This is a genomic window from Pseudomonas sp. rhizo66, assembly GCF_031931925.1.
Classification (GTDB): domain Bacteria; phylum Pseudomonadota; class Gammaproteobacteria; order Pseudomonadales; family Pseudomonadaceae; genus Aquipseudomonas.
In genome coordinates, this window is the sequence record NZ_JAUJWZ010000006.1 from 1 (window position 1) to 115,343 (window position 115,343).

The window sequence follows — 115,343 nt, forward strand, 5'->3', positions numbered from 1 at the left end:
GTTCGTACAGCATTCACGGACGCCGTCCGGCTGTCATACCCTGCCGACAATGCTAAGGTTCTGCCTGGCTTTTGTACTTCTCCAAGGAAACCCTTATGCCGGACGCCCAGTCCCTCAACGCTGCATTCATGGTGGTCCAGAGCAATAGCCTGGACGAACTGCGCAGCCTTGTGATCAGCATAATGCGGCGCTACCCACTGGCACCGCTGGAGAACGAAATCGCTCTGGTGCAGAGCAACGGCATTGCTCAATGGCTCAAATTGGCTCTGGCTGAAGATCCAGAGGACGACGACCTCGGAGGTTGCGGCATCGCGGCAGCAATTGATGTGCAACTGCCAGGCAGTTTCATGTGGCAGCTATACCGCATGGTGCTGGGCCGAGATGAAATTCCTCCCAAATCCCTGCTCGATAAGGCCCCGCTGACCTGGCGCCTTATGCGCCTGCTCCCTCAGGTCATTGATCGTCCGCATTTCGAGCCGTTGCAACGTTTCCTCACCCACGACGCCGACCTGCGCAAGCGCTACCAATTGTCCGAACGCTTGGCGGATCTGTTCGACCAATATCAGGTGTACCGGGCCGACTGGCTTGAAGACTGGGCAGAAGGCCGGCATCAATTACGCAATGTGAGGGGGGAAGTAAAACCATTGCCGGCGACCAGTTGCTGGCAGGCAGAATTGTGGCGAGCGCTGCTGGATGACGTGGGCGAACAAGGTATGGCGCAGAGTCGTGCCGGCGTTCATCAACGGTTTATCGAGCGCATTAACAACCTCACCGAAGCGCCTGCGGGATTGCCATCGCGAGTGATCGTTTTCGGGATTTCTTCGCTGCCAGCCCAAGTGCTTGAGGCGCTGGCCGGGCTTGCGCGTTTCAGTCAGGTCCTGCTGTGTGTACACAACCCGTGCCGCCACCACTGGGCCGACATTGTCGCCGACAAGGATCTGCTGCGGCATCAATACAAACGGCAATCGCGCAAGACTGGAATGCCCGCAGTACTGGACCCTGAAACACTGCATCAACATGCCCATCCACTGTTGGCTGCATGGGGCAAACAAGGCCGGGACTACATCAACCTGCTCGACAGTTACGACGATCCCAATAGCTATCGGGCGGCTTTTCGCGATGGCCGCATAGATCTGTTCAGCGAAACTCAACCACGCAATCTGCTCAATCAACTACAGGACGATATCCTGGAGTTGCGTCCACTCAATGAAACACGTGAACACTGGCCCGCCGTCGATCTGGCACAGGATGAGTCGATCCGTTTTCATATTGCCCACAGCGCTCAACGTGAAGTCGAAATACTGCACGACCAGCTCCTGGCACGCTTCAGTGCCAATCCGGATCTGCGTCCCCGCGATGTGATCGTGATGGTGCCTGACGTCGATAGCTACGCGCCGCATATCCGCGCGGTTTTTGGTCAGCTTGATCGCCATGATTCGCGGTTTATCCCCTTCACATTGGCAGACCAGGGACAACGTGGCCGTGATCCACTGCTGATCGCGGTCGAACACCTGCTCAAGCTTCCTGACAGTCGTTTCCCGGTCAGTGAAATTCTCGACCTGCTCGATGTTCCTGCACTCCGCGCTCGCTTTGGTGTAGAGGAGCGCGACCTGCCAACACTGCACCGCTGGATCGAAGGCGCGGGCGTGCGCTGGGGCATGAATGCCGAGCAACGTGCGGGCCTGGGGTTACCCGACGAACTAGAGCAAAACAGCTGGCATTTCGGTCTGCGCCGCATGCTTCTCGGTTACGCCGTTGGCAGCGCCAATGCGTGTGAAGGGATTGAACCCTACGATGAAATCGGCGGACTCGACGCCGCACTGATCGGGCCGTTGGTGGCTCTGCTCGATGCCCTGGAGCTCGCCCACCAGCAGCTCACCCAACCGGCCCAACCCAAGGAATGGGGATACCGGTTGCAGGCGCTTATGCAACTGTTCTTCAAGGCCAGTAACGAGCATGACGACTACCTCTTGACCCAGCTCGAAGAGCTGCGCGAAACCTGGCTGGAAACCTGTGACGCTGTAGGTCTGGCGGATGAGCTACCGCTGACAGTGGTTCGTGAAGCCTGGCTCGCCGGTCTGGACCAGGGGCGTTTGTCTCAGCGTTTTCTGGCCGGTGCCGTGAATTTCTGTACGCTGATGCCCATGCGCGCCATTCCATTCAAACTGGTCTGCCTGCTGGGGATGAACGACGGGGATTATCCCCGCGCGCAGCCGCCGCTGGACTTCGACCTCATGGGCAGCGATTACCGTCCGGGAGATCGCTCGCGGCGTGAAGACGACCGGTATCTTTTACTCGAGGCACTTTTGTCGGCACGCAATCAGCTGTACATCAGCTGGGTGGGGCGCAGCATCCGCGACAACAGTGAGCGACCGGCTTCAGTGTTGATTGGCCAACTGCGCGATCATTTAGCTAGCGGTTGGCGATTACTCGATGAAAACCGCGATCTGCTGAGTGCCATGACCCAAGAGCACCCGCTGCAACCGTTCAGCGCGCGTTATTTTCATGACGGCGATCAACTCTTCAGCTATGCCAGCGAATGGCAGGTTCTGCATCAACAGCATGAGCCTCAAAACGAAGCGCAGTTACTCACCCCTTATGTGCAAGAAGAGCCGTTGAGTCTGGCGTTGTTGCAGGACTTTTTGCGCAATCCGGTTCGGCACTTTTTCACCCAGCGTCTCAAGGTGTATTTCGAGGCCGCCGAAGCACCGCTGGCTGATGAAGAACCCTTCGTGCTTGACGCATTGCAGCGTTACACGCTCAGCGACAGCCTGCTTGAAGCCGCTCTCAGGCAACCCGAAAATGTCGAACAGGCGCTGACTGCCCAGGCCCGACGTCTGCAGAACAGCGGCCTGTTGCCAATGGCCGGGTTTGGCGAGTGCCTGCAACGAGAGTTGATCGAACCCCTGCCGGATCTGCTGCAGCGTTATCAACAACTGCTGACACTGTGGCCGACCCCGTTGAGCGGTGCGACGCCGATCAACCTTGAGTTGCAGGGCTTGCGCCTTGAAGGCTGGCTCGCCGGTTTGCATCAGCGCGCCGACGGTGGTCTGTTGTCGATCACGACCATTCCCAACAGCATTGGCTCGATCAAAAGCCGTAAATGGCATCGCCTGACCAAACCTTGGGTCAATCATCTGGTGGCCTGCGCCAGCGGACTTTCCCTGAGCACCGCGTTGGTGGCCAGCGATGACACGCTGCTGCTTGAACCGATGGAGCAAGATCGAGCGATACGTTTCCTCAGTGATTTGCTCCTCGCCTGGCAGGCGGGTATGCGCCAGCCACTGCCGATCGCAGTCAAAACCGCCTTTGCGTGGCTCTCTCAGAGCGACCCGCTGAAGGCCGAAGCGGCGGCGCGTAAAGCCTATGAAGGTGACGGGCAGACCAGCGAAGGTGAGCGCCGCGAGAGTCCCGCATTGTCACGGCAATTTGCCGACTTCGAGGCATTGCTCGCCGACGAGACGTTCTCCGGTTGGTGCGACGCTTTGTATCGCCCGTTGTATGAAGCATCTTGGCGTTCGCTGTCCACCGAAGGGGCTAGGGCATGAGTACACAGACACCCCTCGCACTGGCATTCCCGCTACAGGGCAGCCAGTTGATCGAAGCCAGTGCCGGTACCGGTAAAACGTTCACCATCTCGGCTTTGTATCTGCGGCTTATCCTTGGGCACGGTGACGAGGAGAGTGGATTCGGCCGTGAATTGCTGCCACCACAGATTCTCGTGGTGACCTTCACCGATGCCGCGACCAAGGAACTGCGTGAGCGCATACGCACGCGTCTGGCTGAGGCCGCTCGATTTTTTCGTGACGAAACGCCTGCGCCCGATGCACTGATCGCCGAATTACGTGGTCAATTCGACCCCCAACAATGGCCCGGTTGCGCCAACCGCCTCGATGTCGCTGCGCAATGGATGGACGAGGCCGCCGTTTCGACCATCCACAGTTGGTGTCAGCGCATGCTGCGCGAGCACGCGTTCGACAGTGGCAGCTTGTTCACCCAATCCCTGGAAACTGACCACAGCGATTTGCTCGGCGAAGTGCTGCGCGATTACTGGCGACTGTTCTGTTACCCGATGCAGGGCGATGCCTTGAATTGGGTTCGCAGCAATTGGGGGGGGCCGGCGGCGTTGTTGCCTCGCGTGCGCGGCCTGTTCGCCAGTGAGCGTGACAGCGACGAGGGCAAAGCGCCCGCGGAGCTGATCGATGAGTGCCTGCAAGAACGCCGCGCGGCGTTGATCGAACTGAAAATGCCTTGGCGCCAGTGGGCAGACGAGTTGCTCGCCATCTGCCAACAAGGCGTTGCGAGCAAAACCGTCGACGGGCGAAAAATGCAGGCGCGTTACTTCGAACCGTGGTTCGAAAAGCTCAAGGCATGGGCCGAAGACGAGACCCTGGAGCAACTGGATATCGGCACCGGTTTCACCCGACTGACCCCCGACGGTATGGCCGAAGCGTGGAAAGGCCAGGCGCCAGGTCACCCCGGCCTGGACGCGATGCCGAAGCTCAAGTCGAGCCTCGATGCCTTGCCGACCCCCGATGCCGCTGTGCTGCAACATGCCGCCAAATGGGTAGGCGCTCGCTTTGAAGAAGAGAAGCGGCGTCGCGCCGAGATGGGCTTCGACGACATGTTGTTGCGCCTGGATGCCGCACTGCAATCCGACGGAGGCGAACGTCTTGCGACGTTGATTCGCGAGCAGTTCCCGGTCGCGCTGATCGATGAGTTTCAGGACACCGACCCGGTGCAGTATCGAATTTTCGAAAGCATCTATCGCATTGAGGAAAACAGTCCCGAGACCGGCCTGTTTCTGATCGGTGATCCGAAGCAGGCGATCTACGCTTTCCGCGGTGCAGACATCTACACCTATCTGCGCGCGCGTCAGGCTACCACTGGCCGACTGCATACGCTGGGCACCAACTTCCGTTCCAGCCACGGCATGGTCAACGGGGTCAATCATGTATTCGCACGCGCCGAGTCCCGAGAGCAGGGCCGCGGCGCGTTTTTGTTCCGCGAGAAAAACGGCGAAAACCCGGTGCCGTTCCTCCCCGTCGAATCCCAGGGGCGCAAGGAACAGCTGCAGGTTTGCGGGCAAGCAGTCGCGGCGTTGAATGTCTGGCACTTGTCCACCGACCAGCCGATATCGGGCGCGGTCTATCGCCAACAGTTGGCAGCCGCGTGCGCCAGCGAAATCACCGCGTTGCTCAATGGCGGGCAAAACGCTAGCGCAGGTTTCACTCAGGACGGCAAAGACTTCAAAGGCCTGAGGCCGTCCGACATCGCGATTCTCGTGCGCGACGGCAAAGAGGCCCAGGCCGTACGCGGTGAACTCGCCGCCCGTGGCGTGCGCAGCGTTTACCTGTCGGACAAGGATTCGGTATTCGCGGCGCAAGAGGCTCACGACCTGTTGTCCTGGCTCAAGGCCTGTGCCGAGCCGGATGTCGAGCGCTCCCTGAAAGCCGCATTGGCCTGTATCACTCTGAACCTGCCATTGGCCGAACTGGAGCGTCTGAACCAGGACGAACTGGTCTGGGAAACCCGGGTCATGCAGTTCCGTGGCTATCGCGAGCTATGGCGCAAGCAAGGCGTGCTGCCGATGTTGCGCCGTCTGCTGCACGACTTCCATCTGCCGCAAACCTTGATGACACGCACCGATGGCGAGCGTGTCCTGACCAACCTTTTGCACCTGTCGGAATTGATGCAGCAAGCAGCAGCGGAGCTGGACGGTGAACAAGCGCTGATTCGCCATCTGGCTGAACTGCTGGCAGTGTCTGGCCAGGCTGGCGAAGAGCAGATTCTGCGTCTGGAAAGTGATGAGCAACTGGTCAAGGTCGTGACTATCCACAAGTCCAAAGGCCTGGAATATCCATTGGTGTTCTTGCCGTTCATTTGCTCGGCAAAACCCGTGGATGGCAGTCGCTTGCCACTGCATTATCACGACGCCGAGGGCAAGGCTCAGGTGAGCCTGAAGCCAACCGGCGAGCTGATTGAGCAGGCGGATGATGAGCGTCTGGCCGAAGACCTGCGCTTGCTCTACGTTGCGTTGACCCGCGCGCAGCATGCCTGCTGGTTGGGCGTGACGGATCTCAAACGGGGCAATAACAACAGCTCGGTGCTGCACCTTTCGGCGCTGGGCTATCTGCTCGGCGGTGGCGCATCGCTGGGCGAGTCCAGCGAACTGAAACGCTGGCTGCAAGACCTGCAACAAGACTGCCCGGCCATCCACATCGATGAAATGCCCCAACCCACCGACGAGCATTACCAGCCGCCACGCAATGACGCCGTGCTGAGCGCCACACTGTTGCCCAAGCGCAAGGCCAGCGAAAACTGGTGGATCGCATCCTACAGCGCTCTGCGTATCAGCGACGTATTGAGTGTCGGCAGCGATGAAGCGCCGGACAGCCCGCAAGCGCAAAAGCTGTTTGATGACGAACGCCTCGACCCTGATGCACCACGGGAAATCATTGCCGGCGGTGCCGATATCCACCGCTTTCCGCGCGGTCCCAATCCCGGAACGTTTCTCCACGGTTTGCTGGAATGGGCCGGTGATGATGGCTTTGCCGTTTCCCGCGAGGCGCTGGAGGATGCGATTGCCCGGCGCTGCAACCTGCGCGGCTGGGAAGGCTGGATCACCACCCTGAGCGATTGGTTGCAGCATCTGCTCACATCGCCATTGCCGATCGCTGGCGGGCAACCGCCGGTTGTTCTTGAGCAACTGAAGCAATATCGGGTCGAGATGGAATTCTGGTTCGCCAGCCATAAAGTCGATGTACTCAAACTCGACGAACTGGTGCGTCAGCACACTCACCGGGGTGTAGCCCGCGTGGCGGCAGAAGCGGTGCAACTCAACGGCATGTTCAAAGGCTTCATCGACCTGACCTTTGAGCACGATGGTCGTTATTACGTGGCGGACTACAAATCCAATTGGCTTGGCGTAGATGACCTGGCCTATACCGAGCAGGCCATGGAGCAGTCGATCCTCGACAACCGTTATGACCTGCAATACGTGTTGTACCTGTTGGCGCTGCATCGCCAGCTCAAGGCACGACTGCCGGATTACGATTACGACCGGCATGTTGGCGGCGCGTTGTACCTGTTCCTGCGCGGCACCCGCGCTGACAGTCGCGGGGTATATTTCGCCCGTCCACCCCGTGAACTGATCGAGCGTCTCGACCGTATGTTTCAAGGAAAACCCGAGCCCAAGTCCGAACCCGCCTGGGAACAGGGAGTCCTGTTATGAGCCGTACCTTTGCCGATCTGCTCCCTACACCGCTGGCAGCCGACAGCCTGTCGAGGCTTGCGCCGCTGACCCGCGCCGATGACCTGTTGATATTGCTCACTCGTTGGGTCGAGCGTGGCTGGCTGCGTGCATTGGACAAAGCATTCGTCGCGTTCCTGCACGAACTTGAGCGTGATACGGATCCGCTGGTGCTGCTCGCTGCCGCCCTGACCAGCCATCAATTGGGCCACGGTCATGTCTGTCTTGATCTGTACGAAACCCTGAAAGCTCCCGACTTCGCGCTGTCGCTGCCCCCTGAAGGTGACGTGCAAGGTGGTGTGCTGTTGCTGCCTTCGCAATTGCTTGAGGCGCTCGACGGTGCTCACTGGTGCAAAGTGCTGGCGGGCAGTTCACTGGTCGCACTCGCGGCGGATACCAGCGATAGCGCACAGCAACGCCCGCTGGTGTTGTCGGGCAAACGTCTCTATCTGCGACGCTACTGGGCCTATGAACGACGCATCGATACGGCGTTGCGCCAGCGCCTGCAGCAAGTCGAACCAACACCGGACGATCTGCCGCAGCGCTTGAATGAACTGTTCGGATCAGCCAAGGCGGGGGAAGTCATCGACTGGCAGAAACTCGCCTGCGCCCTTGCCACTCGCGGCGCCTTCAGTATCGTCACCGGCGGTCCGGGTACCGGCAAGACCACCACAGTGGTGCGTTTGCTGGCCCTGCTTCAGGCACCTGCAGTCGCTGCCGGTCATCCGCTGCGGATTCGTCTGGCGGCACCGACAGGCAAGGCTGCGGCGCGGTTAACCGAGTCCATCAGCCAGCAAGTGCAGTCGCTGAAAGTTACCGAAGAGGTGCGGGCGAAGATTCCTTGTGACGTCACCACCGTGCATCGCCTGCTGGGCAGCCGACCCGGCACCCGCCATTTCCGCCACCACGCCGGCAATCGCTTGCCACTGGATGTGTTGGTGGTCGACGAAGCCTCGATGATCGACCTGGAAATGATGGCCAATCTGCTTGATGCCTTGCCACCCCATGCACGCCTGGTCTTGTTGGGCGACAAGGACCAACTGGCCTCTGTGGAGGCCGGTGCGGTGCTGGGGGATTTGTGTCGTGACGCCGAGGGTGGCTGGTACAGCCCACACACCCGCCAATGGCTGGAGTCGGTCAGCGGTGAGTCGTTGCAGGACAGCGGCTTGCATGCGGACGTCGATGGCGCTCACCCGCTGGCCCAGCAAGTGGTCATGCTGCGTCACTCCCGGCGCTTCGGCGAGGGCAGCGGGATCGGTCAGCTCGCACGTCGGGTCAACCAACAGTTGCCGGATGAGGCGCGCCAGTTACTCACCGCCGGACACTATGACGATGTGTATTCGTTGCCGCTCAAGGGCGAACAGGATCACAAGCTGGAGCGTCTGTTGCTGGAGGGGCATGGCGATGGCCCACAGGGTTACCGCCATTATCTGAGTGTGCTGCGAGATCAGCGTCCACCCTCGGGCCGACCACTCGAGCATCCGGACTGGGTTATTTGGGCCCGCGAAGTCTTGCAGGCATTCGACACCTTCCAGTTGTTGTGTGCCGTGCGCAAGGGGCCTTGGGGTGTCGAAGGCCTGAATCAGCGGATCACCGCCGCATTGCTCAAGGCGCATCTGATTGAAAACGATCAGCAATGGTACGAAGGCCGTCCTGTCCTGATGACTCGTAACGATTACGGTCTGGGCTTGATGAACGGCGACATCGGGATCGCCCTCAAGCTGCCCGAGCGCGAAGGTCCGGATGCGGGCAAACCGGTATTGCGCGTGGCGTTCCCGCGCAACGACGGTCAGGGCGGCGTGCGCTTTGTATTGCCGAGCCGCCTCAACGACGTCGAAACCGTCTACGCGATGACGGTGCACAAATCCCAAGGCTCGGAATTTGCCCACACGGCGCTGATTCTGCCGGATGCCTTGAATCCGGTGCTGACCAAAGAATTGATCTACACCGGCATCACCCGGGCCAAGCATTGGTTCACCCTGATTGAATCCCGACCGGGGGTGTTCGAGGAGGCGGTGCAGCGTAAGGTCAAACGCCTGAGCGGGCTGATGCTGGAACTGGAGGAGGGGAGCGCGTCTGCGAGGTGAGAATCCCGACGATTGACGGTGATTACTGACCGACCGGTCAGATGACGCTGTATCGCTGGCGTATCAACGCTGTGCTATCGTTGCGGCATCACTTCGGTACGATCCAAGAGAATCCCTGCATGAAGGTGTCTGTCTGGGCGACAGGGCGCGTAGTTGTCTGCAAGCACGCGTTGCTTGTCGGTCTGCTCTGGTTGTTGACGGGCGCGGCTGTCGCGCAGTCGCAAGCGCCGACGGGCATGGCCGAACAACGGGCCAAATCTGTCACTCAGGTCGTTCTGGGTATTCTCAGCTACGCGCGCTGGCCGGTGGAACCCGCGCAATTGCGTCTGTGCATCGTCGGCCCCACTGAGTACACCGACGATCTGGTCAAAGGCACCACTCAAGCCAGCGGCCGGCCGGTGGCCGTACGCCGTCTGCTGGCCGACAACCCGGCCATCGTCGGCGAGTGCGATGCGGTGTACATCGGCAAGCTCACGGCGGATGAACGCACTCGCTTGTTCGCTTCGCTGATCGGTCATCCGGTGCTGAGCATCAGCGAAGGTGGCGATCAGTGCACCGTCGGCAGTCTGTTTTGCCTGCGCGTTGGCGATGAGCAAGTGTCCTTTGAAGTCAACCTCGACTCCGTTGCCCGCAGCGGCGTGCGCATTCACCCGAGCGTGCTGCAGCTGTCGCGTCGCAAACCGGCGGCGCCATGAAACTGTTCCCAGCGAAAAACCGCCCAACCCTGGGCTCGGTCATTGGTCGAGGGCATTTGACGGTCGCGCTGGTAGGCGTGGCGATGGCCAGTGTTTCGCTGACGTTGCTCGGTGTATTGGCGCTGCGGGTTTATGCCGATCACAACCTGCATTTGATCGCCCGCTCGATCAGCTACACCGTGGAAGCTGCGGTGGTTTTCAACGATAAGACGGCCGCCAACGAATCGCTGGCGCTGATTGCTTCCGCCGAAGAAGTCGCTGATGCCCAGGTGCTGGACAGCCAGGGAAAACTGCTCGCGCATTGGCAACGCCCGGAAAACGGCTTGTTCTCTGAGCTGGAAATGCAGATCACCCGCGCCGTCCTGGAAAAACCCATCAGCCTGCCGATCGAGCATCAGGACCGTGAAATCGGTCGCGTGCTGCTCACCGGCCATGGCGGCAGCCTGATGCGTTTTCTGCTCAGCGGTCTGGCAGGGATCATCCTCTGTACCGCAATCAGCGCCTGGGTCGCGCTCTACCTGGCGCGGCGCCAGTTACGCGGCATCACCGGCCCCTTGCGCAGCCTGGCCGCCGTGGCCCACGCCGCACGTAGCGAACGCGCGCTGGACCGCCGCGTGCCGCCGGCGCAGATCGCCGAACTCGACAACCTCGGCAATGACTTCAACGCCTTGCTCGACGAACTGGAGTCGTGGCAAACCCATCTGCAAAACGAAAACGAAACCCTCGCCCACCAAGCGACTCACGACAGCCTCACCGGTCTGCCAAATCGCGCCTTTTTCGAAGGACGGTTGATCCGCGCGTTGCGCAATGCCGGCAAACACGATGAGCGCGTGGCCGTGTTGTTTCTCGACAGTGATCGCTTCAAAGGCATCAACGACAACTTTGGTCATGCCGCCGGTGATGCGGTGCTGGTGGCCGTGGCCAATCGCGTCCGTGCGCAATTGCGCGAAGAGGATCTGGTGGCGCGGCTGGGCGGTGACGAGTTCGCGGTTCTGCTCACGCCGCTGCACAAGGTCGAAGATGCCGAGCGGATTGCCGACAAGATCCTCGCCAGCATGGACATGCCCATCGCGTTGCCGGGCGACACCAGTGTGGTGACCTCGCTCAGTATCGGCATTGCGGTGTTTCCCGATCATGGTGTCACGCCAGGGGCCTTGCTCGATGCCGCCGACGCGGCGATGTATCAAGCCAAGCGTCTGTCGCGCGGCGCTCAATTCACGGCCGGGGCGGAGCACTCGGTCGATTCCGTTCAAACCAGGAGCTGACTCTCGTGTCCACACTGACCATTCGATCTTTTTACGCTGTGCTGTTGATGGCCGTTCTGGCCCTGACAGGTTGCCAGACCGCGCCGCAAAAAGGCCTGAGCCCGGTGCAAGTCGCAGTCCTCAAACAACAGGGCTTTGAGCTGACAGACGAGGGCTGGGAGTTTGGCCTGTCCGGCAAAGTGCTGTTTGGCAGCGACGTCGAAAGCCTGAACACTCAAAGCACCGAGATCGTCGAGCGCATCGGCAAGGCATTGCTGGGTGTCGGCATCGAGCGCGTGCGGGTCGATGGTCACACCGATGCATCGGGCAAGGAAACCTACAACCAGCAATTGTCGTTGCGCCGTGCGAAAAGTGTCGCCAACGTCCTGCGCACGGTCGGCATGAAGGACGAGAACATCCAACTGCAGGGTCTGGGCAGCAAAGAGCCGGTGGCGTCCAACGATACGGCGGCCGGTCGCACGGAAAACCGCCGTGTGTCGATTGTGGTCAGCGCCGACTAATCGGCGAACTGCATGTCGCGGGTCTGCCCCATCAGCAGACCCTGATTGCGCTCAGTCACCTCACGGATGTAATCCCACAACAGGGTGATCCGCTTGAGCTTGCGCAGATCCTCCCGGCAGTACATCCAGAACTGCCGGGTGATGTCGATGTCCTCCGGCAACACCGGCAGCAGGCGTGGATCCTGCGCGGCGAGGAAGCACGGCAGAATCGCCAGAGAACGCCCTTGCTGCGCCGCGACGAACTGCGCAATCACGCTGGTGCTGCGCAGATGCGCGTTAGCGCCGGGCAGCACGTTCGCCAGGTACAGCAGCTCCGAGCTGAACGCCAGGTCATCCACATAACTGATGAATTGATGCTTGCTCAAATCGGCCGGGCGGCGGATCGGTGGGTGTTTGTCCAGATAGTCCTGGGTCGCGTAGAGCTGCAAACGGTAGTCGCAGAGTTTGCAGCAGACGTACGGCCCATGCTCCGGGCGTTCCAGGGCAATGACGATATCGGCCTCGCGCTTGGACAGGCTGATGAAGTGTGGCAGCGGCAGGATGTCCACCGAGATCGCCGGGTAGGCGTCGACGAAATGGCTCAACTGCGGGGTGATGAAAAAACTGCCGAAGCCTTCGGTGCAGCCCATGCGCACATGCCCGGAGAGTGCCACGCCGGAGCCGGAGACCTGCTCGCAGGCCATGTGCAGCGTGCTTTCGATCGACTCGGCATAACCGAGCAGGCGCTGGCCTTCGCTGGTCAGGACAAAACCGCTGGTGCGCGACTTTTCGAACAACAACGTGCCGAGTGCCGCCTCCAGCGAACTGATACGCCGCGACACGGTTGTGTAGTCGACAGCCAGCCGTTTGGCGGCGGTGCTGGCCTTGCGGGTACGGGCGACTTCGAGAAAAAACTTGAGGTCGTCCCAGTTCAGCGAGCCTAGAGAGGTGATGTTTTTTTGCATGATGGACGGGCTTATATGTGCGTTCTTATTAGAAGTTTGCACATCTATACTCCAAAAACAGTCCGACAACCAATTCGTGACACACGCCTCATCTCAAGGCGAACCTTTCGCCTTGGCTCCTACGATAAAAACAAGTTTCGGAGACCAGCATGAACGCATCGCTTACGCCCAACGACACCACGCTGCAAAAGGTCAAACTGCTGATCGACGGCGAATGGGTCGAGTCGCAGACCGCCGAGTGGCACGACATCGTCAACCCGGCGACCCAGCAAGTGCTGGCCAAAGTCCCGTTTGCCACCGCCGCTGAAGTCGATGCCGCCGTCAGCGCCGCCCAGCGCGCTTTCCAGACCTGGAAACTGACTCCGATCGGCGCGCGCATGCGCATCATGCTCAAGCTGCAAGCGCTGATCCGCGAGCACTCCAAACGCATCGCCGTCGTCCTGAGCGCCGAGCAGGGCAAAACCATTGCCGACGCCGAGGGCGACATCTTTCGTGGTCTGGAAGTGGTCGAGCACGCCTGCTCCATCGGTACCCTGCAAATGGGCGAATTCGCCGAGAACGTCGCCGGCGGCGTCGATACCTACACCTTGCGTCAGCCGATCGGCGTGTGCGCCGGCATCACCCCGTTCAACTTCCCGGCGATGATTCCGCTGTGGATGTTCCCGATGGCCATCGCCTGCGGCAACACCTTCGTCTTGAAGCCCTCAGAGCAGGATCCGCTGTCGACCATGCTGCTGGTTGAGTTGGCGATCGAGGCCGGCGTTCCGGCCGGTGTGCTGAACGTGGTTCACGGCGGTAAAGACGTGGTCGATGGCCTGTGCACGCACAAGGACATCAAAGCGGTGTCGTTCGTCGGTTCGACCGCAGTGGGCACTCACGTTTACGACTTGGCTGGTAAACACGGCAAGCGCGTGCAATCGATGATGGGCGCCAAGAACCACGCCGTGGTGCTGCCAGATGCCAATCGTGAGCAAGCGCTGAATGCGCTGGTCGGCGCCGGGTTTGGTGCCGCCGGGCAACGTTGCATGGCCACCTCGGTGGTGGTGTTGGTCGGTGCGGCGAAACAATGGCTGCCGGACCTGAAAGCGCTGGCGCAGAAACTCACCGTCAACGCCGGTAACGAGCCGGGTACCGATGTCGGCCCGGTGATCTCGAAGAAAGCCAAGGCGCGCATTCTCGAGCTGATCGAAAGCGGCATCAAGGAAGGCGCCAAGCTGGAACTGGACGGCCGCGACATCAAGGTGCCGGGCTACGAGCAAGGCAACTTTGTCGGCCCGACCCTGTTCTCGGGCGTGACCACCGACATGCAGATTTACACCCAGGAAATATTCGGCCCGGTGCTGGTGGTGCTGGAAGTCGACACCCTTGATCAGGCAATTGCGCTGGTCAACGCCAACCCGTTCGGCAACGGCACCGGCCTGTTCACCCAGAGCGGTGCGGCGGCGCGTAAATTCCAGACGGAAATCGACGTCGGCCAGGTCGGCATCAACATCCCGATCCCCGTACCGGTACCGTTCTTCAGCTTCACCGGCTCGCGCGGTTCGAAACTCGGCGACCTCGGCCCGTACGGCAAGCAAGTGGTGCAGTTCTACACGCAGACCAAAACGGTCACGGCGCGCTGGTTCGATGACGACAGCGTCAATGACGGCGTAAACACCACCATCAACCTGCGCTGAGGAACTGCCATGAAAATCGCATTTATCGGTCTGGGCAACATGGGCGCGCCGATGGCGCGCAACCTGATCAAGGCCGGCCACTCGCTGAATCTGGTCGACCTGAACAAAACCGTGCTGGCGGAGCTGGAGCAACTGGGCGGCAGCATTCGTGCTTCGGCGCGTGAGGCTGCCGAGGATGCCGAACTGGTGATCACCATGCTGCCGGCCGCTGTGCATGTGCGCAGCGTCTGGCTCGGTGAGGACGGTGTGTTGGCTGGTATTCGCCAAGGTGTGCCGGCAGTGGATTGCAGTACCATTGATCCGCAGACGGCCCGCGATGTGGCAGCGGCTGCGGCGAAACAAGGCGTGGCCATGGCCGATGCGCCGGTGTCCGGTGGCACTGGCGGTGCAACGGCGGGGACGCTGACCTTCATGGTCGGCGCCACCCCGGAACTGTTCGCCACCCTGCAACCGGTGCTGGCGCAAATGGGCCGCAACATTGTGCATTGCGGTGAAGTCGGCACCGGGCAGATCGCCAAGATCTGCAACAACCTGCTGCTGGCCATCTCGATGGTTGGCGTCAGCGAGGCGATGGCGCTGGGCGATGCACTGGGCATCGACACGACTGTGCTGGCCGGGATTATCAACAGTTCAACCGGGCGCTGCTGGAGTTCGGAGATGTACAACCCGTGGCCGGGCATCGTCGAAACGGCGCCGGCCTCGCGCGGTTATACCGGCGGGTTCGGCGCGGAACTCATGCTGAAGGATTTGGGGCTGGCGACCGAAGCGGCGCGTCAGGCGCACCAACCGGTGGTGCTCGGCGCGGTGGCGCAGCAGTTGTATCAGGCGATGAGCCAGCGCGGCGACGGCGGGAAAGACTTCTCGGCAATCATCAACAGCTATCGCAAGCCTGCAATAGAAGGGCAGCGCTGAACAAACTGTGGGAGCGAGCCTGCTCGCGATGACGGCGGTTGTTTCAACAAGGAAGTGACTGACCGTCCGCTTTCGCGAGCAGGCTCGCTCCCACAGGAGGATTGCGTATATCAGACATTGTTTGCCGGGAAATCACGTCGGGTGATCTCCCGGCTTTTTTGCATCAGGCAAACACGAAATATTTACGCACGGTCTCGACCACTTCCCACGTGCCTTTCATCCCCGGCTCAACCACGAAGATATCGCCAGCACGCAGGTGGATCGGCGCCATGCCGTCCGGAGTTATCACGCAGTAGCCTTCCTGGAAATGGCAGTACTCCCACTTCACATAATCGACGCGCCATTTGCCCGGTGTGCAGATCCACGTACCCATGATCTTGCTGCCGTCTTCGCTGGTGTAGGCGTTGAGGTTGACGGTGTGCGGGTCGCCTTCGAGTTTTTCCCATTTGCAGGCATCGAGTACCGGCAGCGGATGGGTGTCGCGTAGAACGGTGATAGGGGCGGTCATGTGTCGGCTCCAGACAAGGCGATCAAACGGAAGCTGCACCCTATAGCGCCGTGCTTCTGCCCAGATGTCTGTGCTCGACATGCAGATATCCATAAACGCTGCCAAGTTTTATGGATGGAGGCGTAAACCTTCCAGCAAAATCAATTAACGGCAGTATTGATCTAAAACAAAGGTTATGAAGTTATAACTATTTTACTTGTCTGGTTTTTGCTTTTAGTACGTCGGTTCCGTTGCGTCCTTAGTTACTTTCGATAGTCAGCCTGCCTGATAGCGCGGGCGCCCCACCATACCCCGTCTTTGTTAAGTAAATAAGTCGTTCACCGCACCAGGGAGGTGCGGTGTCTGTGGGGTTTTGCAGACTTTTTTCGACTTGTAAAAAAACCTTGAATAGTTCGTTGACTCTCCCCTTAAGGGCAGAGTTTAGATTCCCGCCGCGTAAGAAGTTGCTGTGGGAAAAGTTACTTTTCATAAGCCGAAATCATGAAGTAGTCACGACATATAGGGAGATAGAAATGAACAATCCATTGGACTTGGAACATGTCGTTGCCAGCACTCGCGAAATCCTCGCACAGCTGTTGGTGATGGATGCGAATGACATCGAAGAAAACAGCAGCATCGTCGAAGACCTCGGTGCCGACTCGCTGGACATCGTCGACCTGAGCTTCCAGCTGGGCCGCCAATATGGCTGCACACTGCCGAAAACCAGCGTGCTTGACCACGCGGTGGCGGTTTGCGGTGATGCCAGCGAGTTTCTCGCCAACGGGCGCATCACCGAAAGCGGCAAGCACCTGCTTGAGCAAAGCCTCAGTGCCTACACCCCGGATCAACTGAAGGCGGGCATGCAGCCGGCGCAAGTGTTCGCCGCGACCAGCGTGCTGAACTGGGCCAACCAGTGCCGTAATCTCTTCAACTACCTGCCGGCCACGTGCCCGGATTGCAACGCTCACCAGGCGATTCTGAACGAGCGCCAGCAAGTGGTCTGCGGCGCGTGCAGTGCGCGTCTGGTGCCGACGGATGGTGATGAAGTTTCCCGTCAATTGGTTGAGCAGTTTGTCACCACTCACGCCAAAGAAGCGGTGTAGGAGTTCTCATGCGGGCACGAGAAGTCTATGTGAGCGGGTTCGGTCTGGTGGCGCCCATGGCGCTGGACGCTGCCACGTTGTTCGAGCGGATTTGCCGGAAGCAATCCTGTGTCCGCGAACATCCTCGGTTCAAGGCGCTGGGATTCAACAACAGCGCCGCCGGTTTTATCGATGATACGCAGTGGCAGCGGATCGGGGCCGGTTTCGGTGGCAACGCGGCGCTGCACCCACGGCAAAGTGTGCTGGCCGAATACGTTGCCCGGCAGGCGCTGGAGCACGCCGGTCTGACGCCAGCAGACTTTGCCCACAATCGCAGCGGTCTGTTTCTGGGCGCCAACAAGTACTGTGCCGACAGCCACGACCTGCAGCGACTCAGCCGTTGCATGGATGAGGCCGGACGCGTCGACCTTGATCGTCTGCTGGACAGTCCGGCAGCGTCCAGCGCGCCCTTTGTCCGGCGGGTCGATCAACAGACGCAACACCTGGCCGATCGGCTTGGTATCCGCGATCACATCTCGACCCATTCCGATGCCTGTGCCGCCGGCACCATGGCCATCGGCAGTGCTTACAGGGCCATCGAGCGCGGAGAGATCGATCTGGCTATCTGCGGCGCCGTCGAACTGATGGCCAACGAACTGCCTTATTACATGTTCAACAGCCTCGGCGCGCTCTGTCAGGCCGACTTGCCGGCGAGCGAACAAAGCCGCCCGTTCATGCCTGACCGTAGCGGTTTTGTCCTCAGCGAAGGTTCGGCGATGATCATTCTCGAATCCGCTGAACACGCCCAGCGCCGCAAGGCTGCGCCACTGGGCCGGGTGTTGGGTTACGCGAATGTCTGCGAGGCGCAGAAAATGACCTCCAGCAGCCGCGACGGCAGTAAATATGAGGAATGCATGGAAGCAGCAATCGAAGATGCCGGGCTGCTGCGCAGCGCCGTGCAACACGTCAACACCCACGGCACCTCCACGCAGGCCAATGACAGTTGTGAAGCGTTGGCACTGCAGCGTCTGTTCGGCGGGTGCCAGGACTTCATGACCTTCACCGCCAACAAGTCCGCCATCGGTCATTCGCTGGCCGGCAGTGGCGCGATCGAAGCGGTGCTGTCGCTGATGAGCCTGCGTGACGGTGTGCTGTTGCCCACCCTGAATTACGACCCCGAGCGTGCCGAATACCCTTCGCTGAAATTCTTGAGCGAGCCGGTGCGACAGCCCATCAGCGTGGTGATGTCCAACTCGTTCGGCTTCGGCGGCATCAACAGCTCGCTGGTTCTGGGGAGGGCATGACATGAACCGAGCCATCTATCTCAATGCCGCTGCGGTGCTGAATGTGGCGGGCAGTGAATGCGCTGACTTGCTCGGCACACCCTGCGCGGCGCAACCGCTGGCCTTTGACGCACAGCGTCAGGCGTTTGCCTTGCCGACGCCGCGACTGGCCAGTGACCTGTTTGATCGCAAGATCCAGCGCAGCGTCGAGCCGCAGGGCTTGCGCCTGTTGCATTGCGCCGCACGGCTGGCGCCAGCATTGGCGGCGCTGCAATTGCCGGCGTCACGCATTGCCCTGACAGCGGCCATTCCCGAAGTCGACGCGCCGAGTCCTTGCTGGGACGCGGTGCAGGCGATCATCGAACAGCCGCAAAAACAATTGGCGCAGTTATTGGCCAACACGCCGCCTCTGCATGCGCTGACCCTGCTCAACAGCAGCGTCATGGCCTATGTGGCTGAAGCATTGAATTGCCACGGGCCAATGGGTGGATTTTGTTCTCAGGACAACGCCGGGCTGGATGCGCTGATCGAAGCTTGCCAGCAGATTGGCGAGCGGCATGCCGACGCCGCGCTGGTGCTCAGCAGCAGCCCGAACCTGACCCCGGCCCTGTACCTGCGTGAACCCGATCAGGCGAGCGAACCGATTTTCGGTGAGGGCGCCGCCGCGCTGCTGCTGGCGTCGACACCAGCGCCGGGTGCGGCATACGCCGTGCGCATTGCCGGATTTGCCCGTGGTTACAGCACCGATCCGCAACGCTCTGTGGCGGTGGGTCGGCGCGTGATCGACCAGGTCCTGAGTGTGGACAAACTGCGGGTCGGTGACGTCGAGCATATCGTCGGCAATTGCGCTGACAGGCAAGTGATGAAGCTACTCGAAGCTTTCCCGCGCGAGATTCGCAGTACCCGCGCCATGACCGGCGAACTGGGCGCCAGCGGCTTGCTGACCGAGGTCGCACTGACCTTGCACCTGAGCCGTGAAGTAGCGGCGACGCCGGGCTACACGCTGCTCGTCAGCCACACGCGCGCCGGTCACTGGGGCGCATTGCTGTTGGCCAGTGAAACCATGGAGAAGCACGCATGAGTGCGACACGGATTGTGATCACCGGATTGGGCGCCGTTACCGGGTTCGGTTTCGAATGGCAGACCCTCTGGGAAAAAATGCTCGGCGCCGAACATTGTGTTCGACCGTGGCAACCCGACGACCTGCAAGAGGCGTCGTTCGCGGTGCGCTACGCGGCACCGGTCGACATGAGCCTGTTGCCGGAAAAACTGCACAACCATCCGGCATGGACGATGCCACTGGAAAAGCGCAGCCGCTTTGGCTGGGTGGCTGCCACGCAGGCAGTGGGTGACAGCGGCTTGCAGCCAGAGCAGTTGCGAGGCGCGGCGGTGCTGTGTGCCTCGGGAGCACCGCAGCACATGCTCGCTGACATGCTGCTGACCGAAGCCCCGAATGGCGGCACCCCGAGCTGGTCCTACCTGATGTCGCGGGCCGGGCAAGTGAATGCCGATGGCTCGCTGCGTCAGAGCAACGACCGTCTGGCGCGGGTAATCGCCGACGACCTGGGCTGTGAAGGGCCGGTGATCAATATCAGCAGTGCCTGTGCCGGTGCTTCACAAGCCATTGGCAACGCCTTTCAGATGATTCGTCGCGGAGAAGTCAGCGTTGCGCTGGCGGGTGGCGCCGACTCGGTGCTCAACCTCGACACCATGGCGGCGTTGTATCTGTTGGGTGCCGCTTCGGGCGAGCAACGTTGGGGCGCGGATCTGTGCCGCCCGTTTGATCGTGACCGCAGCGGTCTGATTGCCGGTGAGGGCGGTGGTTTTGTCGTGCTGGAAAGCCTCGAACATGCCTTGGCCCGTGGCGCCACGCCGTATGCCGAAGTATTGGGTTTCGGCAGCAGCCTGGACGCTTACAAAGTCACCGCACCGCAACCGGAAGGACGCGGTGCGGCACTGGCGATGCAGGCCGCGCTGGATGACGCCGGTTTGCGTGCGCAGCAGATTGATCTGATCAACGCCCACGGCACCTCGACTCCGCTTAATGATGTCGCCGAGACCTTGGCGATCAAAAGTGTGTTCGCCGAGCACAAGCATTATCGAACCCTGGCCGTCAGCGCCAACAAATCACAGTTCGGTCACCTGATCGCGGCCGCTGGCGCACCGGAATGCATCGTCACCGCGTTGGCCTGCCTCAACGATCTGGTCACGCCAACGGTGAACCTGCATGACGCTGACGAACAGTGCGATCTGGATTATTGCGCCGGGCAAGCGGTCAGCCGCCGAGTGGATTACGCGCTGAGCAATTCCTTCGGCTTCGGTGGCCTCAATACCTCGCTGGCCCTTGGCAAATATCGGGAGCAAGGACTATGACTGACACCTCTGTACGTGTCGCGATCGCCGGCAGCGGTTGTGTCTTGCCCACCGGCTGGGGCGTTGAGGGTTTCTGGTCGGCGGCCCGCGAAGGGCGCAGCGCAATCTCGCCTCTGAACTCATCGCAGTTCCACAGCGAGCGCGTCACCGCGTTCGGGCACATCGCTGATCGAGATCATCAACGTAGCCGTCAGGACGTTGCGCAAAACCTCCAGCGTTACTGCCCGCCGGCAGTGATCTGGGGCGTCAGTGCGGTGCGCCAGGCGCTGGCAGAAGCCGGGCTTGAGCCGGGTCGCGACAACGTGCGTTTTGGTCTGTATTGCTGCCAGGGCGGTTACACCCATCCCTCGCTCGCGTCTTACGGCGAACTGCTGCACGAATGTCAGACCGAGACAGGTGCCGACATGCAACGTCTGGCCAAACGCGTGTTGCAGGAACGTGCACTCGACCCGTTTCTCGTGCTCAAGAGCCTGAGCAACGGTTTGCTCGGCGTCGTCAGTCTGGCTTTGAAGCTTGAGTGCGAATGCAACGCCTACATGCAAGGCGTGGCCGGCAATCTGGCGGCGCTGCGCGAAGCCTGCGCGGCGTTGCAGAGCGGTCGGATCGACGCGGCCATTGTGGTGGGCGCGGGCAGTGAACTGGATCCGCTGGCGCTCGCCGCACTGGCCGAGGCGGGGGTGATCAGCACCGAAGGGTCGCCAAGCCTGCGTGCCTTTGATCGCCAGGGCAGTGGCGGTATTGCCGGCGAAGGTGCGGCGGCGCTGGTGTTGCGCCGCGCCGATGACCTGCCAGCAGGCCCGCAAACCTGCCTGACCGCTCTGTTCGCACATCCGCGCCTGGACTCGCTGAACCTGCCGGACAAACAGGTGGATCTGCTGATCAGCAGCGCCACTGGCGAGCCGCAAAAAGATTCCGATCTGGCCCGCACGCTGGCACGAACCGGTGCCGCGCACATCACCAGCAGCACGCCGCTGACCGGCATTCTGAGTGGTGCACCGAGTCTGGTTGATCTGATCTTCGCCCGGCAGGCCTTGCAGGCGCAGAGCATCCCGCCGGTCAGTGGTCTGGAGCAACCGCTGGATGCGCACTTGCCGTTCGTGATCGGCGGGCTGCGCGATGCCGTGCTGCACGATTGCCTGGTGATCAACCGTGACGACAACGGTTTCAGCGCCGGTTACCACCTCGAATTTCACGCGGCCGACTGACCGTCGGCACGCAACGAAACGCATCTGATTTTTTACTCAAGGGATAGAACTGTCATGGATTACCGCGATTACGTACGGCCGAAATTCGTTGAATTGATGCAGGCCCTGGGCCTGGAGTGCCAGTTCCACAGAGCGCTGGGCAGTAAATTGTTTTACCGCGACCGCCAGGGTGAAGAGGTGACTGTCACTGACTTCCTCGGCGGTTACGGTGCCGCGCTGTATGGTCACAACGATCCGCAATTTGTCGATCAACTCGTCGACCTGCTGCGCGCCGATGTGCCGTTCAACGCGCAGATGTCGGTGCGCGGTGCGGCCGGTCAGTTGGGGCGTGAACTCAGTGAAGCGTTCAACCGTGAGCTGAACAACAGCGAACGCTACATTTCGACCTTCTCCAACAGCGGCGCCGAGTCGGTGGAAATCGCGGTCAAGCACGCCGAATACCGTCGTCAGAAAAATCTGCAAAAGCAATTCGACGAGCGCGATTTTGCCCTCGCCAATCTGGTTGCCAGCGACAAGGCATACGTCGAACTGGACATCGACGATCTCGATTTGCCCGCCGGTCTGCTGCCGCAGAATCTGTCCTGCGTCACCGTGCGCCAAGTGGCCGAAGCGGTGCGTCAGCACAACCTGGCGCAGTTGCATGTCGAGCCGGTGTTCCTGGCTGTGCGCGGCAGCTTCCACGGCAAACTGGTGAACACCGTTCAGTTGACCTATGGCAAGCAGTACCGCAAACCGTTCGCCCGTTTCGGCCTCAACGTCGAGTTCATCGACCCGCAGCAACCCCAGCAATTGCAAGAGTTGCCGGCCCGTCACGTGCGTCACTGGCTGAGTCTGGAATGGAGCGGCGAAACCCTGCAAGTGCGCCGCGAAGCATTCAGTGCGATCACCGCCGTTTTGCTCGAGCCGATTCAGGGCGAGGGCGGCATCAACGAGTTCGCCAATGAGTTCTATCTGGGCCTGCGGCGCCTGTGCAACGAGCAGCAATGCCCGCTGATCATCGATGAAGTGCAATCGGGTTTCGGCCGCACCGGCACCTTGCTCGGCGCCAGCCATTTCAACTTGCAGGGCGATTACTACTGCCTGTCGAAAGCCTTGGGCGGTGGCCTGATGAAGATTGCCGCGACGGTGATTCGTGCCAGCCACTACGAAAACGATTTCAGCTACATCCACAGTTCGACCTTTGCCGAAGATGATGCGTCCTGCCATATCGCCCTGTCGGCCTTGCGCCGTCTGTTCGAGAACGATAGCGCGATGCTCAAGGACGTGAACAAAAAGGGCGAGTACCTCAAGGCTTCGCTGCTGGAACTCAAGGCGGCCTATCCGGACGTGATCGCCGACGTGCGCGGGCGCGGCTTGCTGCTGGGCTTCGAACTGCACGACCTGACCGGCACCAGTTCACTGGTTCAGGCATCGGCGCAGTACAACGATGCGCTGGGCTACATCATCGCCGGCTACCTGCTGCAATTCGAATCGCTGCGTGTGGCGCCGTCGGGCAGCAACGCCAATGTGATCCGTCTGGAACCGCCGGTGTGCATCACCTTTGCGGAAATTGACGGGTTGATCGCTTCGCTGCAGAAAGTCTGCGACATGTTGCGCCGCCGCGATGCCTTCCCGCTGGCGGCTGGTGTGTGTGCCGACAGCATCGCGCAAGTGCCGGCCCGCGAGGTCAGCTTCAAGGAGGCCGAAACCCGCCCAAAGTCTGACGAGAACGTGCGCGTGGTCGCTCGCGTGGCGTTCATCAACCATCTGATTGATTCGGACATGCTCAGCGACGTCGATCCTTCACTGTCGACCCTGAGCGCTGAACAGAAACGCGAGTTCATCAAACGCATGGCCCCCGAGCGCCGTGCCGCGCCAATCGGCCCGGTGCAGATCCGCTCGAAACTCGGCACTGCCGTGGAGTTCACCTTGTACCCGCTGTGCATGGATTCCGATGCCATGGCGGCGTACATCGCCAGCGGCGATCTGCAAACCATCCGCGAAGAAGTCGGCAATCGCATCAAGGATGCTCGCGCTGATGGCTACACCGTCGCCGGGCTGGGCATGTACACCTCGATCGTCACCAACAACTGCCAGGCCTTGCAGATTCCTGACATGGCGCTGACGTCCGGTAACGCGCTGACCATCGGCATGGGCCTGGAAGCCATCGAGCAAGGCTGCAAGCAGCAAGGCCTGGAACTGAGCGAGCAGACCGCTGCGGTGGTCGGTGCGGCGGGCAATATTGCCTCGACCTACGCCTCGCTGCTGTCGACCAGCGTCGAGCACCTGATCCTTATCGGTAGCGGCCGCGACGGTTCCTTGCGTCGTCTGGAAAAAACCGCGCAACAGATTTACGCCGAAGCCGCCCGCGCGATCCTCAAGGGTGTCGCCGAACACGATCGCCTCGCCCGTCGCCTGCAGCAAATTGATGGAATCGATGCGCTGTTGCAGGCCCACGGAAGCAGTGCCGATCTGGGGCTGCGCGTAGCGAAACTGGTCGAAGAACGCCTGGGCGCCAATGCCTTCATCACCGTCAGCAACGATCTTGAAGTGCTGAAACAGGCGCGCATCGTGCTCTGCGCGGCGAACGCACCGCAGCCGTTTCTCTTTGCCGAGCACTTCGCCGAAAACAGCGTGATCTGCGACATCGCCGTGCCGCTGAACGTTGACCAGAACCTCGCCAGCCAACGCAGCGACGTGCTCTACATGCACGGCGGCATCGTGCAGACGCCGCTGGGCGATGGCCTGGTGAAAAACGTTCGCGCCTATCTCAAGCAAGGTCAGTTGTACGCGTGCATGGCCGAGTCGGTGCTGATGGGCCTGTCCGGGATGAAACAGCACTACTCCTATGGCGACATCAGCCGCGAGCAAGTGCAGCAGATTCGTGCACTGGCCGCGACTCACGGCTTCAGCCTCGCGCAGTTCAAAACCGACAACTCGCTTTAAGGAACGGTCATGCCGAATAAAGTAGCAGTGGTGACCGGTGGCAGTCGTGGCATCGGCCGGGCGATTGTCCAGACCCTCGCCGGAGCGGGTTATCAGATCGCGTTCAGTTACGTGCGCGATGAAGTCGCGGCGATGGCCTTGCGCGATGAAGTCCAGGCCTCGGGCATCGATTGCCTGGCGTTGCAGTGCGATGTCAGCAGCGGCGACAGCATCAAGGCGTTTTTCGAACGGGTCGATCAGCATTTCCAGCGCATCGATCTGTTGGTCAACAACGCCGGCATCACTCGCGATGGTTTGCTGGCGACGATGTCGGCGCGCGATCTGGTCGAGGTGATCCAGACCAACCTGATCGGCACCATGCTCTGCTGTCAGCAGGTGGTGCCGGGCATGTTGCGCCAGCGCAGCGGTTGCATCGTCAACATCAGTTCGGTGGCGGCGCAGAAGCCCGGTAAAGGCCAAAGCAATTATGCCGCTGCCAAGGGCGGGGTCGAATCCTTGACGCGTGCCCTGGCGGTGGAGCTGGCGCCGCGCAACATTCGCGTCAACGCGGTCGCCCCGGGCATCGTCAAGACCGAGATGAGTACGGCGCTGATCGGCAGTCAGCAGGAGGAAATCCAGTCGCGCCTGCTGATCAAACGCTACGCGGAACCTGAAGAAATTGCCGAAGCGGTGCTGTACCTCGCCGATCGCGGTTTGTACCTGACCGGGGAGGTCCTGTCGGTCAACGGCGGGTTGAAAATGCCATGAGCCGGACCATTCTGATTACCGGTGCGGCCAAAGGCATCGGCCGCGCGGTTGCCGAGAACTTTGCCGCCGACGCCGACAATCGCCTGATCCTGCTAGATCTCGATCTGGCCGAACTGCAACGCTGGGTCGACGAGCGCCAGGAGCAGATCAAGGCGCGGGTCGAAACCCATGCGGCGAACATTGCCGATCTGCCGGCCATGGAAGCGTTGTTCAAGACTCTCGGTTCGCGAGTTGAATACGTCGATGTGCTGGTCAACAGCGCCGGCATCTGCAACGAGAACGAGCCGGAGGATCTGCACAACTGGCACAAGGTGATTTCGGTCAACCTCAACGGCACGTTCTACGTGACCTCGTTGTGTCTGGCGCTGATGCCTGACCGTGGGCGGATCATCAACATGTCGTCGATCCTCGGCCGTGCCGGCAAGGTGCGCAACACCGCGTACTGCGCCTCCAAGCACGGCATCGTCGGCATGACCAAGGCGCTGGCGCTGGATCTCGCTTCGCGGCAGATCACCGTCAATGCGATTCTGCCGGCGTGGATCGATACGCCGATGTTGCAGGGTGAACTGGCGACGCAAGCGGCAATTGCCGGTTTGACTCAGGAGCAGATCGTACGCAACGCGAAGAAGAAACTGCCGATGCGCCGTTTCATCCAGAGCGAAGAAGTGGCGGCGATGGTGCGTTACCTGGCCAGCCCCGAGGCTGGCGGAGTGACCGCCCAGAGTCTGGTGATTGATGGCGGTGTCGGGTTGGGAATGTAGCGATGCCTCGATTTCACAACAGTCACATCGTGGGTGCGGTGTGGGCGTGCATGGCTGCGCCCACCGCGATGGCCGAGTTTACCGTCGCTGATCTGAAGCCCGATTACGCCGACGGTGAAGTTGGCGTAGCCACGGCCGTTCGCCTGCACGGCGACGATCAGGTCACACAAAAAGCCGTGTATTTCAAAGCCAACCTGGAAGACAACTGGGAGGGCGGTTACTACAAGGCCAAGGGCCGCGTGCGTTACGACGCACGCTACGACGGCAACAATCCGTACAGCGAGCGGGCGCGGGACAAGTACCGTTTCGACGCCGATTGGCGGCACCTCTACGTCGGCCATTCGCTGGGTGACGGAGAGGTGACGGTGGGCTGGCAGCAAGTGGTCTGGGGCCGCGCGGATGAATTGCGCGTGCTCGATCAGATCAACCCGCTGGACTATCGCGACGGTTTGACGCCGCTGCTGGAAGACAGCCGCATCGCCGTGCCCATGGTGCGTTTTGCGCAACCGGTGGGCGAGTGGGAACTGGAGGCGCTGTGGATCACTGACTTCGTGAAAAACCGGGCGCCGGTAGAGGGCAGTGAATTTGCCGCGCCACTTTTTGCTACGCCGGACCCGCAGTATTTCCTGCTCGATTCCAAACCCGGCTATGACGGCGACAAGGGCTATTCCTATGGCTTGAGCGCCAATGGCCGGATCGGCGCGGTGGACACCAGTTTTGTTGCCTTGAGCGCCCGTCAGCAAGACCCGGTGTACGCGGTCGAAGGCCTCGCCGATGACGGCCGTACGCGGCTGGAACGGCAGTTTCCCCGTTACACCATGGGCGGTGCCGGGCTGGCGATCGACGCCGGGCACAGCATCGTCGTGCGCAGCGAGGTCGCGTATTTCGACAACTGGCGCGTGACTAATCCGACCCGCGCCCACGGCGCCGACAGCACGCCGATGGTCAAGTCGTTGCTGGGCGTCGACTACCTGTTGCGCGACTGGCTGATTTCCGCGCAGTGGCAGGAACAAGTGCTGCTCGACTGGCAGGACGGCATGTTGCAGGACAAACACGAACCGCTGTTCACCCTGTCGGCCGAAGGCACCCATTGGCAGGATCGGCTCAAGAGTCGTCTGGTGGTCGCTGGCTCACCGCCGTTTCAGGACGACGCCTTGCTGCAAGGCATCTTCACCTACAAGCCGGTCGACTACATCAAGCTCGGGCTGGAAGTCGACGTGTTCTTCGGCAAGCCCGAGAAGACTTTCGGCGAGTACAGCAAGCGCGATCAAGTGCGGCTGTCGGCCGGTTATCTGTTCTGACCCATCACGCCTGCCGCTTTCGTGCGCAGGTGCACTCATCCAACGAAAAGGAAGTTGTCATGTTGCCGTTTTTGAAAAGTCTGACCACCGCCGCACTGATCCTCGGTAGCGCCTGCGCCAGTGCCGCCGAGGCTGGCAATGCCGATGAAATCATCCGTCAGGTACGCGATCGCAATGACGGGAACAGCTTCATGTCCCAGGTTTCGCTGATCCTGCATGACAAGAAAGGCAATACCCGCGTTCGCGAGTTCACCTACCTGCAAAAGGATTACCCGGACAGCGACAAATTCAGCATGTACTTTTCCGCGCCGACTGACGTCCGTGACGTTGCCTTCCACATCGAAAACCCGCACGAAACTCTCGGCCTGGAAGACAGCCAGTGGATGTACCTGCCGGTCAGCCGCCAGACCCGCCGCATCTCCACTACCGACAAGCGCGGCTCGTTCATGGGCAGTGAGTATTCGTACGCCGATCTGGACAAGATCCGCGTCAAGGATTACTCGCAGAAACTCGTTGGCGAGGAACAGATCAAGGGCCGCGACTGCTACGTGATCGAGCGCGAACCGGCCTCTCCCGAGGTGCTGGCCAAGACTGGTTACAACAAACTGAAGGTGTGGATCGACAAGCAGAATTTCCTGGTCATGCGTCAGGACTTCTTCGACGTCAAAGGTGTGCTGATCAAGCAGATGCGCACTCAGAAAGTCGCGACCATCGACTCGATCGACAGCATTGTGCTCAGTGAAACCGAGCACTTCATCGACGGCACGCGTTCGGAAATGCGCTTCAACCAGTTGCAGTACAACGTCTCTCTGGAAGACCGCCTCTTCACCCAGACCGCCATCAAGCGCGGGCTGAAAACCGGTGACCTGCCGGAATTTGCCGTGTCTGCCCGCTAAGCGCCGACCCCGACCACCTGGAACCGCATGATCATGGAAAGATATCTGAATTTCGTCGAGCGCTATGCGCGGGCGATTGTTTTCCTACTGGTGGCGATTACGGCGTATTTCACCTATACGCTGGGCGCGCTGGTGTCCGACACCAACCCTTATCTGCTCAAGGAAAGCCACCCGGCGCGCAAGACCATCATCGATTTGCAGGGTGAGTTCACTGGCACGTTCGACTCGGTGATGGTGGCGCTGAACAACCCACAAACGGTGTTCAACAAATCGACGCTCAACGCGCTGTTTTCGATGTCGCAGTCGGTGCGCAAGATGATTCTGGCCAACGATACCGACAAGGAGCAATTGGCGCAGATCGTTGCCCGGCATGCAGACGACAGCCGTGCGCAGTTGTTGACCCGGGACATTCTTGAGGGCGGTTTTTCGCAGAACGATTACGCCAACGCCAAGGCATTGCGTGATCATGCCCAAAGCCAGAACTGGGACGCTCATGATCAGCTGTTCCTGACCTTTCTCGCCGAGCGGATCAACCCGATCCGCGAAATGGCCTCGATGGGCGACCTGGAAAATATCGTCCTGACCGACGACGGCGAATTGTTGATCCACAAAACCCTGAATGCCTATGACATGGACCCGGCGCTGGTCGAGTCGCAGATCATGGGCAACGAATTGATGGTCGACGGGGTGGTGTCCAAGGACAAGAAAGTCGCGATGCTGGTGGCCGAGCTTGGCACCAAGCAGGACGACGCCCAGGCGCAATTGCGCGCCTATCAGATTGTGCGCGGCATCGTCGCGCAATATCAGGCCGAGCATCCGGAGTACAAGGACGAAATCTTCATTGCCGGCATGCCGATCTTTATCGCCGCGCAGCAGGAGATCATCGATCACGACTTGGCCGTGCTGTTCCCGATCGTGTTTTTGCTGATTACCTTGCTGCTGATTTTCTTCTTCCGCAAACCACTGGGCGTGCTGTTGCCGCTGTTCAACATTCTGTTCTGCACCATCTGGACCTTGGGCCTGATGGCGCTGTTGCGGGTGCCGTTCGACCTGCTGACCAGTGTGCTACCGGTGTTCCTGTTCACCATTTGCTGCTCGGATGCGATCCACGTGATGGCTGAATATTACGAGCAGAAAAACGCGGGCAAGAGCAATCGCGAGGCCAACCGAGAAACCCAGCGCTTGATGGTGGTGCCGGTGGTGTTGACGACCGTGACGACCATCGCCACGTTCATGATTTCCACCACCAACAACATTGTCAGCATCCGCAATTTCGGCGTGTTCATGTCGATCGGCCTGACGGCGGCGCTGATTATTTCGCTGTTGCTGATTCCGGCGTGGATTTCCATCTGGGGCAAGGATCAGCCGCAGCAGGCCAAGGCTGAGGTGCACAAGGAATCGATCATCTCGCGGTATCTGGTCGCGTTCTGTGCCTGGATGATCCGCTTTCGCAAACCGATCCTGATGGTCATGCTGCCGCTGCTCGCGCTGGCCACCGTGTTTACCTTCCGCGTCGATATCGAAGACTCCGGCATTGCTTACTTCAAGCCTGAGAGCCACATTCGCGTGTCCGATCAGTTCATCAACCACGCCAAAGTGGCGGGCACGGCGCCGGGATGGATCGCGATCGACAGCAAAGAGCCGCGCGGCGTGCTGACCACCGAAGTGGTGCAGTTCATCGACAAACTCGACCACTTCATCAAGCAGCAACCGAACGTCAGTTACGGCTATTCGCTGGCCACTTACGTCAAGCGCATGAACCTGGTGCTCAATGACATGAACCCGGAGTATCTGCGTGTTCCGAATGCTCTGGAGAAAGTGACATCAGTCAATGACGACGGGCAGATCGAGCGTTTTGAGGTGCCGGGCAATTCGCTGATCGAGCAGCACGTGATGCTGTTCGAAAACGGTGGCGGCTCGGACCTGAACAACGTGCTCAATGCCGATTTTTCCAAAGCCTTGACCCTGTACACCATGACCTCGTCGGTCGCCAGCGACTATCAGGGCATGCTCGACCGCCTCGATGCCTGGCTGCTGGTGAACAAACCGGCCAACCTTGAGGTGACGCACGCTGGCACGCCGTTGATCTGGACGGGCGTGCTGCAGGAAATCACTCAGGGTCAGGTACTGAGTTTTTCCCTGGCCTTGCTGGTCGTTACGCTGATGATGATGTACTGGCTCAAATCGGTCCGCCTCGGTGTGCTCGGCATGTTGACCTTGCTGACCACCTCGGTGACGGTCTACGGCTTCATGTTCCTGTTCGGTATCGAGCTGAACATCGGCACGACGCTGGTGACGTTCCTGGTGGTCGGTGTGGTGGATTACGCGGTGCACCTGCTGTCGCGCATCAAATTGCTGGTGCAGCAGGGCATTGAGATCGACGCGGCTATTTTGCAGGCGATGCACAGCGTCGGCCGCTCTACGGTGATCAACGTGGTGATCTTCTCCGTAGGCTTCATGGCGCTGCTGTTTTCCGACTTCAAGCCGATTGTCGATCTGGGCGCACTGGTGGCGATGGCGCTGTTTTCCAGCGGGGTCATGACCATTGTCCTGGTGACGCTGGTATCGCCGTGGTTCTTTGCGGCGATTGCGCCGGTGCATGCACCGGCCCCGGCATTGCGCACAGAGGGGGAGCCGGTACCGGGCTGATTCGCCAACGCGCGGGCGCGCCTGCGCTGAGACGGCAGGCGAGTCGGGTCATGCGGTGCAGCAGGGTTTTCAGTTCAGTGTATTGACCGGGTTTTTTTCGCCATAGCGGGCGATGCGTTCGAACTGACATTCCTGGCGGGCATCGTTGAGGTTGCTTTCAAACGCCTCGAGGCCATCATGCAATTGCTGCAAATCGCCGATCTGGGTCACCAGTTCGGCTTTTTTTTCGGCGATGGCTCGTTGTGCCATGTCCCACGGGAATTCGTCGCCGCGGTAGTTGTTGAGGATCACCTGCAGCTCTTTGAGCTTGAAGCCCAGTTGCTGGGCGCACTTGATGAACGTCAACACCTCGACACTTTGCTGGCTGTAGATGCGGTATTTGCCTTCACGCTTGGGTTCGGGCAACAGGCCGATTTCTTCGTAATGGCGAATGCTTTTGACTGTGGTGCCCGACAGCTGGGCGGCTTTGCCGATATACATAAGGTCCGTCTCGATGATCAAACATAGCGTAGCGCGATCGGGCGTCATGCCGGATCGGCGGCGATTATATGTCCAATACCATCTGAAAATTGCAACTGCGCGTAAATCACGTGCACAGGCGACGGACGGGCTCGTGAACGAAGCCCGAAAAGGCACTGACGGCGGCGGGTGCGCCGTCAGCTGAGGCGGCTGGATAGCCTTAGACGGCGGCGGTCACGCGCGCCTGTTCCAGCCAGGCATCGCGCTGGTTTGGCTTGGAGCCGAGGATCGGCCCGAAGGTCAGCGTCTTCAGTGGCTTGATGCCGCAGAATTCCAGCGTGGTCTTGCGCATCTGATTCAGCCCCGGCATGCCATAGATCCATTTGTAGTACCAGTACGGCGTGTCCATGGTCACCAGCAAATGCGCGGTGCGGCCCTTGAGCAGCTTGTCGGGGAAGGCTTTGCCTTCGCGGTATTTGAAGGCGAAACCCGGCAGGAAGATCCGGTCGACGAAGCCTTTCAACAGTGCCGGAATCCCGCCCCACCAGATCGGATAGACGAAAGTGAGGTGCTCGGCCCAAGTGATGTCGGCCTGCGCTTGCAGCAGGTCCGGCTCCAGTGGCTGCACCTTGTTGTAGCCTTCGTGCAGGACCGGATCGAACTCCAGCGCATCCAGACGCAGCAGCCGAACGTCATGCCCGGCATCCTTGGCGGCCTGAACGTAAGTCTCACTCAATGCCCCGCAAAAGCTGTCGGTGGAGGGGTGACCCAGTATCACGAGCATTCGTTTGCTCATTGTGTGTACTCCTGAAATGAAGCTCACAGGATAGAGTCTGCCCCTAGCGGTAGAGTCAAGGCACCAGCGCATCAAACAAGGCCCGGGCGTAACCGGGCAGGTGGTCGAAGTCCCGCGCACACAGTTGCAAGGTGCGATGGGCCCAGACTTCGTCCAGCGGCCGGCACGTTACCGAGTGCACCGCCGCCCAGCGCTCGATGGCCACCTTGGGCACGATGGCCAGCCCCGCACCTCGCGCCACCATGCGCATGACCCCCTCGAAGCCATCGGCGCGGATCCGGATCGACATGCGCTGGCCGATATGCAGCGCTTGTTCCTCCAGATGAATTGCCAGCGCGCTGTGGCTGCCAAGCGCTACATAGTCGTGCGCCAGGGTTTCACCAAACGTCAGCGACGGCCGACTCGCCAGAGCATGGTCGGGGGGCAGGATCAGTACTAATGGATCGTCGCGAAAGGGCCAAGTTTGCAGGCCGTGGGTGTCGACCGCATCGGAAACAATCCCCAGGTCCGCCGCACCCTGACGCAAGGCGTGAGTGATGCGCGCGCTGGGCAGTTCCTGCAAGTCGATATCGAGATTGGGATGATCGCGCAGGAAGTCCGCGAGTACTTCCGGCAGGTATTCGGTGATCGCTGTGGTGTTGCACAGTAGTCGTACCTGACCTTTGACGCCTTGGGCATAGTCGGCCAGATCCTGCTGCAGGCGTTCGGCTTGTTGCAGGAGGATGCGCGCGTGCTGGGCGAGGGCTTTTCCGGCGGCCGTGGGCGTGACGCCACGGCGGCCACGCTGAAGAAAATCGACGCCAAGCGAGGCTTCCATGGCGCGGATTCTGGCGCTGGCGGCGGCCAGGGATAAATGGCTGCGGGCGGCGCCGGCGGTGATGTTGCCGGTGTCGAGGATGTGCAGGTAGAGGCGCAGGTCGGTGAGGTCGAAGTGCATGGTTGGCAGCCTCTGGTTTTTTTGTGGTGTCTGGGCGGGCCTCATCGCTGGCAAGCCAGCTCCCACAGGTTTCAGTGTTGATCTGAAAATGTTTGAACAACAAAAATACTGTGGGAGCTGGCTTGCCAGCGATGGGGCCAGAGGCTTCAAAGAAAATATCAGCCTCTTGTATGGGCAGAGGCAGCCTCAGTATATGGCAGATTTTCCGCCAACCCCGACTGGCGCACAGTAGCGCCATGAACGCACTCACGGATTTCTACCAACACCTCGGTCTGGCCCTGTCTTTGCTGGTCATCGCGACCTTCATCCTTGCCGGCCTGATCAAAGGCGTGATCGGCCTCGGCCTGCCCACCGTCGCCATGGGCTTGCTCGGTCTGGCTATGGCGCCGTCGCAGGCAGCTGCATTGCTGATCATCCCGGCAACCCTGACCAATGTCTGGCAACTGGCATTCGGCGGGCATTTGAAAGTACTGATCAAACGCCTCTGGCCAATGCTGCTGATGATCTTCATCGGCACTGCAATCGGTACGTTATCGATCGGCATGGCGGGCGGGCATTGGGTGGTGCGCGGGTTGGGCGCGGCGTTGGTGCTCTATGCGTTGAGCGGACTGTTTTTACCAACGCTGCGCATTAACCCGCGCCATGAAACCTGGCTCGGCCCAGTGTGCGGTTTGATCACCGGCGTAATCACCTCGGCTACCGGCGTCTTCGTGATTCCGGCGGTGCCGTACCTGCAAGCACTGGGCTTGAATCGCGATCAACTGGTGCAGGCGCTGGGCCTGTCATTCACCGTTTCGACGCTGGCGTTGGCCGCAGGATTGCTCTGGCGTGGCGCCCTCGGTGGCGGCGAACTGAGTGCTTCGCTGCTGGCGCTGATTCCGGCCATTCTCGGCATGTTGCTTGGCCAATGGCTGCGCGAACGGATCAGCGCCGTGCTGTTCAAGCGGGTGTTCTTTGTCGGCGTGGGCGCGCTCGGCGCTCATTTGTTGATCAGCGGTTAGCCGAGGCTTCGCTGAGCATGTCGATCTGGCGGAAATCAAAATCGCGCTCCAGATAATCCATGCGCCGTTCAAAGAATGCCTTCATATGCGGCAGATTCGAATGCACATCCAGATGCGCCTGGGAGGCCCAGATCTCGTAGAAGATGAACAGCGTCGGATCTTCTTTGTCGCGCAGCATGTGGTACTCGATGCAACCCGGCTCCGCGCGGCTCGGCTCAACGTAGGCACGAAACAGCGCTTCGAAAGCCTCGGCCATATCCGGGCGGGTCTTGGCGTGCAGGATAAAACCCAAGCGTTCACTCATCACAACGACTCCTCACATTCAGAATGCCGCCGATGTTATTGCAACAATCGGTGATGGATTCGTGCTTTTTTATCAAATGTATTTTGCGCAATCAGGCCTTATTCCGCGCGAGGCGGATCGTTAATCTGCCGCCATTCCAGTTTCCCTTCTCCATCCAGCCCAATGGCTGCGCCGAGGCTTTCTCATGAAAAAAGTGCTGTTGCTCAATGGTGGCAAGAAATTCGCTCACTCCGACGGTCGCTACAACACCACCCTGCACGAAGCCGCACTGAGCGTGCTCGATCGCGGCGGTGTCGACGTCAAGACCACGTTCATCGACGAGGGCTACGACGTTGCTGAAGAAGTCGCCAAATTCCTCTGGGCCGACGTGATCATTTACCAGATGCCAGGCTGGTGGATGGGCGCGCCATGGACGGTGAAAAAGTACCTCGACGAAGTCTTCACCGAAGGTCACGGCAGCCTCTACGCCAGCGACGGCCGCACCCGTTCCGATGCGTCGCAGAAGTACGGCAGCGGCGGTCTGATTCAGGGCAAGCAATACATGCTGTCGCTGACCTGGAACGCACCGCAGCAAGCCTTCGATGATCCGACTGATTTCTTTGAGGCCAAAGGTGTCGACGCGGTGTACTTTCCGTTTCACAAGGCCAATGAGTTTCTGGGCATGACCGCGTTGCCGACGTTCCTCTGTGTCGACGTGATGAAGCGGCCGAATATCGAGGCTGATTTGGCGCGCTACGAGCAGCATTTGACTGAGGTGTTTGGCCTCAAGGCTTGAGTGTTTCAAGCTACTATCGGTGGTAACAGCAAAAGATCGCAGCCTTCGGCAGCTCCTACAAAGAGTTGCAGTCATCTGCGATCTTGGCGATCTCAAAGAGGACACCCGTGAAAGCCAGATCCGATGAGTTGCAGATTTTCGTCTGCGTGATCGAATGCGGTTCGATTTCCGCCGCCGCCGAACAGGTCGGGCAAACGCCGTCGGCGGTCAGTCGCACGTTGTCGAAGCTGGAAGCCAAGCTCGATACCACGCTGATCAACCGCACCACGCGGCGCATGGATCTGACCGAAGAGGGCAAGTATTTCTTCGAACACGCCAAGCTGATTCTCGATCAGATGGATCAACTCGAAGAACGCCTGTCCTCGCGCCAGCAAACCCCGTCCGGACGCTTGCGGATCAACGCCGCGTCACCGTTCATGCTTCACGCGGTGGTCCCGTACATCGACGAATTCCGCCGGCTCTATCCGGACATCCAGCTTGAACTCAACAGCAATGACCTGATCATTGACCTGCTGGAACAAAGCACCGACGTCGCCATCCGCATCGGCACCCTCGCCGACTCGACGTTGCACGCGCGTTCGCTCGGTTGCAGTCCGCTGCTGATCGTCGCCAGCCCCGCGTATCTGGAAAAGCACGGCGCGCCGCAGCAAGTCGCGGACTTGAGCGAACACGCCTTGCTCGGCTTCACCCAGAACGAAGGCCTCAACCAATGGCCGCTGCGCTATGTGCACGGCGATCGCTGGCCAATCACCCCGGCCATCAGCGCCTCCAGCGGCGAGACCGTGCGGCATCTGGTGCTGGAAGGGCAGGGCATCGCTTGCCTGTCGCATTTCATGACCATCGATGACATTCGGGCCGGGCGCCTGAAAGTCCTGCTCGGTGAATTCAACAGCGGTTATCGCCAGCCGATCAACGCCGTGTACTACCGGAACTCGCAACTGGCGTTGCGCATTCAGTGCTTCCTCGACTTTATCCAGAGCAAACTCGCCGCTTACGCCAGCGCCGATTTCAAGGGTTGATTCGTGACCTCTGCGCAACAGTGATTTGGCTGAGGGCGGGTTTTTCCCTCGGATCCACAGGCCGATACTCGTCCCATCACTTATTCACGCAGGGAGTTTCTCCATGAACGTATTCGTCACCGGCGCTGCCGGTTTTATCGGCGGCTCGATCGCGAGCGGCCTGGTCAAGGCCGGGCATCAAGTCACCGGTCTGGTGCGCAACCCTGAACAAGCGGCTGAGCTCAAGGCACTGGGCATGACCCCGGTCATCGGCACCCTCGACGACAACGCACTGCTCGCCGAACAGGCCCGTGCTGCGGACGCGGTGATCAACGCCGCCAGCAGCGACCATCGCGGCGCCGTCGAAGCATTGCTCGAGGCTTTGCGCGGTTCCAACAAAGTGTTCCTGCACACCAGCGGTTCGAGCATCGTCGGCGATGCATCGGGCGGCAAGTCCAGCGATATCATCTACTACGAAGACAACCTGCCGGAACCGACCGTCGACAAAGCCGCGCGCGTGGCCATCGACAACCTGATCCTCGCGGCGGCGCAGGACGGGGTGAACTCCGCCGTCATCTGCAACACGCTGATTTACGGCCACAGCCTGGGCGTCATCCGCGACAGCGTGCAATTGCCGCGTCTGCTCAAGCAGGCCCGTAAAAGCGGCGTCGTGCGCCACGTCGGCACTGGCCAGAACATCTGGTCCAACGTGCACATCGAAGACGTCGTTGCCCTGTATCTGCTGGCCCTGACCAAGAACGTACCGGGTACTTTCTACTTCGTCGAAAGCGGCGAAGCCTCGTTCATCGACATGACCACCGCCATGGCCGAAGCCCTGAACCTGGGTCAACCACAAGACTGGCCACTTAAAGACGCCGAAGCCGAATGGGGCTACGAAATGGCCAATTACGGCCTCGGCTCCAACAGCCGCGTACGCGGCAAACACGCCCGCGAACGGCTGGGCTGGGCACCGAAGCGCACGTCGGTGGTTGAATGGATTCGTAACGAAATGGTGTGATCCGTACGCTACGTCCCACAGGTTTTGCGCATCCTGTCTGGAAGAATGCGATCAAAACTGTGGGAGCGAGCCTGCTCGCGAAAGCGCTGGATCAGTCGGCAAAGATGCTGAATGTGAAGCCGTCTTCGCGAGCAGGCTCGCTCCCACATTGGTTTCTCGTTCACCGAAAAGCCATGTAAATCCCGGCCTACGATTTTCATTAATCACGACAAGACATACCCATCAGCGACACGCCTTGCCTCTCCACGAAAATTACTTTCATACGGTTTGAAATCTCGATCTCGAAATGATTTATGAGTTTCACAACCCATTCGAACGTGACCCTTTCGAGGAGTACCGCATGACGCCTTCCTTCGGCTATTGGCTGCTGGTCTATGCCGCCGTCGCCATCATTGCGCTGATCGTGTTGATCGCCCGTTACCGGCTCAACCCGTTCATTGTCATCACCCTGATTTCCATCGGCCTCGCACTGGTCGCGGGGATGCCGCCGTCGGGGGTAGTGGGGGCGTATGAGGCCGGGGTGGGCAAGACGCTGGGGCATATTGCGCTGGTGGTCGCGCTGGGGACGATGCTCGGCAAAATGATGGCCGAGTCCGGTGGCGCCGAGCAGATGGCGCGCACGTTGATCGATAAATTCGGCGAGAAGAACGCGCACTGGGCGATGGTCTGCATCGCCTTTCTGGTCGGCCTGCCGTTGTTCTTCGAAGTCGGTTTTGTCTTGCTGGTGCCGATTGCCTTTACCGTGGCGCGCCGCGTCGGCGTGTCGATTCTGATGGTCGGTTTGCCGATGGTCGCCGGCCTGTCGGTGGTGCATGCATTGGTGCCGCCGCACCCGGCGGCGATGCTGGCAGTGCAGGCCTATCAGGCGTCGGTCGGGCAGACCTTGCTGTATGCGATCGCCATCGGCATTCCCACCGCGATCATTGCCGGGCCGCTGTACGCCAAATTCATCGTGCCGCGCATTCAATTGCCGGCGGATAACCCGCTGGAAAAGCAATTCCTCGACCGCGAGCCGCGCGACAAACTGCCGGGTTTCGGCATCACCATGGCGACGATTCTGTTGCCGGTGGTGCTGATGTTGATCGGCGGCTGGGCCAATCTGATTTCCACGCCGGGCAGCAGCTTCAACCAGTTCCTGTTGTTCATCGGCAACTCGGTGATCGCCTTGCTGCTGGCGACCTTGCTGAGCTTCTGGACGCTGGGTATCGCCCAGGGTTTCAACCGTGAATCGATTCTGAAATTCACCAACGAATGCCTGGCGCCGACCGCCAGTATCACCCTGCTGGTGGGCGCTGGCGGTGGCTTGAACCGCATTCTGGTGGACGCTGGCGTCACCGATCAGATTGTTGGCCTCGCCCACGAATTTCACCTGTCGCCGCTGCTCATGGGCTGGTTGTTCGCGGCGTTGATGCGCGTCGCCACCGGTTCCGCCACCGTGGCCATGACCACAGCGTCCGGCGTGGTCGCGCCGGTGGCCATTGGTCTGGGTTATCCACATCCTGAGTTGCTAGTGCTGGCGACCGGCGCCGGCTCGGTTATCTTTTCCCACGTCAACGACGGCGGCTTCTGGTTGATCAAGGAATACTTCAACATGACCGTCGCGCAGACGTTCAAGACCTGGACCGTGCTCGAGACGCTGATCTCGCTGGTCGCGTTCGGCCTGACCGTCGGCCTTTCTTACCTGCTGTAACCGGAGCCCGCCGCCCATGGACATCCTCTACCAGATCCGTGCCCGCCAGGATTCCTTCAGCGCCGGCGAAGGTCGCATCGCCCGGCTGATGCTCGATGACGTCGGTTTTGCCGCCAGCGCCAGCCTCGAAGATCTCGCGCAACGCGCCGAGGTCAGCACCGCCACGTTGTCGCGTTTCGCCCGCACGGTGGGCTGCCGCGACCTGCGTGATCTGCGCCTGCAGCTGGCTCAGGCGAGCGGCGTCGGCAGCCGTTTTCTCGATCCGGCGGGCACGCCTGAACAGTCGGCGTTCTACGGGCAGATCGTCGGCGATATCGAAACCACGCTGCGCCAGCATCTGGCCGGATTCGACGAATCGCGCTTTGCCGATGCGGTGAAAATGCTCGGTCAGGCGCGGATGATTCACGCCTTCGGCATGGGCGGTTGCTCGACCCTGTGCAGCGACGAGTTGCAGGTACGCCTGGTGCGCCTCGGCTACCCGATCGCCGTGTGTCATGACGCGGTGATGATGCGCGTCACCGCCGCCAGCCTGAATGCCGAGCAAGTGCTCATCGTCTGTTCGCTGACCGGCATCACCCCGGAGTTGCTGGAGACTGTCGAACTGGCGCGCAACTACGGCGCGCGCATTCTGGCGATCACCCGCGCCGACTCGCCGCTGGCCGAACTGGCCGACATCGTCCTGCCGCTGCAAGGCGCAGAAACCTCGTTCATCTACAAACCGACGGCGGCGCGCTACGGCATGCTGCTCGCCATCGACGTGCTCGCCACCGAGCTGGCGCTGGCCAGTCCTGAAGACAATCAAGAACGTCTGCGGCGGATCAAGCTCGCCCTCGACGAATACCGTGGCGGCAACGATCACCTGCCGCTGGGAGACTGACATGCTGTACGACACGCTGATTCGCAACGCCCTGATCATCGACGGCAGCAACGTGCCCGGTTACCACGCCGACGTGGCGATTCGCGAGGGCCGCATCGAGCGTATCGGTGACTTGCACGACGCCACGGCAACCGAAGAAATCGACGCGGCCGGGCGCGTGCTGGCGCCGGGTTTTATCGATGTGCACACCCACGACGACACCGTGGTCATTCGCCAACCGGAGATGCTGCCCAAGCTCAGCCAGGGCGTGACCACGGTGATCGTCGGCAACTGCGGGATCAGTGCGTCGCCAGTGAGTCTGAAAGGCAATCCGCCGGATCCGATGAACCTGCTCGGCACGGCAGCGGCATTCGTTTACCCACGCTTCAGCGATTACCGCGCGGCGGTGGAAGCGGCGAATACCACGTTGAACGTTGCCGCACTGGTTGGCCACACGGCGCTGCGCAGCAATCACCTCGATGACTTGCTTCGCACCGCGACGCCGGACGAAATCGCCGCGATGCGTGAACAACTGCGCGAAAGTCTGGAGCACGGCGCCTTGGGTTTATCCACAGGCCTGGCGTATGCGAGTGCCTTCAACGCCTCCACCGATGAAGTGAAGCAACTAACCGAAGAACTGACCGCGTTCGGTGCGGTGTACACAACGCACCTGCGCAGTGAATTCGAGCCGGTGCTGGAGGCGATGGAAGAAGCGTTCAGCATCGGCCGTCACTCGCGGTCGCCGGTGATCATTTCCCACCTCAAATGTGCCGGCGTCGGCAACTGGGGGCGCAGTCCGCAGTTGCTCGCCTCATTGGAGGAGGCAGCGAAAAGCCTGCACGTGGGGTGCGATTGCTACCCGTATGCGGCGAGCTCTTCGACGCTGGATCTCAAACAAGTCACCGATGCCCACCGCATCACCATCACCTGGTCGACGCCGCACCCGGAAGTCAGCGGCCGCGACCTGATTGACATCGCCGCCGAATGGGATCTGCCGCTACTTGATGCCGCCAAACGCCTGCAACCGGCGGGCGCGGTGTATTACGGCATGGACGAGGCGGATGTACGAAGAATCCTCGCCCATCCGTTATCGATGGTCGGCTCTGACGGATTGCCGGAAGACCCGTTCCCGCATCCACGTCTGTGGGGCGCTTTCCCACGGGTGTTGGGATATTTCAGTCGTGACGTCGGGCTGTTTCCGCTGCACACCGCCGTGCACAAGATGACCGGTCTGTCGGCGGCGCGGTTTGCTTTGAAGGATCGCGGTGAGATTCGTGAAGGTTATTGGGCGGATCTGGTGTTGTTCGATCCGGCGACTGTGCGTGATGTGGCGGATTTCAATGATCCGCAACGGGCCGCACGGGGCATCGACGGTGTTTGGATCAACGGTGTATTGAGCTATCGCGACGGACAGGCGAATGGGCGTAGGGAAGGGCGGTTTCTGGCACGCGAAGGTGATTTGCGCGAAGGTTTTCATTGATATCCGATGGCGCCAAAAGATCGCAGCCTTCGGCAGCTCCTACAGAGGTATGTGTTGCATTGTAGGAGCTGCCGAAGGCTGCGATCTTTTGATCTATGTCCCATAGTGGCACTGTGCGATTAAAGAAACGCCAGCCCAAGCCGAATTGCTGACATCCACCCCGTCTACACTGTGGGGCCAATCAGTCAGGGAGCACCCCATGAGCTTCGGCAAAACCACCCCGATCCTGCGGATCTTCGATGAAGCCAAAGCTGTCGAGTTTTACGTCGATTTTCTGGGTTTCAAGATCGACTGGCAGCATCGCTTCGAAGCGAATTTTCCGTTGTATCTGCAGGTGTCGCGGGGCGAGTGTGTGTTGCATTTGTCCGAGCATCACGGCGATGCGTGCCCGGGCTCGGCGCTGCGTATCGAGACTGATGAACTGGAGGCGTTTCAGCAGCAGTTGGTGGCCAAGAATTACAAGTTTTCGCACCCGGGTATTCAGGCGATGCCTTGGGGGAGTCAGGACATGACCATCGTCGATCCGTTTGGCAATCGGTTGGTGTTTACCAACGCGATCTGCCTCTGAAGCGAAAAGCCCCTCACCCTAGCCCTCTCCCAGAGGGAGAGGGGACCGATCCGGGGATGCTTGAGAGATACACCGACCTGAACCTGCTCGGTCGAATCCATAATCGACTCGGTCATTCAGGTCGATGTCTAGCGCCAGACACCTCGGTCGGCCCCCTCTCCCTCCGGGAGAGGGCTGGGGTGAGGGTAAATGGCACACCGCAAAAAGAAGCCCGCCACCTAACCATCACAGTTAGCGTCGCGGGCTTTTTCGTTACTCGGTCGGCACTAACCTGTCCAACACACGATTGACGGCCATTTCCGCCACCATCACCACTTGCGCAATACCCTGCAGTGTTTTGCGGTGAGTGCCTTCAACCTGCGCGGCATGGTTGTTGAGCATGACGGTCGCTGAGCCAAGAGTTTCGCTGGCGTCGGCTAACAGGGATTCGGTGTCGGCTTGGGGATTGGCCATGTATAGCGTGTTTGGGGAGTAGGGCGTGGCCATGAGGTCGGCGTTCGTCGGACCGAGGTAGTGCTCGAGGGCGCGTTCGGCGGCTTCGTGGAATTTCTTCGAATCGGCGGATTCGTAGGGGGAGGCCGGGTCGGTGACCGGCGGATTTGGCGTTACTTTGAACATGGGAGCGTACCTTTTAAAGCCGCATCCATTTCGCCGCTAAGCAAAAGGGAGGCAGCTGTGCGCAAGTTAGCGGACCGGTCGCATCCCACCCCGGCGCACCCGAAGGTGCCATGCGCACAGCCACCATTAAGCGCAGGCAAATACCTGACTGGATGATATTCGTGCAGCGGGGAGCGAATGTAGCCGAGCCGCTAAGCTCGATCACTGGGAATCAGTGACGCAATCAAGTTACGCAGCATGCTCAGGGCGCACAAGCCGGCGGATTCTGGCGCAGGCGTAGGCAGTGGCGCAAGGATTTGTGGGTTGTTTCGCGTAACGCTGAGTGTCTTTAAACACCTGTGGTGCGGGATGTTTATTACGCTCAAGTATCGAAGATTTGCCTGTGGGAATTGTTGGCTGCCACTGACGCCATCGCTGGCAAGCCAGCTCCCACAGGTTTATGTGCAAGCAATCGATTTAGTGGACGACTCGGACACTGTGGGAGCTGGCTTGCCAGCGATGAGGCCGGAACAATCACCCCCGATGCATCTGCCGAAACTCCCCCGGCGGCATCCCGCGTCGACTCTTGAACGTGCGGTGAAACGAGCGCGGTTCGGTAAACCCCAGGTACTGCGCAATGTCCTGAATCGGCAGCGTGCTGTTGAGCAGATAATGTTCAGCCAGCTCCTGACGCAAATCATCGAGAATCTGCTGATACGACGTCCCCGCCTGATGCAACTGTCGCTGCAACGTCCGCACGGAAACAGCGAGCTGTTCGGCGACCTGTTCCTTGCGCGGCAACCCCTCCTTGAGCAACTGCCGCAGAATGTTCTTCACCTGCTGTTCCAGCGACGCATCCTCCAGTGTCGCCATCAAGCCCAGCGCATGTTCTTCCAGCGTCCGCAGCAACTGCGCATCGGCCTGACGCAACGGCAACTGCAAATACCCCAACGGCACGACCAGCGCCGAATACGGCTGATCGAACAACACCGGGCAATCGAAAAACGCTTCGTACTGCGCCGGCGTCGCCTCCGCCGGGCATGAATGTTCCAGCCAGACCCCGGCCGGCGACATCTGCGTGTCGGCGATCCAGCGCGCGTATTGCAGCCACGAACCGAGGACATTTTCCACCAAGTGCCGACGAATCCGTGGGCGCTGATAGCGGCAGGTCCAGATCAGATTCACGTGGCCGTCCTGCACCTCGGCGCGGCTGACGCCCATGTCGCCAACCAGTTTTTCGAACGGCATGATTCGGCTCATCGCATCACCGAGGGTCGCGCAGTTCATGGTGATGTAACCGAGCACACTCCACGAATTGGGCAGGACGAAATTCGCCGCGTTGAGGCCGAACAGCGGATCACCCGAGTGTTCGCAAAAATAATCCAGTAAGCGTTCATGCGCCTCACCGGGCAAACGCAGGGTGTTGTCGCTCAACTGCTGCGCCTGCAAACCCGCCGCCGCCAACGCAGGCTCGATGGCCATGCCCAGTTGTTCGGCATGGCGCAGGTACTTGAGCAGGGGCGGAACCGAGGTGAAGCCGAGCGATTGCATGATCCCTTCCTTTGATCGACGGCCGCATGGGCGGATGAAGGCCTGAAAGGTAATTTGAAACCCCGACTAAAGTAAATGGCTGACGCTTGCGCGACGTTTGACTCAATTGGCTACATGAACTGGCCGGATGCGACCGTGACACCTGGCGGCCGCTGGCTAGTATGGAGGCCTGAAATATCACTGATCTGACGGTTAGAAGGACACACGCATGCGACGCTGGAATGGCTGGGGAGATGCAAGCACGGTGGTCGAACTGCCGGCCCAGGGCGCGGAGTTTCTTCATGAAAGACTGGGCGAGGGGCGCGCGCTGCCCGATGCCACGCTGGAATCCGCATTGGTCCGCGTGCCGGCCTCGCGATTGCCGGCGCACACCTTGTACAGCGTCGATGCCCATGACCGCTTGCTGCATGCGCGAGGGCAGAGCCTGCCGGACTGGCTGGCGTTGCGCGAAGGTGCGCTGGGCAATTATCCCGATGCGGTGGCGTTTCCCGAGACCGCCGAACACATCCGCCAGTTGCTGGCGCTCGCTCACGAACAAGACCTGTGCCTGATCCCCTATGGCGGCGGCACGTCGGTGGCCGGGCACATCAATCCAGCAAATTCTGCGCGGCCAGTGGTGACGGTTTCACTGGCGCGGATGAATCGCCTGATCGACCTCGATGAACAGAGCCTGCTGGCGACGTTCGGCCCCGGCGCGAGCGGGCCGCAGGTCGAGAGCCAGTTGCGTGCGAAAGGCTACACGCTGGGGCATTTCCCGCAGTCGTGGGAGTTGTCGACGCTGGGCGGTTGGGTGGCCAGCCGTTCGAGCGGTCAGCAGTCGCTGCGCTATGGCCGCATCGAGCAACTGTTTGCGGGCGGAACCCTGGAAACCTTCGCCGGGCCGCTGCAGATTCCAACCTTCCCGGCCTCGGCTGCCGGGCCGGATCTGCGCGAAGTGGTGCTCGGTTGCGAGGGCCGTTTCGGGATCATTTCCGAGGTCAAGGTGCGGATCAGTGCGTTGCCTGCCGATGAGCGTTTCTACGGTGTGTTTCTTCCCGATTGGCCGCAAGCGCTAAGGGCGATCCGCCAATTGGCTCAGGCACGCGTGCCGCTGTCGATGCTGCGCCTGTCCAACGCGGTGGAAACCGAAACGCAGCTGGCGCTGGCCGGTCATCCGCAACAAATCGCCTGGCTGGAAAAGTATTTGAAGCTAAGGGGAGCGGCAGAGGGCAAATGCCTGCTGACCTTCGGCGTCACCGGCAATCGCCGACAAAATGCATTGTCGCTGACGCAGGCGCGGCAGCATCTGAAGGCCTTTGGCGGCGTATTCACCGGCACCTTGCTCGGCAAGAAGTGGGCGCAGAACCGCTTCCGTTTCCCCTACTTGCGCGAGAACCTGTGGAACGCCGGTTACGTGGTCGACACCCTCGAAACCGCCACCGACTGGAGCAATGTCGACCACCTGCTCAACCTCGTTGAAAACAGCCTGCGCGAAGCCTTGGCCGCCGAGGGCGAGCGCGTGCATGTGTTCACCCACCTGTCCCACGTCTACGGCGAAGGCTCGAGCATCTACACCACCTACGTGTTTCGCCCAGCAGCGGATTACCCCGCGACGCTGGCGCGCTGGCAAGCGCTCAAACACGCGGCCAGCCAGACCATCGTCGACAACCACGGCACCATCAGTCACCAGCACGGCGTCGGCAAGGATCACGCGCCGTACCTGTTGCGTGAGAAGGGCGCACTGGCGATGGACACCTTGCAGGCGCTGAGCAAGCATTTCGATCCGGCCGGGCGCCTCAACCCCGGCACGCTGCTGCCGGAGTGACGGCCATGAGTCAGCACTGGAACGCCGCGTGGCGCCGGCAAATTCTGCCGACGCTGGCCGAGGAAACCTGGGATCTGATCGTCATCGGCGGCGGCATCAGCGGCGCCGGCATCCTGCGTGAAGCCGCGCGCCGAGGCTGGCGCTGTCTGCTGCTGGAACAGCGCGATTTTGCCTGGGGCACCTCCAGTCGATCGTCGAAAATGGTCCATGGCGGTTTGCGCTACATCGCCAAAGGTCAGTGGCGTCTGACCCGCGATTCGGTGCGCGAGCGTCAGCGCTTGCTCGACGAAGCGCCGGGGCTGGTCGAACCGATGAGTTTCCTGATGCCGCACTATCGCGGTGGCTTTCCCGGGCCACGAGTGTTGGGTGGTTTGCTGAGCGTTTACGACGCCTTGGCCGGCCGCCGTAGCCATCGCTTTCATGATGCGCAACAGCTTCGATATCTGGCGCCGGGGGTGAAGGAAAACGACTTGCTCGGTGGCACCTGTTTTGTCGATGCGCTGACCGATGATGCGCGGCTGGTGATGCGTGTGTTGAGCGAAGCGCGGGCTGATGGCGCTGTCGTGGTCAATGGTGTGCGCGTCGAACATTTGCTGCGAGAAAACGGCCGAGTGTGTGGCGTTCAGGTCGAGGATTGCGAGGCCGGTTCGTCATTGCAATTGCGCTGCGGCGTGCTTGCTGTCGCCACCGGCGCCTGGGCTGAACGTTTGCGCCCGCCAGAGGCACCGCGGCAATTGCGACCGTTGCGCGGCAGTCATTTGTTGCTGCCGGGTTGGCGATTGCCGGTGGCGCAGGCATTCACCTTTCTGCATCAGCGCGATCGGCGTCCGGTGTTTGTTTTTCCGTGGGAGGGTGCGACGGTGGTCGGCACTACGGACCTCGATCATCGCGACGATCTGGATCAGAGCGCGAGCATCAGCGGCGAAGAGCTCGACTATCTGCTGGCCGCCTGTACGCAACAGTTTCCCGGCGCCGAAGTGAGCGCGGCGGATGTGCTGTCGACCTGGTCCGGCGTGCGTCCGGTGGTGGGCAGCGCAGGTGCGACTCAAGACAAACCGTCGAACGAAACCCGCGAGCATGTGCTGTGGCAGGAGCCCGGTTGCGTGACACTGGCCGGCGGCAAACTGACCACGTTTCGCCCGCAAGCCATCGAAGTGCTCAAGGCCTGCGCGAGCATGTTGGGTCGCACCTTTGTCGATGACGCCGCGCCAGTGTTTGCCGCTGTACCTGCGTTGCCGATCCCGACACTCAACAGCCATCAGTGGCGACGTCTGGCCGGACGGCATGGCCGAAATCTGCCGAGGCTGGCGCAACTGATCAAAGATGTCGGCCACGAAACTGTCGGCGCTACGGACACGTTATGGGCGGAATTGGCGTTCGCCTGCGAGAGTGAAATGGTTTTGCACCTGGATGATTTACTGCTGCGCCGCACGCGTCTGGGCCTGCTGTTGCCGCGCGGTGGCGAAGAATATTTCACCGCCATCCGCCAACTCTGCCAGCCTCGACTGGGCTGGAGCGACGACCACTGGCAGCAGGAAGTGCAGCGTTATCAGGCGTTGTGGCAACGCCATCACGGTTTACCGGATGCCACGCCTTGATGCCCCTTGAAGAGAGCTCCATGGATAACCACCCGAACAAGCGTTACCTGCTGGCCATCGACAACGGCACCCAGAGCGTGCGCGCGCTGCTCTTCGATTTGCAGGGCAATCTGCTTGGCAAAGGCAAGGTCGAGTTGCAGGCGTATTACTCGGCGCAACCGGGCTGGGCCGAGCAGGATCCGGAGTATTACTGGGCAAAACTCGGCGAGGCGTGCCAGCAGGTCTGGCAGCAGACGGGGATTGATCGCGCGCAGATTGCCGGCGTTTCCCTGACGACTCAGCGCGGCACGGTGATCAACGTCGATGCTGAGGGCAAGCCATTGCGCCCGGCGATTCTGTGGCTCGATCAACGGCAGAGCGAAGTCCAAGGCGGGATCAAAGGACCGTGGGGCTGGCTGTTCAAACTGGTCGGCGCCCAGGCTACCGTGGATTATTTTCGCGCTCAGGCCGAGGCGAACTGGATCGCTCAGCATCAGCCGGAAGTCTGGGCGGCAACAGACAAGTTTTTGCTGCTGTCCGGTTTTCTCACCCATCGCCTGTGCGGGCGTTTTGTCGACTCTGTGGGTTGCTGCGTCGGCTATCTGCCGTTCGACTTCAAACGCCTGAAATGGGCTGCGCCGAGTGACTGGAAATGGCAGGCGCTGGCGGTGCGCCCCGAGCAATTGCCGGGCTTGCACAAACCCGGTGAAACCCTCGGCTACATCACCGCCGAGGCCGCTCGCCATACCGGTATTCCCGAAGGCTTGCCGCTGATTGCGGCCGGCGCCGACAAGGCCTGCGAAGTGGTCGGTTCCGGCGTGATCGATGCGAGCACGGTGTGCCTGTCCTACGGCACCACGGCGACGATCACCAGCACCCGCTCGCGCTATCTGGAAATCGTCCCGTTGATTCCGCCGTATCCATCGGCGGTGCCGGATCAGTACAACTGCGAGGTGATGATTTATCGCGGTTACTGGATGGTCAGCTGGTTCAAGAACGAGTTCGGGTTGCGCGAGATGCAGCAAGCGAAAGAGCAGGGCATCGAACCGGAGCAACTGTTCGATGCCTTGGTCAATGCGGTGCCGCCGGGGTCGATGGGCCTGATGCTGCAACCGTATTGGTCGCCGGGGATTCGCGAGCCGGGTGTCGAGGCGAAAGGCGCGATGATCGGCTTCGGTGATGTGCACACCCGTGCGCATATTTACCGGGCGATTCTGGAAGGGCTGGCGTACGCGTTGCGCCAGGGAATGGAAAACATCGAGCGGCGTTCGAAGGTCTCGGTCAAGCGTTTGCGCGTGGCCGGTGGCGGCTCGCAGAGTGATGCGGCGATGCAGCTCACGGCGAATATTTTCGGCCTGCCGGCGGAGCGTCCGCATGTGTACGAAGCGTCCGGTCTGGGCGCGGCGATTTGCTGTGCGGTGGGGTTGGGACTGCATGCGGATTTCCCCACGGCCATCGCGGCGATGACCCGGGTCGGCGCGGTTTTCACACCGCAGCCCGAGGCGCAGAAAATCTATGAGCAACTGTACAAAGACGTGTACCTGCGCATGTACCGCCAGCTCAAACCGCTGTATCAGAGCATCCGCAAAATCACCGGTTACCCCGCCTAGCAGACCACCACAAATCCCCTGTAGGAGCTGCCGAAGGCTGCGATCTTTTGATCTTGTTTTTTAATCAAAGTCAAAAGATCGCAGCCTTCGGCAGCTCCTACAGGGACCGTATTGCGATTCGATGTGGCGCCATCGGAGAACTTTTCTGGTGAGATCGGACAGTGTCAGCGGCGGGGTCGGTTGTTAGGCTCATCCCCCTCGGCACCGCCAATAAGAACGACAAGCAATGAAGCTGACCTTCCTCCTGTTGCTGCTTTGTGCAACGGCCCCGAGCGCCTGGGGCTGGTCGAACCATACGGTGGGCAGCTATCTGGCGTTGCAGGATCTGCCGGCGTTGCGCGATGCGCCAGCGGTCGAAGTCGAGCCACTGGAGCGTTTTCTCAGCGAGCAATACCCGGCCGTGCTGGCGCTGCTGGAGCAACAGGAAACCTTCGCCCGCGCGCACTTCGCTCAGTACCCGCCACGCCCCGATAACCTGAAATTGCCGGCGGTGCCGAGTGACAATCTGCGCCACGATTTCCTCACCGCGTTGCGCATCAATCCCGAGATTCACTTGGCAATGGTCATTCAGCCGCTGCCCGGCAAAGACCTGCCCGAGCGCGAGCATTTGCAGGCCAATCAGGTCATGGTCGAGCAGACCCTGTCACCGTGGAATCGCCAACGCTTCATCGTTGTCGCAGAGCACGAAAATGTCGCCCCGCTGGCCGTGCTCGCCAGCGCCGCTGATGAGCCGGATTACGGCCACGACATCAATCTGTTCAGCGACAACCCTGGCGAGGTCGGCGCACTGTACGGCTTCGGCCCGCAACCCTTCGGTGATGCGCGTTTCCAGTACAGCTCGCAAGCGCCGTTCCACATGGGCTTCTTCCATGAAAGCGCGGTGGTGTATGCCGCTGCCGGTTTCCTCGAGCGCAGTTGGCCGGACTGGCGCGCGTATCAGTACATGGGCCTGGCGCGATTGGCGTTTGCCAGCGGCCATCCGTATTGGGGTTATCGCTTTCTCGGCTGGGGCCTTCATCACATACAGGATCTGACCCAGCCGTATCACGCCAAGGCATTGCCCGGTGTCGATCTCGCCAGTCTTTTGCTGCTGGAAGGCAAGGCGTTGGCCGGATTCGCTGCCGACAAACAAGCCTCCATCGAGCGCGTCGCCACCCGGCATATGGAAGTGGAGAAATATCAGTCGACTTGGCTGCGCCGCGTGCTGCGCGTCGGTCAGCCGCATCCCATGCTCGCGGCTTATGCCGATTTGACCCGGGACAAAACCTACCCACCGTACTCGGTCGACTACCTGCGCGAAGTGGTCAGCGCCGAAGCCGTCAACGACTCCGCAGTCTTCGACGAAGCCATCGGCCAGTGGCTGGAAACGGCGCCCGCTAGCAGTGATTTCAGCAGCGGCAATCAGCTGCCAAAAGACGACTTCGACCACCCGGCACTTAACCAGCAGCTGTTCAGGTTGCTCGGACATTTCGGCGCGCACAGCCGGATTTACGTCAGCGCGGGATTGGCGCCGTAGTGCGCGGCAACGCACACCACAACAATAAAAAACAGGGAAGGAGGAACAGATGATCAACACTCGATTGCGCCTGACGGGCGCCGCGCTCCCCGGTGTCGGCCTGGCAGGGCTGCTGCAGTTGTGCGCAGTCGATGCGGCGCACGCGGTGGAGTTCAGCCTGATGGACAAGCAGGTCACCGGCTCCCTCGACACGACCTTGTCTTACGGCCGTTTGTGGCGGGTACAGGGTCGCGACAAGACTAACGATGACGTCAACACCAACGACGGCAATCGCAACTTCGACACCGGGCTGGTTTCCGAGGTGTACAAGATCACCTCCGAGCTTGAGGCCAATTATCAGAACTACGGCGTGTTCGTGCGTGGCACCGCGTTCTACGACACGCAACTGATGGACAAGCGCAACGACTACTTCGACAACAACAGTCCTTCGCAGCCGAGCCAGAGTTACCCGCAGGACGACCATTTCACCGGGCAGACCCACGACATCGCCGGCAGTCGCATCGAGATGCTCGACGCCTACGTGCACGGCAGTTGGGACGTTGCGCAGATGCCGGTGACCGCGCGCGTCGGTCGGCAAGTGTTCAACTGGGGCGAGGGGATTTTCTATCGCGGCGGGATCAACACCACCAACCCGGTGGATGCCGCCAAGTACCGCTTGCCCGGCGCCGAGGTCAAGGAAGTGCTGGTGCCGGTCGAGGCGCTGAGCTTTAACATCGGCCTGACCGACTCGCTGACCCTGGAGAGTTTCTACCAGACCAACTGGAAGGAAACCCGTATCGACCCGGTCGGCACCTTCTACTCGCAAACCGATCTGTTCGCCGACGGCGGCAACACCGGTTACAACAACTTCAGCGGCACGGCGCTCGACACGCCGGTGCCGGGGTTTGGCAACGTCATCGGTTTGTACAGCGCGCTGGGCAACAACCCGTTGCTGAGTCCCGCCCTGCAAACCACTGGCCTGTACGCCAACGGCGTCACTCCGGCCTACGGCAACACACTGAAAGTGGCGAGCATCGGCAAGGACTACAACGCGCGCAACGATGGCCAGTTCGGCTTCGCCTTTCGCTACATCGCCGAACAGCTCAACAGCACCGAGTTCGGTTTGTACATGGTCAATTACCACGCCAAGGAACCGACCATCGCGGCGGATCTGGGCGGCTACAACGGCATCGACATGGATGCGCTGACCAATCTGCTGGCGGGCGTCGCTGGCAGTCAGGCCGGGGCGCTGGCCAACGGTCTGGCGACGGCGGATGTGATGGGCAATATCCAGGCGCATCGCCGCTACGCCGAAGACATCCGCATGTACGGCTTCAGCTTCAACACCACGTTGGGCGAGGCGTCGGTGTTTGGTGAGATTGCTTATCGGCCGAACCTGCCGATCGGCGTTGCGGCCACCAACGATTTGATTGGCGACCTGGCCAACGGTGCGGCTGTGGCGGTGACGGGGCGGTCGATCAACGTCGGCGGGCAGATGGTGACGCTCGACAGCCAGATCAATAACGCCGAGCGTGTGGAAGCGTTCAATACTTCGCTGGGGACCATCTACAACTTCGGCCCGACGGCTTCGTTCGACTCGCTGTTCGGCATCTTCGAACTGGCCTCCGAACACTTGCGCGGCAGCAGTTTGCAATACACCGCGTATGACGGCAGCCGTCGCTTCTACGCCGGCACCGGTAACTATTCCTATGTGTCCGGCGGTGATCGCGACGATCAGGTCAACCGCAATTCCTACAGCTACACGGCGATGCTCAGCGGCACCTGGAACGACGTATACGCGGGGGTCAACGTCTCGCCCTACATCGTTTACAAGGACGATTTCGAGGGCAACAGCTATCAGGCCGGCAACACCATCGAGGGCCGCAAGGCCTACACGCTGGGGATCAAGGCCAACTACCAGAACAAGCTCGAAGCCGAGCTGCAATACACCGAGTTCTACGGCGGCGGGCAGAACAACGGCATTCGCGACCGCGACAACGTCGGGTTCAACCTGAAGTATTTCTTGTGATTGCCTAGAGCAAATCTTGCGGTACCCCGTTCCCCTGTGGGAGCGGGCTTGCCCGCGATGACGGCAGCACATTCGACATCAATGGTGGATGACCCTCCGCAATCGCTGGCAAGCCAGCTCCCACAGGTTTTTGTACTTTGGAGAAGATCATGGTTCGCACTTCAAGATTGACCAAGGCATCGCTAGGGCTGGTATTGGGCCTGGCTGCTGGCACCGCTCTGGCCGCCATCACCCCGCAACAAGCCGAACAACTGAAAACCACCCTGACCCCCATGGGCGCCGAGCGTGCCGGCAACGCCGCCGGCACCATCCCCGCGTGGACCGGCGGCATCACCCAAGCCCCGGCCGGCTACAAACCCGGCCAGCACCACACCGATCCCTACGCGGCGGACAAACCGCTGTTCACCATCACCAAAGCCAATCTCGACCAATACAAAGCCCACCTCAGCCCCGGCCAGATCGCCCTGTTCAACAGCTACCCCGACACCTTCCAGATGCCGATCTACCCATCCCGCCGCTCCGGCTCAGCGCCGCAATGGCTGTACGACAACACCCTCAAGAATGCGACCTCGGCCAAATTGCTCGAAGGCGGCAGCGGCTTCTCCGATGCCTACGGCGGCGTGCCGTTCCCGGTGCCCAAGGACGGCGTTGAAGTGTTGTGGAACCACATCACTCGCTATCGCGGTATCTACGTCGTGCGCCGCGCCTCCGAAGCGCCGGTCCAGCGCAACGGCAGTTTCGCGCTGGTGACCTCGCAGCAGGAAGCGCTGTTCAACTACTACCGCCCGAACGGCCAGTTCGCCGATCTGAAAAACATCCTGTTCTACTACCTCGCCTTCGTGAAAAGCCCGGCGCGCCTGGCCGGCGGGGCTGCACTCGTGCACGAAACCCTCGATCAGCTCAAAGACGCACGCCAGGCCTGGATCTACGATGCCGGCCAACGCCGCGTACGCCGTGCACCGAACCTTGCCTACGACACGCCGATCGCATCCTCCGATGGCCTGCGCACCGCCGATGACACCGACCTGTTCAACGGCTCACCGGACCGCTACGAGTGGAAGCTCAAGGGCAAACAGGAAATCTACATCCCCTATAACAACTACAAAGTCAGCAGCCCCGACGTGAAGTACGCGCAACTGCTCACCCCGGGCCACCTCAACCCGCAATACACCCGCTACGAGCTGCACCGGGTCTGGGTGGTCGAAGGCAACCTGAAACCGGGCGCACGGCACATCTACTCCAAACGTGTACTGTTTCTCGATGAAGACAGCTGGGGCGCCGCGCTGGTTGATCAATACGATGGGCGAGGGGAGTTGTGGCGGGTGTCGATGGCCTACCTGAAAAACTTCTACGACCTGCCGACGACGTGGAGTGCGCTGGATGTTTTCCACGATTTGCAGGCGCGCCGCTACTACGTGCAGAACCTTGATAACGAAGAAGCGGAGACAGTCGATTTCGCTCAACCGGTGCCGGAGGATGCGTACTTCATGCCGTCGGCGTTGCGCCAGCGTGGGACTCGTTAAGCGGGATACCGTTCGTAAAGTCGCCGAGTTTTGATAGTTGAAGATGTGCTAGCCTGCAATCAGTGATTTCATTGATTGCAGGGGGCGTCGTGGCCAGCATTACAATTCGAAACCTTGATGAAAAGCTCAAGGAACAGCTACGCATCACCGCGGCTCACAATGGGCATTCCATGGAGGAAGAAGCTCGACTCATTTTAGGCAGGGCTCTGACGACGGTTGACCGTGCCGGTGGTCTCGGCAGCCGAATCCGCAACAGATTCAGTGCTGTCGGCGGAATAGACCTCGATTTGCCGGAGCGTTCAGAGAAAGCCACTGCGGTGGATTTCTCTGAATGATAGTGCTTGATACCAACGTTCTATCAGAGTTCATGCGAATCGAGCCTGAGACCCGGGTGCTCGCCTGGGTTGATGCACAGCCTGCGTTGGAACTGGCTGTGAGTGCCGTGACCGTGGCAGAAATACTCCACGGCATCGCACGGCTGCCTTCCGGTAAGCGCAAACAGAAACTTGAGGCTCATGCCATGGCGATGTTCGAAGAGGACTTCGCCGGGCGCATTTTTCCGTTCGATGCTCATGCCGCTGTCGAATACGCAACGCTGGTCGCTGAGTGCGAGTCGAAGGGCCGTGCGGCTTCGATGGCTGATGCGCAAATTGCTGCTATCTGCCGAACGCATGGTGTTCCCATAGCCACCCGTAACGTGAAGGATTTTCAGTTCAGTGGTGTCGAGGTGATTAATCCTTGGCAGAGCTGAGTCACTTCATAGTTAACAAAATCATAAGAAAAAGGTGATCGCATGAAGCGTAAAAAGGTTGAAGCCAGCAGGCTGGACTCCTTTATGGTTGATGATTTTCCCGTTCTTGACGTTCTAGCGAACCCGATAAAAAACGACGATGACTTGCAAGTGCGAATGGCCCTGATTGATGAGCTTTATTCCCACGCGAACACCGAGGATCATGCTGCGGCACGGTTTGCGGAGTTTGTGGCTGATCGGGTTTATGAGTACGAAAATGAAACGGTGTTGATTGCTTACTCGTCCCAATCTGAAGCGCTGGCGTTTCTGCTGTCGGAAAGAGGCGTTAAACAGAAGGACTTGTCTGAGATCGCAACTCAGAGTGCTGTTTCAGAGATATTGAATAACAAGCGAAAAATGACCGTTGCCCAGATAAAGGGATTCGCTGAGTTCTTTAAAGTGCCGGTCGAGTTTTTTATGCACGGTGTGGTTTGACGTGAAGCGGTGAAAGGCCATAACACAATCGCGGGCAAGCCCGCTCCCACACGTCATGAGTCGAACACAACATCTGTGAACGACTCCAAACCCTGTGGGAGCGGGCTTGCCCGCGATTGGTTTTTTGCTTCAGCGCGAGATCAAGATCAAACGCGGAAGTGGCTGACCATCTGCTGCAACTGACCACCCAAACGCGCCAGTTCAACACTCGACGCTGCCGTCTCATCACTCGCCGCTGCGGTTTGTTCAGACACGTCGCGCACGTTGATGATGCTGCGGCTGATCTCTTCAGCCACGGCGCTCTGCTGCTCGGCAGCGGCGGCGATCTGCTGGTTCATCGACTGAATGTTCGACACCGTACGGGTGATGTTTTCCAGCGATGCGCCAGCCTTGCGGGTCAGCGCCACGCTGCTGTCGGTCAGGGCGCGGCTGTTGCTCATCACCGCCGAAACCTGCTGGGTGCCGTTCTGCAGACCGGCGACCAGGCCTTCGATTTCTTCGGTGGATTTCTGCGTGCGCTGAGCCAGGCCACGAACTTCATCAGCGACCACGGCAAAACCACGACCGGCTTCACCGGCACGGGCGGCTTCGATCGCGGCGTTGAGGGCGAGCAGGTTGGTTTGTTCGGCCACGGCTTTGATGACGTCCATCACGCTGCCGATCTTGTCGCTTTCCTGTTGCAACACGCTCATGGCTTCGGTCGAACGCACCACTTCGCTGGCCAGACGCTCGATCTGGGCGATGGCTTCGTTGACCACTTTGTCGCCTTCACGGGCTTCGCCGTCAGCGGCGGCAGCGGCTTGCGAGGCTTCTTCGGCGTTGCGCGCGACTTCCTGCACGGTGGCGGTCATCTCGTGCATGGCGGTGGCGACCTGATCGGTCTCGACCTTCTGGCTGTTCACGCCGGCGCTGGTCTGCTCGGTCACGGCCGAGAGTTCTTCGGCGGCGCTGGCGATCTGGGTCACGCCGTCGCGGATGCCGCTGATCAAGTCGCGCAGGGTTACGCCCATGCGCGCGATGCCTTGTTGCAGCACGCCGAGTTCGTCGCGGCGGGTGACGGTGACGTTCTGGGTCAGGTCGCCGCTGGCAATGCGTTCGACCACGGCCAGGGTTTCTTGCAGCGGACGGGTGATCTGACGGGTGATGATCACCGCAGCAATCACGCCGACCAACAGCGCCAGCAGGGTGCTGATCAACTGGAAGGTGCGTGCCTGGGCGCTTTCAGCGTCACGGCGATCGAGCTGGATCTGATACAGCTGCTCGCTCAGGGCGACAATAGTGCTGCCCTGGTCGGTCATTTCCTTACGCGCCTGCACAGCATCGGTGTTGGCGTTCTTGTACGCCATCAACGCACTGCGATAGCTGGTCAACGCGGATTCCAATTGGCGCAAGGCATCTTGCTGCGTCGCAGCAAATTGCGCATTCAAAGACTTGAGGCTGACGATGGCCGCGTCGATCTGGCGGACGGCTTTCTGCTCGGTTTCGGCGTTGCTGGTGGCGGTGTAGCCGCGCACTTCGTAGCGCGCGAGGATGAACGCTTCTTTGGCGGCGGTGATCGCCTGGAACTGTTCGAAACGCTGCTCGCTCATGTCCATCTGCTGCACGCGTTTGCTGATCGATTCGATCTGGTTGTACGCGGTCTCGGCACTCACGCTCATGCTGTCGCGGGCGCTGTTGCCGGTGCGATAGGCATTGCGCATTTTGTTCAGCGAGGTCTGGTATTCAGCGATGGTCGCTGCCTGCTCCTTGAGCAGTTTGACGTTTTCCGGGCTCTTGAAACTGTTGATCAGCTTCTGCTGTTGCGCGGCGAAGCTTTCAAGGGTGGTTTGCACGTTCTGCGCGGCGGTTTCATCGCCATTGGTCAGCATGTACTGCAGGCGCACCACGCGCAGCTTGGTCAGGCCGGCATTGAGCTGGGTTATATCACTCATCCAGTTGCTGCGGTCGATCAGGCCACCGAGGCTGGTCCAGCCCGTCAGGGCCAATACGCAGGTCAGGGCCAGCACGAGGCCGAAGCCCAGGCCCAATTTCATGTTCACGCTGATGTTGCCGAACCAGCTATTCATCAAAAATCCTCCAGAAACGTTGGGTTTCTTGTCGTCGGTTAGGCTGGAAGATTGTTGTTTTTTTGAGCCAGCAAGGGTGTTAGCAGGTCTGTATCGGCCGCATTTCCCAGAGCTGAAAGGATTTTGTCCTACGGAATTTGTAACAACGGATCCCAAGACTTTTTTCACATGGGTTTCACTGGCTGCCCACGCCCGCCTCTGTACTTTCGCCGCATCGAATGACCTGTGAAGCAACGTGGCGAGGCGTTTTTGTGGAATTGAGACTGAGTCTGTTCGGCGTCAAACGCTCGATCGACCTGAGCGGTCTGGCGCGGTTTCGCAACACCTGGGTGGTGTTGGCCGCTTCGATTCTGGTGCTCCCTTTGACTCTGTGGTTGCTGGCGCCGGCGGCGGTGCCGGACCTGGCCCACGGCAATGTCGCCGGTGCGCAAGCGTTGGCGGCGGGGTGGGCCAAGGGCGAGATGATCGTGCTGGTGCGGCACGTTGAGCGTTGCGATCACTCCCGGGCTGCGTGCCTGAGTGGCAATGACGGCATCACCGATCGCTCGCGCAGTGTCGCGGTGGCGGTCGGTGCGCGGTTCGAGCAACTGGGCCTGGACAACGCCGACATCTATAACAGCCCGTCAATGCGCACGGTGCAGACCGCCGGTTACATGTTCAACCATGCCGCCAGTGGCGACGACTGGTTGATCAATTGCCGGGGACGCATGTTGCAGGATGCGCTGGCCCACAAGATCCCGGGGCGCAACCTGATTCTGGTGACCCACAGCGAGTGCATGGCGCAAATCGAGAAAGACCTCAACGTATCGACTTCAAACGCGGGTTACGGCTCGTCGTTATTCGTCTCTGCTGCCAGCCCGGCGGCTCCCAAGATGCTCGGCTTTATTGAAGCCTCCGACTGGCGCACGGTGAACACCCGATGAAATCCCGCTTCTACGTTTACAACGTTGGTATTCCGCTGGTCTGTGCGGCGCTGGTGTTCCTGATGTTCGACATGACCAAAATCGACATCGCCTTCAGCAACCTGCTGTTCGATCCGCTGACACAAACCTTCCCGATCGACAAAATCCACTTCTTCGAAAAGCTCACGCACAAATGGGCGCGGATCATTCCCAACTGGACGGCGGAAATCGCCCTGATCGGCGCGCTGCTGTCGGTGGTCTGGCCGTTGGTCAATCCGCACAAGCGTCCGCGCCTCGGCGCAATGCTGGAGCGCAGCAAAGTCGCGCCTGTGCTGCGATTTGCCGCTGATCATCGTAGGGACTTTCTGTTTGTGGTGGTCGCATTTGCTGTCTGTACCGGGGTGATTCACTTCCTCAAATCCCACACCAGCGTTTACTGCCCGATCGAAACCACGCTGTACGGCGGGAAAATGGCCCACATCGAGTGGTACAGCAATTTTCAACTCTTCCACGAAGCCGGCAGTGGCCGTTGCTGGCCGGGTGGTCATGCGTCGGGCGGCTTCACCATGCTGGCACTGTATTTCGTAGCTCGGCGCTATCAATGGCGTTTTTCCAGTGCCATCTTGTGGGGCTCGCTGCTGCTGGGATTGGTTTACGGCACTACTCGCGTGCTGCAGGGCTGGCATTACATGTCCCACACGTTCTGGGCCGGGATCTTTGTCTGGCTGGCGTGTTTGCTGACGGCGCTGGCGTTCTACGGGCGGGCGCGGCTGGATTTGCCGGTGCTGGGCAAGCGTGAGCAGAAAGCTTTCAGTGCTGAAGTCTCTATCTGAGCCCGTTCGGATCAAATGAAAAACCCGCCAATCACCGGCGGGTTTTTTATGGGGCTGAGCAGGCCCTCAATAGCCGACGAAGTAATACGCCTGTCGTCCGACCATCATGGTCTTGAGCACTTTCAGTGGGGCGGTGGGTTCGCTGTCGCCGGCCATCACCACGACGTGGGCCGGTGAAGCGGCAAGAAAATCCCGCAACTGCGCGTCGGTATCCAGGCCTTTGAGCACTTGCTGGGTATAGAACACCGTGGCGCCACCGACCCGCTCGTTGGCCTGAAACAGCGCGACTTGATGCCCGGCGGTTTGCAGCGTCTGAATCTCTGCACTCAACGGCAGGAACGAGAGCTTTTTGTCGGCATGAGGCAGTGCCCACTGCGCGGCAGCGAGGTAACTGCCGATCACCAGCGTGAGCACACCGACTGCCAGTGTCTGACGCTGCCGGGCGATTCGGCCTACGAATCCATTACCGGATTCATACTGCTTCAAGCGCTCGAACAGCACGCCTGCATACTCTGCTGCGATCACCGCAGCGGCGGGTGTCATCGACATCAGGTACACCGTGCGTTTGCTCGACGCCAACGTCAGCATGATGAACTGCGCCACGATCCACAGGCTGAAAAACAGCAGGTAACGGTCGGCCTTCAATTGTTTGCGGAAATGCCAGAGCCCCAGGTACACCAGAATGTTCCACGGCAAAAAGGCTTCCGGCAGTTTGGCGAGGTAGTAATAGAACGGTTCGTAGTGCCCGGCCTCGACGAACGAACCGCTGAAGCGCCCGACGCTGTTGGTCAGCAGCACCTCTTTGACGGCTTGTTCGCCGCCGTGCTGGTAGAGGATGACGAGCCAGATCAGCAGCGGGATCAAACCGACCATGGTGAGTAAACCGGGTCGCAACCAATCTGCGATTTTCAGGCGTTTGTCCATCAGGCTGTCAGCCAGCAGATAAGCAAAAATCACCACCCCCGGCATGGCCAGCCCCAGCACGCCTTTGCTCAACGTGGCGATGGCAATCCCGAAGACAAACAACAGCGAGTTGCCCGGCGTCGATGCCCGTTGCGCCTGGAAAAAGGCCAGCAGCGCTGTGCTCACGCCGAGTGCGAGCAGCGCGTCCTCGCCGACGCCGCGCACATTGCTCCAGTAACTGGCCATGGTCGCGAGAAGAATGCCGGCGGTCCAGGCGACCATTTTCGGTCGTCCAAACCGGCGCAACATCCCGTACAACACCATCACACTGAGCAACCCGGCAACCGCCGATGCCAGCCGCACGGCCCACGGTGAAACGCCGAACACGCGCATCGCACCCGCATCCAGCCATAAGCTCAGCGGTGGTTTTTCCAGAAACGGTTCGCCGAACAAACGAGGTGTCACCCAGTCGTCGTCCAGGTGCATCTCCATGGCGATCCCGGCCACGCGGGCTTCGGTGGAACCTTGCAATTGATGGCCACCCAGCGCGAAGAAAAACAACAGGGCGGCAAGCAGAGACAGCGAAGTGACGGCACGCGACATAATGATCAGGCAACCGGAAGGGGCGGGAGACCTGAGCATACGTCGGCAATCCTGAACAAATTGTGAAGCTAGGCCAGTTGTCGCGACCAACGCTTCTCCGGCGTTTCGAACAGCGGATTGACCAGCGCCGTCAGCACATGATCCTGCCAGCGCCCGGCAATGTTCAGATACGCCTTGGCATAACCCTCACGTTCGAAACCCAGGCGTTCAAGCAGGCGTGCACTGCGCTCATTGCCGGGAATGTAATTGGCCATGATCCGGTGCAGGTTCTGTGTGTCGAACATGTACGCGATGCCAGCCTCCAGCGCTTCCTGCATCAGACCTTGCCCCTGTTGGGCCTCATCGATGTGATAGCCCAGATAACACGCCTGAAAGGCCCCGCGAATGATGCCGCTGAAGTTGCACGCGCCGATCATCTGCTGGCCATCCGGGGTCAGCAACGCAAAATGCATGGCCAACCCGGCCTCGAATGCGCTGGCCTGCACATCGAGGCGGCGGCGAATCTGCTCGGTGGAAAAATATTCTGTGGTGCGGATGGGCGACCATGGCGCGAGGTGGCGCTGGTTGCGTCGGTAGAACTCGCTTTCAAGCTCGGCCTGCTCCGGTGCAAGTATTGCGAGCGTCAGGCGTTGGCAAGGCAGGGTCAACAGGGGCATCAGACGCTCCGGAATGGGGGATCTTCCGGCAGAGTCGCGCAATCCGCCGGGTTACGGCAAGTCGTGGCGACGCAGGGGCTTTGTTTCAGACAAAAAAAGCCCGCAGGAGCGCGGGCGAACCGTAGTTTCTTGAATGAGCGAGCGGACTGTACAAGGGTTAGCCGCGCAGCTGCAGTGAAGAAAAATTCATCTCGATGGGCGGCACCCATGCAGTCCGAAGCGCAACCGAGCGCCGGGGTTTCGCCCGTCAATGGCGGGTTTCAGGCCCGGTAGTGTTCAGCGGCTTCTGCGGATCAAGATTGTCCCGAGCCCGACAAATAAGGATCTCGGCCAGTGCGCTCAGTTGCTTCATCGCCACCGCCACATGGCGTTTCGAGCCGTCGAACTCATCGGCAAAGGTTGCGCTGATGGCCGCGAGGGAATCGAGGATCTCACTGGCGTGGGTGAGCAGGGTCAGGGTGTCGACATCGTCGCGCACCCTGATGAGTTGATTGAGAGGGATGCTACGGCGCCGTTTGTGCGCTTCGCTGCGTGCGCTGGTATTGGATTGCGGTTGGGTGCTGGACGTTGGCGCATCGGACGGTGCCGGGCCAACCAGCGAAAGGCGGGGGATTTTCTTCATGACGTAGCTCCGTGGAGTGAACATTCACTGCAATTGCGGCTGCCAAACCGTCCGCTGGATGGCAGTGGTCGTGGAGCGTAACGTCATGAGGAAAGGTGCACCAGTTCATCAAAGTCGACGCGTGTTGCGGGAATTTTCCTAGGACGTTCGATGTAGGAAGGAGGGCGTGGCGATTAACCGCTTTCGGGTTTTATCCGCTGGCGTGAGCCGGTGATGCAACTCAGTACTCCGCCACCTTATCTTCGCGCAACACCCACCCGGCCTCGCCCGCCACCAACGTGTATTGAACCTGGCGCATCTTCCCCGTGCGGCCAGCGCCTGCGTCAGTGCTGTCATACACCGGGAAGCGCTGCACCAAGGCATTCTCCACCACTGCAAACGAATCCTCGCCCTGATAACCCTCAGCGATTTTCGGATTGTCGCTGACCGGCGGCAGGTAGATTTCGCTCAGGGATTTCTTGTTGTTGGCCGAATAGGCAATCAGATCGCCCGGCATGCCGCGTCCGGGAATGCGGGTGAAAACGTATATTTCGGGCGAGCCGTCGTTGTTCAGATCTCCAATCTCGGCGCGGACGATATCGCCCTTGAGTGGCCGGGTGATCACACTGTTATCGATTTCCAGGCCTTTGGGTTCAATGCGCAAAACCCGTTGGCCATCGACCTGCTCAGCGCTGACGCGAAAGCCGATGCCCTGCAATTCCAGTGTCTGGTTGAACGGTTTTGTCCCGTCCACCGCATCGGCGGAGGCGAGCCTCAGAGACAACGCATAGTTGGCGACTTCATTGCGCCGTGCCGCATTGCGCATGAGATACACCTGAACGGTGTATTCCCCATCGGAAGGCAGTGAGCCAGAAAAGTGATTGCCCATGATCGAACCGTTGAACAGCGCGTAATCCGCGCCCTTGGCGGTGATGTTGAAGTAGGCGGAGGTGTTGGACGGTTTGAAATCGACGGTGAGCATCTGGCCGGCCCTGGCCTTGAAGCGGTACTCCGCCGTCTGGTCGCCCTTGATCGACTGCTTGCGCTGGACGCTGTCGGCGCTGCTTGTGAAATCGATCGGTTCGACGTGCACAGCGCCAGCATCTGCTGCGTGAACAGGCAGGGAAATCAGTGCAGCCAGCATGGCGGCGATCCAGATCTTCATCTTCAACTCCATTGCATCTCGATGTTCGCAGCATAGAGGCTGGGTCGAGCCAGCGCCGTGGATTGCGCGGATTAAATGTTGCTGGATTTGAGCACGTGCATGAGGTCATGTTCCTGACACGAATCAGCTGTTCACATAATTCTCACCTGAGTTTTGCCATGATCATTGCCGGTATTCCATCGGCCCGAGCGAGTGATCCCGTCATGAATGTGAGCGTTCTCTACGCTTTGGTTGCGGCAGCATTGTTTGGCGCCAGCACACCACTCGCCAAGCTGCTGGGGGTACAGATTTCACCGATTCTGTTGGCCGGGTTGCTCTATCTGGGCAGCGGTCTGGGCTTGACCGTCCTGCGTTTTGCCCGCGATCGAGGCTGGCAGCGCTCCGGACTCGGCACCGGTGAATGGCCGTGGCTGGCCGGCGCCATCGGCTTCGGCGGTGTGCTGGCGCCGGTGGCATTGATGTTCGGTTTGACCAGAACGTCCGGCGCGAGCGCGTCACTGATGCTCAACCTGGAATCAGTGCTCACGGCACTGCTGGCTTGGGTAGTGTTCAAGGAAAATGCCGATCGGCGAATCGTGATCGGCATGCTCGCCATCGTGGCCGGCGGTGTCGTGTTGTCCTGGCCACAAGAGGCCGTCTCGGCGCAGGACTGGACAGGGCCACTGGCCGTCGCCTTCGCCTGCTTTTGCTGGGCCATCGACAACAACCTGACGCGTAAGGTCTCTGCCTCGGACGCACTGTTCATCGCCGGCAGCAAAGGCCTTGTCGCCGGTCTGGTCAACTGCGGCCTGGCCTTGTTCATCGGCACACAAATGCCTGCGGCCACTACGCTGGTGCCCATCCTGCTGGTCGGATTTCTCGGCTACGGCGTCAGCCTGGTGATGTTCGTCCTCGCCCTCCGCGGGCTGGGCAGTGCACGCACCGGCGCATACTTTTCCACCGCACCGTTCCTGGGCGCCGCTATCTCGATTCTGCTACTGGGCGAGTCGGTATCGCTGATGTTCCTGCTCGCTGCAGCGTTGATGGCTGTTGGGGTATGGATTCATCTGATGGAGAACCATGCTCATGAGCATCAGCACCAACGGCTCGAGCACGATCATCGTCATACACACGACGAGCATCATCAGCATACGCACGGGTTTGACTGGGATGGAACGGAGCCGCACAGTCATCCGCATGTGCATACGCCGATTCGGCATAGCCATGCGCATTTTCCGGATGTGCATCATCGGCATGAGCACTGAGGTGTGTGGACGGGGTGGTTTTTGGCGGGAGGGGCTGGACGGGAGGGCCAGATGCGACAAAGCCCGCACTTGGCGGGCTTTGTCGTTGAGAGTTGGTGGGCCGGGGGAATCTGAAACAAGTCGGTATCTATTTGTTTTATCTGATTAAAAAGCTATTGGTCAACTTTCTTGGAATACCAGTTGGAAAGCACCGTAGTCTGGATTCCGATGGACGGTCCTTATTGAGGTCCTCCCCCCAGAAACGAATTGGGGCCGAATCTATGAAACAAATGGTCGCGCTGTTGATTTTTCACCTACGCGTACGATGTCACCACTCACACATGCGGGGGCTCCGGACAAACGATAGCGTCAATGATTGCTGCGCTGGCTAAGATGATGAGCTTCGTCCTCGGTAAGCTCATCGAATGTGTAGGCTCAGTGTCGATAATGCCCTAGAGCCTGAAAAGAAAGTCGATAAATGGCTGCGTTTAGTGATGCCAACCAGTTTGCTTTCTTAGACCTTGACCTTTTCCAAATGCGTCAACTAGCTTTGTCGAGGAAGATGAATCGCGCTGGATCAAAGACAGCTGTCTGAATGTTTGGTTCGACCAAGGCGATCAGATAGCCAATGAGCTTCAGGAAAACCAAAAGTTTAAGGTAAAGATAGATTTTTTGACTTGCGATCGATGCATATCAGAATGGGCTGGCTCCCGAGAAAATCGGGAGCGCAACATAAGGCTCAGCATTCACTTTTGAAAATTGGAAGTAGAGCAGATATATATACTGTCTGGCAAAGACTTGACAAATCAACTGCTAAGCCTTTGTGCATCAAAGCGAGCGGCCGGAAAGCGACATTGAACAACCATAATAATTCTATGGTCGTTATTGCGTATGAATATTTGTAGGTAACTCTTCAGATCTAATTTCCACAATTTCATCCACTGCACTCTGCGAAGTCTCTCTTTCAAGAAAACCGTTGGCTTGTTGCATAAATTTTTCTGGTAGATACATCAAAAATGGCTGACCCACCTCATTTACAAATTCCTCAACCAAAAGGGGGTGAGGGCCTAGTAGTTTACCGTTATATACGCTCCACCAATCATTCTTTCTATCGCCAGTAACAAAAATTACCGGCAATGCTTCGGCTGTGGCCATTGCAATAGTCTGCCTCCAGACTACGTAGTCCGCATAAGGCTTCAACTTTTCCGAGATGACTTCCGAATCACTTTTTAACTTATTAGCATCCATATATCCTGGAGGCCTTTTCTGTGCATATCTTTTAGCGCCTATAGAAAGGATTTCTGAAACTTCCTCGTCTCTCAGGCCTCTACCAACTCGCCCATCTAACAAAACCTCAAGACTATCCTTGATATCATCAAATTCTATCTTGTGTAAAAATTTTTTTTGATTTTCTGTCAGCTCAGAGATTATCTTTTCAAACGAAGCGGTTGACTCTATTAATGTGGATTTCTGCACGAATGGGTGTTGTCTTTGACTTTCAAGTGATTGGCGCAGTTCCGATATGTTATTAATTGCCCGCTCATATACTTTAACCTGCTCCCCTATAACACTGACTCTGTTTGCAAAGTAGTCGCTGGCCACTTGATAGGGGATCCAGAGGCGTTCTTTTAGAAGTCTGAATGTCTCAATAAGTTCGGATCGCGTTTCATCTGAATAACGATAGAGGTTTAATAGTACATTCGTATCTAGGACAAAAATGCAACGCCCCCATATATCTTCTAAATTACGTGGGTCATTTGAAAAGTGCCCGGGAAATGCTTTCTTCATCCTGCCTCCTTTAACTCCAATGATATTGATCTAAAGTTGGTTGCTAGAAAGATACTTTGTTGCATCTACAATCATTGAGATTTTAGCCTTCTAGTGAAGGTGCATACAAGAATTTTCATTTCAATAAGATGCTCAACAAGACTGACTAGATGGCTAGCATATATTCTGGCTTAGAACATGGTCAAATATCTTGTCGCACAACTCCTTTATTGGGGGGGTGATCTCCCACTCTCCGGAGTTCATCTCATCAATGCATGAAAGACAGAACTTTACCTTGTCATTGATCGTTCCACTTGCATCGGCAAAAACCTTCCGCGCGTTCTTTCCTCGTCCAGGCAACCCAAGTGCCTTATCAAGCAGGTAGCCAATACCATATTGAGAATTTTCAATTTTGGTTGTCAGGCCATCCAAAAGCTCAGGAGAAAGTCCTTCAATGGTTTTCTTTTTTTTGCGAGAAAAAATACTCTTCGCAGCTTTAATTATAATTTCTCTAGGAAGAATATTTTCAATTTCCTTGCAGTTTAGTATGTGCAGTCTCATACCTAACTGCTGTTCCAGAATCAAAGCCCGATCTCCTTTATCGACAATGTCACCGTCAGCAACAAGAAATGCAGAAGAACATAAGAACGATGCATTTAGCCCATCCTCCATAGATGCGTTATCAAAAGACCAGTGACCCAGTGTCCCTCCCTGATACTCCACAAAGGCATAATGAAAATTTTCAAGTAGCCCATCTAGTTTATTTCTCTTGCTTGCGTCGTCTATTGTTTCAATGTATTTTCTAAGGAATACGCTCAAATAGAGTCTGTCAGTTATACCTTCAACCCAAATGGTCGAATTGGCTAAATAGACAGATGACGCAAGCACACCTAGCTCTGCAAGAAGTTCTCTATCGCGAGTACATTCGCGTACTGTAAAATTTGCATCTGCTTTAGCGCCTGATTTCGAAACACGATGAACTTTCACTCGCCGATCAGTTTCGGCAAGATCTAAAAGATGATTGGAGTGAGTGGTGGCAAAATATTTATGCTGAGTATGATTTAATAAAAATAGTGCTAGCTTTCTAAGTAAGCCAGGATGAAGGCAAGCTTCTGGTTCTTCGATGTAGAAAATAGAATTGTCCTGTTCGAGGAATGCGGCAGAGGTAATGATAATAACCTGTTGCATGCCATCGCCAAGATCGTATATGGAAAACTGGTCGTCATCACCGATTTTGACTGAAATAGTATCTTTCCCATACTCAGGAATCAGAGTAACCTCAGCTCCTCCAAAAAATTCGTGCCCCAGAATTTTTTCGTAGGCTCTGACACGCTGACGATCCTCTGGCTGACCAAGCAAAAAACGAACAAGCAATTGATAAAGATTGAATCCCGTGATGATATTTAACTTCTTTGAGTTATCATTGGAGAAATAGTCCGTTAAAGTTCTATCTAGAAACAAATCACTTTCGCCATCTAGTGGGCGCATTCCTCTAAGAACCGGAATGTAATGAGACTTAAAGTCAGTGACTTGCTGGATCTTAGCATTGAAATTGTTTGAGATTTCAATTGTTTCTTTGCGCAACTCTGCTGTGTTTAAAATTCCTTTCAGTCTATTGAACGCGTTAGTTTCAGCGCCGCCACCCATTATGCTGTAATTATCTCTGATAGCCTCTGAGATTAATGTTGTGAACGACCTGGCTACTTCTTTGATGGCGTCTATAGATAATATCTTCCCCTGAATAGCTTTTAGAAAAGGTTCAGATTTGAAGCTATTGATTTGAGGGGTGGAGCGAATAAAATCAAGAATTTTCAGGTCGCAAACAATCTCACTCAAAAGTTTCGCTATAACAACATGGGTTTCTTCATTTTTGCTAGAAAATAAGGCGCGAAGAAGCCTGCTTTTTCCACTGTTATTTGGGCCAATGAAAAAGTTAATTCTTCCTGTGCTTATTTGCCTAGCTTCCGACTCGCCAGATTTGTAACTGTTTAGCTTTGAAGACCAGATCGCATCAATGCTCATACTTCATTCCTTGGTTTGCGAAAGTTTAATTTGTAGCCGTCTATCAATATAGTGTCTATCGGGGAATGCTGCATTTTAGCTTTTGCGTGTTAGAGGTATTGGCTCGAGCGATTAGTTTACTTTAAAGGTGAATTATTTGTAAGGTTTTTATTGTGGGTTTTGCAAAGGCATATGCTAATCGTACAGGTGAGTTAGAGGTGGCTGCATGTAGTTACGAAAATATATCATCGCTCAAATGCATCATCCTTGCAGTGACCTTAAGCTATGCTGTCTAGGCGGCCCCCCCGCTGTATACCCAAAGGCACCCTATCAACTTTAGGTAGATCGCTACGGCTCATAACTATATTTTTTAATTTTTGCCAAGACTCTCGGCACCCAATTTTTCTAAGTGGCGGACTTTTCGTACAGAGCCTAAAGGCTTGTATAACGAGGGAGTAATGCAAAAATGACTGACATTTGTCTTTGTTTAGAGCATACAGACTTGAGATTTCTCAAGTAATCGTACTGAGTGTGGCTCGATATAATAGATCGAGTCGTGCAGAGCTTCATTCAAGGATTAGAAGCCCGCACGACTATGTAGGATAGATGGGGTTTATATTAAGAATTAATATAAGCTATGGCGGCAAATTTGCAAAAATTCATATTTAAGTTAAAGGCTTTAATTATTCGCGAGCGATTTTATGAGCGAGTCCTAGTTAGGGCTCGCTAGAGTTTTGTGCGGGGGTATGCAAAATTTATCACCATGAGGATAGCGTCTGAATATGATGTTTGATTGAAGCTTTTTTAACCATGCCAAGGCCAGGATAATGACGACTGCTATGAAGAGTTATAAATTCTTGCAGGCCCTCAGTGTTGACGAAATTCCCTGGGTTCTTTGATATATGGGAAATAAGCAAATCTAAAGCTTCGCGAAATTTACCGCCGGGGTCACTTTGGCTGTCGTTGTCAGAATAAGAAGAGAAATGGCGCACATACATTTGAGTTGACCGTGAAGGATCAAGGTAGGAAATGTGCAGGGTAACCACAAATGGTGGGCCGCCTCCCTCAACGAGACGTTCACTGAGAATCGTGTAATCGCCAAATCCAATTGCATTTGGACACGTTCTATACCCATTGTGAAGATTTGAGTAATACGATTCTGTGCCGTAATCTAAATTCCTGGTTTTCTTGTCAAAGCCATCATGAAAGAGGACGGCTCTTGGAAGAACTCCCCATACCGAAATATCAGTCTTGTCTGGATTGAGTGCGACAGCAGAAGCTTTCATTAGGTCAGAAACTAGGGCAGGTGTAATAACACCTTCAACATAAGCGACAAAAGGTATGGTAATGCTTCTTAATAGTGCGATGGCAAGGGCATCAGACCCATCGCGTATTTTTATACATGGGACAAATGAACCTTGGCCAGCCCCTATCGTTGCAAGGTGAGTTCTCAGAGAAGAAAATATATTTGACCCCGAACCACTTGCGAATTCACTTTGAGAAGGATTAATTACCACCCACGAGCTGACTCCAGCTTCCGTCAATTCGGAGATGGTAGTCGCTAGGGGCGCTAGGTTTAAATTTACAGGCTCTAAAATAGGACAGACATTGCCGGCGGGTATATGCCCAGCGAGTTCCCTGAGCGCGGTCAGTTCAAACTGTTTGCCTTTGAGAATTGGGTAGTACATAAAGCTTCCTTACTTAAGATTGAGCTCATGTTTTCCACAAGCCCAGCGCGGGCCTTGCGGGTTGATCCAAATTCGACTCCGGCCGCTAATAAGGATGTAGGTAACGACAGTATGAAATCCTTGTCCAGAGCTCTGGTTTGACGAATAATTTTTCTAAACTCAGTACGAATACTTTCGTTGGCGGCAGATGTCAGTAAGCGTTCACATTCACGAAAGATTTCGGTATTGCTCACATTGGGTGTCGCGCCAAACAACGACTCGGTAAGCCCCACGTACTCGTCACGTCGAAGCGATCTCATTAGGACCCGAACATCAATCTGTGCACCAGTAAGTTGTGCCGGTCTCATCTCTCGAAAAGTGCCGCTCTTGTTTAGTAATATAACCCCTACTTCTTCAGGTGCTGTGTGCAGTGCCGAGGTTAGATTTTTTTTAGAGACAACTACGTTAACTTTATCGAATATCTTCAGGTAAGAATCGATTTGAGATTTTAATCGTGTTAGGTTGTCATAATCGGTTTTTATTTCATAACATGTTGAAATGCCATTGACGATCACGCAGTCTGCTTTGTTCGCGCCTACTCGGAATTCTGTGAGCATAGTAGAGCTGTTTATTGAATGCCTCCCTAGGAGAATTTTCTTCGCAATAGAATTTTTATAATAGTATTCATTACGATATTCCCTGCACATTAGGCTATAACAAAATTCAAATACGCTAGCAACAGTAAAGGTGTCATCAAAGCTGTCTTGATAGCATTTAGCCACTCTCGTGACAAGAGACAGATCGCCTCCTGAAACGGAATTGATGTTGCTGCTGGAAAAAATTTTCGCTATCTCGTTGAAATTCAACATATTTTATATCCGAGCAACGATTTCATCATGAGTCAAAAAAATCAAAAACCAATCTAGAGAAGCTTACTGCCGGCGCACATTACCACGCTCGCGCGTCCCCTGGCTCCGCTCGAACCCGAGCTGCTGGTGGATCGATAGCAGCGGCTTTCATTCAGAGATTGAAAAGCCATGGCTTTTCTAGGCGCCGTGCGAGCAGCCTAGCCGTTAGCAGATAGTAGTACCGCGTCGCCTCACTGCGCTGGCTCATGCGATGTTCGAGAAACCAAGTCACATGCTTCCTCTGCCAAGCCCATGGGGTTTCTCGCTGCCAGCGCTCTGCAATTTCATTCTGAATGAGCTTCGCTTGGCGTAAATGACGTTGCTGAGTCGCGGGCGATCCGGTCAAGACTCCAATCAAGAACAGCTCCATATCGAATGGCTTACTCATGAGCGCCCTCCAATGTAGGCAGCGACCACGTCGATTCGACCATGCCCCAGCTCATAGCTGATTAGCCTTCGGGCCTGACGATCAATGCTCTTGTCTGCCTGGCCACCGTTGATAGGGGCGCGGTGTTGGGTGAATTGTTCATAGCGATCACACGCGTATGCCGCTCGCAGCTCATGGAAGCCTTTTAGGTTGTGTGCATGCAGGATGCACCGCACAGGGCGGATGATTTTTTGCAGAAAGTTCAGATAGCTTTCGTGTGGCGCAATTAGGTTGTGGCTACCAGCAGGCGACACCTGCCGTGCAAACCCAAGCGCACCTCGAATATGGTCGTCCACCGCAATCCAACGCGGTGCCGAAGCGCCGGAGCGACCTCCTTTGGTGCCATCCTGAATATTAATTCTGCCTAGGTCGTTAGCCTCACGGCTTAGCCGTGGCAGGTCAGCCAAGATGGTCTCACGCAGGCGCATGCCTGTGGCTCGCGCCAACAATACGATCGCGGCGGCCCGTCTCTGGTCACGACTGCAAAGCGCATCGACGATCTGCTCAACCTGTTTGCGATTCTGGCCCTGAGGGATGGCGTGACGAACCCCGCTGCGCTGCATACCCAGTGCCTTGCTCGGACTTGGCAATTTCACGCACTGATCACCGCGTAGCGCTGCCATGGTCCTGTTAACGCTGGAGAGCCGGTTTTGAGCGGTGCTGACGGCGAGGTCACCGCGCCTAACCACGTCGCGTAGATACGCCGCATAGTCGGCCAGCACCTCCCGATCAACCAGCCGCGCATCATTGATAGCGGGCCCTTGTTCGGAGCGGCACCACTTCACGAATGCCTGCCACCGATCACAGTGTGCCCTCACCGTGCCGTAGTGGCCGCCGCCGAACATGTCTTTCAGCGCCCGCGGACCTGCGTAGCTCAATTGCCTGCCGTAGCCGAAATTACGGCCATCGCGTTTACCCACCAATGCCATGTCGGTCACCTCATCGTCCGCTCTTCGATCCTCACCCCACGTCATCCCGCCAAGAATGTTGAGTGTTATCAGGGGTCAAGGCCCCTGCGACCTGTGGGGATGTCCTCTAACGCGGGACCGGCGGCTCCTTACGACCGGGAGCAAGGGCATCTCATGATCTGGCCTCCTGAGCACCGTTACCGATGGGCGGGTGGAGGCAGCACTGGCTGACGAGACCAGTGCCGCGAGATCCTGAGCCGGGTGAACGCAGCAATGTGATGACCGGGGCATGCCTGACTGTCAGTCAGGTGCAGTCCATTCCCTGGTCTGCGGCACCATCATCGACATCGCTGTTGCTGGTGACATCGGCGTTTGTCACGCCGATTGTCACGAGTGGAGTTGCCGCAGAGCCAGGTGCGATGAGGGCTGCAGCAGTGCTAGAAGCGCCCGTCTCTTTCCAGGAGAAAGAGACGGGCGCAGGTTGGCGCAAGATTCGGCCAAGCGGATTGGTTGCTGCAGGGCAGCGAAGTAGGAGGTGTTGCCTGGCGCACGAGGGCCATGATCTGAAGTAGGCATCCATCACCGGGGAGGTGACCGGGCGAGCTGCCGGATGCGAATCGCCATTTGGGGGAGAACCACCGCGAGAGCGGCGTGACCTCAAGGCTCGGGCCACCTGGGTTGCTGTCATCGACAGCGCTTGCACGGCCAGTTCTACGCCTGTGGATAAACGCGGTCAAGGCTCGAAATTCAGCGCCACTTTGGACTTTAAGAGCGGTTATCCACCGCTGGAATTCCGTGGTAAATCCTGGACAACGTGGTCGCTTTTAGCTCTTCAAAGTGAGGTCCTTCCAAACAGGGCGGCTTTGCAGCCCTGTTTGGAAGGACCCGTGCTGAGAAGCGGATAAGCGAGGCTGCTTGCCCCGAATCTTGAACGTTCAGTTGTTGCTGCTACCGTTCTTGCGCCGTACAAAGCTAGCGGATCGGCACCACGTTCTTGTCTCTGACTTGGCCGTACGCTGAGACGAGCAGGCTGCCGGTGGCGGCTTTCTGGATGTACTCACTCCACCAAGCCATCATCGGGCGCCGGCGCTCGATGTAGTCGGCTCGGTTGTAGGCGCTCCGCACCTCATCCTTATCGACGTGCGCCAGTGCCACTTCGATGAGCTCCGGGTCCCACCCATGTTCATTCAAGATGGTGCTGGCCATCGAGCGCATGCCGTGGCTGACCAAGCGATCCTGGAACCCCATGCGTTTCAACGCCATGTTGGCGGTTTGGCTATTGGCGTGGGTGCGTGGATTTCTATCGGCCGGGAAGACGTATTCGCGATGGCCGCTGTGAGTCTTCAGTGATTCCAACAGGGCGACAGAGTGATCACTCAACGGGATGCTGTGTGGACGGCGTTTCTTCATCCGCTCTGGTGGGATAGTCCAGACACGCCTTTCAAAGTCGATGTCTGCCCAGCGAGTAGTCGCCGCCTCGGCGGGGCGAGTCATCGTGTGCAACTGCCATTCGATCAGGCAGCGGGTGGTGCGTTTGATGCTGGCGTTTGCGATCTCCAGCATGAGCTCGGGGAGTTCTTCGGGCGGAAGCGCAGCCATGTTCTCTTTCTTGGGCTTCTTGAAGACTGCCCTGATGCCGCTGAGTGGGTTGGCGAAGATCAGGCCGGAATTTACGCCGTAGGTCATGATCTCGTTTAGCCGCTGGCTAAGACGTTTGACCGTTTCCAAGCTGCCTTTCGCTTCGATTGGACGAAGCAATGCGATCACCATCGGCGCGGTGATTTTCGCAAGTGGTGTCGTCTTCAAATCGGGGAACACGTGCAGTGTGAGCGACCGCCAGATGTCCTCGGCGTAGGCTGGGGTGACCGAGTCTTTCTTAAGCTCGAACCAGGCGGTGGCCACGTTCTCGAAGGTGTGTTCCGTTTCTGCGCGCTTGGCCTCACTCAGCGTATCGCGCTGCACCTTCGGATCGATGCCTTGGGCGAGCAGCTCGCGTGCTTCGACCGCCATCTTTCGGGCGTTCGCCAGTGACAGTTCGGGGTAGGTGCCCAAGCCCATGTTGATACGGTTCTTGGTCACCGGTTCACGGTAATTGAAATTCCACAGCAGAGAGCCATTGCTGCGTACACGGAGCTGTAAACCGTCACCGTCGGTGAGGACATAATCCTTGGACGCGGGTTTGACTCCCTTGAGCTGTCGATCGGAGAGGCGGAGGTTTTGAGCAGGCATGAGATTGTCCTCAAGCACTGATTCGGTATTCCAAAGATTAGCACCGGATGAGCTGGAATACCGTCTGGAATACCCGAATGGCTGGAACTCAAAAAATCTCAAAAGACCGCAAAAGCGCTGGAAGCCGCGTATTTACTGAATCGCAGGCACAAAAAAAGACGTCCGTGGACGTCTTTGTTTGATCATTTGGTGGAGCCGGGGGGATTTGAACCCCCGTCCGCCAGTACTCCGCTGTCGGTACTACATGCGTAGCCGTTTCTATTAAGTTAACCCTCAGCGACCCGAAGGGCAGGGTGCTTTGGGCGAGTTGTGTAAGTTTTAGCCGCTTCGTCCACAACGTACTGCACGGCGATTCTGTTCTATATGACAATCATTTTGGGTTTACAGACATCCCCTGATGATTGCTGGACCCGAAGGTACCAGGAGCATTGTCAGCTGCAATTAAGCAGCGAGAGCAACACCGTATTGGTCGTCATTGGCAACTATAAGTAGTTGCAACAGTGGATTTACGACTTCTGTTACCAAGTCGGCATGCACCTAAAGTTTCGCAACCGGCGTCGAATCCTAAACGGCCCCGAACTCATTGCTCAGTACATCTGTTTGAGCAACAAGCGTGTGCAGTGTACGCCAATCGGCCCACAAGGCCAACCCGAAGGTTGGCCGGGACGCTGATCAGTTGTTGGTACCGGTGGCTTTGCGCAGTTCGACGATGGTTTGCGAGGTTTCCGCAACGCAATCATCGATCTTGCCCTCGGCCTTCAGCGACTGAGCTCTGGTTACACTGGCATTAGCACGCTGACTCAGCTCAGGGTTCGCTGACAGCTGCCCCTTGGCATTATTGATCGTCTGAATATTGGCATCACACAGGTCAGCAGGCTTGTCCGCGGCGAACGAAGTGGAAGCCATCATCGATGCAGTAACGAACAGACCTAACAGTACAGAACGTTTCATGTGTATCTCCTTGAACCGAGTGGGATCCAGACTTCGCTGGCCGTCAGGACGGGCAACCGTATGGAAGAAAAACCCCGATCAGTCGGGGTTATTCTGTGGACTACAGTCGAACTCAAGGGTTCTATTTTTCTTCAGCAGGCCTTCGCCCGGGTCACGCGATCCACCAGATAGACCAGCCCGTGGTAGTCGATTCCGCCGTGTTGCGTCAGGCCGATCTCACAGGTGCGACTGGTGGAAATCCCCTCGCTGCAATGCTGCACCGCATCCTTTAGCGTGCGCAGCGAGTGGCTGTTCAGCTCCGGCGTGGTGAAGCCTTTGTCGCCGGCAAACCCGCAGCAATGAATGCCTTCCGGGATCACCACGTTGTTGCTGCACTTGCGCGCCAGATCGATCAGCGCCTGACTTTCGCCCAGATGCTGAGTGCTGCAGGTCACGTGTACGGCAATCGGTGCATCTTGCGGGATGAAGTCGAGTCGATCGAGAAGGTGCGTACGAATGAAACGCACCGGGTCGTACAGATCCAGACGGGTTTCTCCTACGTCCTGCACCAGGCGCAACGTGCACGGACTGGTGTCGCAATAGATCGGATCAAGGCCGCCGCGACTGGCGTGCAACAGGGCGCTGATCAACTCCTGGCGCTTGTGCTCTGCTTGCTCGGCGTAGCCTTTCGAGGCGAAGGGCTGACCGCAGCAGAGATTGTCCAGATTGTCCGGGAAAACCACCTGGTAGCCGGCCTTTTCCAGCAAGCCACGGGTTTTGTCGTACAGCGACATCTGCTCTTTATCACCCGCCGCCGGGCCCATCACTCGCGATACACATGCAGCTAGATAGACCACACGCGGGCGCTCGTCCGCCACGCTGGGGCTGAAACGAATGGCCTTCTCCGGTTGCGGCATCGCATTCGTCCACAACGGCACCTGACCTTTGGACAGGCGCGTTATGGTTGCCGAAAGTTTCGTCAGACGCGGTGCGCCGAGCATCATTCGTGCGCCGTTGGCCACGTGCAGGCTGAAGCGTGCGCCTTGCAGGGTCTTGGCGAAATTTCCTTCGATCCAGTCAGCGGTTTTCTGATGCGTCGCGTTGCGGCCGCGTAGCTTTTTCACCAACTCACCGGTGTTGATGCCTACAGGGCAACGTTGCGCACACAGACCGGTCGCGGCGCAGGTTTCGATGCCTTGGTACTCGTAGGCTTTTTCCAGTTCGGTGGTATCGACGCCGGCACGCTTTTTCGCCTGAATATCGCGCCAGATCACAATGCGCTGGCGCGGGCTGAGGGTCAGGCCTTTCGACGGGCAGACCGGTTCGCAAAAGCCGCATTCGATGCACTTATCGACAATCTCGTCGGCTGCCGGCAGCGGCTTCAGGTGCTTGAGGTGGATCTGCGGATCTTCGCTGAGCACCACGTCCGGGTTGAGAATGCTGTTAGGGTCGAGCAGACGTTTGAGCTGCCACATCAGTTGATAGGCGTCGCTGCCCCATTCCAGTTCCACGAACGGCGCCATGTTGCGCCCGGTGCCGTGTTCGGCTTTCAGCGAACCGCCAAACTCCACGGCGACCAGTTGCGCGACGTCGTCCATGAACGCTTGATAGCGTGCGACTTCTTCCGGGTTGTTGAAGCCTTGGGTGAAGACGAAGTGCAGATTGCCTTCCAGCGCGTGTCCGAAAAGGATCGCTTCGTCGTAGGCATGTTTGTCGAACAACTCGATCAATCGGTTCACGCCGATGGCCAGTTGTTCGACGGGGAAAGTCACGTCTTCGATGATCACCGTGGTGCCGGTTTTGCGCACCGCGCCGACAGCGGGGAAGGTGTCCTTGCGGATCGCCCAGAGCTTGGCGTTTTCCACAGGGTCTTCGGTAAAGTCGACCTGCTTCTCCACCGGGAAGCCGCTGAGCGACGCCATGATCTGTGCCAGTTGTTCCTGCAGCAACGTGGAAGACGCGGCGCGGGATTCGATCAGCAGCGCGCAGGCATTGTTCGACAGCTGTTGTACGAAAGCAGGCATGCCCGGTTTGTTCTGTACCGAGCGCAAACTGCGACGATCCAGCAGTTCCACGGCGGACACCGGTTGGCTTTTCAGCACGGTAACCGCGTTGCAGCAGGTTTCCACATCCGGGAATACGATCAGCGCCGACGCCTTATTCGGGTGATCGATCACCGTGTCGTAAGTCACCGCGCTGATAAAGCCGAGGGTGCCTTCGGAGCCGACCAGCAAGTGGCTCAAGATATCCACAGGCTCGTCGAAATCCACCAGGGCGTTGAGCGACAGGCCGGTGGTATTTTTCAAACGGTATTTGTGGCGGATTCGTGCGGCGAGTTCGGCGTTGGCGCGGGTCTCGCGGCCCAAGGTTGCCAAACGCTCCAGCAACTGGCCGTGACTGTTGCGAAACGCGGCGACACTGGCAGCGTCTTCGGTGTCGAGACGCGTGCCATCGGCCAGCACCAATCGAATGCCGGCCAGCGTGTGATAGGTGTTTTGTGCCGTGCCGCAGCACATGCCGCTGGCATTGTTGGCAACGATGCCGCCGATTTTGCAAGCGTTGATCGACGCTGGATCCGGGCCGATCTTGCGCCCGAACGGTGCCAGCCATGCATTGGCCTGTGCGCCGATCACCCCCGGTTGCAGACGGATTTGCATGCCCTGGCCGCGAATCTCGCGAGCGTTCCAGTTATCCCCAAGCACAATCAAAACGGAATCGCTGATCGCCTGGCCGGAGAGGCTGGTGCCCGCCGCACGGAAGGTCACTGGGACATGGTCGCGTTGAGCCAGTTTCAGCAGCGCCACCACTTCGTCTTCGGACTCGACGCGGATTACCAGTTTCGGGATCAGTCGATAAAAACTGGCGTCGGTGCCAAAGGCCAGCGTCGATAACGGGTCATCAAAACGGCGCTCGGCCGGAATCAGTTGTTGCGCATCACGCAGGAAATTCACCGGAAGCGTCATTGGTCCTCCAGGATCAGAACTACGAGGTCTTTCGGGCCGTGGGCGCCGTAGGCCAGCACTTGCTCGATGTCAGCGGTTTTCGACGGGCCGGACACCAGCAACGCGTTGGTCGGCATGCCTTGGGCCCACTCGAATTCCTCTTGCACCTGATAGAAGTTGTCACGGATTTCGCTGGCCTTGAGCAGGGCGAAATGCACCGGCGGTACCAGGCTCATCAAACGCGGTTCTTCGCGGGTTGGCCAGAGGATCAGGCTGCCGGTGGCGGCGATTGCGCCGAGGGTGCCGGTGAGGCTGGCCGGGGTGTCGTTGAACAGTTCGGCTTTCCACTCTTCCATCGGCCGATCGTAGGATTTCAGTGTCGGCAGATCAGGATTGTTCGCCCAATGCTGTGTGATTTTCTGCCCGTGCGCTGTCGTCGGCGCGATCAACAGACTCGGCAACTGCCGATCGCGCAGCAATTGTGCGAGCAACGCCGGCCATTCTGCGTCGGAGGTCAGGTGGATCTCGGTGTGCACCGCTTCCATCAGTTTGCGCAGTTGCGGGATGCGTTGTTCGGCGCTGTAGGTGTAAGGCTGCGTCACCAGATCAACGTCGAAGTTGTCGGTAATCGGAGTTGTGCCGGTCAGACTTTTCCGAAGCTTGCCGAGGATATTTTGCTTGGCGCTCATCAGCGATCTCCCTGTTTGGCCAAATGCTCGCGGGCCATGTCGTGCAGTGAGCGGGCGGCGGGCTTAGGTGCACTGTGATTTTGCGTCCACGGGCCGACATTGTTGGGCGTGAGTGCACGCAGGCGCGTGGCGAAGAAACCAAACAACCGATACAGCGTCGGTGAACTGTTGAGCCTGGCCCAGGCGTTCCAGATAAAACGTTCCTTGCGCGAATATTTGCTGCCCTGACCGCGCATTACTTGATTCGGGCTGTCCGGGGCTTTGACGTTTTCTTCGCGCAGACGCCGCAGGATCGCCGGGATAGGAATTTTTACCGGGCAGACTTCACCGCAGGCACCGCACAGCGATGACGCACTCGGATGATCCGGCACTTTCGCCAGGCCAACCATGTGCGGAGTGATGATTTTGCCAATCGGCCCCGGGTACACCTCGCCATAGGTGTGGCCACCGACGCGGGTGTACACCGGGCAATGGTTCATGCAGGCGCCGCAGCGGATGCAATTCAGGGTCTGGCGCAATTCGCTGTCTGCAAAGGCCTGGCTGCGACCGTTGTCGAGCAGCACCAGATGCACTTCCTGCGGGCCGTCGAGTTCATGCGCCTTGCGCGGGCCGGAGATCATGTTGACGTAAGTGGTGATTGGAATGCCCAGCGCCGAGCGCGTCAGCAGTGACAGCAGCGGCACCACGTCACGCAGGTTTTCCACGACTTTTTCGATACCGGTGACGGCGATATGCACCGGCGGCACGGTGGTGGTCATGCGGCCGTTACCTTCGTTTTCCACCAGCAGCAGGGTGCCGGTTTCGGCCACGGCGAAGTTGACACCGGAAACGCCGATGTCCGCTTCGAAGAATTTCTGCCGCAGGACTCTGCGACCGATCTGAATGAGTTGGTCAACGTCCTTGGTGTATTCCACGCCAAGTTTGTCGTGGAACAAGGACGCGACCTGACCGGCATTCTTGTGGATCGCCGGCATAATGATGTGTGAAGGCTTCTCGTGGTCGAGCTGGACGATGTATTCCCCCATGTCGGACTCCAGACATTCAATGTCTCGAGCCTCGAGGAAATGGTTCATCTCCATCTCTTCGCTGACCATCGATTTGCCCTTGATCACTTGCCGCGCCTCGTGAGCGCGGATGATCGACAAGACGATGCCATTGGCCTCGTCCACCGTTTCCGCCCAATGCACTGTCACACCGTTGCGGGTCAGGTTCTGTTCCAGTTGCTCGAGCAAGTCGGGCAACTTGGAGAGCGCGCGGGCCTTGATCGAATTGCCCAGGGCACGCAGATGTTCTCTTTCGTGGGCATCACTGAAAGCGGCTGCCCGCTTGACCATCAGTGAGTCCATTGCAGTGCGGAAGTTGTTCCGCAACTGCTGATCACCCAGGGCGTTGTGTGCCCGAGTACGGAAATCTTCTTCTACGGCGACCGTAGGAATAATCGCGGAAGTGCTCATTGCGCACCCCCGGTTCGTTGCCACAGAAAGCTGGCGAGATGTTGCCCGCGCAGCGCTGCTTTTTGTTTCTCCAATGCGCCGTTGATGTTCATCAAACAGCCACAGTCGGCGCTCAACACCTTGTGCGCGCCGGAATCCTTCAACGCTTGGGTCTTGTCAGCCACCATCGCGCCGGAAATGTCTGGCATACGGACGCTGAATGTCCCGCCGAAGCCACAGCATTCGCTTTCGTGGTCATGGTTGACCCGTTCCACGTTGCTCAACTGCGCCAACAACTCGCGGCCGTGCAGGTGGGTGTTCATTTCGCGGCGTGCCGAACACGAAGTGTGCAGCGCGACTTTGACCGGGTCGCCGCTGTCCTTGAGCTGCACCTTGCAGACGAACAGCAGAAACTCCGCCAATTCATAGGTGCGGGCCGCGAGGGCCTGAACCTGTTTCAACGTTTCCGGCTCGTCCTTGAACAAGTCGGCGTAATGCTCACGCAGCATGCCGGCGCAGGAACCCGACGGCACCACCACCGGATCATCCCCGGCAAACAGCGCCAGTTGCGAGCGCGCTACCGTCCGCGCCTGCTCGGTGTAACCCGAGGTGTAGGCCGGTTGCCCGCAGCAGCTCTGCCCTTGCGGGTACTCGACCCGGATCCCTTCGCGCTCCAGCAAGTGGATCGCGTCCATCCCGGCTTCGGGGTAGAACAGATCGACCACGCACGTGCCGAACAGGTAGACCCGCGACGGTTTCTCGCTGGGGTATTGCCGAGGTTCGGGCAGTGGCGGTGCCACACGGGTCGCGTTTGGCACGGCGTTGTAAAAAAGCTCGCTCATCAGGCGTGTCTCCGGGTGGGCCCGGTTATCCGTCTGTGGCGGCTGCTGAATATAAAGAGCATTGCTTTCAGCAGCCTTACAGACCGGGTTGTGAATTGCTGACGCCGAAATCACGGATCGGCGTCGGTTATTTCCATGCTTCTTGTAGGCGTCTTGTAGGTTTAGTGCACCAGCATGCCGGTGAACCAGTAGGCCTGAGCCAGCGTGATCAGGCCGACAATCGTTGCAAAGAATAGGCTGTGCTTGAGGGTGAAGCGGAACAGATCCGATTCCTTGCCCACCAGCCCGGTCGCGGCGCAGGCCACGGCGATCGATTGTGGCGAGATCATCTTGCCGGTCACGCCGCCACTGGTATTCGCCGCCACCAGCAGGGTGTCGTTGACGCCGATCTGGTGTGCGGTGGTCGCTTGCAGCGAGCTGAACAGGGCGTTGGATGAAGTATCCGAGCCGGTGAGGAACACGCCGAGCCAGCCGAGGAACGGCGAGAAGAACGGGAACGCGGCGCCCGTACCGGCCAGCACCAGCGCCATGGTCGAAGACATGCCGGAGTAGTTGGTGACGAAAGCGAAGGCCAGCACCATGCCGATCGACAGAATTGGCCAGCGCAGTTCGTAGAAGGTCTCTTTCAAAGTGGTCAGACCAGTTTTGAAATTGATCTTCAGTACCAGCATCGAGATCAGCGCGGAGAAGAAAATCGCAGTGCCGGTCGCGGAAATCGGGTCGAGTTTGAACACCGCTGGAATGGCGGTCGGGGTGGCCACGATCGGTGCGCTTTTGATCACCAGTTGATCAAGGTGCGGAATCGCGAAATTGAACACCCAGCTGTACATCGAGCCACCAGCGGCGAACATCGCTTTGAAAGGCTTCAGCGTCCAGATGGTGACCAGCACGGTGAGGATCAGGAACGGCGACCAGGCGTTGAAAATTTCCCCAAGGCTGTAAGGCGAAGCCACGGTGGTGCGCTTCTGGCCGAAACCGCCGACGCTGGCGGTGATCGCTGCGCTCGACGTGGCGCCGGCGATTTGCGCGCCTGCGGTGCGTTTTGGCTGCCAGATTTTCAAGAACAGGGTCAGGGAAATCAGGCTGGCCAGGGCCGAGGTGATGTCCGGCAATTCTGGTCCGATGAAGTTCGAGGTGAAGTATTGGGTGATGGCGAAGCTCAGGCCCGCGACCAGTGCAGCCGGCCAGGTTTCTCGTACGCCGCGCAGGCCATCCATCATGAACACCAGCCAGAACGGCACGAACAGCGACAGCAGTGGCAGTTGGCGACCGGTCATGGCGCCGATCTTGAACGCGTCGATACCGGTGACTTGACCGGCAACGATGATCGGGATCCCCAGTGCACCGAACGCAACCGGTGCGGTGTTGGCGATCAGGCACAGGCCGGCGGCGTACAGCGGGTTGAAACCCAGTCCGACCAGCAGCGCGGCAGTAATCGCCACGGGCGCGCCGAAACCGGCGGCACCTTCCAGGAACGCACCGAAGCAGAAACCGATCAGCAGCACTTGCAGACGCTGGTCGTCAGTGATCGATAACACCGAACTGCGAATGACCTCGAACTGACCACTTTTGACCGTCAGTTTGTAGAGCAACACCGCCGCAACAATGATCCAGGCAATCGGCCACAGACCGTAGGCGAAGCCATACCCGGCAGCGGCGAAGGCCATGTCGACCGGCATGTGGAACGCGAAGATCGCCACGGCAATCGACAGGGCGAGGGTGATGCTCCCGGCCACGTGGCCTTTGAGGCGGAACACCGCCAGCGCGAGGAAAAAGAACACGATGGGAATGACGGCCGCGAGTGCGGACACGCCGAGACTGCCGAGCGGGCTGTAGAGCTGTTGCCAGGTTTGCATATGGGGTGGCCCCTAATTGTTGTTGGTCAGGCACTGTCAGCGTTCTTGGATAATTGGTAAGACCAATTTACAATCGCTGTTGGCTAGGGTAAAAGCCTTGATGGCGGTGTGTCAATTTGCCGCCCTAAAACTTTTGTCGAACAAGCGGTGCAGATCGCATCTGATCCGGTTTGGGTAAGTGGCGTCTGGTAGGTGTCGGCAAGGCGCCGATAGGCCAGAATAGAGAGCCCGGCGAGCGGTCGGGATCGTGGAGAAATGAGTTATGGGGTTTGATCAGATACGTCAGCGCCGTTTGTCTGACGATATTGTCGAGCGACTTGAGGGGATGATCCTTGAGGGCACGCTGAAGTCCGGTGAACGACTGCCGGCGGAGCGCACGCTGGCCGAGCAATTTGGCGTATCACGGCCGTCGCTGCGTGAAGCGATCCAGAAACTGGCGGCCAAAGGTCTGCTGGTCAGTCGGCAGGGCGGCGGCAACTATGTCGTGGAAAGCCTTGGATCGACTTTCAGTGATCCGCTGTTGCAACTGCTCGAAAGCAACCCCGAAGCGCAACGCGATCTACTGGAATTTCGGCACACTCTGGAGGCATCGTGCGCCTATTACGCCGCATTGCGCGCCACCGATGTCGATCGTGAGCGGCTGACCGCCGCGTTCGAAGAGCTGCAGGACTGCTATTCACGTCACGATGAGGTCAGCCGGGCGGAGGAGGGCGCGGCGGATGCGAAATTCCACCTGGCGATTGCCGAAGCCAGCCATAACGCCGTGCTCTTGCACACCATTCGCGGGCTGTTCGATCTGCTTAAGCGCAACGTCGTCACCAACATCGGCGGCATGTACAAGCAGCGCACGGAAACCCGCGACATGCTGATTACCCAGCATCGGGAATTGTATCTGGCGATTATTGAAGGTCGCGCGGAGCAGGCGCGGGAAGTCTCCAGCCGGCATATTTTGTATGTGCAGGAAGTGCTGGAAGAGGTGCGGCAAGAGGTTCAGCGCATGGCTCGGGCTGAGCGGCGCAAGGGGATGTGATTCTTTAAAGCAAAAGATCGCAGCCTGCGGCAGCTCCTACACTGGAATATGTATTTTCCAGTAGGAGCTGACGCAGGCTGCGATCCTTGCTTTCAAGGGGAGAAGACTAGTCTTCCTTGCCCTTGTTGCGAACGGCACGCTGCAGTTCGCGACCGGCATCGCGCTCACGCTCGGTATCACGCTTGTCGTATTCCTTCTTGCCCTTGCCCAGAGCAATTTCGCACTTGACCATGTGCTTGCTCCAGTACCAGGACAGGCAGACGCAGGCGTAACCCTTTTGCTGCACAGCGGCGGCGAGCTTTTCCAGCTCGCGGCGGTTGAGCAGCAATTTGCGTGTGCGCACCGGGTCAGCGATGACGTGGGTACTTGCGGTCATCAGAGGCGTGATGTGGCTGCCGAGCAACCATGCTTCGCCATCCTTGAGCAGGACATAGCTGTCGACCAGCTGTAGCTTGCTTGCCCGCAGACTTTTTACTTCCCAGCCGGCCAGGACCAGACCAGCCTCGAACTTATGCTCGATGAAGTAATCGTGTCGCGCCTTTTTGTTCTGCGCGATGGTCCCTGTTGGGTGTTTCTTCTGTTTAGCCATAGGGGCGGCATTATATGGAGATAAACCGCCGTCGGCTACGGTGATGCTGCGTGCTTGAGCAGGTTGAGTGAATCCCGGACAATGCGGCCTCTTTTTCTAACGCTTGGGCGTGATAAACGATGTCGACAGACAAGGTTTCTGTCCACGGCAGTTGGGCTAGCCGCTGGGTATTCATACTCGCCGCGACCGGTTCGGCCGTGGGACTGGGTAGTATCTGGAAGTTCCCCTACATGGTCGGGGTCTACGGCGGCGGCGCCTTTGTGCTGATGTTTCTGGCGTGCATCGCGCTGATCGGCATCCCGGTCATGCTCGCTGAAACCCTGATCGGCCGGCGCGCCCGGCAAAGTCCGGCGAACGCCTTGAAGGTCCTGGCACTGGAAGCCGGGCACTCGGGCAAGTGGTCGTGGGGCGCATTTGCCGGGATGATCACGGCATTGCTGATCCTGTCTTTCTATAGTGTGGTCGGCGGCTGGTCGCTGGACTACATCGTCGACATGGGCCGCGGTGACTTCCAGGGCGCCACGGCCGACCAGGTCGGCGCTTATTTCGGCAATGTCATCTCCAATCCATGGCGCCTGACACTTTGGCACACGATTTTCATGCTGCTGTCGGCCTTCGTCATCGCCAAAGGCGTGGTCGCCGGCCTTGAGCGCAGCCTGCGGATCATGATGCCGCTGCTGTTTGTGATGATTCTGGTGCTGCTGGGTTACAGCATGACCACCGGGCATTTCATGGAAGGCGTGCATTTCATGTTCGACTTCCACCCGGAAAAAGTCCTCGACGGTTTGTTGCCGGCAATGGGTCATGCGTTCTTCTCGCTGAGCGTCGGTGTCGGTTCGATCATGATCTACGGCGCTTACATGCCGAAGAGTTCGTCGTTGTCCGGTACGGTTGTCGGTGTGGCGCTGCTCGACACGTTTGTGTCGCTGATCGCAGGTCTGGCCTTGTTCCCGATTGTCTTCGCCGGCGGCCTGAACCCTAGCGAAGGGCCAGGCCTGATGTTTGTCAGTCTGCCGTTTGCCTTTGGTAACGTGGCGTTCGGGCAACTGATGGGCGTGGTGTTCTTTGTGTTGGTGGCGATTGCTGCCTGGAGTTCGGCGATTTCCCTTCTGGAGCCGATGGTTGCCTATCTGGTTGAACGCACGAAAGTCAGCCGCGCCTGGGTGACTTTCTGGCTGGCGTTCATCTGCTGGTTCGTCGGTCTGGGCACGGTGTTCTCCTTCAATATCTGGAAGGAAGCCAAATTTTTCGTGAACGAAGGCGGGATGTTCCATCTCTACCAATGGGGTGCGCGGAGCGGTCTGGACTTCTTTGGTGTGATCGATTTCTTCACCTCGCGGATCATGTTGCCGCTCGGTGGCCTGTGTTTCGTGCTGTTTGCCGGTTGGGTGATGGGGCGTGAAGCGGTACGCGACGAGTTGTCGATCCGCAATCCGCTATTGTTCGCCCTGTCTTTGTTCTTGATGCGCTACGTGGCGCCCATCGGCATTCTTGTAGTGTTTGCCGCTCAGCTCTGGAAGTAACGCTCACATGACGACACATATTCAACGATCGGCGCTGCTGCCGTACCCGGCGCAATTTCTCTACGACCTGGTCAACGACGTGGCGCGTTACCCGGAATTTCTGCCTTGGTGTTCTTCGGCTGAAGTGCTGGAAAGCTCGCCGGAACATATGCGCGCCAGTGTTGGCGTGGCCAAGGGCGGCCTCAGTCAGCATTTCGTGACGCGCAATACTTTGGTGCCGGGCCAATCGATCGAGATGAACCTGGAAGAAGGGCCATTCAATCAGCTGCACGGTGTCTGGGTGTTCAAGGCGTTGAACGAGAAGGCCTGCAAGATCAGCCTGGATCTGTCGTTCGATTACGCCGGGCCGCTGGTGCGCGCGACGTTGGGCCCGCTGTTCAATCAGGCCGCGAATACGCTAGTGGACGCATTCTGCCAGCGCGCCAAGCAGATGCATGGTTGAGCCGGTGATCGAGATAGAGGTGGTGTACGCGGCCGTGGATCGCCAGGTATTGCGCTCGTTCAGCGTCAATGACGGCGCGACGGTGCGGGCTGCGGTGCTTGCATCGGGTATCGGTAGCGAGTTTCCCGAGTTGAATCTGGCGGAGTGCCCGCTGGGTATCTTTGGCAAAGTGGTTGCTGATCCGGATTCGCGGGTGATTCAGCCAGGGGAGCGCATCGAGATTTATCGCCCATTGCTTGCCGATCCGAAAGAGGTTCGACGCTTGCGAGCGGCCAAGGCTGCCGAAGCCAAGGCTCGAAACGCTTGAAAAGCCAAATCGCAGGCAATAAAAAACCCGGATACTCCGGGTTTTTTATTGCCTCGCCAATTATTGCGGCGAGGTATCCAGCGGCTCTGGTGTCGGAACCGGAACGGTTTCTACACCATCGACGTCCTTCTGGATCTGATCCAGCAAGGAGCCTGGCTTGACCGGCTTTTCCGGTGTTGGCTTCTCGGCGTTTTCAGCAGGAGCGGTCACCGTAGTACCACTGTCCTTGCCGAGAATGGCTTCGTCACGGCTTACGCCCGGCATAAAGTCACCGGACAGGCTGACAAGCTGGTCGTTTGAGTTGAAAATAACGCTGATGCGTTCCTGTTGGCGTTCACCGCCACCCGGTTGCAGGCTGTACAGATAATCCCAGCGATCGGCATGGAACGTGTCGACAAGCAGAGGGTTGCCCATGATAAACCGTACTTGCGGCCGGGTCATTCCCGGGCGTAACTGGTCTATCATGTCCTGCGTGACGACATTGCCCTGCTGGATGTCGATTTTGTAAACCCCGGGGAATGAACAACCGGCGAGTGCGAGCAGTCCCACAAAGGTGAAACTGGTTAGCAAGAGCTTGGTGTTTTGCATCGGTGGGCGACTTCCACTATCTTGGCTGGGACAACGTAAACGCCGATCATACCCGCATTAAGAGAAGCTGCGAAGCAGCATCGCGAGAAAGCTGACCATGGTTGAAAATAGCGAACTACGCAAAGCCGGCCTCAAAGTGACCCTGCCACGGGTCAAGATCCTGCAAATGCTCGACTCCACCGAGCAGCGTCACATGAGTGCCGAGGACGTCTACAAGGCGTTGATGGAAGCTGGTGAGGACGTCGGTCTGGCCACGGTTTACCGTGTTCTGACCCAGTTCGAAGCGGCTGGCCTCGTGGTCCGTCACAACTTCGACGGCGGTCATGCGGTATTCGAATTGGCCGACGGTGGACACCACGACCATATGGTCAACGTGGAAACCGGTGAAGTCGTCGAATTCGTCAGCCCGGAAATCGAAAAGCTCCAGAAAGCAATTGCCGAGGAGCACGGTGTGGATCTTGTAGATCACAATCTGGTGCTGTACGTACGCAAGAAAAAGTAAGCATGTCGCGCGAATTTCACATTCGCGAAACGAACGAAGGCGACCCAAGGGTCGCCTTCGTGCTTTCTTGCGTTCCTAAACCTTGGCGGTGACCACCATTTTTTTCGCGTGGGCGAGGGATTCCTTGGTCAGGTCAATGCCGCCGAGCATGCGCGCCACTTCTTCTATACGCTCGTTCTTGCTCAGCTTGGAAACGGCGGTGTGCGTCGCCTCTTCGCCGCGCACCTTGTGCACGAACAGGTGCTGATGGCCCTGCGCTGCCACCTGCGGCAAGTGCGTGACGGTCAGAACCTGGCCGCGATCCCCGAGACGGCGCAACAGTTGGCCGACAATTTCCGCGGTCGGGCCACCGATGCCGACGTCCACTTCGTCGAATACCAGCGTCGGAACACGGGATGTCTGTGCGGTGATGACCTGAATCGCCAGGCTGATCCGTGACAGCTCACCGCCGGAAGCGACTTTTGCCAATGCCTTGAGCGGCTGGCCCGGGTTGGCGCTGACCAACAATTCGACCTGCTCCAGCCCGTTGGGCAATAACTCGTCGCTGCTGTTGGCTTTCAATTCGATGGTGAAGCGACCACCCGGCATGCCCAGTCGCTGAATTTCCTGCTCAACAGCACTGGCGAGACTGCCAGCGGCCTGATGACGCAAATCGCTCAGTTCTCGGGCTTTCTCTTGATAGTGGCGGGCGTAGGAGGCCAGTTCTTCACCCAGGCGCTCGATGGATTCGTCGTTGGCGTTGAGGGTTTCGATCTCATCCAGCAACTTCTGCTGCATTTCGCCGACTTCGTTGGGTTGAATCCGGTGTTTGCGCGCCAAGGTATAAATAGCGTCGAGGCGCTCTTCCAGATACTGCAGGCGCGCCGGATCGGCATCGAAGTTATCGAGGAAGCGATTGAGTTCGCCAACGGCCTCTTCTACCTGAATCTGTGCGCTGGTGAGCAAACTGCTCGCTTCGCCCAGTGCGCCGACGGAGTTGTTCACGCTCGACAGGCGATTGAGGCTGGCAGTCAGTGCATTCAATACATTGCCGGAATCGCTTTCGCTGCATTGCTCGACCACTTGCCGGCATATGCCTAGCAAGGTTTCGGCGTTGGTCAGGTTCTTGTGTTCCTGCTCCAGTTGCTCCAGCTCGTTATCGCCCAGGCCGAGGTTTTCCAGCTCTTCAAGCTGATAACTCAGCAATTGATGACGGGCGCGTTGTTCGTCGCCGGAATTGGAGAGACGCTCCAGCTCCTGACGAGTCTGGCGCCAGCGCTGGGCGGCGAGCTGAACCTGGCGGGCCAGATCGGTCGCGCCGGCGTACTCGTCCAGCAGGCGACGATGGGTATCGGTTTTCAGCAGGGACTGGTGCTCATGCTGGCTGTGGATATCAATCAACAATTCACCCAGTGACTTGAGGTCGCCGAGCGGGCAGGGGGTGCCGTTGATGTAGCCGCGTGAGCGACCTTCCGACGTGATCACCCGGCGCAGAATGCACGGGCCATCGGTCTCCAGATCGCGCTCGGCCAGCCATGCGCTGGCTTCAGGGATGTCCGCCAGATCGAAGGTCGCGAGGATGTCGGCCTTGTCGGCGCCGGGACGCACCACGCCGCTGTCGGCACGATCACCGAGGGTCAGGCCCAGCGCGTCGAGCATGATCGATTTGCCAGCGCCGGTTTCACCCGTGATCACGCTCATCCCGCGATCAAGTTCGAGATCGAGATGTTCAACGATGGCGTAGTTATGTACGGACAGGTGCACCAGCATAAAGGCCGCTCCCAAGCTAAAGGTCTGGTTATTTATACAGTGTTTTGTTTCGCGCTGACAATGCCCTCCCTTAGCTCGATTTGCTTGGATCTGAAATCTGCTTAGCGCATCGAGGAATGAACATTCGACACTTTTTTGTAGGGTTAATGTTTGAAGGCCCTTGAAGCCTGATTTTGCGGCCCCATATATCGGGGCAGAAGCGCGAGTCAGGCTCGCGGACGAAATTGAAAGGAGAATTCTATGGCTGACGAACAGACAGTAGATACGCAAAACCCAGAAGCCAATCAGGCGCCCGAAGGTTCGGGTGATGACCTGGCGACCCGTGTACAAGTGCTCGAAGAGCAATTGGCCGCCGCGCAGGATCAATCTCTGCGTGTTGCTGCTGATCTGCAGAACGTCCGTCGCCGTGCCGAACAGGACGTCGAGAAGGCGCACAAGTTTGCCCTGGAAAAATTTGCCGGCGACCTGTTGCCGATCGTCGACAGCCTGGAGCGCGGCCTCGAGTTGTCGAGCCCGGACGATGAAAGCATTCGTCCGATGCGCGAAGGCATCGAGCTGACGCTGAAAATGTTCCACGACACCCTCAAGCGTTATCAGCTGGAAGCGATCGACCCGCACGGCGAACCGTTCAACGCCGTTCACCATCAGGCGATGGCCATGCAAGAAAGCGCCGACGTGGAACCGAACAGCGTCCTGAAGGTGTTCCAGAAGGGCTACCAGCTCAACGGTCGCCTGCTGCGTCCGGCCATGGTTGTGGTCAGCAAGGCGCCTGCGCCAATTTCGCCTTCGATTGACGAGAAGGCTTGAAATTAGCCGCAAGGCCCCCATTTAGAAGTCAAGCGTTTAAGTATTACCGCAGTTAGCCACCACTGCTGCGGCAACAAAATCCAAAGTTTCGGGAGAGTTAACATGGGCAAAATTATCGGTATCGACCTGGGGACCACCAACTCCTGCGTCTCCGTGCTGGAAAACGGCAAACCAAAAGTTATCGAAAACGCTGAAGGCGCGCGTACCACGCCGTCGATCATCGCTTACGCCAACGATGGCGAAATCCTGGTAGGTCAGTCGGCCAAGCGTCAGGCTGTGACCAACCCGCACAACACTCTGTACGCGGTAAAGCGTCTGATCGGTCGTCGCTTCGACGAAGAAGTTGTGCAGAAAGACATCCAGATGGTCCCTTACAAGATCGTCAAGGCTGACAACAACGACGCCTGGGTTGAAGTGAACGGCCAGAAAATGGCACCGCCACAAATCTCGGCTGAAATTCTGAAGAAGATGAAGAAGACCGCCGAAGACTACCTCGGCGAGACCGTGACCGAAGCGGTGATTACCGTTCCGGCCTACTTCAATGACAGCCAGCGTCAGGCGACCAAAGACGCCGGCCGCATCGCCGGTCTGGACGTAAAACGTATCATCAACGAACCAACCGCAGCGGCTCTGGCCTACGGTATGGACAAGGCCAAGGGCGATCACACCGTGATCGTTTATGACCTGGGTGGCGGTACTTTCGACGTTTCCGTGATCGAGATCGCTGAAGTTGATGGCGAGCACCAGTTCGAAGTTCTGGCCACCAACGGTGACACGTTCCTTGGCGGTGAAGACTTTGACATTCGTCTGATCGACTACCTCGTTGACGAATTCAAGAAAGAAAGCGGCATGAACCTCAAAGGTGATCCGCTGGCCATGCAGCGCCTGAAAGAAGCCGCTGAGAAAGCCAAGATCGAGCTGTCGTCCGCTCAGTCGACCGACGTCAACCTGCCGTACATCACTGCAGACGCCACCGGTCCTAAGCACCTGAACGTGAAGATCTCGCGTGCCAAGCTCGAAGCATTGGTAGAAGACCTGGTTCAGCGCACCATCGAGCCTTGCCGCATCGCCATGAAAGACGCGGGTATCGACGTTGGCGCGATCAACGACGTGATTCTGGTCGGTGGCCAGACCCGTATGCCGCTGGTACAGAAGCTGGTTACCGATTTCTTCGGTAAAGAAGCGCGCAAAGACGTTAACCCGGACGAAGCCGTTGCCATGGGTGCTGCGATTCAGGGCGCCGTTCTGGCCGGTGACGTGAAAGACGTTCTGCTGCTCGACGTCAGCCCGCTGACCCTGGGTATCGAAACCATGGGTGGCGTGATGACCGCGCTGATCGAGAAAAACACCACGATTCCTACCAAGAAATCGCAAGTGTTCTCGACTGCCGACGACAATCAGGGCGCTGTGACCATTCATGTTCTGCAGGGTGAGCGCAAGCAAGCCGCACAGAACAAGTCCTTGGGCAAGTTCGACCTGGCCGACATTCCACCAGCTCCACGTGGCGTGCCGCAGATCGAAGTGACCTTCGACATCGACGCTAACGGCATCCTGCACGTTGGTGCGAAAGACAAGGCTACCGGCAAGACCCAGTCGATCGTGATCAAGGCCAACTCCGGTCTGTCCGACGAAGAAATCGAGCGCATGGTGCGTGACGCCGAAGCCAACGCTGAGGAAGACCGCAAGTTTGAAGAGCTGGCCGCTGCCCGCAACCAGGGTGACGCACTGGTTCACTCGACTCGCAAGATGATTGCTGACGCGGGCGACAAGGTCACCGCCGAAGAGAAGACTGCGATCGAGGCTGCTGTGGTTGCTCTGGAAGCCGCTGTCAAAGGCGACGACAAGGCTGCCATCGAAGCCAAGGTTGAGGAGCTGTCGAAAGTCTCCGCCCCGGTTGCTCAGAAGATGTACGCCGAACAGGCTCAGCCAGCTGATGGCGCGGCCCCGCAAGGCGAATCGGCTGAGAAGGCTGACGACGTTGTCGATGCAGAGTTCGAAGAAGTCAAAGACCACAAGTAAGTTGTTGGTCGGCCGGTTGACTGCCTTCAGGCAGTGACTGGTAGGATGTCGCCGCGCGGGAGCTAGCTCCCGCGTTGGCGTATCTGGAATACGCGAATTTTTACAGCATGCGACAAGCCTCGCGTGTTGCTGGTATGGCCGGGAATGCTCCTGCTTTCCGCGCCGCAAGTACCACAAGAAACAAAGACCAGGATCGTTGAATTGACGTGAGTTGGGTCCGGGCCTGTATTGGGGCTCAACGAGTTTGGCCATCCTCAGGAGGGGTTTGCCGGACGTCCTCAAGAGTGCAAAGAACTTATGGCAAAGCGTGACTATTACGAAGTATTGGGTGTTGAGCGCGGCTCAAGCGAAGCGGACCTGAAAAAGGCCTACCGTCGCCTGGCGATGAAGCACCACCCGGACCGTAATCCCGGTGACAAAGCGTCGGAAGATATGTTCAAAGAGGCCAATGAGGCCTACGAAGTGCTGTCCGATTCCAGCAAGCGCGCGGCGTACGACCAGTACGGTCACGCCGGCGTCGACCCGAGCATGGGTGGCGGTGGTGCCGGTTTCGGTGGCCAGAACTTCTCGGACATCTTTGGCGATGTCTTCAGTGATTTCTTCGGTGGCGGTCGCGGCGGTTCCCGTGGCGGCGCCCAGCGTGGCAGCGACTTGCGCTACACCCTGGAGCTGAATCTGGAAGAAGCGGTGCGCGGCACGACCGTGAATATCCGCGTTCCGACGCTGGTCAACTGCAAGCCGTGCGATGGTTCCGGTGCGAAGAAAGGCTCGTCGCCTTCGACGTGCCCGACCTGCGGCGGCATCGGTCAGGTGCGTATGCAGCAGGGCTTCTTCTCGGTGCAGCAAACCTGCCCGCGTTGCCATGGCCAGGGCAAGATCATTTCCGATCCGTGCGACTCCTGCCACGGTGACGGCCGCGTTGAAGAGTACAAAACCCTGTCGGTCAAAGTACCGGCCGGCGTCGATACCGGAGACCGCATTCGTCTGTCCGGCGAAGGCGAAGCGGGTACGCAGGGCGGCCCGACGGGCGACCTGTATGTCGTCATCAATGTGCGCGAGCACGACATCTTCCAGCGCGATGGCAAGCATCTGTTCTGCGAAGTGCCGATCAGCTTCGTCGATGCTGCATTGGGCGGCGAGCTGGAAATTCCGACCCTCGACGGTCGCGTCAAACTGAAAATCCCTGAGGGCACTCAGACCGGCAAGCAGTTCCGCGTGCGCGGCAAAGGTGTGGCGCCGGTACGTGGCGGTGGTGCGGGCGACTTGATGTGCCGTGTGGCAGTCGAGACTCCGGTCAACCTGAACCGTCGTCAGCGCGAGCTGCTGGAAGAGTTCCGCAGTTCGCTGGCCGACGACAACAGCCATTCGCCAAAAACCACTGGTTGGTTCGACGGTGTGAAGCGCTTCTTCGGCGATCTGTAAGGAGTCGGCATGCGACGTATAGCTGTGATGGGCGCTGCTGGGCGCATGGGTAAGATTCTGGTCGAGGCCGTGCAGCAGCGCGCGCCGCTGACCGGTTTGACCGCTGCGGTGGTGCGTCCTGGCAGCACGCTGATCGGCGTCGATGCCGGTGAGCTGGCCTCGCTGGGTCGCATCGGTGTGCCGCTGTCCGGGCATATCGAGGCTGTGGCTGAAGAGTTCGACGTCTTGATCGACTTCACCCTGCCGGAAGTGATGCTGAAAAACCTCGCGTTCTGCCGCAAGGCCGGCAAGGCCATGGTGATCGGCGCCACCGGGCTGGACGCTGCGCAGAAGCAGTTGCTGGTCGAGGCGGGCAAGGATATTCCGATCGTCTTCGCGGCCAACTTCAGTGTCGGCGTTAATCTGTCGCTGAAGTTGCTCGACATGGCGGCGCGTGTGCTGGGTGATGATGCGGATATCGAAATCATCGAAGCCCATCACCGTCACAAGATCGATGCGCCGTCAGGTACGGCGTTGCGCATGGGCGAAGTGATTGCCAGTGCGCTGGATCGTGATCTGCAGAAGGTTGCGATCTATGGTCGTGAGGGACACACCGGCGCCCGCGAGCGTGAAACCATTGGTTTCGCCACCGTGCGCGGCGGTGATGTGGTGGGTGATCACACCGTGCTGTTTGCCTGCGAAGGTGAGCGTCTGGAGATCACGCACAAGGCATCGAGTCGCATGACGTTTGCCAAGGGCGCGGTGCGTGCCGCGTTGTGGCTGGACGGTCGCGAACCGGGTCTGTACGACATGCAGGACGTACTCGACCTGCGTTGATTCATTGCTGAACCCGGCGCAAACGCCCTGTTTGCGCTGGTTTTTCTCCGCTCGGCGACGACCTGTCGCATTCTCCGGCCTTTTAGGCTCTTTAGCGGTGGACCAAAAAAGCCTTTTTCTGTAAGCTACAGCTTTAGTGTGTCCACTAAAAGCGCGCAGAATAATTCAGTGAAGAAGCGGGGTGACGTGTCCATACGTCACTCCGCTTTTTTACAACCTGCGATCGCCCTTTCATGCGTTATTTACGGGAGGTCTTCTTGACTAAGCCAGCCATACTTGCCCTTGCTGATGGCAGCATTTTTCGCGGCGAAGCCATTGGAGCCGACGGTCAAACCGTTGGTGAGGTGGTGTTCAACACCGCAATGACCGGCTATCAGGAAATCCTTACCGATCCTTCCTACGCCCAACAGATCGTTACCCTGACTTACCCGCACATCGGCAACACCGGCACCACCCCGGAAGATGCCGAGTCCGACCGCGTCTGGTCCGCTGGCCTGGTCATTCGTGACCTGCCGTTGGTAGCGAGCAACTGGCGTAACACGATGTCCCTGTCCGATTACCTGAAAGCCAACAACGTTGTGGCAATCGCCGGTATCGACACCCGTCGCCTGACCCGCATCCTGCGTGAAAAAGGCGCACAGAACGGCTGCATCATGGCCGGCGACAACATCTCCGAAGAAGCGGCAATCGCCGCTGCTCAAGGCTTCCCGGGCCTGAAGGGCATGGATCTGGCGAAAGTCGTCAGCACCAAGACCCAATACGAATGGCGCTCGACTGTCTGGGATCTGAAGACCGACAGCCACGCGACCATCGACGCTTCCGAACTGCCTTATCACGTGGTTGCCTACGACTACGGCGTCAAGGTCAACATCCTGCGCATGCTGGTTGAGCGCGGCTGCCGCGTCACCGTCGTACCTGCGCAGACGCCTGCCGCTGATGTGCTGGCACTGAAGCCGGACGGCGTGTTCCTGTCCAACGGCCCTGGTGATCCAGAGCCATGCGACTACGCGATCAAGGCGATCAAGGAAGTGCTGGAGACCGAAATTCCGGTATTCGGCATCTGCCTCGGTCACCAGTTGCTGGCCCTGGCTTCCGGTGCCAAGACCCTGAAAATGGGCCACGGCCACCACGGTGCCAACCACCCGGTGCAGGATCTGGACACTGGCGTCGTGATGATCACCAGCCAGAACCACGGTTTCGCGGTAGACGAAGAAACCCTGCCAGCCAACGTGCGAGCGATCCACAAATCGCTGTTCGACGGCACCCTGCAAGGCATCGAGCGTACCGACAAGAGCGCGTTCAGCTTCCAGGGGCACCCTGAAGCGAGCCCGGGCCCGAACGATGTTGCGCCACTGTTCGACCGCTTCATCAACGAGATGGCCAAGCGACGCTAAGCGTTCGCCTTGAGACTGTAGAGAGAAGCCCTCGAGGGTGGCCCCGACACCGGCGGCCCCTTCGAGACTTCAGAAATCGATCAAGACGGCTTGCCGACTGACCTGCGGATTTGAGTGACAAACCCATGCCAAAACGTACAGACATTAAAAGCATCCTGATTCTCGGCGCTGGCCCGATCGTTATCGGCCAGGCCTGCGAATTCGACTACTCCGGCGCCCAGGCCTGTAAAGCCCTGCGCGAAGAGGGTTACCGCGTCATCCTGGTGAACTCCAACCCGGCCACCATCATGACCGACCCGGACATGGCCGACGCCACCTACATCGAGCCGATCAAGTGGCAGACCGTTGCCAAGATCATCGAGAAAGAGCGTCCGGATGCCGTGTTGCCAACCATGGGCGGCCAGACCGCTCTGAACTGCGCCCTGGACCTGGAGCGCGAAGGCGTTCTGGAGAAGTTCGGCGTGGAAATGATCGGCGCCAACGCCGACACCATCGACAAGGCTGAAGACCGTTCGCGTTTCGACAAGGCGATGAAATCCATCGGCCTGGCGTGCCCGCGTTCCGGTATCGCCCACAGCATGGAAGAAGCTAACGCGGTTCTCGAAACCCTGGGCTTCCCGTGCATCATCCGTCCGTCCTTCACCATGGGCGGCACCGGTGGCGGTATCGCTTACAACCGTGAAGAGTTCGAAGAAATCTGCGCCCGTGGTCTGGACCTGTCGCCGACCAAAGAGCTGCTGATCGACGAATCGCTGATCGGCTGGAAAGAATATGAAATGGAAGTTGTCCGCGACAAAAAGGACAACTGCATCATCGTCTGCTCGATCGAAAACTTCGACCCGATGGGTGTGCACACCGGTGACTCGATCACTGTTGCTCCCGCTCAGACCCTGACCGACAAGGAATACCAAATCCTGCGTAACGCCTCGCTGGCAGTGCTGCGCGAGATCGGCGTCGAGACTGGCGGTTCCAACGTTCAATTTGGTATCTGCCCGAACACTGGCCGCATGGTCGTGATCGAAATGAACCCGCGTGTATCGCGCTCTTCGGCACTGGCTTCGAAAGCCACCGGTTTCCCGATCGCCAAAGTCGCGGCCAAACTGGCTGTGGGTTACACCCTCGACGAACTGTCGAACGACATCACCGGCGGCAAAACTCCGGCGTCCTTCGAGCCGTCGATCGACTACGTCGTGACCAAGCTGCCACGCTTTGCCTTCGAAAAATTCGCCAAGGCTGACGCACGCCTGACCACGCAAATGAAGTCGGTCGGTGAAGTCATGGCCATCGGCCGTACCTTCCAGGAATCCCTGCAGAAAGCCCTGCGCGGTCTGGAAGTCGGCGTTTGCGGTCTGGACGAGAAGCTCGACCTGAGCAACCCGGAAAGCATGAGCGTGCTCAAGCGCGAACTGACCGTGCCGGGCGCCGAGCGTATCTGGTACGTGGCGGACGCTTTCCGTGCCGGCATGACTGTCGAAGAAATCTTCGACATGAACATGATCGATCCGTGGTTCCTGGTGCAGATCGAAGATCTGATCAAGGACGAAGAAAAGGTCAAGACCCTCGGTCTGTCCGCGATCGACCGCGACCTGATGTTCAAGCTCAAGCGCAAAGGCTTCTCCGATCAGCGTCTGGCGAAATTGCTGGGTGTGACCGAGAAGAACCTGCGTACTCACCGCCAGAAGCTGGAAGTGTTCCCGGTCTACAAGCGCGTTGACACCTGCGCCGCCGAGTTCGCCACCGACACCGCTTACCTCTACTCGACGTACGAAGAAGAGTGCGAAGCAGCGCCGTCGGGTCGTGACAAGATCATGATTCTGGGCGGCGGTCCGAACCGTATCGGCCAGGGCATCGAGTTCGACTACTGCTGCGTACACGCCGCCCTCGCGCTGCGCGAAGACGGCTACGAAACCATCATGGTCAACTGCAACCCGGAAACCGTTTCCACGGACTACGACACGTCCGACCGTCTGTACTTCGAGCCGGTAACCCTGGAAGACGTACTGGAGATCTGCCGCGTCGAGAAGCCGAAAGGCGTGATTGTCCAGTACGGCGGCCAGACCCCGCTGAAACTGGCTCGTGCTCTGGAAGCCGCTGGCGTGCCGATCATCGGCACCAGCCCTGACGCCATCGACCGCGCTGAAGACCGTGAGCGTTTCCAGCAAATGGTTGAGCGCCTGAACCTGCGTCAGCCGCCAAACGCCACCGTGCGCAGCGAAGACGAAGCCGTTCGTGCTGCTGCCAAGATCGGTTACCCGCTGGTGGTGCGTCCGTCCTATGTATTGGGCGGTCGTGCGATGGAAATCGTATACAAGGAAGACGAGCTCAAGCGTTATCTGCGTGACGCGGTGCAAGTGTCCAACGACAGCCCGGTCCTGCTCGACCACTTCCTCAACTGCGCCATCGAGATGGACGTGGATGCGGTCTGCGACGGCAAGGACGTGGTGATCGGCGCGATCATGCAGCACATCGAACAGGCGGGCGTTCACTCCGGTGACTCCGCGTGCTCGCTGCCGCCGTACTCGCTGCCGGCGCACATCCAGGACGAGATGCGCGAACAGGTCAAGAAAATGGCCCTGGAGCTGGGCGTTGTCGGCCTGATGAACGTGCAGTTGGCGCTACAAGGCGAAGACATCTATGTCATCGAAGTCAACCCGCGCGCTTCGCGTACCGTGCCGTTCGTGTCGAAGTGCATCGGTGTCTCCCTGGCCATGATCGCTGCCCGCGTGATGGCCGGTAAGACCCTGAAAGAAATCGGCTTCACCAAAGAAATCATCCCGAACTTCTACAGCGTGAAAGAGGCGGTGTTCCCGTTCGCCAAATTCCCTGGCGTTGACCCGATCCTCGGCCCAGAGATGAAGTCGACTGGTGAAGTGATGGGCGTCGGCGACACCTTCGGTGAAGCATTTGCCAAAGCCCAGATGGGCGCCAGCGAAGTGCTGCCGACCGGCGGTACCGCATTCATCAGCGTGCGCGATGATGACAAGCCACTGGTTGCAGGCGTAGCCCGTGATCTGATCAACTTGGGCTTCGAAGTGGTTGCCACTGCTGGCACTGCCAAGCTGATCGAAGCCGCAGGCCTGAAAGTGCGCCGTGTGAACAAGGTGACCGAGGGGCGTCCGCACGTGGTCGACATGATCAAGAATGACGAAGTCACGCTGATCATCAACACCACCGAAGGTCGTCAGTCGATCGCTGATTCCTACTCCATTCGTCGTAATGCCCTGCAGCACAAGATTTACTGCACCACTACCATTGCTGCGGGCGAAGCTATCTGTGAAGCGCTGAAGTTCGGTCCCGAGAAGACCGTGCGCCGCTTGCAGGATCTACATGCAGGATTGAAGGCATGATCAAATACCCTATGACCGTCCAGGGCGCTAAAGCCCTGGAAGAAGAACACGCTCACCTGACCAAGGTCGTCCGTCCGAAGCTCAGCCAGGACATCGGTACGGCCCGCGAGTTGGGTGACTTGAAAGAAAACGCTGAATACCATGCCGCCCGCGAACAGCAGGGCATGGTCGAGGCGCGGATTCGTGACATCGAAGGCCGGATTCAGAATCAGGTCATCATCGATGTCACGACCATCCCGCACACCGGCAAAGTGATTTTCGGGACCACCGTCGAAATCGCCAACGTCGAGACTGACGAAAGCGTCACTTACCACATCGTGGGTGAGGATGAGGCTGACTTCAAACTCGGCAAGATTTCGGTCGGCTCGCCTTTGGCCCGCGCCTTGATTGGCAAGGAAGAGGGCGATGTGGTCGCCGTGAAAACGCCAAGCGGCGTGATCGAGTACGAGATTGTCGAAGTCCGTCACATCTGAAAAAGGGCGCCCGCTGCATGCGGGCGCCATGCTTTGGCAGCTGACCCAGATGCTTTGGGTTGGCGGTCTATGGCTGATTCATCTCGGTTTGCAGCCGGCGTTGGGCAAGATTGGCCTGGCACCGCTGCTGATCGATGAGGTGGCCAGTGCATTCGAAGTACTGGCGGTGGGGTTCGCCGCCGCATGCGTGATCTTTCAGGCTTTGGTGCTGGTACAGGCTGAGGGGCTTGCAAGCCTGTGGCGAGATTTTCGCGGGCAGGTGTTGCTGATGGCGTTTTATGCGTGTGCGATGTTTGTCGCAGTGCGTGTCGGCTGGCCGGATGCGCAGCGCTGGCAGGTGTTCAGTTATCTGGTTCTGGGGTTTTCAGGGTTGGTGCTGGTGATGCAGCCGGTGCCGGGATGGAGTGGCAGGGTGCGCCAGGCACACCCTTGACCCTTGTCATCACTTGAAGCGATGAACGTTCGACAGCTGCTTGTTGACGCTGAAGTTCTTGCGGTAGACCAGCGCCATCTTGCCGATGACCTGTACCAGGTCCGCTTTGCCGACCTTGCACAGTTCTGCAATGTGCGCCAGGCGCGACTCGCGATCGAGGATATTGAGCTTGATCTTGATCAGCTCATGATCCGCCAAGGCGCGTTCAAGTTCGGCTAAAACACCTTCAGTCAAACCGTTGTCAGCCACTGTCAAAACCGGTTTCAGGTGGTGGCCAATGGATTTGTACTGTTTCTTCTGCTCTGGAGTGAGCGGCATAATCTGACCCTTTCGTCTGGATTCTGTAAAATGGCGGCCATTTTACCCGAGGGCTCGTGGATCCGCCCAATTAATCACGACCCTAATCATCGAGGTGCCCAATGGCGCGTTCCAAGACAAGCCTTGGTTGGCTGAAACGACATGTCAACGATCCCTATGTGAAGCAAGCGCAGAAGGATGGCTACCGCTCGCGTGCGAGCTACAAACTTCTGGAGATCCAGGAGAAATACAAACTGATCCGTCCCGGCATGAGCGTTGTCGACCTGGGCGCCGCGCCTGGCGGCTGGTCGCAGGTCACTAGCCGGCTGATCGGTGGTCAGGGGCGTCTGATCGCTTCGGACATCCTGGAAATGGACAGCATTCCGGACGTGACTTTCATTCAGGGTGACTTCACCGAGGACGAAGTGCTCGGTCGAATTCTTGAGGCCGTGGGTAATTCACAGGTGGACCTTGTGATTTCCGATATGGCCCCCAATATGAGTGGTACGCCTGAAGTGGATATGCCAAAAGCCATGTTCCTTTGCGAGCTGGCGCTTGATCTGGCGGAACGGATACTCAAGCCGGGTGGAAATTTCGTGATCAAGATATTTCAGGGTGAAGGGTTTGATGTTTACCTGAAGGATGCTCGGAAGAAGTTCGACAAGATCCAGATGATCAAGCCAGACTCTTCCCGTGGCAGTTCCCGTGAGCAATACATGTTGGCTTGGGGCTACCGCGGCCGTAGCGAGTAAAACGAGGTTTTTGGGTGGGGTGATAGGTTTTTCGTATTTCGCCCCGCGTGCATAAGCGAATATTGTGTAGAAAGTGTTTCACAAAGGGTTACAGACGGCGCCTGCCAGAGTCGTAGGTAATGTAGTAAGTTAGGCCGGTGAATATCATGCGAAGCGCGCGCCAGTAGCGGAGCTTGCTTCAGAGGGTAGTTAATTGAACGATATGGCAAAGAATCTGATCCTGTGGTTGATCATCGCGGCTGTCCTGGTGACGGTGATGAACAACTTCTCCAGCCCTAACGAGCCGCAGACCCTCAACTATTCCGACTTCATCCAGCAGGTCAAGGATGGCAAGGTCGAGCGCGTAGCCGTTGATGGTTATGTGATTACCGGCAAGCGCAACGATGGCGACAGCTTCAAGACCATTCGTCCGGCAATCCAGGACAATGGCCTGATCGGCGATCTGGTCGACAACCACGTTGTTGTTGAAGGCAAGCAGCCTGAACAGCAAAGCATCTGGACCCAGTTGCTGGTAGCCAGCTTCCCGATCTTGGTGATCATCGCGGTGTTCATGTTCTTCATGCGCCAGATGCAGGGCGGTGCCGGCGGCAAGGGTGGGCCAATGAGCTTTGGCAAGAGCAAGGCGCGCCTGCTCTCCGAAGACCAAGTGAAAACCACTTTGGCTGACGTTGCCGGTTGCGACGAAGCCAAAGAAGAAGTTGGCGAGCTCGTTGAGTTCCTCCGTGATCCGGGCAAGTTCCAGCGTCTGGGCGGTCGCATTCCGCGTGGCGTGCTGATGGTCGGTCCTCCGGGTACCGGTAAAACCTTGCTGGCCAAGGCGATTGCCGGCGAAGCCAAGGTGCCGTTCTTCACCATTTCCGGTTCTGACTTTGTCGAGATGTTCGTCGGTGTCGGTGCCAGCCGTGTTCGCGACATGTTCGAACAGGCCAAAAAGCACGCCCCTTGCATCATCTTCATCGACGAAATCGACGCCGTCGGTCGCCATCGTGGCGCCGGCATGGGTGGCGGTCACGATGAGCGTGAGCAGACCCTCAACCAGTTGCTGGTTGAGATGGACGGCTTCGAAATGAACGATGGCATCATTGTTATCGCTGCAACCAACCGTCCAGACGTACTCGACCCTGCGCTGCTGCGTCCGGGCCGTTTTGACCGTCAGGTCGTGGTCGGTCTGCCGGATATCCGTGGTCGCGAGCAGATTCTCAAGGTTCACATGCGCAAAGTGCCAATGGGTGACGACGTTGCTCCGGCCGTTATCGCGCGTGGTACTCCGGGCTTCTCCGGTGCTGACCTGGCTAACCTGGTCAACGAAGCTTCGCTGTTCGCTGCACGCAGCGGCAAACGCATCGTCGAAATGAAAGAGTTCGAACTGGCAAAAGACAAGATCATGATGGGCGCCGAGCGCAAATCGATGGTCATGTCCGAGAAAGAGAAGCAGAACACCGCTTATCACGAAGCAGGCCACGCAATCGTTGGTCGCGTCGTGCCTGAGCATGATCCCGTCTACAAGGTGTCGATCATTCCGCGCGGTCGTGCGCTGGGTGTAACCATGTTCCTGCCGGAAGAAGATCGCTACAGCCTGTCCAAGCGTGCGCTGATCAGCCAGATCTGCTCGCTGTACGGCGGCCGTATCGCTGAGGAAATGACCCTCGGTTTCGATGGTGTGACCACCGGCGCTTCCAACGACATCATGCGTGCCAGTCAGATCGCACGGAATATGGTCACCAAGTGGGGGCTGTCGGAAAAACTCGGCCCGTTGATGTACGCCGAAGAAGAGGGTGAAGTCTTCCTCGGTCGCGGTGGTGGTGGTCAGGCTGCCAGCTTCTCTGGTGAGACGGCCAAGCTGATCGACTCCGAAGTGCGCAGCATCATTGACCAGTGCTACGGCACGGCCAAGCAGATCCTCACGGATAACCGTGACAAGCTCGATGCAATGGCTGACGCTCTGATGAAGTACGAGACGATCGATGCCGAGCAAATCGACGACATCATGGCGGGTCGTACTCCTCGCGAGCCTCGTGACTGGTCGGGTGGTACCGGTACACCACCACCTCCAGTGGTGCGTGACGAGCGTCCGGAAACACCGATTGGCGGTCCGGCTGCTGACGTTTAAGGTTTGAAATGACTTCTGTACAGTCCCTGACCCGGTTGCCTTGCGGCAACCGGGTTCTTGATTTAGCCCAGACGCATGTCATGGGTATTCTCAATGTAACCCCTGATTCTTTCTCCGACGGCGGCCAATACAGCCAGCTCGATGCGGCCTTGCGCCATGCCGAAGCCATGGTTGCGGCGGGTGCGACGCTGATTGATGTCGGTGGTGAATCGACTCGTCCTGGTGCGCGAGCGGTGTCCCCGCTCGAAGAGCTTGAGCGTGTGGCGCCGATCGTCGAGCTGATCAATCGCGAGCTTGATGTGATCATCTCGGTGGATACCTCGACTCCGGCCGTCATGCGCGAAACCGCTCGGTTGGGTGCCGGGTTGATCAACGATGTGCGGTCACTGCGGCGCGATGGTGCGCTGGATGCGGCGGCGGCTACGGGTTTGCCGGTGTGCCTCATGCATATGCTCGGTGAGCCCGGAGACATGCAGGACAATCCGCAGTATCAGGACGTCACGCGCGAAGTCGGTGAATTTCTTGCTGAGCGCATGGCGCAATGTGCGGCGGCCGGTATTCCTGCGCAGCGGATCATTCTCGACCCGGGTTTCGGTTTCGCCAAAACCCTTCAGCACAACCTAAGCTTGTTCAAGCACATGGAAGCCCTCCATGCGCTGGGCAGGCCTTTGCTTGTCGGTGTTTCCCGAAAGAGCATGATCGGTCAGGCTTTGAATCGTCCTGTCGGTGAGCGGCTGCATGGTGGTCTGGCACTGGCGGCGCTGGCATCGGTGAAGAGGGCGAGTATATTGCGCGTCCATGATGTAGCGGAAACGGTAGACGTGGTGCGCATGATCGCGGCCGTGGAATCAGCCGAATAAGAATGATGGAGCACTTATGAGCAAGAAATACTTTGGTACTGACGGCATTCGTGGTCGAGTCGGTGAATACCCGATTACTCCTGACTTCATGCTCAAGCTCGGCTGGGCTGCCGGCATGGCGTTCCGCAAGATGGGCGCCTGCAAGGTGCTGGTCGGCAAGGACACACGGATTTCCGGTTATATGTTCGAGTCGGCACTTGAGGCTGGTCTGACCTCGGCGGGGGCTGACGTGATGCTGCTGGGTCCTATGCCGACGCCGGCCATTGCCTATCTGTCGCGCACGTTCCAGGCTGAGGCCGGTATTGTGATCAGTGCCTCGCACAATCCGCATGACGACAACGGCATCAAGTTCTTCTCCGGCAAAGGTACCAAACTGCCGGATGAGCTGGAGTTGATGATCGAAGAACTGCTCGATACCCCGATGACAGTGGTCGAATCGAGCAAGATCGGTAAAGTCTCGCGAATCAACGATGCGTCGGGTCGCTACATCGAGTTCTGCAAGAGCAGCGTGCCTACGGGGACCAGTTTTTCCGGCCTCAAGATCGTTATCGACTGTGCGCATGGTGCGACTTATAAGGTGGCTCCGAGCGTCTTCCGCGAGTTGGGAGCAGAGGTCGTTGTGCTGTCAGCGCAGCCAAACGGTCTGAATATCAATGAAAACTGCGGCTCGACCCACATGGGGCAGTTGCAGGCAGCGGTGCTCGCCGAGCATGCCGACCTGGGTATTGCTTTCGATGGTGATGGTGATCGGGTGCTGATGGTCGATCATACGGGTACCATCGTCGATGGTGACGAATTGCTGTTTATCATCGCTCGTGACCTGCATGAGCGCGGGAAATTGCAGGGCGGCGTCGTTGGTACCCTGATGAGTAATCTGGGGCTGGAACTTGCGCTGGCGGATCTTTCGATCCCTTTCATTCGTGCCAATGTGGGCGACCGCTACGTGATCGCCGAGTTGCTTGAGCGCGATTGGCTGGTCGGCGGAGAAAATTCGGGGCATATCGTTTGCTTCAATCACACCACGACCGGTGATGCGATCATCGCTGCGTTGCAGGTGTTGATGGCGCTGAAGGCCCGAAATGAAGGATTGGCGCAGACGCGTCAGGCACTGCGCAAGTGCCCTCAGGTTTTGATCAATGTGCGTTTCGGCGGTGGCGAAAGTCCGCTGGAGCACCCGGCTGTCAAGGAAGCCAGTGCACGCGTCACCCAGGCAATGGCTGGACGCGGTCGTGTGCTTCTGCGCAAGTCCGGCACAGAGCCTCTGGTGCGCGTAATGGTCGAAGGCGAGGACGAAACCCAGGTTCGCAACTACGCCGAAGAGCTGGCAAAACTGGTAACTGAAGTTTCTGCCTGATACGGCTTGCAAGCCATGATTGTGTTGGGTAACATCTGCGCCCACTTTGACCGACGAGGTACAGCATGCGTCGCCCTATGGTAGCTGGTAACTGGAAGATGCACGGTACCCGCGCCAGCGTCGCTGAGCTGATCAACGGCCTTCGTCATCTGGCCTTGCCAAGCGGTGTTGATGTCGCGGTATTCCCGCCTTGCTTGTATATCAATCAAGTGATTGATGGCTTGAAAGGCAAATCGATTTCGGTCGGTGCGCAGAATTCTGCGGTGGAATCCATGCAAGGTGCATTGACCGGTGAGATTGCACCGAGTCAGTTGGTGGACGCAGGTTGTTCCCTTGTGCTTGTCGGGCACTCCGAACGCCGCCAGATAATGGGTGAGCGAGACGGAATGCTGAATCGCAAGTTCGCAGCGGCACAGGCATGTGGCTTGATTCCGGTGTTGTGTATAGGGGAAACCCTTGAGCAGCGCGAAGCCGGGAAAACTCTTGAAGTTGTCGGGCGTCAGCTGGGCAGCATCATCGAGGAGCTGGGTGTTGGTGCCTTTGCAAAGGCAGTCATTGCTTACGAGCCGGTCTGGGCTATTGGTACCGGACTGACTGCAACGCCGCAGCAAGCTCAGGATGTGCATAAAGCCATTCGTGAGCAGCTGGCGGCAGAGAATTCTGAAGTCGCACGAGGTGTGCGGCTTCTATACGGCGGCAGCGTGAAGGCGGCCAATGCGGTCGAACTGTTCGGCATGCCGGATATCGATGGGGGGCTCATTGGTGGAGCTTCCCTGAATGCAGATGAGTTCGGTGCGATTTGTCGCGCCGCGGGAAACTGAAAAAATGCTGGAAACAGTCGTAGTCGTTTTTCATCTGCTGGGTGCATTGGGCGTAGTTGCTCTGGTTTTGCTGCAGCAGGGTAAGGGTGCGGACGCTGGCGCGTCTTTCGGAGCAGGTGCTTCAAATACTGTGTTCGGAAGCCAAGGTTCCTCTACCTTTCTTAGTAAGTTTACTGCTATACTTGCCGCCGGTTTCTTCATAACCAGCTTGGGGTTAGGTTACTTTGCTAAAGAGAAGGCTCATCAGCTGACTCAAGCAGGATTGCCAGATCCAGCAGTGTTGGAAGTACCTAAGCAACAACAACCGGCTTCTGATGATGTCCCGGTGCTTCAAGAGCAAAAGTCGGCTACTCCAGCGACTGACGTACCTCCAGCTCAAGAGCAGAAGTAAGAAGAGTTTCAAACGTAGTTTTGCCGAGGTGGTGGAATTGGTAGACACGCAACCTTGAGGTGGTTGTGCCCATAGGGTGTAGGGGTTCGAGTCCCCTTCTCGGTACCAATTAGTCAGGAAAGCCCGCTGTTGCGGGCTTTCTTGCAGGTGGAAGGTTACATTGACCCTATAAGGGATCGGTCGTATACTTCCGCCCCAGCTTTGTCGCGGGGTGGAGCAGTCTGGTAGCTCGTCGGGCTCATAACCCGAAGGTCGTCGGTTCAAATCCGGCCCCCGCAACCAGTTTAAGGAGCCCCTTTTAAGGGGCTTTTTGTTAGCTGGACACTTTCAACGCCGCTGTTCGACGGCGTTTCAAGGATGGGCGTTATGCCCATTTTTTTATTTTGCAAAGCATGCACATATCATGCACTAGGGGGTTCAGGTGTCGAGCAAGCTAGAAGAGTTGCAGGCCTTGCTGGCCCCGGTGGTCGTGGCCCTGGGCTATGAATGCTGGGGTATCGAGTTTTCGGCTCGTGGTCGTTTCTCGGTGTTGCGCGTTTATATCGATAAAGAGGGTGGCGTGCTGGTGGACGATTGCGCCATTGTCAGCCGTCAGATCAGCGGTGTACTGGATGTTGAAGATCCAATTTCCGTTGAATACACCCTCGAAGTTTCCTCGCCTGGCATGGAGCGCCCACTGTTCACTCTTGAGCAGTTTGCAAAGTTTGCCGGTGAACAAGTGAAGATCAAGCTGCGCTCGCCTTTCGAAGGGCGACGCAACTTTCAGGGCCTTCTGCGCGGTGTAGAAGAGCAGGACGTCGTGGTGCAGGTAGAAGACCATGAGTTCCTGTTGCCGATCGATATGGTCGACAAGGCCAACATTATTCCCAGTTTTGACTGAGACGCGGATCCCGCGGATCCAATGGCTTGCGAAAGGCGAGGCGTACGATGAGCAAAGAAGTACTGCTGGTTGTTGAGTCGGTATCCAATGAAAAGGGCGTACCGGCAAGCGTAATTTTTGAAGCGCTGGAGCTGGCTCTGGCCACTGCTACCAAAAAGCGTTTTGAAGACGAAGTAGATCTGCGTGTGGAAATCAACCGCCACACCGGTTCTTACGAAACTTTCCGTCGCTGGACGGTCGTCGAAGAGAATGATCTCGACGATCCGGCCATCGAAACCTGGCCAAGCAAGGTTGCCGAAACGCATCCTGGCGCCAAGGTTGGCGACGTCGTTGAAGAAAAGATCGAATCCATCGAGTTCGGCCGCATTGCTGCACAGACTGCCAAGCAAGTCATCGTGCAGAAAGTTCGCGAAGCCGAGCGCGCTCAAGTGGTCGACGCCTATCGCGAGCGCCTGGGAGAAATCATCTCCGGCACCGTGAAAAAAGTCACCCGCGACAACGTGATCGTCGATCTGGGTAACAACGCTGAAGCGTTGCTGGCCCGTGAAGACATCATTTCTCGCGAAACTTTCCGTGTCGGCGTGCGCCTGCGTGCGCTGCTCAAGGAAATCCGCACCGAGAACCGCGGCCCGCAGCTGATCCTGTCGCGTACCGCGCCGGAAATGCTGATCGAGCTGTTCCGCATCGAAGTGCCGGAAATTGCCGAAGGCCTGATCGAAGTAATGGCAGCGTCCCGTGATCCGGGTTCGCGCGCCAAGATCGCCGTCCGCTCGAAGGACAAACGCATCGACCCGCAGGGCGCTTGCATCGGTATGCGCGGTTCGCGCGTCCAGGCAGTGTCGGGTGAGTTGGGCGGTGAGCGTGTTGATATCGTCCTGTGGGATGACAACCCGGCTCAGTTCGTGATCAACGCCATGTCCCCGGCTGAGGTTGCGGCAATTATCGTTGACGAAGATGCCCACGCAATGGACATCGCCGTTGGCGCAGACAATCTGGCTCAGGCCATCGGTCGTGGTGGTCAGAACGTGCGTCTGGCGAGCCAATTGACTGGCTGGACCCTGAACGTGATGACCGAATCGGACATCCAGGCTAAGCAGCAAGCAGAAACCGGCGACATCTTGCGCAACTTCATCGACGAGCTGGAAGTCGACGAAGAACTGGCTCAGGTGCTGGTAGATGAAGGCTTCACCAGCCTGGAAGAGATTGCCTACGTACCGTTGGAAGAAATGCTCAACATCGACGGCTTTGACGAAGATATCGTCAACGAGCTTCGCGCTCGTGCCAAGGATCGTTTGTTGACCAAAGCCATCGCTACTGAGGAAAAGCTGGCAGACGCCCATCCGGCCGAAGACCTGCTCTCGCTTGAGGGTATGGACAAGGATTTGGCGATGGAACTGGCGGTGCGCGGCGTAATTACCCGCGAAGACCTGGCCGAGCAGTCTATTGACGACCTGCTCGACATCGACGGCATTGACGATGATCGTGCCGGCAAGTTGATCATGGCCGCCCGAGCCCACTGGTTCGAGTAATTAGGCGCGGCCTGAGGAGAGAAGTGCATGACGCAAGTCACGGTGAAACAACTGGCCGATGAGGTCAAAACACCGGTAGAGCGCCTGTTGCAGCAGATGCGTGAGGCAGGTCTGCCGCACACCGCCGCCGAAGAAAATGTGACTGACAGTGAGAAGCAGTCCCTGCTGACTCACTTGAAAAGCAGCCACAAGGCGAAAGTGGAAGAACCACGCAAGATCACGCTGCAGCGTAAAACCACCAGCACCCTGCGTGTGGCTGGTAGCAAAAGCATCAGCGTAGAAGTTCGCAAAAAGAAAGTTTTCGTACAGCGTAGCCCGGAAGAAATCGAAGCCGAACGCAAGCGTGAACTGGATGAGCGTCGCGCAGTAGAAAATGCTGCTCGTCAGAAGGCTGAGGAAGAAGCCAAGCAGCGCGCCGAAGAAGAAGCGCGCCGCCAGCCTGCTGCTGCGCAGACCGCTACCAGCGACGCCGTTGCGGCGCCGGCTGTAGCTGCCGAACCTGTTCGCGAAAGCGCGCCGGTGGTTGCCGCTGCTCCAGCTCCGTCTGCTGAAGTTCGCAACAAGCAGAACGAACAGCGCCGTCCTGACAAGCCACGTGCCGACGACAACAATCGTCGCAGCGGCGGTGGTGATGGCGAGCGCAAAAACGCTCCGCATCGCGCATCTGTCAAAGAAAAAGCGCCGGCTCCACGTGTGGCGCCACGCACTACCGACGAAGAAAGCGATGGCTTCCGTCGCGGTGGTCGCGGCAAGGCCAAGCTGAAAAAGCGCAACGCCCACGGTTTCCAGAGCCCAACCGGCCCTGTCGTACGTGATGTGCAGATCGGCGAGACCATCACGGTTGGCGATCTCGCCAATCAGATGTCGGTCAAGGCTGCTGAAATCATCAAGTTCATGTTCAAACTGGGTACTCCAGCGACCATCAACCAGGTGCTTGATCAGGAAACTGCTCAACTGGTAGCCGAAGAACTGGGCCACAAAGTGACCCTGGTCAGCGACACCGCCCTGGAAGATTCCCTGGCCGAGTCCCTGAAGTTTGAAGGTGAATCGTTCTCCCGTGCGCCAGTCGTGACCGTAATGGGCCACGTTGACCACGGTAAAACTTCCCTGCTCGACTACATCCGTCGTGCCAAGGTAGCTGCTGGCGAAGCCGGTGGTATCACCCAGCACATCGGTGCATACCACGTTGAAACCGAACGCGGTATGGTCACCTTCCTCGACACCCCGGGTCACGCCGCGTTTACCGCAATGCGTGCCCGTGGTGCCAAGGCGACCGACATCGTGATCCTCGTGGTTGCGGCGGACGACGGTGTGATGCCACAAACCATCGAAGCCGTTCAGCATGCTCAGGCAGCCGGCGTTCCTCTGGTGGTTGCAGTGAACAAGATCGACAAGCCGGGCGCCGATCTCGATCGCATCCGTAGCGAACTGTCGGTTCACGGCGTGACTTCGGAAGATTGGGGCGGTGACACGCCGTTCGTACCGGTGTCGGCGAAAGTCGGTACTGGCGTGGACGAGCTGCTTGAAGCCGTTCTGCTGCAAGCTGAAGTTCTCGAACTGAAAGCGACTCCATCGGCTCCTGGCCGTGGTGTTGTGGTTGAATCGCGTCTCGACAAAGGTCGTGGCCCGGTGGCAACCGTTCTGGTTCAAGACGGTACCCTGCGCCAAGGCGACATGGTTCTGGTCGGTTCGAACTATGGCCGCGTGCGTGCCATGCTCGACGAGAACGGCAAGCCGATCAAGGAAGCCGGTCCTTCCATCCCTGTCGAGATCCTCGGCCTGGACGGTACCCCGGACGCTGGCGACGAGATGAGCGTGGTGGCTGACGAGAAGAAAGCCCGTGAAGTGGCTCTGTTCCGTCAAGGCAAGTTCCGCGAAGTCAAACTGGCTCGCGCTCACGCCGGCAAGCTGGAAAACATCTTCGAAAACATGGGTCAGGCCGAGAAGAAGACGCTCAACATCGTCCTCAAATCCGACGTCCGTGGTTCGCTGGAAGCGTTGAACGGTGCCTTGAATGGCCTGGGCAACGACGAAGTACAAGTGCGCGTAGTGGGTGGCGGTGTCGGTGGTATCACCGAGTCCGACGCTAACCTGGCACTGGCTTCCAACGCTGTACTGTTCGGCTTCAACGTGCGTGCCGATGCTGGCGCACGGAAGATCGTCGAGCAGGAAGGTCTGGACATGCGTTACTACAACGTGATCTACGACATCATCGAAGACGTCAAGAAAGCCCTGACCGGTATGCTCGGCAGCGATGTTCGCGAGAACATCCTGGGTGTGGCCGAAGTGCGTGACGTGTTCCGTTCGCCGAAGTTTGGCGCGATCGCCGGTTGCATGGTGATCGAAGGTGTTGTGCACCGTAACCGTCCGATCCGTGTACTGCGTGAAGACATCGTTATCTTCGAAGGCGAGCTGGAATCCCTGCGCCGTTTCAAGGATGACGCTTCCGAAGTGCGTGCCGGCATGGAATGCGGTATCGGCGTGAAGAGCTACAACGACGTCAAAGTCGGCGACAAGATCGAAGTCTTCGAGAAGGTTCAGGTTGCTCGCAGCCTCTGACTCGCGCACTTCAAGGGCCACGCCGAGCCGCCGCATGCAGATGCGCGCCACGGCGTCAGGACTCTAAACGCAACGCCCGGTCTGGCTTTTGTCAGGCCGGGCGTTTGCCGCTTTCAGACCTTGCGGGTTTCACCGCTGGGCAGTAACAGGTAACAAAATCATGGCAAAAGAATACAGCCGTACCCAACGTATCGGCGATCAGATGCAGCGTGAGCTGGCTCAACTGATCCGTCGCGAAGTCAAAGATCCACGTGTGGGTCTGGTCACCATTACCGCCGTTGAAGTCAGCCGTGACGTCGGTCACGCGAAGATCTTCATCACCGTGATGGGCCAGGACAACGCTGAAGACATCGCGCAAAGCATCAAGGTGCTCAACGCTGCCGCAGGCTTCCTGCGCATGCAACTGGCCCGTGAAATGAAGCTGCGCAGCGTGCCGCAATTGCACTTTCACTACGACGAATCCGTCGTGCGTGGTGCGCACCTGTCGGCCCTGATCGAGCGCGCCGTGGCTGAAGACAATCAGCACCTGGGCGTTGCTGCACCTGAAGACACCAAGGAGTAATTCGGTGGCTCAGGTCAAACGTATCCGTCGTAACGTCAGCGGTATCATCCTGCTCGACAAGCCGTTGGGGTTCACCTCCAACGCTGCGTTGCAGAAGGTCCGCTGGCTGCTCAATGCCGAGAAGGCCGGTCACACCGGTAGCCTCGACCCGTTGGCCACCGGCGTTTTGCCGCTGTGCTTCGGTGAGGCCACCAAGTTCTCGCAATACCTGCTCGATTCCGACAAGGGTTATGAAACCCTGGCGCAGCTGGGCAAGACCACCACCACGGCAGATGCCGAAGGTGAGGTTTTGCAGGAGCGTCCGGTGACCGTTGGTCGCGCCGATGTCGAGGCGGTTCTGCCGAAATTTCGTGGGCAAATCAGTCAGATACCGCCGATGTACTCGGCACTCAAACGTGATGGCCAGCCGCTGTACAAGCTGGCTCGTGCAGGCGAAGTAGTGGAGCGCGAACCGCGTTCTGTTACTATTGCGCGCTTGGAATTACTGGCCTTCGAAGGCGATACTGCGCGTCTTGCGGTGGATTGCAGCAAGGGCACCTATATTCGCACCCTGGTGGAGGATATCGGTGAGCAACTCGGTTGTGGTGCGTACGTCGCTGAATTGCGTCGTACCCAGGCCGGGCCTTTCACCCTCGCTCAGACCGTGACTCTCGAAGAGCTGGAAGCGGTACATGCCGAAGGCGGCAATGAAGCGGTTGATCGCTTCCTGATGCCATCGGACAGCGGTCTGCAGGATTGGCCGCTGCTGCACTTTTCGGAAGCAAGCGCGTTCTACTGGCTCAACGGCCAGCCGGTACGTGCCCCGGATGCTCCGAAGTTCGGCATGGTACGGGTACAGGATCACAATGGTCGCTTCATCGGTATCGGTGAAGTGAGCGAAGACGGGCGCATCGCGCCACGTCGTTTGATTCGGTCAGAATGACCGGAACCGGCCTGTGTAACAGCAGGTCGGCGAGTGTGGCTGTTAACAGGCACGGTCACGACTCATTTATAGATACAGGGATTTGTCCCTGGCCTGTTGAAGCTGTTTCCCTGAAACAGTTTCCTGATAAAAGGATTGCCTCATGGCTCTCGACGTTCAAGAAAAAGCTCAAATCGTTGCTGACTACCAGCAAGCTGTTGGTGACACTGGTTCGCCAGAAGTGCAAGTTGCACTGCTGACCGCCAACATCAACAAACTGCAAGGTCACTTCAAGGCCAACGGTAAAGATCACCACTCCCGTCGTGGTCTGATCCGCATGGTAAACCAGCGTCGCAAGCTGCTGGACTACCTGAAAGGCAAGGACGTGAGCCGTTACAGCGCTCTGATCGCTCGCCTGGGTCTGCGTCGCTAATCAGCGATTGCGCTATGAGGTTGGTGGTCTGCAAGACGTCCGCGGTTTACCGCGGTCGCCTTGCAGGCTCCCAGCCTCAAGTTTTATCTGGATACACGTTTTACCCCGGACAAGGGTCGGGCCGATTCCCGACATTGCCCAAGAATTCGCAAGAAACCAGTTCCCCCAAGAGCCACAAAGAAGGTAGGACACCGTGAACCCGGTAATCAAAAAATTCCAGTTCGGTCAATCGACCGTTACCCTCGAGACTGGCCGTATCGCCCGTCAGGCCTCCGGCGCAGTATTGGTCACCGTTGACGACGACGTCAGCGTATTGGTGACTGTAGTCGGTGCAAAACAAGCCGATCCGGGCAAGGGCTTCTTCCCTCTGTCCGTTCACTACCAGGAAAAGACTTACGCTGCCGGTAAGATCCCTGGCGGTTTCTTCAAGCGCGAAGGCCGTCCTTCCGAGAAAGAAACCCTGACTTCCCGACTGATCGACCGTCCGATCCGTCCGCTGTTCCCAGAAGGCTTCATGAACGAAGTGCAGGTTGTCTGCACCGTCGTTTCCACCAGCAAGAAGACCGATCCGGACATCGCTGCGATGATCGGTACCTCGGCTGCCCTGGCCATCTCGGGCATCCCGTTCGACGGCCCGATCGGCGCCGCTCGCGTGGCTTTCCACGAAAGCACTGGCTACCTGCTGAACCCGACTTACGAGCAGCAAGCTGCTTCGAGCCTGGACATGGTCGTTGCCGGTACTTCCGACGCCGTTCTGATGGTTGAATCGGAAGCCAAAGAGCTGACCGAAGACCAGATGCTGGGCGCGGTACTGTTTGCTCACGACGAATTCCAGGTGGTGATCAACGCTGTTAAAGAACTGGCTGCCGAAGCTGCCAAGCCGACCTGGACCTGGGCTCCTGCGCCAGAAGCCACCGAGCTGCTGGGTGCTATCCGTGCCGAGTTCGGCGAGGCGATCTCCCAGGCTTACACCATCACCGTCAAGGCTGACCGTTATGCGCGTCTGGGCGAGCTGAAGGATCAAGTCGTTGCCAAGCTGTCCGGTGAAGAAGGCCAGCCTTCGTCCAGCGAAGTCAAAGCGGCTTTCGGCGAAATCGAATACCGCACCGTTCGCGAAAACATCGTAAACGGCAAGCCACGTATCGACGGTCGCGACACCAAAACCGTACGTCCGCTGAACATCGAAGTCGGCGTTCTGCCGAAGACTCACGGTTCGGCGCTGTTCACCCGTGGTGAAACCCAGGCTCTGGTAGTCGCGACTCTGGGCACCGCCCGTGACGCACAGCTGCTGGACACCCTGGAAGGCGAGAAAAAAGACCCGTTCATGCTGCACTACAACTTCCCTCCGTTCTCGGTGGGCGAGTGTGGTCGCATGGGTGGCGCTGGTCGTCGTGAAATCGGTCACGGCCGTCTGGCCCGTCGTTCGGTTTCGGCCATGCTGCCAGCCGCAGACGTGTTCCCGTACACCATCCGTGTGGTTTCGGAAATCACCGAATCCAACGGTTCGAGCTCGATGGCTTCCGTTTGCGGTGCTTCCTTGGCCCTGATGGACGCTGGTGTGCCGATGAA

95 protein-coding genes, 2 tRNA genes, 1 other RNA gene and 1 pseudogene (1 of these 99 running past the window's edge) are annotated in these 115,343 nt (G+C 58.5%); 67 read left to right on the plus strand and 32 right to left on the minus strand.

The features are described from left to right. Window positions 1-95: 95 nt before the first annotated feature. The 6 genes from recC to QZR14_RS08915 all read left to right on the plus strand — a co-directional run bounded on the left by recC (window position 96) and on the right by QZR14_RS08915 (window position 11,799). Window positions 96-3,548 carry an exodeoxyribonuclease V subunit gamma gene (gene recC / locus QZR14_RS08890; protein WP_311996349.1) on the plus strand — a complete coding sequence of 1,151 codons (3,453 nt, stop codon included), beginning with the start codon at window positions 96-98 and terminating at the stop codon, window positions 3,546-3,548. Next, complete coding sequence (recB, locus tag QZR14_RS08895; RefSeq protein WP_311996350.1) at window positions 3,545-7,234, plus strand: exodeoxyribonuclease V subunit beta; 3,690 nt, start codon at window positions 3,545-3,547, stop codon at window positions 7,232-7,234. Before recC ends, recB begins: the two co-directional genes overlap by 4 nt. Further along, window positions 7,231-9,339 carry an exodeoxyribonuclease V subunit alpha gene (gene recD / locus QZR14_RS08900; protein WP_311996351.1) on the plus strand — a complete coding sequence of 703 codons (2,109 nt, stop codon included), beginning with the start codon at window positions 7,231-7,233 and terminating at the stop codon, window positions 9,337-9,339. Before recB ends, recD begins: the two co-directional genes overlap by 4 nt. 119 nt (window positions 9,340-9,458) lie before the next feature. Continuing rightward, on the plus strand, window positions 9,459-10,034 hold the full coding sequence (locus QZR14_RS08905; protein WP_311996352.1) for a YfiR family protein: 576 nt from the start codon (window positions 9,459-9,461) through the stop codon (window positions 10,032-10,034). Then, a complete protein-coding gene (locus tag QZR14_RS08910; RefSeq protein WP_250607024.1) occupies window positions 10,031-11,299 on the plus strand; it encodes a diguanylate cyclase domain-containing protein in 1,269 nt (422 codons plus the stop codon). The genes QZR14_RS08905 and QZR14_RS08910 overlap by 4 nt, the downstream gene beginning before the upstream one ends. Before the next feature lie 47 nt (window positions 11,300-11,346). Beyond that, window positions 11,347-11,799: an OmpA family protein gene (locus QZR14_RS08915; protein WP_311996473.1), complete on the plus strand. Its 453-nt coding sequence runs from the start codon at window positions 11,347-11,349 to the stop codon at window positions 11,797-11,799. Here the strand turns inward: QZR14_RS08915 and QZR14_RS08920 are convergent. Next, window positions 11,796-12,743 carry a LysR family transcriptional regulator gene (locus QZR14_RS08920; protein WP_250607025.1) on the minus strand — a complete coding sequence of 316 codons (948 nt, stop codon included), beginning with the start codon at window positions 12,741-12,743 and terminating at the stop codon, window positions 11,796-11,798. The two genes, QZR14_RS08915 and QZR14_RS08920, sit on opposite strands and share 4 nt — an antisense overlap. Window positions 12,744-12,892: 149 nt before the next feature. Here QZR14_RS08920 and QZR14_RS08925 point away from each other — a divergent pair, with 149 nt between their 5' ends. Then, complete coding sequence (locus QZR14_RS08925; protein ID WP_311996353.1) at window positions 12,893-14,419, plus strand: CoA-acylating methylmalonate-semialdehyde dehydrogenase; 1,527 nt, start codon at window positions 12,893-12,895, stop codon at window positions 14,417-14,419. A gap of 9 nt (window positions 14,420-14,428) precedes the next feature. Beyond that, window positions 14,429-15,331 carry a 3-hydroxyisobutyrate dehydrogenase gene (gene mmsB / locus QZR14_RS08930; RefSeq protein WP_134174425.1) on the plus strand — a complete coding sequence of 301 codons (903 nt, stop codon included), beginning with the start codon at window positions 14,429-14,431 and terminating at the stop codon, window positions 15,329-15,331. A 163-nt stretch (window positions 15,332-15,494) separates the two neighbouring features. Here the strand turns inward: mmsB and QZR14_RS08935 are convergent, their stop codons facing one another. Further along, window positions 15,495-15,839, minus strand: a complete 345-nt coding sequence (locus QZR14_RS08935) for a cupin domain-containing protein (protein WP_003177747.1) — start codon at window positions 15,837-15,839, stop codon at window positions 15,495-15,497. A gap of 512 nt (window positions 15,840-16,351) precedes the next feature. On the opposite strand from QZR14_RS08935, the gene QZR14_RS08940 reads away from it, so the two are divergent. From QZR14_RS08940 to QZR14_RS08990, 11 genes are read left to right on the plus strand one after another with little or no spacing between them, the layout of a single operon-like run. Then, the gene (locus tag QZR14_RS08940; protein WP_250607027.1) at window positions 16,352-16,921 is read left to right on the plus strand and encodes an acyl carrier protein; all 570 of its coding nucleotides are present in this window, start codon (window positions 16,352-16,354) and stop codon (window positions 16,919-16,921) included. 8 nt (window positions 16,922-16,929) lie between these two features. Continuing rightward, window positions 16,930-18,204 (plus strand): beta-ketoacyl-[acyl-carrier-protein] synthase family protein, encoded by a 1,275-nt coding sequence (locus tag QZR14_RS08945; protein ID WP_311996354.1) that lies wholly within the window; start codon window positions 16,930-16,932, stop codon window positions 18,202-18,204. A 1-nt stretch (window position 18,205) separates the two neighbouring features. Continuing rightward, window positions 18,206-19,264 carry a beta-ketoacyl synthase gene (locus QZR14_RS08950; protein ID WP_311996355.1) on the plus strand — a complete coding sequence of 353 codons (1,059 nt, stop codon included), beginning with the start codon at window positions 18,206-18,208 and terminating at the stop codon, window positions 19,262-19,264. Further along, window positions 19,261-20,556, plus strand: coding sequence for a beta-ketoacyl-[acyl-carrier-protein] synthase family protein (locus QZR14_RS08955; RefSeq protein ID WP_311996356.1), 1,296 nt, complete (start codon window positions 19,261-19,263; stop codon window positions 20,554-20,556). The genes QZR14_RS08950 and QZR14_RS08955 overlap by 4 nt, the downstream gene beginning before the upstream one ends. Beyond that, the gene (locus QZR14_RS08960) at window positions 20,553-21,761 is read left to right on the plus strand and encodes a beta-ketoacyl synthase N-terminal-like domain-containing protein (protein ID WP_311996357.1); all 1,209 of its coding nucleotides are present in this window, start codon (window positions 20,553-20,555) and stop codon (window positions 21,759-21,761) included. Before QZR14_RS08955 ends, QZR14_RS08960 begins: the two co-directional genes overlap by 4 nt. Window positions 21,762-21,815: 54 nt before the next feature. Beyond that, entirely contained in the window at window positions 21,816-24,686 is a 2,871-nt protein-coding gene (locus tag QZR14_RS08965; protein WP_250607031.1) for an aminotransferase class III-fold pyridoxal phosphate-dependent enzyme, read from the plus strand. A gap of 9 nt (window positions 24,687-24,695) precedes the next feature. Continuing rightward, a complete protein-coding gene (locus tag QZR14_RS08970; protein WP_311996358.1) occupies window positions 24,696-25,433 on the plus strand; it encodes a 3-oxoacyl-ACP reductase family protein in 738 nt (245 codons plus the stop codon). Further along, a complete protein-coding gene (locus QZR14_RS08975; protein ID WP_311996359.1) occupies window positions 25,430-26,194 on the plus strand; it encodes an SDR family oxidoreductase in 765 nt (254 codons plus the stop codon). The genes QZR14_RS08970 and QZR14_RS08975 overlap by 4 nt, the downstream gene beginning before the upstream one ends. Window positions 26,195-26,196: 2 nt before the next feature. Continuing rightward, window positions 26,197-27,495, plus strand: coding sequence for a DUF1302 family protein (locus QZR14_RS08980; RefSeq protein ID WP_442967391.1), 1,299 nt, complete (start codon window positions 26,197-26,199; stop codon window positions 27,493-27,495). Window positions 27,496-27,554: 59 nt separating this feature from the next. Continuing rightward, window positions 27,555-28,391: an outer membrane lipoprotein-sorting protein gene (locus QZR14_RS08985; protein WP_095119577.1), complete on the plus strand. Its 837-nt coding sequence runs from the start codon at window positions 27,555-27,557 to the stop codon at window positions 28,389-28,391. 33 nt (window positions 28,392-28,424) lie between these two features. Continuing rightward, a complete protein-coding gene (locus QZR14_RS08990; RefSeq protein ID WP_311996360.1) occupies window positions 28,425-31,040 on the plus strand; it encodes an efflux RND transporter permease subunit in 2,616 nt (871 codons plus the stop codon). A gap of 69 nt (window positions 31,041-31,109) precedes the next feature. Here QZR14_RS08990 and QZR14_RS08995 read toward each other — a convergent pair whose 3' ends face one another. The 3 genes from QZR14_RS08995 to QZR14_RS09005 all read right to left on the minus strand — a co-directional run bounded on the left by QZR14_RS08995 (window position 31,110) and on the right by QZR14_RS09005 (window position 33,232). Next, entirely contained in the window at window positions 31,110-31,520 is a 411-nt protein-coding gene (locus tag QZR14_RS08995; protein WP_127925750.1) for a MerR family transcriptional regulator, read from the minus strand. Window positions 31,521-31,719: 199 nt separating this feature from the next. Continuing rightward, the gene (locus tag QZR14_RS09000; protein ID WP_095051034.1) at window positions 31,720-32,295 is read right to left on the minus strand and encodes an NAD(P)H-dependent oxidoreductase; all 576 of its coding nucleotides are present in this window, start codon (window positions 32,293-32,295) and stop codon (window positions 31,720-31,722) included. Window positions 32,296-32,350: 55 nt separating this feature from the next. After that, entirely contained in the window at window positions 32,351-33,232 is an 882-nt protein-coding gene (locus QZR14_RS09005) for a LysR substrate-binding domain-containing protein (RefSeq protein ID WP_250607033.1), read from the minus strand. Window positions 33,233-33,468: 236 nt separating this feature from the next. Here QZR14_RS09005 and QZR14_RS09010 point away from each other — a divergent pair, with 236 nt between their 5' ends. Next, window positions 33,469-34,233, plus strand: a complete 765-nt coding sequence (locus tag QZR14_RS09010; RefSeq protein ID WP_250607034.1) for a sulfite exporter TauE/SafE family protein — start codon at window positions 33,469-33,471, stop codon at window positions 34,231-34,233. Here QZR14_RS09010 and QZR14_RS09015 read toward each other — a convergent pair. Continuing rightward, window positions 34,223-34,537: a putative quinol monooxygenase gene (locus QZR14_RS09015; RefSeq protein ID WP_311996361.1), complete on the minus strand. Its 315-nt coding sequence runs from the start codon at window positions 34,535-34,537 to the stop codon at window positions 34,223-34,225. The two genes, QZR14_RS09010 and QZR14_RS09015, sit on opposite strands and share 11 nt — an antisense overlap. Before the next feature lie 184 nt (window positions 34,538-34,721). On the opposite strand from QZR14_RS09015, the gene QZR14_RS09020 reads away from it, so the two are divergent. The 7 genes from QZR14_RS09020 to QZR14_RS09050 all read left to right on the plus strand — a co-directional run bounded on the left by QZR14_RS09020 (window position 34,722) and on the right by QZR14_RS09050 (window position 41,922). Further along, entirely contained in the window at window positions 34,722-35,312 is a 591-nt protein-coding gene (locus QZR14_RS09020) for an NAD(P)H-dependent oxidoreductase (protein ID WP_311996362.1), read from the plus strand. A 107-nt stretch (window positions 35,313-35,419) separates the two neighbouring features. Then, window positions 35,420-36,331 (plus strand): LysR family transcriptional regulator, encoded by a 912-nt coding sequence (locus QZR14_RS09025; RefSeq protein WP_311996363.1) that lies wholly within the window; start codon window positions 35,420-35,422, stop codon window positions 36,329-36,331. 103 nt (window positions 36,332-36,434) lie between these two features. Beyond that, on the plus strand, window positions 36,435-37,328 hold the full coding sequence (locus QZR14_RS09030) for an NAD-dependent epimerase/dehydratase family protein (protein ID WP_311996364.1): 894 nt from the start codon (window positions 36,435-36,437) through the stop codon (window positions 37,326-37,328). Window positions 37,329-37,668: 340 nt separating this feature from the next. Beyond that, entirely contained in the window at window positions 37,669-39,018 is a 1,350-nt protein-coding gene (locus QZR14_RS09035) for a GntP family permease (RefSeq protein ID WP_311996365.1), read from the plus strand. Window positions 39,019-39,034: 16 nt separating this feature from the next. Continuing rightward, on the plus strand, window positions 39,035-39,895 hold the full coding sequence (locus tag QZR14_RS09040) for a MurR/RpiR family transcriptional regulator (protein ID WP_311996366.1): 861 nt from the start codon (window positions 39,035-39,037) through the stop codon (window positions 39,893-39,895). Window position 39,896: 1 nt separating this feature from the next. Then, window positions 39,897-41,354 carry an N-acyl-D-amino-acid deacylase family protein gene (locus QZR14_RS09045; RefSeq protein ID WP_311996367.1) on the plus strand — a complete coding sequence of 486 codons (1,458 nt, stop codon included), beginning with the start codon at window positions 39,897-39,899 and terminating at the stop codon, window positions 41,352-41,354. 199 nt (window positions 41,355-41,553) lie between these two features. Then, window positions 41,554-41,922 carry a glyoxalase superfamily protein gene (locus QZR14_RS09050; RefSeq protein ID WP_311996368.1) on the plus strand — a complete coding sequence of 123 codons (369 nt, stop codon included), beginning with the start codon at window positions 41,554-41,556 and terminating at the stop codon, window positions 41,920-41,922. 252 nt (window positions 41,923-42,174) lie between these two features. Here the strand turns inward: QZR14_RS09050 and QZR14_RS09055 are convergent, their stop codons facing one another. Next, complete coding sequence (locus QZR14_RS09055; RefSeq protein WP_250607043.1) at window positions 42,175-42,540, minus strand: DUF6124 family protein; 366 nt, start codon at window positions 42,538-42,540, stop codon at window positions 42,175-42,177. A gap of 513 nt (window positions 42,541-43,053) precedes the next feature. Further along, complete coding sequence (gene gliR, locus QZR14_RS09060) at window positions 43,054-44,070, minus strand: AraC family transcriptional regulator GliR (RefSeq protein ID WP_311996369.1); 1,017 nt, start codon at window positions 44,068-44,070, stop codon at window positions 43,054-43,056. A gap of 208 nt (window positions 44,071-44,278) precedes the next feature. Here gliR and QZR14_RS09065 point away from each other — a divergent pair, with 208 nt between their 5' ends. The 9 genes from QZR14_RS09065 (at window position 44,279) to QZR14_RS09105 (ending at window position 55,333) form a co-directional block, all read left to right on the plus strand. Further along, window positions 44,279-45,874, plus strand: a complete 1,596-nt coding sequence (locus QZR14_RS09065; RefSeq protein WP_311996370.1) for an FAD-binding oxidoreductase — start codon at window positions 44,279-44,281, stop codon at window positions 45,872-45,874. Window positions 45,875-45,879: 5 nt separating this feature from the next. Beyond that, window positions 45,880-47,472, plus strand: coding sequence for a glycerol-3-phosphate dehydrogenase/oxidase (locus QZR14_RS09070; RefSeq protein WP_311996371.1), 1,593 nt, complete (start codon window positions 45,880-45,882; stop codon window positions 47,470-47,472). A 20-nt stretch (window positions 47,473-47,492) separates the two neighbouring features. Beyond that, entirely contained in the window at window positions 47,493-49,061 is a 1,569-nt protein-coding gene (locus QZR14_RS09075; protein ID WP_311996372.1) for an FGGY-family carbohydrate kinase, read from the plus strand. A gap of 226 nt (window positions 49,062-49,287) precedes the next feature. Then, the gene (locus tag QZR14_RS09080) at window positions 49,288-50,577 is read left to right on the plus strand and encodes a phospholipase (RefSeq protein ID WP_311996373.1); all 1,290 of its coding nucleotides are present in this window, start codon (window positions 49,288-49,290) and stop codon (window positions 50,575-50,577) included. 49 nt (window positions 50,578-50,626) lie between these two features. Further along, window positions 50,627-52,585 carry a DUF1302 domain-containing protein gene (locus QZR14_RS09085; protein WP_311996374.1) on the plus strand — a complete coding sequence of 653 codons (1,959 nt, stop codon included), beginning with the start codon at window positions 50,627-50,629 and terminating at the stop codon, window positions 52,583-52,585. Between the two features lie 149 nt (window positions 52,586-52,734). Further along, a complete protein-coding gene (locus QZR14_RS09090) occupies window positions 52,735-54,108 on the plus strand; it encodes a DUF1329 domain-containing protein (RefSeq protein WP_311996375.1) in 1,374 nt (457 codons plus the stop codon). An 89-nt stretch (window positions 54,109-54,197) separates the two neighbouring features. Continuing rightward, window positions 54,198-54,443, plus strand: coding sequence for a FitA-like ribbon-helix-helix domain-containing protein (locus QZR14_RS09095; RefSeq protein ID WP_034154589.1), 246 nt, complete (start codon window positions 54,198-54,200; stop codon window positions 54,441-54,443). After that, window positions 54,440-54,859 carry a type II toxin-antitoxin system VapC family toxin gene (locus QZR14_RS09100; RefSeq protein WP_250607051.1) on the plus strand — a complete coding sequence of 140 codons (420 nt, stop codon included), beginning with the start codon at window positions 54,440-54,442 and terminating at the stop codon, window positions 54,857-54,859. Before QZR14_RS09095 ends, QZR14_RS09100 begins: the two co-directional genes overlap by 4 nt. Window positions 54,860-54,901: 42 nt before the next feature. Beyond that, complete coding sequence (locus tag QZR14_RS09105; RefSeq protein WP_311996376.1) at window positions 54,902-55,333, plus strand: helix-turn-helix domain-containing protein; 432 nt, start codon at window positions 54,902-54,904, stop codon at window positions 55,331-55,333. 146 nt (window positions 55,334-55,479) lie between these two features. Here QZR14_RS09105 and QZR14_RS28030 read toward each other — a convergent pair whose 3' ends face one another. Together QZR14_RS28030 and QZR14_RS28035 are read right to left on the minus strand one after the other, a co-directional pair. Beyond that, entirely contained in the window at window positions 55,480-56,343 is an 864-nt protein-coding gene (locus QZR14_RS28030) for a methyl-accepting chemotaxis protein (protein WP_371748303.1), read from the minus strand. Then, a pseudogene (locus tag QZR14_RS28035) lies at window positions 56,338-57,399 on the minus strand (methyl-accepting chemotaxis protein); the annotation flags it as partial. The pseudogene QZR14_RS28035 and the gene QZR14_RS28030, both read right to left, overlap by 6 nt. A 251-nt stretch (window positions 57,400-57,650) precedes the next feature. On the opposite strand from QZR14_RS28035, the gene QZR14_RS09115 reads away from it, so the two are divergent. Together QZR14_RS09115 and QZR14_RS09120 are read left to right on the plus strand one after the other, a co-directional pair. Beyond that, window positions 57,651-58,322, plus strand: a complete 672-nt coding sequence (locus QZR14_RS09115) for a histidine phosphatase family protein (protein ID WP_311996378.1) — start codon at window positions 57,651-57,653, stop codon at window positions 58,320-58,322. Continuing rightward, a complete protein-coding gene (locus QZR14_RS09120; RefSeq protein ID WP_250607055.1) occupies window positions 58,319-59,134 on the plus strand; it encodes a phosphatase PAP2 family protein in 816 nt (271 codons plus the stop codon). Before QZR14_RS09115 ends, QZR14_RS09120 begins: the two co-directional genes overlap by 4 nt. Before the next feature lie 66 nt (window positions 59,135-59,200). Here the strand turns inward: QZR14_RS09120 and QZR14_RS09125 are convergent, their stop codons facing one another. The 4 genes from QZR14_RS09125 to QZR14_RS09140 all read right to left on the minus strand — a co-directional run bounded on the left by QZR14_RS09125 (window position 59,201) and on the right by QZR14_RS09140 (window position 63,062). Next, window positions 59,201-60,679 carry an ArnT family glycosyltransferase gene (locus tag QZR14_RS09125; RefSeq protein ID WP_442967392.1) on the minus strand — a complete coding sequence of 493 codons (1,479 nt, stop codon included), beginning with the start codon at window positions 60,677-60,679 and terminating at the stop codon, window positions 59,201-59,203. Between the two features lie 29 nt (window positions 60,680-60,708). Further along, window positions 60,709-61,296, minus strand: a complete 588-nt coding sequence (gene rimJ, locus QZR14_RS09130) for a ribosomal protein S5-alanine N-acetyltransferase (RefSeq protein WP_311996379.1) — start codon at window positions 61,294-61,296, stop codon at window positions 60,709-60,711. Between the two features lie 247 nt (window positions 61,297-61,543). Then, a complete protein-coding gene (locus QZR14_RS09135) occupies window positions 61,544-61,918 on the minus strand; it encodes a DUF6124 family protein (protein ID WP_311996380.1) in 375 nt (124 codons plus the stop codon). Between the two features lie 220 nt (window positions 61,919-62,138). Continuing rightward, window positions 62,139-63,062, minus strand: a complete 924-nt coding sequence (locus tag QZR14_RS09140; protein ID WP_311996381.1) for a hypothetical protein — start codon at window positions 63,060-63,062, stop codon at window positions 62,139-62,141. Between the two features lie 203 nt (window positions 63,063-63,265). On the opposite strand from QZR14_RS09140, the gene QZR14_RS09145 reads away from it, so the two are divergent. After that, complete coding sequence (locus tag QZR14_RS09145; RefSeq protein WP_311996382.1) at window positions 63,266-64,306, plus strand: DMT family transporter; 1,041 nt, start codon at window positions 63,266-63,268, stop codon at window positions 64,304-64,306. A gap of 861 nt (window positions 64,307-65,167) precedes the next feature. On the opposite strand, the gene QZR14_RS09150 is transcribed toward QZR14_RS09145, so the two are convergent. From QZR14_RS09150 to QZR14_RS09215, 14 genes are all read right to left on the minus strand, one after another. Further along, a complete protein-coding gene (locus QZR14_RS09150; RefSeq protein WP_311996383.1) occupies window positions 65,168-66,073 on the minus strand; it encodes a PIN-like domain-containing protein in 906 nt (301 codons plus the stop codon). A 153-nt stretch (window positions 66,074-66,226) separates the two neighbouring features. Next, window positions 66,227-68,074 carry an ATP-dependent nuclease gene (locus QZR14_RS09155; RefSeq protein WP_311996384.1) on the minus strand — a complete coding sequence of 616 codons (1,848 nt, stop codon included), beginning with the start codon at window positions 68,072-68,074 and terminating at the stop codon, window positions 66,227-66,229. A 737-nt stretch (window positions 68,075-68,811) separates the two neighbouring features. Then, a complete protein-coding gene (locus QZR14_RS09160; RefSeq protein WP_311996385.1) occupies window positions 68,812-69,741 on the minus strand; it encodes a sce7725 family protein in 930 nt (309 codons plus the stop codon). Then, entirely contained in the window at window positions 69,702-70,589 is an 888-nt protein-coding gene (locus tag QZR14_RS09165) for a sce7726 family protein (RefSeq protein WP_311996386.1), read from the minus strand. The genes QZR14_RS09160 and QZR14_RS09165 overlap by 40 nt, the downstream gene beginning before the upstream one ends. Before the next feature lie 151 nt (window positions 70,590-70,740). After that, on the minus strand, window positions 70,741-71,016 hold the full coding sequence (locus tag QZR14_RS09170; RefSeq protein WP_311996387.1) for a hypothetical protein: 276 nt from the start codon (window positions 71,014-71,016) through the stop codon (window positions 70,741-70,743). Further along, complete coding sequence (locus tag QZR14_RS09175) at window positions 71,013-71,984, minus strand: integrase domain-containing protein (protein ID WP_311996388.1); 972 nt, start codon at window positions 71,982-71,984, stop codon at window positions 71,013-71,015. The genes QZR14_RS09170 and QZR14_RS09175 overlap by 4 nt, the downstream gene beginning before the upstream one ends. Before the next feature lie 951 nt (window positions 71,985-72,935). Further along, entirely contained in the window at window positions 72,936-74,192 is a 1,257-nt protein-coding gene (locus QZR14_RS09180; protein WP_311996389.1) for an integrase domain-containing protein, read from the minus strand. A gap of 187 nt (window positions 74,193-74,379) precedes the next feature. After that, window positions 74,380-74,768: a transfer-messenger RNA gene (gene ssrA, locus QZR14_RS09185) on the minus strand. Between the two features lie 96 nt (window positions 74,769-74,864). Continuing rightward, window positions 74,865-75,143: a hypothetical protein gene (locus QZR14_RS09190; RefSeq protein WP_250607060.1), complete on the minus strand. Its 279-nt coding sequence runs from the start codon at window positions 75,141-75,143 to the stop codon at window positions 74,865-74,867. Window positions 75,144-75,274: 131 nt separating this feature from the next. After that, complete coding sequence (locus QZR14_RS09195) at window positions 75,275-78,085, minus strand: FAD-binding and (Fe-S)-binding domain-containing protein (RefSeq protein ID WP_311996390.1); 2,811 nt, start codon at window positions 78,083-78,085, stop codon at window positions 75,275-75,277. Beyond that, window positions 78,082-78,753 carry a LutC/YkgG family protein gene (locus tag QZR14_RS09200; RefSeq protein WP_311996391.1) on the minus strand — a complete coding sequence of 224 codons (672 nt, stop codon included), beginning with the start codon at window positions 78,751-78,753 and terminating at the stop codon, window positions 78,082-78,084. The genes QZR14_RS09195 and QZR14_RS09200 overlap by 4 nt, the downstream gene beginning before the upstream one ends. Then, complete coding sequence (locus tag QZR14_RS09205) at window positions 78,753-80,207, minus strand: LutB/LldF family L-lactate oxidation iron-sulfur protein (protein WP_311996392.1); 1,455 nt, start codon at window positions 80,205-80,207, stop codon at window positions 78,753-78,755. Before QZR14_RS09205 ends, QZR14_RS09200 begins: the two co-directional genes overlap by 1 nt. After that, a complete protein-coding gene (locus tag QZR14_RS09210) occupies window positions 80,204-81,028 on the minus strand; it encodes a (Fe-S)-binding protein (RefSeq protein WP_311996393.1) in 825 nt (274 codons plus the stop codon). Before QZR14_RS09210 ends, QZR14_RS09205 begins: the two co-directional genes overlap by 4 nt. Window positions 81,029-81,189: 161 nt before the next feature. Next, window positions 81,190-82,884 (minus strand): lactate permease LctP family transporter, encoded by a 1,695-nt coding sequence (locus tag QZR14_RS09215; RefSeq protein WP_311996394.1) that lies wholly within the window; start codon window positions 82,882-82,884, stop codon window positions 81,190-81,192. Between the two features lie 262 nt (window positions 82,885-83,146). Here QZR14_RS09215 and QZR14_RS09220 point away from each other — a divergent pair, with 262 nt between their 5' ends. Further along, a complete protein-coding gene (locus QZR14_RS09220; protein WP_007915207.1) occupies window positions 83,147-83,914 on the plus strand; it encodes an FCD domain-containing protein in 768 nt (255 codons plus the stop codon). A gap of 106 nt (window positions 83,915-84,020) precedes the next feature. Here the strand turns inward: QZR14_RS09220 and smpB are convergent, their stop codons facing one another. Beyond that, window positions 84,021-84,503, minus strand: coding sequence for an SsrA-binding protein SmpB (gene smpB / locus QZR14_RS09225; protein WP_007915208.1), 483 nt, complete (start codon window positions 84,501-84,503; stop codon window positions 84,021-84,023). Window positions 84,504-84,622: 119 nt separating this feature from the next. Here smpB and QZR14_RS09230 point away from each other — a divergent pair, with 119 nt between their 5' ends. Genes QZR14_RS09230 through QZR14_RS09240 form a run of 3 tightly spaced genes read left to right on the plus strand, consistent with a single transcriptional unit; the run spans window position 84,623 to window position 86,775 of the window. Beyond that, a complete protein-coding gene (locus tag QZR14_RS09230; RefSeq protein ID WP_311996395.1) occupies window positions 84,623-86,026 on the plus strand; it encodes a sodium-dependent transporter in 1,404 nt (467 codons plus the stop codon). 7 nt (window positions 86,027-86,033) lie between these two features. Further along, on the plus strand, window positions 86,034-86,468 hold the full coding sequence (locus QZR14_RS09235) for a type II toxin-antitoxin system RatA family toxin (RefSeq protein WP_003221509.1): 435 nt from the start codon (window positions 86,034-86,036) through the stop codon (window positions 86,466-86,468). Continuing rightward, window positions 86,461-86,775, plus strand: coding sequence for an RnfH family protein (locus tag QZR14_RS09240; protein ID WP_250607066.1), 315 nt, complete (start codon window positions 86,461-86,463; stop codon window positions 86,773-86,775). Before QZR14_RS09235 ends, QZR14_RS09240 begins: the two co-directional genes overlap by 8 nt. 60 nt (window positions 86,776-86,835) lie before the next feature. Here the strand turns inward: QZR14_RS09240 and QZR14_RS09245 are convergent, their stop codons facing one another. Next, window positions 86,836-87,363 (minus strand): outer membrane protein assembly factor BamE, encoded by a 528-nt coding sequence (locus tag QZR14_RS09245; protein ID WP_007915215.1) that lies wholly within the window; start codon window positions 87,361-87,363, stop codon window positions 86,836-86,838. Between the two features lie 97 nt (window positions 87,364-87,460). Here QZR14_RS09245 and fur point away from each other — a divergent pair, with 97 nt between their 5' ends. Then, window positions 87,461-87,865 carry a ferric iron uptake transcriptional regulator gene (gene fur / locus QZR14_RS09250; RefSeq protein WP_003221515.1) on the plus strand — a complete coding sequence of 135 codons (405 nt, stop codon included), beginning with the start codon at window positions 87,461-87,463 and terminating at the stop codon, window positions 87,863-87,865. A gap of 75 nt (window positions 87,866-87,940) precedes the next feature. Here the strand turns inward: fur and recN are convergent, their stop codons facing one another. After that, window positions 87,941-89,614 carry a DNA repair protein RecN gene (gene recN / locus QZR14_RS09255; protein ID WP_311996396.1) on the minus strand — a complete coding sequence of 558 codons (1,674 nt, stop codon included), beginning with the start codon at window positions 89,612-89,614 and terminating at the stop codon, window positions 87,941-87,943. A gap of 240 nt (window positions 89,615-89,854) precedes the next feature. Between recN and grpE the strand changes: the two genes are divergently transcribed. From grpE to QZR14_RS09295, 8 genes are all read left to right on the plus strand, one after another. Beyond that, window positions 89,855-90,421 carry a nucleotide exchange factor GrpE gene (grpE, locus tag QZR14_RS09260; RefSeq protein WP_123464526.1) on the plus strand — a complete coding sequence of 189 codons (567 nt, stop codon included), beginning with the start codon at window positions 89,855-89,857 and terminating at the stop codon, window positions 90,419-90,421. A gap of 102 nt (window positions 90,422-90,523) precedes the next feature. Then, window positions 90,524-92,440, plus strand: coding sequence for a molecular chaperone DnaK (gene dnaK, locus QZR14_RS09265; RefSeq protein WP_311996397.1), 1,917 nt, complete (start codon window positions 90,524-90,526; stop codon window positions 92,438-92,440). A 297-nt stretch (window positions 92,441-92,737) separates the two neighbouring features. After that, a complete protein-coding gene (dnaJ, locus tag QZR14_RS09270) occupies window positions 92,738-93,862 on the plus strand; it encodes a molecular chaperone DnaJ (protein ID WP_311996398.1) in 1,125 nt (374 codons plus the stop codon). Window positions 93,863-93,871: 9 nt separating this feature from the next. Continuing rightward, complete coding sequence (gene dapB / locus QZR14_RS09275; protein ID WP_311996399.1) at window positions 93,872-94,678, plus strand: 4-hydroxy-tetrahydrodipicolinate reductase; 807 nt, start codon at window positions 93,872-93,874, stop codon at window positions 94,676-94,678. 257 nt (window positions 94,679-94,935) lie between these two features. Next, window positions 94,936-96,072 (plus strand): glutamine-hydrolyzing carbamoyl-phosphate synthase small subunit, encoded by a 1,137-nt coding sequence (carA, locus tag QZR14_RS09280; RefSeq protein ID WP_007915228.1) that lies wholly within the window; start codon window positions 94,936-94,938, stop codon window positions 96,070-96,072. Between the two features lie 125 nt (window positions 96,073-96,197). Then, entirely contained in the window at window positions 96,198-99,419 is a 3,222-nt protein-coding gene (gene carB, locus QZR14_RS09285) for a carbamoyl-phosphate synthase large subunit (protein WP_311996400.1), read from the plus strand. Then, entirely contained in the window at window positions 99,416-99,892 is a 477-nt protein-coding gene (gene greA / locus QZR14_RS09290; protein ID WP_003221530.1) for a transcription elongation factor GreA, read from the plus strand. Before carB ends, greA begins: the two co-directional genes overlap by 4 nt. 28 nt (window positions 99,893-99,920) lie before the next feature. After that, complete coding sequence (locus QZR14_RS09295; RefSeq protein WP_311996401.1) at window positions 99,921-100,325, plus strand: MFS transporter; 405 nt, start codon at window positions 99,921-99,923, stop codon at window positions 100,323-100,325. Between the two features lie 9 nt (window positions 100,326-100,334). On the opposite strand, the gene QZR14_RS09300 is transcribed toward QZR14_RS09295, so the two are convergent. Next, complete coding sequence (locus QZR14_RS09300) at window positions 100,335-100,643, minus strand: YhbY family RNA-binding protein (RefSeq protein ID WP_003221534.1); 309 nt, start codon at window positions 100,641-100,643, stop codon at window positions 100,335-100,337. 101 nt (window positions 100,644-100,744) lie between these two features. Here QZR14_RS09300 and rlmE point away from each other — a divergent pair, with 101 nt between their 5' ends. From rlmE to pnp, 15 genes are all read left to right on the plus strand, one after another. Further along, window positions 100,745-101,374, plus strand: a complete 630-nt coding sequence (rlmE, locus tag QZR14_RS09305; protein WP_007915237.1) for a 23S rRNA (uridine(2552)-2'-O)-methyltransferase RlmE — start codon at window positions 100,745-100,747, stop codon at window positions 101,372-101,374. A 202-nt stretch (window positions 101,375-101,576) separates the two neighbouring features. Continuing rightward, window positions 101,577-103,484: an ATP-dependent zinc metalloprotease FtsH gene (gene ftsH / locus QZR14_RS09310; RefSeq protein ID WP_016986501.1), complete on the plus strand. Its 1,908-nt coding sequence runs from the start codon at window positions 101,577-101,579 to the stop codon at window positions 103,482-103,484. An 8-nt stretch (window positions 103,485-103,492) separates the two neighbouring features. After that, window positions 103,493-104,344: a dihydropteroate synthase gene (gene folP / locus QZR14_RS09315; RefSeq protein WP_311996402.1), complete on the plus strand. Its 852-nt coding sequence runs from the start codon at window positions 103,493-103,495 to the stop codon at window positions 104,342-104,344. 16 nt (window positions 104,345-104,360) lie between these two features. Further along, on the plus strand, window positions 104,361-105,698 hold the full coding sequence (gene glmM, locus QZR14_RS09320) for a phosphoglucosamine mutase (RefSeq protein WP_250607073.1): 1,338 nt from the start codon (window positions 104,361-104,363) through the stop codon (window positions 105,696-105,698). A 65-nt stretch (window positions 105,699-105,763) separates the two neighbouring features. Next, on the plus strand, window positions 105,764-106,519 hold the full coding sequence (tpiA, locus tag QZR14_RS09325; protein ID WP_016986498.1) for a triose-phosphate isomerase: 756 nt from the start codon (window positions 105,764-105,766) through the stop codon (window positions 106,517-106,519). A 4-nt stretch (window positions 106,520-106,523) separates the two neighbouring features. Beyond that, window positions 106,524-106,910 carry a preprotein translocase subunit SecG gene (gene secG / locus QZR14_RS09330; RefSeq protein ID WP_027610782.1) on the plus strand — a complete coding sequence of 129 codons (387 nt, stop codon included), beginning with the start codon at window positions 106,524-106,526 and terminating at the stop codon, window positions 106,908-106,910. Window positions 106,911-106,932: 22 nt separating this feature from the next. After that, a tRNA-Leu gene (locus QZR14_RS09335) sits at window positions 106,933-107,018 on the plus strand. Between the two features lie 97 nt (window positions 107,019-107,115). Then, a tRNA-Met gene (locus tag QZR14_RS09340) sits at window positions 107,116-107,192 on the plus strand. Between the two features lie 139 nt (window positions 107,193-107,331). Next, window positions 107,332-107,790 carry a ribosome maturation factor RimP gene (gene rimP / locus QZR14_RS09345; protein WP_250607075.1) on the plus strand — a complete coding sequence of 153 codons (459 nt, stop codon included), beginning with the start codon at window positions 107,332-107,334 and terminating at the stop codon, window positions 107,788-107,790. A 47-nt stretch (window positions 107,791-107,837) separates the two neighbouring features. After that, complete coding sequence (gene nusA / locus QZR14_RS09350; RefSeq protein WP_003221546.1) at window positions 107,838-109,319, plus strand: transcription termination factor NusA; 1,482 nt, start codon at window positions 107,838-107,840, stop codon at window positions 109,317-109,319. Between the two features lie 27 nt (window positions 109,320-109,346). Further along, on the plus strand, window positions 109,347-111,878 hold the full coding sequence (infB, locus tag QZR14_RS09355; RefSeq protein WP_311996403.1) for a translation initiation factor IF-2: 2,532 nt from the start codon (window positions 109,347-109,349) through the stop codon (window positions 111,876-111,878). 160 nt (window positions 111,879-112,038) lie between these two features. Next, window positions 112,039-112,440 carry a 30S ribosome-binding factor RbfA gene (gene rbfA / locus QZR14_RS09360; RefSeq protein WP_311996404.1) on the plus strand — a complete coding sequence of 134 codons (402 nt, stop codon included), beginning with the start codon at window positions 112,039-112,041 and terminating at the stop codon, window positions 112,438-112,440. Between the two features lie 4 nt (window positions 112,441-112,444). After that, entirely contained in the window at window positions 112,445-113,362 is a 918-nt protein-coding gene (truB, locus tag QZR14_RS09365) for a tRNA pseudouridine(55) synthase TruB (RefSeq protein ID WP_024011571.1), read from the plus strand. Window positions 113,363-113,504: 142 nt separating this feature from the next. Next, on the plus strand, window positions 113,505-113,774 hold the full coding sequence (rpsO, locus tag QZR14_RS09370) for a 30S ribosomal protein S15 (protein ID WP_011332409.1): 270 nt from the start codon (window positions 113,505-113,507) through the stop codon (window positions 113,772-113,774). Between the two features lie 193 nt (window positions 113,775-113,967). After that, window positions 113,968-115,343: the 5' portion of a polyribonucleotide nucleotidyltransferase gene (gene pnp, locus QZR14_RS09375; protein ID WP_007915263.1), read on the plus strand. Its footprint extends 730 nt past the window's final position; 1,376 of the gene's 2,106 nt are visible here — the first part of the coding sequence; its start codon is at window positions 113,968-113,970; its stop codon lies off the right edge, out of view.

Bases quoted from the DNA above. Each gene is read 5' to 3' on its own strand.
- recC (WP_311996349.1), top strand. From the start codon at position 96: ATGCCGGACGCCCAGTCCCTCAACGCTGCATTCATGGTGGTCCAGAGC.
- recB (WP_311996350.1), top strand. From the start codon at position 3,545: ATGAGTACACAGACACCCCTCGCACTGGCATTCCCGCTACAGGGCAGC.
- recD (WP_311996351.1), top strand. From the start codon at position 7,231: ATGAGCCGTACCTTTGCCGATCTGCTCCCTACACCGCTGGCAGCCGAC.
- QZR14_RS08905 (WP_311996352.1), top strand. From the start codon at position 9,459: ATGAAGGTGTCTGTCTGGGCGACAGGGCGCGTAGTTGTCTGCAAGCAC.
- QZR14_RS08910 (WP_250607024.1), top strand. From the start codon at position 10,031: ATGAAACTGTTCCCAGCGAAAAACCGCCCAACCCTGGGCTCGGTCATT.
- QZR14_RS08915 (WP_311996473.1), top strand. From the start codon at position 11,347: ATGGCCGTTCTGGCCCTGACAGGTTGCCAGACCGCGCCGCAAAAAGGC.
- QZR14_RS08920 (WP_250607025.1), bottom strand. From the start codon at position 12,743: ATGCAAAAAAACATCACCTCTCTAGGCTCGCTGAACTGGGACGACCTC.
- QZR14_RS08925 (WP_311996353.1), top strand. From the start codon at position 12,893: ATGAACGCATCGCTTACGCCCAACGACACCACGCTGCAAAAGGTCAAA.
- mmsB (WP_134174425.1), top strand. From the start codon at position 14,429: ATGAAAATCGCATTTATCGGTCTGGGCAACATGGGCGCGCCGATGGCG.
- QZR14_RS08935 (WP_003177747.1), bottom strand. From the start codon at position 15,839: ATGACCGCCCCTATCACCGTTCTACGCGACACCCATCCGCTGCCGGTA.
- QZR14_RS08940 (WP_250607027.1), top strand. From the start codon at position 16,352: ATGAACAATCCATTGGACTTGGAACATGTCGTTGCCAGCACTCGCGAA.
- QZR14_RS08945 (WP_311996354.1), top strand. From the start codon at position 16,930: ATGCGGGCACGAGAAGTCTATGTGAGCGGGTTCGGTCTGGTGGCGCCC.
- QZR14_RS08950 (WP_311996355.1), top strand. From the start codon at position 18,206: ATGAACCGAGCCATCTATCTCAATGCCGCTGCGGTGCTGAATGTGGCG.
- QZR14_RS08955 (WP_311996356.1), top strand. From the start codon at position 19,261: ATGAGTGCGACACGGATTGTGATCACCGGATTGGGCGCCGTTACCGGG.
- QZR14_RS08960 (WP_311996357.1), top strand. From the start codon at position 20,553: ATGACTGACACCTCTGTACGTGTCGCGATCGCCGGCAGCGGTTGTGTC.
- QZR14_RS08965 (WP_250607031.1), top strand. From the start codon at position 21,816: ATGGATTACCGCGATTACGTACGGCCGAAATTCGTTGAATTGATGCAG.
- QZR14_RS08970 (WP_311996358.1), top strand. From the start codon at position 24,696: ATGCCGAATAAAGTAGCAGTGGTGACCGGTGGCAGTCGTGGCATCGGC.
- QZR14_RS08975 (WP_311996359.1), top strand. From the start codon at position 25,430: ATGAGCCGGACCATTCTGATTACCGGTGCGGCCAAAGGCATCGGCCGC.
- QZR14_RS08980 (WP_442967391.1), top strand. From the start codon at position 26,197: ATGCCTCGATTTCACAACAGTCACATCGTGGGTGCGGTGTGGGCGTGC.
- QZR14_RS08985 (WP_095119577.1), top strand. From the start codon at position 27,555: ATGTTGCCGTTTTTGAAAAGTCTGACCACCGCCGCACTGATCCTCGGT.
- QZR14_RS08990 (WP_311996360.1), top strand. From the start codon at position 28,425: ATGGAAAGATATCTGAATTTCGTCGAGCGCTATGCGCGGGCGATTGTT.
- QZR14_RS08995 (WP_127925750.1), bottom strand. From the start codon at position 31,520: ATGTATATCGGCAAAGCCGCCCAGCTGTCGGGCACCACAGTCAAAAGC.
- QZR14_RS09000 (WP_095051034.1), bottom strand. From the start codon at position 32,295: ATGAGCAAACGAATGCTCGTGATACTGGGTCACCCCTCCACCGACAGC.
- QZR14_RS09005 (WP_250607033.1), bottom strand. From the start codon at position 33,232: ATGCACTTCGACCTCACCGACCTGCGCCTCTACCTGCACATCCTCGAC.
- QZR14_RS09010 (WP_250607034.1), top strand. From the start codon at position 33,469: ATGAACGCACTCACGGATTTCTACCAACACCTCGGTCTGGCCCTGTCT.
- QZR14_RS09015 (WP_311996361.1), bottom strand. From the start codon at position 34,537: ATGAGTGAACGCTTGGGTTTTATCCTGCACGCCAAGACCCGCCCGGAT.
- QZR14_RS09020 (WP_311996362.1), top strand. From the start codon at position 34,722: ATGAAAAAAGTGCTGTTGCTCAATGGTGGCAAGAAATTCGCTCACTCC.
- QZR14_RS09030 (WP_311996364.1), top strand. From the start codon at position 36,435: ATGAACGTATTCGTCACCGGCGCTGCCGGTTTTATCGGCGGCTCGATC.
- QZR14_RS09035 (WP_311996365.1), top strand. From the start codon at position 37,669: ATGACGCCTTCCTTCGGCTATTGGCTGCTGGTCTATGCCGCCGTCGCC.
- QZR14_RS09040 (WP_311996366.1), top strand. From the start codon at position 39,035: ATGGACATCCTCTACCAGATCCGTGCCCGCCAGGATTCCTTCAGCGCC.
- QZR14_RS09045 (WP_311996367.1), top strand. From the start codon at position 39,897: ATGCTGTACGACACGCTGATTCGCAACGCCCTGATCATCGACGGCAGC.
- QZR14_RS09050 (WP_311996368.1), top strand. From the start codon at position 41,554: ATGAGCTTCGGCAAAACCACCCCGATCCTGCGGATCTTCGATGAAGCC.
- QZR14_RS09055 (WP_250607043.1), bottom strand. From the start codon at position 42,540: ATGTTCAAAGTAACGCCAAATCCGCCGGTCACCGACCCGGCCTCCCCC.
- gliR (WP_311996369.1), bottom strand. From the start codon at position 44,070: ATGCAATCGCTCGGCTTCACCTCGGTTCCGCCCCTGCTCAAGTACCTG.
- QZR14_RS09065 (WP_311996370.1), top strand. From the start codon at position 44,279: ATGCGACGCTGGAATGGCTGGGGAGATGCAAGCACGGTGGTCGAACTG.
- QZR14_RS09070 (WP_311996371.1), top strand. From the start codon at position 45,880: ATGAGTCAGCACTGGAACGCCGCGTGGCGCCGGCAAATTCTGCCGACG.
- QZR14_RS09075 (WP_311996372.1), top strand. From the start codon at position 47,493: ATGGATAACCACCCGAACAAGCGTTACCTGCTGGCCATCGACAACGGC.
- QZR14_RS09080 (WP_311996373.1), top strand. From the start codon at position 49,288: ATGAAGCTGACCTTCCTCCTGTTGCTGCTTTGTGCAACGGCCCCGAGC.
- QZR14_RS09085 (WP_311996374.1), top strand. From the start codon at position 50,627: ATGATCAACACTCGATTGCGCCTGACGGGCGCCGCGCTCCCCGGTGTC.
- QZR14_RS09090 (WP_311996375.1), top strand. From the start codon at position 52,735: ATGGTTCGCACTTCAAGATTGACCAAGGCATCGCTAGGGCTGGTATTG.
- QZR14_RS09100 (WP_250607051.1), top strand. From the start codon at position 54,440: ATGATAGTGCTTGATACCAACGTTCTATCAGAGTTCATGCGAATCGAG.
- QZR14_RS09105 (WP_311996376.1), top strand. From the start codon at position 54,902: ATGAAGCGTAAAAAGGTTGAAGCCAGCAGGCTGGACTCCTTTATGGTT.
- QZR14_RS28030 (WP_371748303.1), bottom strand. From the start codon at position 56,343: ATGGGCGTAACCCTGCGCGACTTGATCAGCGGCATCCGCGACGGCGTG.
- QZR14_RS09120 (WP_250607055.1), top strand. From the start codon at position 58,319: ATGAAATCCCGCTTCTACGTTTACAACGTTGGTATTCCGCTGGTCTGT.
- QZR14_RS09125 (WP_442967392.1), bottom strand. From the start codon at position 60,679: ATGCTCAGGTCTCCCGCCCCTTCCGGTTGCCTGATCATTATGTCGCGT.
- rimJ (WP_311996379.1), bottom strand. From the start codon at position 61,296: ATGCCCCTGTTGACCCTGCCTTGCCAACGCCTGACGCTCGCAATACTT.
- QZR14_RS09135 (WP_311996380.1), bottom strand. From the start codon at position 61,918: ATGAAGAAAATCCCCCGCCTTTCGCTGGTTGGCCCGGCACCGTCCGAT.
- QZR14_RS09140 (WP_311996381.1), bottom strand. From the start codon at position 63,062: ATGAAGATCTGGATCGCCGCCATGCTGGCTGCACTGATTTCCCTGCCT.
- QZR14_RS09145 (WP_311996382.1), top strand. From the start codon at position 63,266: ATGAATGTGAGCGTTCTCTACGCTTTGGTTGCGGCAGCATTGTTTGGC.
- QZR14_RS09150 (WP_311996383.1), bottom strand. From the start codon at position 66,073: ATGAAGAAAGCATTTCCCGGGCACTTTTCAAATGACCCACGTAATTTA.
- QZR14_RS09155 (WP_311996384.1), bottom strand. From the start codon at position 68,074: ATGAGCATTGATGCGATCTGGTCTTCAAAGCTAAACAGTTACAAATCT.
- QZR14_RS09160 (WP_311996385.1), bottom strand. From the start codon at position 69,741: ATGTACTACCCAATTCTCAAAGGCAAACAGTTTGAACTGACCGCGCTC.
- QZR14_RS09165 (WP_311996386.1), bottom strand. From the start codon at position 70,589: ATGTTGAATTTCAACGAGATAGCGAAAATTTTTTCCAGCAGCAACATC.
- QZR14_RS09170 (WP_311996387.1), bottom strand. From the start codon at position 71,016: ATGAGTAAGCCATTCGATATGGAGCTGTTCTTGATTGGAGTCTTGACC.
- QZR14_RS09175 (WP_311996388.1), bottom strand. From the start codon at position 71,984: ATGGCATTGGTGGGTAAACGCGATGGCCGTAATTTCGGCTACGGCAGG.
- QZR14_RS09180 (WP_311996389.1), bottom strand. From the start codon at position 74,192: ATGCCTGCTCAAAACCTCCGCCTCTCCGATCGACAGCTCAAGGGAGTC.
- QZR14_RS09190 (WP_250607060.1), bottom strand. From the start codon at position 75,143: ATGAAACGTTCTGTACTGTTAGGTCTGTTCGTTACTGCATCGATGATG.
- QZR14_RS09195 (WP_311996390.1), bottom strand. From the start codon at position 78,085: ATGACGCTTCCGGTGAATTTCCTGCGTGATGCGCAACAACTGATTCCG.
- QZR14_RS09200 (WP_311996391.1), bottom strand. From the start codon at position 78,753: ATGAGCGCCAAGCAAAATATCCTCGGCAAGCTTCGGAAAAGTCTGACC.
- QZR14_RS09205 (WP_311996392.1), bottom strand. From the start codon at position 80,207: ATGAGCACTTCCGCGATTATTCCTACGGTCGCCGTAGAAGAAGATTTC.
- QZR14_RS09210 (WP_311996393.1), bottom strand. From the start codon at position 81,028: ATGAGCGAGCTTTTTTACAACGCCGTGCCAAACGCGACCCGTGTGGCA.
- QZR14_RS09215 (WP_311996394.1), bottom strand. From the start codon at position 82,884: ATGCAAACCTGGCAACAGCTCTACAGCCCGCTCGGCAGTCTCGGCGTG.
- QZR14_RS09220 (WP_007915207.1), top strand. From the start codon at position 83,147: ATGGGGTTTGATCAGATACGTCAGCGCCGTTTGTCTGACGATATTGTC.
- smpB (WP_007915208.1), bottom strand. From the start codon at position 84,503: ATGGCTAAACAGAAGAAACACCCAACAGGGACCATCGCGCAGAACAAA.
- QZR14_RS09230 (WP_311996395.1), top strand. From the start codon at position 84,623: ATGTCGACAGACAAGGTTTCTGTCCACGGCAGTTGGGCTAGCCGCTGG.
- QZR14_RS09235 (WP_003221509.1), top strand. From the start codon at position 86,034: ATGACGACACATATTCAACGATCGGCGCTGCTGCCGTACCCGGCGCAA.
- QZR14_RS09240 (WP_250607066.1), top strand. From the start codon at position 86,461: ATGGTTGAGCCGGTGATCGAGATAGAGGTGGTGTACGCGGCCGTGGAT.
- QZR14_RS09245 (WP_007915215.1), bottom strand. From the start codon at position 87,363: ATGCAAAACACCAAGCTCTTGCTAACCAGTTTCACCTTTGTGGGACTG.
- fur (WP_003221515.1), top strand. From the start codon at position 87,461: ATGGTTGAAAATAGCGAACTACGCAAAGCCGGCCTCAAAGTGACCCTG.
- recN (WP_311996396.1), bottom strand. From the start codon at position 89,614: ATGCTGGTGCACCTGTCCGTACATAACTACGCCATCGTTGAACATCTC.
- grpE (WP_123464526.1), top strand. From the start codon at position 89,855: ATGGCTGACGAACAGACAGTAGATACGCAAAACCCAGAAGCCAATCAG.
- dnaK (WP_311996397.1), top strand. From the start codon at position 90,524: ATGGGCAAAATTATCGGTATCGACCTGGGGACCACCAACTCCTGCGTC.
- dnaJ (WP_311996398.1), top strand. From the start codon at position 92,738: ATGGCAAAGCGTGACTATTACGAAGTATTGGGTGTTGAGCGCGGCTCA.
- dapB (WP_311996399.1), top strand. From the start codon at position 93,872: ATGCGACGTATAGCTGTGATGGGCGCTGCTGGGCGCATGGGTAAGATT.
- carB (WP_311996400.1), top strand. From the start codon at position 96,198: ATGCCAAAACGTACAGACATTAAAAGCATCCTGATTCTCGGCGCTGGC.
- greA (WP_003221530.1), top strand. From the start codon at position 99,416: ATGATCAAATACCCTATGACCGTCCAGGGCGCTAAAGCCCTGGAAGAA.
- QZR14_RS09295 (WP_311996401.1), top strand. From the start codon at position 99,921: ATGCTTTGGCAGCTGACCCAGATGCTTTGGGTTGGCGGTCTATGGCTG.
- QZR14_RS09300 (WP_003221534.1), bottom strand. From the start codon at position 100,643: ATGCCGCTCACTCCAGAGCAGAAGAAACAGTACAAATCCATTGGCCAC.
- rlmE (WP_007915237.1), top strand. From the start codon at position 100,745: ATGGCGCGTTCCAAGACAAGCCTTGGTTGGCTGAAACGACATGTCAAC.
- ftsH (WP_016986501.1), top strand. From the start codon at position 101,577: ATGGCAAAGAATCTGATCCTGTGGTTGATCATCGCGGCTGTCCTGGTG.
- folP (WP_311996402.1), top strand. From the start codon at position 103,493: ATGACTTCTGTACAGTCCCTGACCCGGTTGCCTTGCGGCAACCGGGTT.
- glmM (WP_250607073.1), top strand. From the start codon at position 104,361: ATGAGCAAGAAATACTTTGGTACTGACGGCATTCGTGGTCGAGTCGGT.
- tpiA (WP_016986498.1), top strand. From the start codon at position 105,764: ATGCGTCGCCCTATGGTAGCTGGTAACTGGAAGATGCACGGTACCCGC.
- secG (WP_027610782.1), top strand. From the start codon at position 106,524: ATGCTGGAAACAGTCGTAGTCGTTTTTCATCTGCTGGGTGCATTGGGC.
- nusA (WP_003221546.1), top strand. From the start codon at position 107,838: ATGAGCAAAGAAGTACTGCTGGTTGTTGAGTCGGTATCCAATGAAAAG.
- infB (WP_311996403.1), top strand. From the start codon at position 109,347: ATGACGCAAGTCACGGTGAAACAACTGGCCGATGAGGTCAAAACACCG.
- rbfA (WP_311996404.1), top strand. From the start codon at position 112,039: ATGGCAAAAGAATACAGCCGTACCCAACGTATCGGCGATCAGATGCAG.
- rpsO (WP_011332409.1), top strand. From the start codon at position 113,505: ATGGCTCTCGACGTTCAAGAAAAAGCTCAAATCGTTGCTGACTACCAG.